The sequence below is a fragment of the Streptomyces africanus genome (assembly GCF_030816955.1).
Taxonomy (GTDB): domain Bacteria; phylum Actinomycetota; class Actinomycetes; order Streptomycetales; family Streptomycetaceae; genus Streptomyces; species Streptomyces africanus.
This window is the reverse complement of sequence record NZ_JAUSYP010000001.1, coordinates 3,975,723-4,084,355: the sequence shown is the minus strand read 5'-3', so window position 1 is coordinate 4,084,355 and position 108,633 is coordinate 3,975,723. Positions and strand designations below refer to the sequence as shown.

Annotated in this window: 120 protein-coding genes, 2 rRNA genes and 1 pseudogene (2 of these 123 running past the window's edge); 65 read left to right on the top strand and 58 right to left on the bottom strand. The window is 70.9% G+C overall.

Annotated elements, in window-relative coordinates; genetic code table 11:
• Together QF034_RS18935 and rrf are read left to right on the top strand one after the other, a co-directional pair.
• Window positions 1-2,517 (top strand): 23S ribosomal RNA (locus tag QF034_RS18935); it begins 609 nt to the left of the window's first position.
• 95 nt (window positions 2,518-2,612) lie between these two features.
• Window positions 2,613-2,729: ribosomal RNA gene (gene rrf / locus QF034_RS18930) — 5S ribosomal RNA — on the top strand.
• A gap of 59 nt (window positions 2,730-2,788) precedes the next feature.
• Here the strand turns inward: rrf and QF034_RS18925 are convergent.
• From QF034_RS18925 to QF034_RS18910, 4 genes are read right to left on the bottom strand one after another with little or no spacing between them, the layout of a single operon-like run.
• On the bottom strand, window positions 2,789-3,460 hold the full coding sequence (locus QF034_RS18925; RefSeq protein WP_307176096.1) for a response regulator: 672 nt from the start codon (window positions 3,458-3,460) through the stop codon (window positions 2,789-2,791).
• A complete protein-coding gene (locus QF034_RS18920; protein WP_307176095.1) occupies window positions 3,457-4,701 on the bottom strand; it encodes a sensor histidine kinase in 1,245 nt (414 codons plus the stop codon). Before QF034_RS18920 ends, QF034_RS18925 begins: the two co-directional genes overlap by 4 nt.
• Before the next feature lie 24 nt (window positions 4,702-4,725).
• Window positions 4,726-5,505, bottom strand: a complete 780-nt coding sequence (locus tag QF034_RS18915; RefSeq protein ID WP_307176094.1) for an ABC transporter permease — start codon at window positions 5,503-5,505, stop codon at window positions 4,726-4,728.
• Entirely contained in the window at window positions 5,502-6,422 is a 921-nt protein-coding gene (locus QF034_RS18910) for an ATP-binding cassette domain-containing protein (RefSeq protein ID WP_307176093.1), read from the bottom strand. The genes QF034_RS18915 and QF034_RS18910 overlap by 4 nt, the downstream gene beginning before the upstream one ends.
• A gap of 93 nt (window positions 6,423-6,515) precedes the next feature.
• Here QF034_RS18910 and QF034_RS18905 point away from each other — a divergent pair, with 93 nt between their 5' ends.
• Window positions 6,516-7,085: a GNAT family N-acetyltransferase gene (locus QF034_RS18905; protein ID WP_307176092.1), complete on the top strand. Its 570-nt coding sequence runs from the start codon at window positions 6,516-6,518 to the stop codon at window positions 7,083-7,085.
• On the opposite strand, the gene QF034_RS18900 is transcribed toward QF034_RS18905, so the two are convergent.
• From QF034_RS18900 to QF034_RS18875, 6 genes are all read right to left on the bottom strand, one after another.
• Entirely contained in the window at window positions 7,074-8,702 is a 1,629-nt protein-coding gene (locus tag QF034_RS18900; RefSeq protein WP_307176091.1) for a TraM recognition domain-containing protein, read from the bottom strand. The genes QF034_RS18905 and QF034_RS18900 overlap by 12 nt on opposite strands.
• 11 nt (window positions 8,703-8,713) lie before the next feature.
• Entirely contained in the window at window positions 8,714-10,123 is a 1,410-nt protein-coding gene (locus QF034_RS18895) for an ATP-binding protein (RefSeq protein ID WP_307176090.1), read from the bottom strand.
• Window positions 10,124-10,129: 6 nt separating this feature from the next.
• On the bottom strand, window positions 10,130-11,686 hold the full coding sequence (locus QF034_RS18890; RefSeq protein WP_307176089.1) for an SCO6880 family protein: 1,557 nt from the start codon (window positions 11,684-11,686) through the stop codon (window positions 10,130-10,132).
• A complete protein-coding gene (locus QF034_RS18885) occupies window positions 11,683-13,017 on the bottom strand; it encodes a hypothetical protein (protein WP_307176088.1) in 1,335 nt (444 codons plus the stop codon). The genes QF034_RS18890 and QF034_RS18885 overlap by 4 nt, the downstream gene beginning before the upstream one ends.
• Window positions 13,007-13,837: a DUF8175 domain-containg protein gene (locus QF034_RS18880; protein WP_307176087.1), complete on the bottom strand. Its 831-nt coding sequence runs from the start codon at window positions 13,835-13,837 to the stop codon at window positions 13,007-13,009. The genes QF034_RS18885 and QF034_RS18880 overlap by 11 nt, the downstream gene beginning before the upstream one ends.
• A gap of 186 nt (window positions 13,838-14,023) precedes the next feature.
• Window positions 14,024-14,332: a DUF8827 family protein gene (locus QF034_RS18875; RefSeq protein ID WP_003991275.1), complete on the bottom strand. Its 309-nt coding sequence runs from the start codon at window positions 14,330-14,332 to the stop codon at window positions 14,024-14,026.
• A 487-nt stretch (window positions 14,333-14,819) separates the two neighbouring features.
• Here QF034_RS18875 and QF034_RS18870 point away from each other — a divergent pair, with 487 nt between their 5' ends.
• The 3 genes from QF034_RS18870 (at window position 14,820) to QF034_RS18860 (ending at window position 17,677) form a co-directional block, all read left to right on the top strand.
• Window positions 14,820-15,560: a trypsin-like serine peptidase gene (locus QF034_RS18870; RefSeq protein WP_307176086.1), complete on the top strand. Its 741-nt coding sequence runs from the start codon at window positions 14,820-14,822 to the stop codon at window positions 15,558-15,560.
• Between the two features lie 150 nt (window positions 15,561-15,710).
• Window positions 15,711-16,718 (top strand): C40 family peptidase, encoded by a 1,008-nt coding sequence (locus QF034_RS18865; protein ID WP_307176085.1) that lies wholly within the window; start codon window positions 15,711-15,713, stop codon window positions 16,716-16,718.
• A 245-nt stretch (window positions 16,719-16,963) separates the two neighbouring features.
• Window positions 16,964-17,677, top strand: coding sequence for a phosphatase PAP2 family protein (locus QF034_RS18860; RefSeq protein ID WP_307176084.1), 714 nt, complete (start codon window positions 16,964-16,966; stop codon window positions 17,675-17,677).
• 159 nt (window positions 17,678-17,836) lie between these two features.
• On the opposite strand, the gene QF034_RS18855 is transcribed toward QF034_RS18860, so the two are convergent.
• Together QF034_RS18855 and QF034_RS18850 are read right to left on the bottom strand one after the other, a co-directional pair.
• Window positions 17,837-19,381 (bottom strand): FAD-binding oxidoreductase, encoded by a 1,545-nt coding sequence (locus QF034_RS18855; RefSeq protein ID WP_307176083.1) that lies wholly within the window; start codon window positions 19,379-19,381, stop codon window positions 17,837-17,839.
• Between the two features lie 88 nt (window positions 19,382-19,469).
• The gene (locus QF034_RS18850; protein ID WP_307180119.1) at window positions 19,470-19,640 is read right to left on the bottom strand and encodes a hypothetical protein; all 171 of its coding nucleotides are present in this window, start codon (window positions 19,638-19,640) and stop codon (window positions 19,470-19,472) included.
• A 138-nt stretch (window positions 19,641-19,778) separates the two neighbouring features.
• Between QF034_RS18850 and QF034_RS18845 the strand changes: the two genes are divergently transcribed.
• Both QF034_RS18845 and QF034_RS18840 read left to right on the top strand, forming a co-directional pair.
• The gene (locus QF034_RS18845) at window positions 19,779-20,627 is read left to right on the top strand and encodes an SCO4651 family lipoprotein (protein ID WP_307176082.1); all 849 of its coding nucleotides are present in this window, start codon (window positions 19,779-19,781) and stop codon (window positions 20,625-20,627) included.
• 91 nt (window positions 20,628-20,718) lie between these two features.
• A complete protein-coding gene (locus QF034_RS18840) occupies window positions 20,719-20,889 on the top strand; it encodes a hypothetical protein (RefSeq protein WP_307180118.1) in 171 nt (56 codons plus the stop codon).
• Between the two features lie 6 nt (window positions 20,890-20,895).
• Here the strand turns inward: QF034_RS18840 and QF034_RS18835 are convergent, their stop codons facing one another.
• Window positions 20,896-21,264 (bottom strand): metal-sensitive transcriptional regulator, encoded by a 369-nt coding sequence (locus tag QF034_RS18835; RefSeq protein ID WP_274817386.1) that lies wholly within the window; start codon window positions 21,262-21,264, stop codon window positions 20,896-20,898.
• Window positions 21,265-21,467: 203 nt separating this feature from the next.
• Between QF034_RS18835 and QF034_RS18830 the strand changes: the two genes are divergently transcribed.
• A complete protein-coding gene (locus tag QF034_RS18830) occupies window positions 21,468-22,088 on the top strand; it encodes a DUF47 domain-containing protein (protein WP_059418711.1) in 621 nt (206 codons plus the stop codon).
• Window positions 22,089-22,096: 8 nt separating this feature from the next.
• Window positions 22,097-23,095: an inorganic phosphate transporter gene (locus QF034_RS18825; protein ID WP_307176081.1), complete on the top strand. Its 999-nt coding sequence runs from the start codon at window positions 22,097-22,099 to the stop codon at window positions 23,093-23,095.
• A 116-nt stretch (window positions 23,096-23,211) separates the two neighbouring features.
• On the opposite strand, the gene pstB is transcribed toward QF034_RS18825, so the two are convergent.
• The 11 genes and pseudogenes from pstB to QF034_RS18770 form a co-directional block, all read right to left on the bottom strand.
• On the bottom strand, window positions 23,212-23,988 hold the full coding sequence (gene pstB / locus QF034_RS18820; RefSeq protein WP_086561775.1) for a phosphate ABC transporter ATP-binding protein PstB: 777 nt from the start codon (window positions 23,986-23,988) through the stop codon (window positions 23,212-23,214).
• Between the two features lie 71 nt (window positions 23,989-24,059).
• Window positions 24,060-25,118 carry a phosphate ABC transporter permease PstA gene (gene pstA / locus QF034_RS18815; protein WP_307176080.1) on the bottom strand — a complete coding sequence of 353 codons (1,059 nt, stop codon included), beginning with the start codon at window positions 25,116-25,118 and terminating at the stop codon, window positions 24,060-24,062.
• Window positions 25,115-26,116, bottom strand: coding sequence for a phosphate ABC transporter permease subunit PstC (pstC, locus tag QF034_RS18810; RefSeq protein WP_086561773.1), 1,002 nt, complete (start codon window positions 26,114-26,116; stop codon window positions 25,115-25,117). The genes pstA and pstC overlap by 4 nt, the downstream gene beginning before the upstream one ends.
• A gap of 105 nt (window positions 26,117-26,221) precedes the next feature.
• Window positions 26,222-27,343, bottom strand: coding sequence for a phosphate ABC transporter substrate-binding protein PstS (pstS, locus tag QF034_RS18805; RefSeq protein WP_307176079.1), 1,122 nt, complete (start codon window positions 27,341-27,343; stop codon window positions 26,222-26,224).
• Window positions 27,344-27,582: 239 nt separating this feature from the next.
• Window positions 27,583-28,035 (bottom strand): NUDIX hydrolase, encoded by a 453-nt coding sequence (locus QF034_RS18800; protein WP_307176078.1) that lies wholly within the window; start codon window positions 28,033-28,035, stop codon window positions 27,583-27,585.
• Window positions 28,032-29,166: pseudogene (locus QF034_RS18795) on the bottom strand (CHAD domain-containing protein). Before QF034_RS18795 ends, QF034_RS18800 begins: the two are co-directional and overlap by 4 nt.
• Window positions 29,147-31,513 (bottom strand): RNA degradosome polyphosphate kinase, encoded by a 2,367-nt coding sequence (locus tag QF034_RS18790; protein ID WP_307176077.1) that lies wholly within the window; start codon window positions 31,511-31,513, stop codon window positions 29,147-29,149. The pseudogene QF034_RS18795 and the gene QF034_RS18790 overlap by 20 nt, the downstream one beginning before the upstream one ends.
• 317 nt (window positions 31,514-31,830) lie before the next feature.
• A complete protein-coding gene (locus QF034_RS18785; protein ID WP_307176076.1) occupies window positions 31,831-32,757 on the bottom strand; it encodes an ABC-2 membrane transporter-related protein in 927 nt (308 codons plus the stop codon).
• Complete coding sequence (locus QF034_RS18780; RefSeq protein WP_307176075.1) at window positions 32,754-33,755, bottom strand: ABC-2 membrane transporter-related protein; 1,002 nt, start codon at window positions 33,753-33,755, stop codon at window positions 32,754-32,756. The genes QF034_RS18785 and QF034_RS18780 overlap by 4 nt, the downstream gene beginning before the upstream one ends.
• On the bottom strand, window positions 33,752-34,639 hold the full coding sequence (locus tag QF034_RS18775; RefSeq protein WP_307176074.1) for an ABC transporter ATP-binding protein: 888 nt from the start codon (window positions 34,637-34,639) through the stop codon (window positions 33,752-33,754). The genes QF034_RS18780 and QF034_RS18775 overlap by 4 nt, the downstream gene beginning before the upstream one ends.
• Entirely contained in the window at window positions 34,636-35,031 is a 396-nt protein-coding gene (locus tag QF034_RS18770; RefSeq protein WP_307179916.1) for a GntR family transcriptional regulator, read from the bottom strand. The genes QF034_RS18775 and QF034_RS18770 overlap by 4 nt, the downstream gene beginning before the upstream one ends.
• Before the next feature lie 111 nt (window positions 35,032-35,142).
• Here QF034_RS18770 and QF034_RS18765 point away from each other — a divergent pair, with 111 nt between their 5' ends.
• From QF034_RS18765 to QF034_RS18740, 6 genes are read left to right on the top strand one after another with little or no spacing between them, the layout of a single operon-like run.
• On the top strand, window positions 35,143-35,685 hold the full coding sequence (locus QF034_RS18765) for an RNA polymerase sigma factor (protein WP_307176073.1): 543 nt from the start codon (window positions 35,143-35,145) through the stop codon (window positions 35,683-35,685).
• Entirely contained in the window at window positions 35,682-36,518 is an 837-nt protein-coding gene (locus QF034_RS18760) for a cupin domain-containing protein (RefSeq protein ID WP_307176072.1), read from the top strand. The genes QF034_RS18765 and QF034_RS18760 overlap by 4 nt, the downstream gene beginning before the upstream one ends.
• Complete coding sequence (locus QF034_RS18755) at window positions 36,515-37,375, top strand: ABC transporter ATP-binding protein (RefSeq protein ID WP_307176071.1); 861 nt, start codon at window positions 36,515-36,517, stop codon at window positions 37,373-37,375. The genes QF034_RS18760 and QF034_RS18755 overlap by 4 nt, the downstream gene beginning before the upstream one ends.
• Window positions 37,372-38,889, top strand: a complete 1,518-nt coding sequence (locus tag QF034_RS18750) for an ABC transporter permease (protein ID WP_307176070.1) — start codon at window positions 37,372-37,374, stop codon at window positions 38,887-38,889. Before QF034_RS18755 ends, QF034_RS18750 begins: the two co-directional genes overlap by 4 nt.
• On the top strand, window positions 38,877-39,560 hold the full coding sequence (locus QF034_RS18745; RefSeq protein ID WP_307176069.1) for an ABC transporter: 684 nt from the start codon (window positions 38,877-38,879) through the stop codon (window positions 39,558-39,560). Before QF034_RS18750 ends, QF034_RS18745 begins: the two co-directional genes overlap by 13 nt.
• A 34-nt stretch (window positions 39,561-39,594) precedes the next feature.
• Entirely contained in the window at window positions 39,595-40,533 is a 939-nt protein-coding gene (locus tag QF034_RS18740; protein WP_307176068.1) for a LysR family transcriptional regulator, read from the top strand.
• Between the two features lie 3 nt (window positions 40,534-40,536).
• Here the strand turns inward: QF034_RS18740 and QF034_RS18735 are convergent, their stop codons facing one another.
• Complete coding sequence (locus QF034_RS18735; protein ID WP_307176067.1) at window positions 40,537-41,364, bottom strand: helix-turn-helix domain-containing protein; 828 nt, start codon at window positions 41,362-41,364, stop codon at window positions 40,537-40,539.
• A gap of 156 nt (window positions 41,365-41,520) precedes the next feature.
• Between QF034_RS18735 and QF034_RS18730 the strand changes: the two genes are divergently transcribed.
• Window positions 41,521-42,291 (top strand): SDR family NAD(P)-dependent oxidoreductase, encoded by a 771-nt coding sequence (locus QF034_RS18730; RefSeq protein WP_307176066.1) that lies wholly within the window; start codon window positions 41,521-41,523, stop codon window positions 42,289-42,291.
• 44 nt (window positions 42,292-42,335) lie between these two features.
• Entirely contained in the window at window positions 42,336-43,091 is a 756-nt protein-coding gene (locus QF034_RS18725) for an SDR family NAD(P)-dependent oxidoreductase (RefSeq protein WP_307176065.1), read from the top strand.
• Between the two features lie 89 nt (window positions 43,092-43,180).
• Here QF034_RS18725 and mshD read toward each other — a convergent pair whose 3' ends face one another.
• Window positions 43,181-44,107: a mycothiol synthase gene (gene mshD, locus QF034_RS18720; protein WP_307176064.1), complete on the bottom strand. Its 927-nt coding sequence runs from the start codon at window positions 44,105-44,107 to the stop codon at window positions 43,181-43,183.
• Between the two features lie 145 nt (window positions 44,108-44,252).
• On the opposite strand from mshD, the gene QF034_RS18715 reads away from it, so the two are divergent.
• The 6 genes from QF034_RS18715 (at window position 44,253) to QF034_RS18690 (ending at window position 51,895) form a co-directional block, all read left to right on the top strand.
• Window positions 44,253-46,076 (top strand): bifunctional metallophosphatase/5'-nucleotidase, encoded by a 1,824-nt coding sequence (locus QF034_RS18715; RefSeq protein ID WP_307176062.1) that lies wholly within the window; start codon window positions 44,253-44,255, stop codon window positions 46,074-46,076.
• A gap of 251 nt (window positions 46,077-46,327) precedes the next feature.
• Entirely contained in the window at window positions 46,328-47,620 is a 1,293-nt protein-coding gene (locus QF034_RS18710) for a KAP family P-loop NTPase fold protein (protein ID WP_307176061.1), read from the top strand.
• A complete protein-coding gene (locus QF034_RS18705) occupies window positions 47,610-48,737 on the top strand; it encodes an Hsp70 family protein (protein ID WP_307176060.1) in 1,128 nt (375 codons plus the stop codon). The genes QF034_RS18710 and QF034_RS18705 overlap by 11 nt, the downstream gene beginning before the upstream one ends.
• Window positions 48,718-49,425, top strand: coding sequence for a hypothetical protein (locus QF034_RS18700; protein WP_307176059.1), 708 nt, complete (start codon window positions 48,718-48,720; stop codon window positions 49,423-49,425). Before QF034_RS18705 ends, QF034_RS18700 begins: the two co-directional genes overlap by 20 nt.
• Before the next feature lie 49 nt (window positions 49,426-49,474).
• Window positions 49,475-50,710 (top strand): LmeA family phospholipid-binding protein, encoded by a 1,236-nt coding sequence (locus QF034_RS18695; protein WP_307176058.1) that lies wholly within the window; start codon window positions 49,475-49,477, stop codon window positions 50,708-50,710.
• A 162-nt stretch (window positions 50,711-50,872) separates the two neighbouring features.
• Complete coding sequence (locus QF034_RS18690) at window positions 50,873-51,895, top strand: glycoside hydrolase family 5 protein (RefSeq protein WP_307176057.1); 1,023 nt, start codon at window positions 50,873-50,875, stop codon at window positions 51,893-51,895.
• Window positions 51,896-51,952: 57 nt separating this feature from the next.
• Here the strand turns inward: QF034_RS18690 and QF034_RS18685 are convergent, their stop codons facing one another.
• From QF034_RS18685 to QF034_RS18675, 3 genes are all read right to left on the bottom strand, one after another.
• Window positions 51,953-54,013: a pectinesterase family protein gene (locus QF034_RS18685; RefSeq protein WP_307176056.1), complete on the bottom strand. Its 2,061-nt coding sequence runs from the start codon at window positions 54,011-54,013 to the stop codon at window positions 51,953-51,955.
• 80 nt (window positions 54,014-54,093) lie between these two features.
• Entirely contained in the window at window positions 54,094-54,375 is a 282-nt protein-coding gene (locus QF034_RS18680; RefSeq protein WP_307176054.1) for a hypothetical protein, read from the bottom strand.
• Complete coding sequence (locus QF034_RS18675) at window positions 54,372-54,581, bottom strand: hypothetical protein (protein WP_307176053.1); 210 nt, start codon at window positions 54,579-54,581, stop codon at window positions 54,372-54,374. The genes QF034_RS18680 and QF034_RS18675 overlap by 4 nt, the downstream gene beginning before the upstream one ends.
• 139 nt (window positions 54,582-54,720) lie before the next feature.
• On the opposite strand from QF034_RS18675, the gene QF034_RS18670 reads away from it, so the two are divergent.
• From QF034_RS18670 to QF034_RS18660, 3 genes are read left to right on the top strand one after another with little or no spacing between them, the layout of a single operon-like run.
• Entirely contained in the window at window positions 54,721-55,554 is an 834-nt protein-coding gene (locus tag QF034_RS18670) for a helix-turn-helix domain-containing protein (protein ID WP_307176052.1), read from the top strand.
• Window positions 55,551-55,772, top strand: coding sequence for a DUF397 domain-containing protein (locus QF034_RS18665; RefSeq protein WP_307176051.1), 222 nt, complete (start codon window positions 55,551-55,553; stop codon window positions 55,770-55,772). The genes QF034_RS18670 and QF034_RS18665 overlap by 4 nt, the downstream gene beginning before the upstream one ends.
• Before the next feature lie 20 nt (window positions 55,773-55,792).
• On the top strand, window positions 55,793-56,005 hold the full coding sequence (locus QF034_RS18660) for a DUF397 domain-containing protein (RefSeq protein WP_307179915.1): 213 nt from the start codon (window positions 55,793-55,795) through the stop codon (window positions 56,003-56,005).
• Between the two features lie 27 nt (window positions 56,006-56,032).
• On the opposite strand, the gene QF034_RS18655 is transcribed toward QF034_RS18660, so the two are convergent.
• From QF034_RS18655 to QF034_RS18620, 8 genes are all read right to left on the bottom strand, one after another.
• A complete protein-coding gene (locus QF034_RS18655) occupies window positions 56,033-56,713 on the bottom strand; it encodes an NAD(P)H-dependent oxidoreductase (RefSeq protein ID WP_307176050.1) in 681 nt (226 codons plus the stop codon).
• Between the two features lie 34 nt (window positions 56,714-56,747).
• A complete protein-coding gene (locus QF034_RS18650) occupies window positions 56,748-57,080 on the bottom strand; it encodes an ArsR/SmtB family transcription factor (protein WP_307176049.1) in 333 nt (110 codons plus the stop codon).
• A 59-nt stretch (window positions 57,081-57,139) separates the two neighbouring features.
• Window positions 57,140-58,594 carry a sensor histidine kinase gene (locus QF034_RS18645; protein WP_307176048.1) on the bottom strand — a complete coding sequence of 485 codons (1,455 nt, stop codon included), beginning with the start codon at window positions 58,592-58,594 and terminating at the stop codon, window positions 57,140-57,142.
• Window positions 58,591-59,328: a response regulator transcription factor gene (locus tag QF034_RS18640; protein WP_306965752.1), complete on the bottom strand. Its 738-nt coding sequence runs from the start codon at window positions 59,326-59,328 to the stop codon at window positions 58,591-58,593. The genes QF034_RS18645 and QF034_RS18640 overlap by 4 nt, the downstream gene beginning before the upstream one ends.
• A gap of 105 nt (window positions 59,329-59,433) precedes the next feature.
• Window positions 59,434-59,610, bottom strand: a complete 177-nt coding sequence (locus tag QF034_RS18635; RefSeq protein WP_307176047.1) for a hypothetical protein — start codon at window positions 59,608-59,610, stop codon at window positions 59,434-59,436.
• Window positions 59,611-59,636: 26 nt separating this feature from the next.
• Window positions 59,637-60,629 (bottom strand): S1C family serine protease, encoded by a 993-nt coding sequence (locus tag QF034_RS18630; protein WP_307176046.1) that lies wholly within the window; start codon window positions 60,627-60,629, stop codon window positions 59,637-59,639.
• Window positions 60,630-60,728: 99 nt separating this feature from the next.
• A complete protein-coding gene (locus QF034_RS18625; RefSeq protein WP_307176045.1) occupies window positions 60,729-61,751 on the bottom strand; it encodes a LacI family DNA-binding transcriptional regulator in 1,023 nt (340 codons plus the stop codon).
• 60 nt (window positions 61,752-61,811) lie between these two features.
• Entirely contained in the window at window positions 61,812-62,591 is a 780-nt protein-coding gene (locus QF034_RS18620; protein ID WP_307176044.1) for a response regulator transcription factor, read from the bottom strand.
• Window positions 62,592-62,763: 172 nt separating this feature from the next.
• Here QF034_RS18620 and QF034_RS18615 point away from each other — a divergent pair, with 172 nt between their 5' ends.
• From QF034_RS18615 to QF034_RS18580, 9 genes are all read left to right on the top strand, one after another.
• Window positions 62,764-63,615, top strand: coding sequence for an alpha/beta hydrolase (locus QF034_RS18615; protein WP_307176043.1), 852 nt, complete (start codon window positions 62,764-62,766; stop codon window positions 63,613-63,615).
• A 38-nt stretch (window positions 63,616-63,653) separates the two neighbouring features.
• Window positions 63,654-63,908, top strand: coding sequence for a MoaD/ThiS family protein (locus QF034_RS18610; protein ID WP_010036212.1), 255 nt, complete (start codon window positions 63,654-63,656; stop codon window positions 63,906-63,908).
• Between the two features lie 3 nt (window positions 63,909-63,911).
• Window positions 63,912-64,985, top strand: a complete 1,074-nt coding sequence (locus QF034_RS18605) for a hypothetical protein (RefSeq protein ID WP_307176042.1) — start codon at window positions 63,912-63,914, stop codon at window positions 64,983-64,985.
• A gap of 216 nt (window positions 64,986-65,201) precedes the next feature.
• The gene (locus QF034_RS18600) at window positions 65,202-65,942 is read left to right on the top strand and encodes an LmeA family phospholipid-binding protein (protein WP_307176041.1); all 741 of its coding nucleotides are present in this window, start codon (window positions 65,202-65,204) and stop codon (window positions 65,940-65,942) included.
• A 204-nt stretch (window positions 65,943-66,146) separates the two neighbouring features.
• The gene (locus QF034_RS41520; RefSeq protein ID WP_350310325.1) at window positions 66,147-66,227 is read left to right on the top strand and encodes a putative leader peptide; all 81 of its coding nucleotides are present in this window, start codon (window positions 66,147-66,149) and stop codon (window positions 66,225-66,227) included.
• A gap of 136 nt (window positions 66,228-66,363) precedes the next feature.
• The gene (locus tag QF034_RS18595; RefSeq protein ID WP_307176040.1) at window positions 66,364-67,209 is read left to right on the top strand and encodes a sulfurtransferase; all 846 of its coding nucleotides are present in this window, start codon (window positions 66,364-66,366) and stop codon (window positions 67,207-67,209) included.
• A gap of 41 nt (window positions 67,210-67,250) precedes the next feature.
• Entirely contained in the window at window positions 67,251-67,538 is a 288-nt protein-coding gene (locus tag QF034_RS18590; RefSeq protein WP_010036201.1) for a DUF1416 domain-containing protein, read from the top strand.
• Window positions 67,539-67,624: 86 nt separating this feature from the next.
• The gene (locus QF034_RS18585; protein WP_307176039.1) at window positions 67,625-67,885 is read left to right on the top strand and encodes a DUF3099 domain-containing protein; all 261 of its coding nucleotides are present in this window, start codon (window positions 67,625-67,627) and stop codon (window positions 67,883-67,885) included.
• Window positions 67,886-67,905: 20 nt separating this feature from the next.
• The gene (locus tag QF034_RS18580) at window positions 67,906-68,292 is read left to right on the top strand and encodes a VOC family protein (protein ID WP_307176038.1); all 387 of its coding nucleotides are present in this window, start codon (window positions 67,906-67,908) and stop codon (window positions 68,290-68,292) included.
• Here QF034_RS18580 and QF034_RS18575 read toward each other — a convergent pair.
• A complete protein-coding gene (locus QF034_RS18575; protein WP_086562976.1) occupies window positions 68,286-68,648 on the bottom strand; it encodes a DsrE family protein in 363 nt (120 codons plus the stop codon). The genes QF034_RS18580 and QF034_RS18575 overlap by 7 nt on opposite strands.
• 203 nt (window positions 68,649-68,851) lie before the next feature.
• Between QF034_RS18575 and QF034_RS18570 the strand changes: the two genes are divergently transcribed.
• Genes QF034_RS18570 through ygfZ form a run of 3 tightly spaced genes read left to right on the top strand, consistent with a single transcriptional unit; the run spans window position 68,852 to window position 70,857 of the window.
• On the top strand, window positions 68,852-69,427 hold the full coding sequence (locus QF034_RS18570) for a heme-binding beta-barrel domain-containing protein (protein WP_307176037.1): 576 nt from the start codon (window positions 68,852-68,854) through the stop codon (window positions 69,425-69,427).
• Window positions 69,428-69,443: 16 nt separating this feature from the next.
• Window positions 69,444-69,881, top strand: a complete 438-nt coding sequence (locus QF034_RS18565; RefSeq protein WP_307176036.1) for a Fur family transcriptional regulator — start codon at window positions 69,444-69,446, stop codon at window positions 69,879-69,881.
• Window positions 69,882-69,891: 10 nt separating this feature from the next.
• Window positions 69,892-70,857 carry a CAF17-like 4Fe-4S cluster assembly/insertion protein YgfZ gene (gene ygfZ, locus QF034_RS18560; protein ID WP_307176035.1) on the top strand — a complete coding sequence of 322 codons (966 nt, stop codon included), beginning with the start codon at window positions 69,892-69,894 and terminating at the stop codon, window positions 70,855-70,857.
• A gap of 19 nt (window positions 70,858-70,876) precedes the next feature.
• Here ygfZ and dtd read toward each other — a convergent pair whose 3' ends face one another.
• Complete coding sequence (gene dtd / locus QF034_RS18555) at window positions 70,877-71,302, bottom strand: D-aminoacyl-tRNA deacylase (RefSeq protein ID WP_010036184.1); 426 nt, start codon at window positions 71,300-71,302, stop codon at window positions 70,877-70,879.
• Window positions 71,303-71,513: 211 nt separating this feature from the next.
• Here dtd and QF034_RS18550 point away from each other — a divergent pair, with 211 nt between their 5' ends.
• The 3 genes from QF034_RS18550 (at window position 71,514) to QF034_RS18540 (ending at window position 74,619) form a co-directional block, all read left to right on the top strand.
• Entirely contained in the window at window positions 71,514-72,146 is a 633-nt protein-coding gene (locus QF034_RS18550; protein ID WP_307176034.1) for an RsiG family protein, read from the top strand.
• Between the two features lie 77 nt (window positions 72,147-72,223).
• Window positions 72,224-73,486 (top strand): GNAT family N-acetyltransferase, encoded by a 1,263-nt coding sequence (locus QF034_RS18545; protein ID WP_307176033.1) that lies wholly within the window; start codon window positions 72,224-72,226, stop codon window positions 73,484-73,486.
• 224 nt (window positions 73,487-73,710) lie between these two features.
• Window positions 73,711-74,619 (top strand): FadR/GntR family transcriptional regulator, encoded by a 909-nt coding sequence (locus QF034_RS18540; protein WP_307176032.1) that lies wholly within the window; start codon window positions 73,711-73,713, stop codon window positions 74,617-74,619.
• Window positions 74,620-74,621: 2 nt separating this feature from the next.
• Here QF034_RS18540 and QF034_RS18535 read toward each other — a convergent pair whose 3' ends face one another.
• Window positions 74,622-74,810 (bottom strand): hypothetical protein, encoded by a 189-nt coding sequence (locus tag QF034_RS18535; RefSeq protein ID WP_020273448.1) that lies wholly within the window; start codon window positions 74,808-74,810, stop codon window positions 74,622-74,624.
• Between the two features lie 139 nt (window positions 74,811-74,949).
• Between QF034_RS18535 and QF034_RS18530 the strand changes: the two genes are divergently transcribed.
• The 5 genes from QF034_RS18530 (at window position 74,950) to QF034_RS18510 (ending at window position 80,477) form a co-directional block, all read left to right on the top strand.
• Window positions 74,950-75,828, top strand: coding sequence for a winged helix-turn-helix domain-containing protein (locus QF034_RS18530; RefSeq protein ID WP_307176030.1), 879 nt, complete (start codon window positions 74,950-74,952; stop codon window positions 75,826-75,828).
• 92 nt (window positions 75,829-75,920) lie between these two features.
• Window positions 75,921-76,571, top strand: a complete 651-nt coding sequence (locus QF034_RS18525; protein WP_307176029.1) for an HAD family hydrolase — start codon at window positions 75,921-75,923, stop codon at window positions 76,569-76,571.
• A 172-nt stretch (window positions 76,572-76,743) separates the two neighbouring features.
• The gene (locus QF034_RS18520; RefSeq protein WP_307176028.1) at window positions 76,744-77,757 is read left to right on the top strand and encodes an aminoglycoside phosphotransferase family protein; all 1,014 of its coding nucleotides are present in this window, start codon (window positions 76,744-76,746) and stop codon (window positions 77,755-77,757) included.
• Window positions 77,758-77,796: 39 nt separating this feature from the next.
• Window positions 77,797-78,420: a TetR family transcriptional regulator gene (locus QF034_RS18515; RefSeq protein ID WP_307176027.1), complete on the top strand. Its 624-nt coding sequence runs from the start codon at window positions 77,797-77,799 to the stop codon at window positions 78,418-78,420.
• Between the two features lie 41 nt (window positions 78,421-78,461).
• The gene (locus QF034_RS18510; RefSeq protein ID WP_307176026.1) at window positions 78,462-80,477 is read left to right on the top strand and encodes a HelD family protein; all 2,016 of its coding nucleotides are present in this window, start codon (window positions 78,462-78,464) and stop codon (window positions 80,475-80,477) included.
• A gap of 49 nt (window positions 80,478-80,526) precedes the next feature.
• Here the strand turns inward: QF034_RS18510 and QF034_RS18505 are convergent, their stop codons facing one another.
• From QF034_RS18505 to QF034_RS18495, 3 genes are all read right to left on the bottom strand, one after another.
• Window positions 80,527-81,708, bottom strand: coding sequence for a GDSL-type esterase/lipase family protein (locus QF034_RS18505; protein WP_307176025.1), 1,182 nt, complete (start codon window positions 81,706-81,708; stop codon window positions 80,527-80,529).
• A gap of 5 nt (window positions 81,709-81,713) precedes the next feature.
• A complete protein-coding gene (locus QF034_RS18500) occupies window positions 81,714-82,301 on the bottom strand; it encodes a TetR/AcrR family transcriptional regulator (RefSeq protein WP_307176024.1) in 588 nt (195 codons plus the stop codon).
• A 68-nt stretch (window positions 82,302-82,369) separates the two neighbouring features.
• On the bottom strand, window positions 82,370-82,939 hold the full coding sequence (locus QF034_RS18495; RefSeq protein ID WP_307176023.1) for a DUF2269 family protein: 570 nt from the start codon (window positions 82,937-82,939) through the stop codon (window positions 82,370-82,372).
• A gap of 149 nt (window positions 82,940-83,088) precedes the next feature.
• On the opposite strand from QF034_RS18495, the gene QF034_RS18490 reads away from it, so the two are divergent.
• The gene (locus tag QF034_RS18490) at window positions 83,089-83,742 is read left to right on the top strand and encodes a class I SAM-dependent methyltransferase (protein WP_307176022.1); all 654 of its coding nucleotides are present in this window, start codon (window positions 83,089-83,091) and stop codon (window positions 83,740-83,742) included.
• Here QF034_RS18490 and QF034_RS18485 read toward each other — a convergent pair.
• The gene (locus QF034_RS18485) at window positions 83,663-84,490 is read right to left on the bottom strand and encodes a hypothetical protein (RefSeq protein WP_307176021.1); all 828 of its coding nucleotides are present in this window, start codon (window positions 84,488-84,490) and stop codon (window positions 83,663-83,665) included. The genes QF034_RS18490 and QF034_RS18485 overlap by 80 nt on opposite strands.
• Window positions 84,491-84,595: 105 nt before the next feature.
• Between QF034_RS18485 and QF034_RS18480 the strand changes: the two genes are divergently transcribed.
• Window positions 84,596-84,964: a VOC family protein gene (locus QF034_RS18480; protein WP_307176020.1), complete on the top strand. Its 369-nt coding sequence runs from the start codon at window positions 84,596-84,598 to the stop codon at window positions 84,962-84,964.
• 71 nt (window positions 84,965-85,035) lie between these two features.
• Here the strand turns inward: QF034_RS18480 and QF034_RS18475 are convergent, their stop codons facing one another.
• Entirely contained in the window at window positions 85,036-85,560 is a 525-nt protein-coding gene (locus QF034_RS18475; protein WP_307176019.1) for an AAA family ATPase, read from the bottom strand.
• 59 nt (window positions 85,561-85,619) lie between these two features.
• Between QF034_RS18475 and QF034_RS18470 the strand changes: the two genes are divergently transcribed.
• From QF034_RS18470 to QF034_RS18450, 5 genes are all read left to right on the top strand, one after another.
• Complete coding sequence (locus tag QF034_RS18470; protein WP_086562993.1) at window positions 85,620-86,576, top strand: GlxA family transcriptional regulator; 957 nt, start codon at window positions 85,620-85,622, stop codon at window positions 86,574-86,576.
• A gap of 105 nt (window positions 86,577-86,681) precedes the next feature.
• On the top strand, window positions 86,682-87,680 hold the full coding sequence (gap, locus tag QF034_RS18465; protein ID WP_307176018.1) for a type I glyceraldehyde-3-phosphate dehydrogenase: 999 nt from the start codon (window positions 86,682-86,684) through the stop codon (window positions 87,678-87,680).
• A gap of 267 nt (window positions 87,681-87,947) precedes the next feature.
• Entirely contained in the window at window positions 87,948-88,565 is a 618-nt protein-coding gene (locus QF034_RS18460; protein ID WP_307176017.1) for a helix-turn-helix domain-containing protein, read from the top strand.
• An 89-nt stretch (window positions 88,566-88,654) separates the two neighbouring features.
• Window positions 88,655-89,296 carry a hypothetical protein gene (locus tag QF034_RS18455; RefSeq protein WP_307176016.1) on the top strand — a complete coding sequence of 214 codons (642 nt, stop codon included), beginning with the start codon at window positions 88,655-88,657 and terminating at the stop codon, window positions 89,294-89,296.
• Between the two features lie 117 nt (window positions 89,297-89,413).
• Entirely contained in the window at window positions 89,414-89,746 is a 333-nt protein-coding gene (locus tag QF034_RS18450) for a DUF2516 family protein (RefSeq protein ID WP_307179914.1), read from the top strand.
• Window positions 89,747-89,779: 33 nt separating this feature from the next.
• Here QF034_RS18450 and QF034_RS18445 read toward each other — a convergent pair whose 3' ends face one another.
• The 4 genes from QF034_RS18445 to QF034_RS18430 all read right to left on the bottom strand — a co-directional run bounded on the left by QF034_RS18445 (window position 89,780) and on the right by QF034_RS18430 (window position 93,992).
• A complete protein-coding gene (locus QF034_RS18445) occupies window positions 89,780-91,129 on the bottom strand; it encodes a PP2C family protein-serine/threonine phosphatase (protein ID WP_307176015.1) in 1,350 nt (449 codons plus the stop codon).
• Between the two features lie 284 nt (window positions 91,130-91,413).
• Window positions 91,414-92,511: a C40 family peptidase gene (locus QF034_RS18440; RefSeq protein ID WP_307176014.1), complete on the bottom strand. Its 1,098-nt coding sequence runs from the start codon at window positions 92,509-92,511 to the stop codon at window positions 91,414-91,416.
• A 203-nt stretch (window positions 92,512-92,714) separates the two neighbouring features.
• Window positions 92,715-93,536 (bottom strand): class I SAM-dependent methyltransferase, encoded by an 822-nt coding sequence (locus QF034_RS18435; RefSeq protein WP_307176013.1) that lies wholly within the window; start codon window positions 93,534-93,536, stop codon window positions 92,715-92,717.
• 30 nt (window positions 93,537-93,566) lie between these two features.
• Window positions 93,567-93,992, bottom strand: a complete 426-nt coding sequence (locus QF034_RS18430; RefSeq protein ID WP_307176012.1) for a CPCC family cysteine-rich protein — start codon at window positions 93,990-93,992, stop codon at window positions 93,567-93,569.
• A gap of 339 nt (window positions 93,993-94,331) precedes the next feature.
• On the opposite strand from QF034_RS18430, the gene mshA reads away from it, so the two are divergent.
• Together mshA and QF034_RS18420 are read left to right on the top strand one after the other, a co-directional pair.
• Complete coding sequence (gene mshA, locus QF034_RS18425) at window positions 94,332-95,669, top strand: D-inositol-3-phosphate glycosyltransferase (RefSeq protein ID WP_307176011.1); 1,338 nt, start codon at window positions 94,332-94,334, stop codon at window positions 95,667-95,669.
• On the top strand, window positions 95,662-96,171 hold the full coding sequence (locus tag QF034_RS18420) for a type III secretion system chaperone family protein (protein ID WP_307176010.1): 510 nt from the start codon (window positions 95,662-95,664) through the stop codon (window positions 96,169-96,171). The genes mshA and QF034_RS18420 overlap by 8 nt, the downstream gene beginning before the upstream one ends.
• Here the strand turns inward: QF034_RS18420 and QF034_RS18415 are convergent.
• Complete coding sequence (locus QF034_RS18415; RefSeq protein WP_307176009.1) at window positions 96,149-96,967, bottom strand: helix-turn-helix domain-containing protein; 819 nt, start codon at window positions 96,965-96,967, stop codon at window positions 96,149-96,151. The two genes, QF034_RS18420 and QF034_RS18415, sit on opposite strands and share 23 nt — an antisense overlap.
• 49 nt (window positions 96,968-97,016) lie before the next feature.
• Between QF034_RS18415 and QF034_RS18410 the strand changes: the two genes are divergently transcribed.
• Window positions 97,017-97,460 (top strand): DUF2000 domain-containing protein, encoded by a 444-nt coding sequence (locus QF034_RS18410; protein ID WP_307176008.1) that lies wholly within the window; start codon window positions 97,017-97,019, stop codon window positions 97,458-97,460.
• Between the two features lie 109 nt (window positions 97,461-97,569).
• Window positions 97,570-98,301 (top strand): YqeB family protein, encoded by a 732-nt coding sequence (locus tag QF034_RS18405; RefSeq protein WP_307176007.1) that lies wholly within the window; start codon window positions 97,570-97,572, stop codon window positions 98,299-98,301.
• 2 nt (window positions 98,302-98,303) lie between these two features.
• Here QF034_RS18405 and QF034_RS18400 read toward each other — a convergent pair whose 3' ends face one another.
• Complete coding sequence (locus tag QF034_RS18400) at window positions 98,304-98,492, bottom strand: hypothetical protein (RefSeq protein WP_307176006.1); 189 nt, start codon at window positions 98,490-98,492, stop codon at window positions 98,304-98,306.
• Window positions 98,493-98,604: 112 nt separating this feature from the next.
• Here QF034_RS18400 and QF034_RS18395 point away from each other — a divergent pair, with 112 nt between their 5' ends.
• From QF034_RS18395 to QF034_RS18385, 3 genes are read left to right on the top strand one after another with little or no spacing between them, the layout of a single operon-like run.
• The gene (locus QF034_RS18395; RefSeq protein ID WP_307176005.1) at window positions 98,605-99,726 is read left to right on the top strand and encodes a sensor histidine kinase; all 1,122 of its coding nucleotides are present in this window, start codon (window positions 98,605-98,607) and stop codon (window positions 99,724-99,726) included.
• Window positions 99,723-100,400 (top strand): response regulator, encoded by a 678-nt coding sequence (locus tag QF034_RS18390; protein WP_307176004.1) that lies wholly within the window; start codon window positions 99,723-99,725, stop codon window positions 100,398-100,400. The genes QF034_RS18395 and QF034_RS18390 overlap by 4 nt, the downstream gene beginning before the upstream one ends.
• A 47-nt stretch (window positions 100,401-100,447) precedes the next feature.
• Window positions 100,448-100,765: an SCO4225 family membrane protein gene (locus QF034_RS18385; RefSeq protein WP_370880814.1), complete on the top strand. Its 318-nt coding sequence runs from the start codon at window positions 100,448-100,450 to the stop codon at window positions 100,763-100,765.
• Window positions 100,766-100,768: 3 nt separating this feature from the next.
• Here QF034_RS18385 and QF034_RS18380 read toward each other — a convergent pair whose 3' ends face one another.
• Window positions 100,769-101,188 (bottom strand): nuclear transport factor 2 family protein, encoded by a 420-nt coding sequence (locus tag QF034_RS18380; protein WP_307176003.1) that lies wholly within the window; start codon window positions 101,186-101,188, stop codon window positions 100,769-100,771.
• Window positions 101,189-101,333: 145 nt separating this feature from the next.
• Window positions 101,334-101,945, bottom strand: a complete 612-nt coding sequence (locus tag QF034_RS18375) for a DinB family protein (RefSeq protein WP_307176002.1) — start codon at window positions 101,943-101,945, stop codon at window positions 101,334-101,336.
• Between the two features lie 130 nt (window positions 101,946-102,075).
• On the opposite strand from QF034_RS18375, the gene QF034_RS18370 reads away from it, so the two are divergent.
• Complete coding sequence (locus QF034_RS18370) at window positions 102,076-102,426, top strand: hypothetical protein (RefSeq protein WP_307176001.1); 351 nt, start codon at window positions 102,076-102,078, stop codon at window positions 102,424-102,426.
• A gap of 72 nt (window positions 102,427-102,498) precedes the next feature.
• On the opposite strand, the gene QF034_RS18365 is transcribed toward QF034_RS18370, so the two are convergent.
• The gene (locus QF034_RS18365) at window positions 102,499-103,260 is read right to left on the bottom strand and encodes a phosphoglyceromutase (protein WP_020271854.1); all 762 of its coding nucleotides are present in this window, start codon (window positions 103,258-103,260) and stop codon (window positions 102,499-102,501) included.
• A 165-nt stretch (window positions 103,261-103,425) separates the two neighbouring features.
• On the opposite strand from QF034_RS18365, the gene QF034_RS18360 reads away from it, so the two are divergent.
• Window positions 103,426-104,733 (top strand): MDR family MFS transporter, encoded by a 1,308-nt coding sequence (locus QF034_RS18360; protein ID WP_370880952.1) that lies wholly within the window; start codon window positions 103,426-103,428, stop codon window positions 104,731-104,733.
• A gap of 23 nt (window positions 104,734-104,756) precedes the next feature.
• On the opposite strand, the gene QF034_RS18355 is transcribed toward QF034_RS18360, so the two are convergent.
• The 3 genes from QF034_RS18355 to phoU form a co-directional block, all read right to left on the bottom strand.
• Complete coding sequence (locus QF034_RS18355; protein ID WP_307175999.1) at window positions 104,757-105,008, bottom strand: SCO4226 family nickel-binding protein; 252 nt, start codon at window positions 105,006-105,008, stop codon at window positions 104,757-104,759.
• 168 nt (window positions 105,009-105,176) lie between these two features.
• Window positions 105,177-105,332, bottom strand: coding sequence for a hypothetical protein (locus QF034_RS18350; RefSeq protein ID WP_307175998.1), 156 nt, complete (start codon window positions 105,330-105,332; stop codon window positions 105,177-105,179).
• 133 nt (window positions 105,333-105,465) lie between these two features.
• The gene (gene phoU / locus QF034_RS18345) at window positions 105,466-106,167 is read right to left on the bottom strand and encodes a phosphate signaling complex protein PhoU (protein WP_307175997.1); all 702 of its coding nucleotides are present in this window, start codon (window positions 106,165-106,167) and stop codon (window positions 105,466-105,468) included.
• A 245-nt stretch (window positions 106,168-106,412) separates the two neighbouring features.
• On the opposite strand from phoU, the gene phoR reads away from it, so the two are divergent.
• Window positions 106,413-107,705, top strand: a complete 1,293-nt coding sequence (gene phoR, locus QF034_RS18340) for a two-component system sensor histidine kinase PhoR (protein ID WP_307175996.1) — start codon at window positions 106,413-106,415, stop codon at window positions 107,703-107,705.
• Window positions 107,702-108,382: a two-component system response regulator PhoP gene (phoP, locus tag QF034_RS18335; RefSeq protein ID WP_030243122.1), complete on the top strand. Its 681-nt coding sequence runs from the start codon at window positions 107,702-107,704 to the stop codon at window positions 108,380-108,382. The genes phoR and phoP overlap by 4 nt, the downstream gene beginning before the upstream one ends.
• A 79-nt stretch (window positions 108,383-108,461) precedes the next feature.
• Here phoP and QF034_RS18330 read toward each other — a convergent pair whose 3' ends face one another.
• On the bottom strand, window positions 108,462-108,633 hold the end of the coding sequence (locus QF034_RS18330; protein ID WP_307175995.1) for a copper chaperone PCu(A)C domain-containing protein. 503 nt of this gene lie beyond the right edge of the window; the window shows 172 of its 675 coding nt (coding positions 504-675); its start codon lies off the right edge, out of view; it ends in the stop codon at window positions 108,462-108,464.

The following is a 108,633-nucleotide window of genomic DNA, read 5'->3' as shown; positions in this document are numbered from 1 at the left end:
CTACAAGCCGTGGGAGCGTCGGACATCAAGCTTGCTTGGTGTCTCGTGACTGCGTGCCTTTTGAAGAATGAGCCTGCGAGTTTGCGGTGTGTTGCGAGGTTAACCCGGGTGGGGAAGCCGTAGCGAAAGCGAGTCCGAATAGGGCGATTTTAGTAGCACGCTCAAGACCCGAAGCGGAGTGATCTAGCCATGGGCAGGTTGAAGCGGAGGTAAGACTTCGTGGAGGACCGAACCCACCAGGGTTGAAAACCTGGGGGATGACCTGTGGTTAGGGGTGAAAGGCCAATCAAACTCCGTGATAGCTGGTTCTCCCCGAAATGCATTTAGGTGCAGCGTCGTGTGTTTCTTGCCGGAGGTAGAGCACTGGATAGGCGATGGGCCCTACCGGGTTACTGACCTTAGCCAAACTCCGAATGCCGGTAAGTGAGAGCGCGGCAGTGAGACTGTGGGGGATAAGCTCCATGGTCGAGAGGGAAACAGCCCAGAGCATCGACTAAGGCCCCTAAGCGTACGCTAAGTGGGAAAGGATGTGGAGTCGCACAGACAACCAGGAGGTTGGCTTAGAAGCAGCCACCCTTGAAAGAGTGCGTAATAGCTCACTGGTCTAGTGATTCCGCGCCGACAATGTAGCGGGGCTCAAGCGTACCGCCGAAGTCGTGTCATTGCAGCATATACGGCCAACGCCGGCTGTGATGGGTAGGGGAGCGTCGTCTGCCGGGTGAAGCAGCACCGGAAGGTAGTTGTGGACGGTTGACGAGTGAGAATGCAGGCATGAGTAGCGATTCACACGTGAGAAACGTGTGCGCCGATTGACTAAGGGTTCCTGGGTCAAGCTGATCTGCCCAGGGTAAGTCGGGACCTAAGGCGAGGCCGACAGGCGTAGTCGATGGATAACCGGTTGATATTCCGGTACCCGCTGTGAAGCGTCAAACATCGAGCATCGTGATGCTAAGGCCGTGAAGCCGCCCCTGATCTCTTCGGAGTGAGGGGGAGTGGTGGAGCCGCCGAACCAAGCGGTTAGTAGGTGAGTGATGGGGTGACGCAGGAAGGTAGTCCAGCCCGGGCGGTGGTTGTCCCGGGGTAAGGGTGTAGGCCGTGCGGTAGGTAAATCCGTCGCACACAAGGCTGAGACCTGATGCCGAGCCGATTGTGGTGAAGTGGATGATCCTATGCTGTCGAGAAAAGCCTCTAGCGAGTTTCATGGCGGCCCGTACCCTAAACCGACTCAGGTGGTCAGGTAGAGAATACCGAGGCGTTCGGGTGAACTATGGTTAAGGAACTCGGCAAAATGCCCCCGTAACTTCGGGAGAAGGGGGGCCACATCCGGTGATGAGCTTTGCGCTCTGAGCTGGGGGTGGCCGCAGAGACCAGCGAGAAGCGACTGTTTACTAAAAACACAGGTCCGTGCGAAGCCGTAAGGCGATGTATACGGACTGACGCCTGCCCGGTGCTGGAACGTTAAGGGGACCGGTTAGTCACTCTTCGGGGTGGCGAAGCTGAGAACTTAAGCGCCAGTAAACGGCGGTGGTAACTATAACCATCCTAAGGTAGCGAAATTCCTTGTCGGGTAAGTTCCGACCTGCACGAATGGCGTAACGACTTCTCGACTGTCTCAACCATAGGCCCGGTGAAATTGCACTACGAGTAAAGATGCTCGTTTCGCGCAGCAGGACGGAAAGACCCCGGGACCTTTACTACAGTTTGATATTGGTGTTCGGTTCGGCTTGTGTAGGATAGCTGGGAGACTGTGAAGCGCTAACGCCAGTTAGTGTGGAGTCGTCGTTGAAATACCAGTCTGGTCGTGCTGGATGTCTAACCTGGGTCCGTGATCCGGATCAGGGACAGTGTCTGATGGGTAGTTTAACTGGGGCGGTTGCCTCCTAAAGAGTAACGGAGGCGCCCAAAGGTTCCCTCAGCCTGGTTGGCAATCAGGTGTTGAGTGTAAGTGCACAAGGGAGCTTGACTGTGAGACCGACGGGTCGAGCAGGGACGAAAGTCGGGACTAGTGATCCGGCGGTGGCTTGTGGAAGCGCCGTCGCTCAACGGATAAAAGGTACCCCGGGGATAACAGGCTGATCTTCCCCAAGAGTCCATATCGACGGGATGGTTTGGCACCTCGATGTCGGCTCGTCGCATCCTGGGGCTGGAGTCGGTCCCAAGGGTTGGGCTGTTCGCCCATTAAAGCGGTACGCGAGCTGGGTTTAGAACGTCGTGAGACAGTTCGGTCCCTATCCGCTGTGCGCGTAGGAGTCTTGAGAAGGGCTGTCCCTAGTACGAGAGGACCGGGACGGACGAACCTCTGGTGTGCCAGTTGTTCTGCCAAGGGCATGGCTGGTTGGCTACGTTCGGGAGGGATAACCGCTGAAAGCATCTAAGCGGGAAGCCTGCTTCGAGATGAGGACTCCCACCTCCTAGAGAGGGTAAGGCTCCCAGTAGACGACTGGGTTGATAGGCCGGATATGGAAGCACGGTAACGTGTGGAGTTGACCGGTACTAATAGGCCGAGGGCTTGTCCTCAGTTGCTCGCGTCCACTGTGTTGGTTCTGAAACCACGAACGGCCCCATGCCATGGTCACGGCATGGTGCGGCATAGTTCGACAGTTTCATAGTGTTTCGGTGGTTATAGCGTAGGGGAAACGCCCGGTTACATTCCGAACCCGGAAGCTAAGCCTTACAGCGCCGATGGTACTGCAGGGGGGACCCTGTGGGAGAGTAGGACGCCGCCGAACAATTATTGAAAAGGCCCACACCTTACGGTGTGGGCCTTTTTGTGTTTCACCAGCGTGTGTCACGACGGCTGTACCAGCTTGGTGTCGTACGCCAGGATCACCGCCTGAATGCGGTCACGGGAGCCCGTCTTCGCGAGGATGCGGCCCACATGCGTTTTCACCGTCGACTCGGCCAGGTGGAGGCGCGTGGCTATCTCCGTGTTGGTCCAGCCCTGGCCGATGACCGTGAGGATTTCGCGTTCCCGGTCGGTGAGGGAAGCGAGGCGGGGGTCCTCCTGCGGCGGGGCGTCCGACGACGGGTCCGTCGGCAGGTGGTGGACGTAGGCGTCGAGGAGGCGGCGGGTCAGGCTGGGGGCGACGACCGCGTCGCCCGTGGCGACCGCGCGGATGCCGGCCAGGAGTTCCTCGGGCTGGGCGTCCTTGACGAGGAAGCCGGAGGCTCCTGCGCGGAGTCCGGCGTAGGCGTACTCGTCCAGGTCGAAGGTGGTGACGATCAGGATGCGGGTGCGGTCGCCCGCGGCGGTGATGCGGCGGGTCGCCTCGATGCCGTCCAGGCCGGGCATGCGGATGTCCATGAGGACGACGTCGGGGTGGAGCTCGGCCGCCAGGCGGACCGCTTCGCTGCCGTTCGCCGCCTCGCCCACGACCGTCATGTCGTCCTGGCTCTCCAGGAGCATGCGGGAGCCGAAGCGCTGCAGGGGCTGGTCGTCGGCGATCAGGACCGTCGTCACTGCGGGTTTTCCTCCGGAAGGTGTAGGCGGACACGCCAGCCCTGCTCGGGGTGCGGGCGGGGGCCGGCCTCAAGTGTGCCGCCGTACAGGGCGGTTCGCTCGCGCATTCCGGGCAGGCCGCGACCGCCTGGGACCGGGCCGTCGGTACGGCTGCCGGTGCCTGTGTCCGTGATCGTCACTGTCACGGCTCCCTTGTCCTCGTAGGACAGCTCTATCTGCGCGGTGGCGTCGGGGCCCGCGTGTTTCAGGGTGTTGGTGAGGGCTTCCTGGATGACGCGGTAGACGGTGAGCTGGCGGCCCGGGGGGAGCGTGGGGCTGCCGTGAGTGGTGGTGTGGACGGGGAGGCCTGCGGAGCGGACGCCGTCGAGGAGGTGGTCGAGGTCCGTTAGACCGGGTTGGGGAGTCAGGTCTGCCTGGTTGTGTTCGTCCTCCCGCATGACGTCCAGAAGACGGCGGAGTTCGGTGAGCGCTTGGCGGCTGGTGGTGGCGATGGCGTCGAGGGCCTGGGCGGCGCGTTCGGGAGACTTGGCGGCCGCGTATCTGCCGCCGTCGGCGAGGCCGGTGATGACGGAGAGGTTGTGGCCGATGATGTCGTGCATCTCGCGGGCGATGCGGGCGCGTTCGGCGGCGGTGGCGAGCTGGGCCTGCTGGTCGCGTTCGGTCTCCAGGCGGCGGGCGCGGTCCTCCAGTGCCTCCGTGTAGTTGCGGCGGGTGCGGACCGTGATGCCGATGAGGGCGGCCACGGTGACGGACATCAGCTGGGAGCCGACCTGTTGGTCCCAGGTGCCCTCCCCGTGGCGGGCTGCCGACACCAGGACCGGGGCGATCACCAGGACCGTCACCCACCACAGGTTGCGCAGGGCCCGGCGCAGGGCGATGTGGTAGACGACGGCGAGCTGGAGCAGGGCCGCCTGGAGGGCCGCGCCGGTCCACGCGTTGACGAGGGCGAAGGGGGCCATGGCGACGAGGACGGCCCTGGGGTGAGTGCGTCGCCAGAGGAGAGGGCTCGCGAGGGCGAGGCTCAGGGGGAGGAGCAGCCAGCCGGGGACGTCGAGGTTGTGGGCGTTGTGGCGCCAGCCGCCGCCGACGTAGTCGATCAGGGCCGCTGTCACCCAGAAACCGGTGATGTGCAGGTCCCACAGCAGCGGGTGGCGTTGGTCGAATGCGCGCACGCGGCGGGTGAGGCGGTGGGCGTACTCGGTGAGGGGCTCCGGCGCCCGGTCTTCCGTCACGGGGTCCATCGTGAGGGTTTCCGGCACCGCCTGTCAGACGTCTCGGCGTCGTAGGACGGCGGCCGCCATCGTGAGGGTCGCCGCCGTCCAGAGGCCCATGGCGAGGAGGGCGGCGCCGGGGGAGGCCGTGCCGGGCAGGGGCTGGGCGGTGGTGAGGGTCTCCAGGGCCTTGCCGGGGAAATAGCGGACGGCGTCGTCGACGATGTCGTACGGAAGCATGGCCAGGACCTCCGGGACGATCATGATCAGGCCGGTGAAGGCGCCGATGGCCATCGGGACCGAGCGGAGCAGGGCGCCGATGGCGAGGGCGAGGACGGCGAGGAGGGTGAGGCCGGCCGCGTTGCCGGCGAGGGCGCGCAGGACGCCGGGGTCGCCGAGGGAGGCAGCCTGGTCGGTGCCGGTGAGGAAGGACTGGGCGAGGGGGAAGGTGATCAGGTTCGTCAGCAGGGTGAGGGGGAAGGCGATCGCGGCCAGGACGGCTGCCTTGGCCCAGAGGACGGGCAGGCGGCGGGGGACGGCGGTCATGGTGGCGCGGATCTGGCCCGTCGAGTACTCGCCGGCCGTGGCGAGGATGCCGAGCACGCCGAGGTTGATCGTGGCGAACTGGGTGCCGAGGAGGATGAAGAGGACCGTGTCCATTCCGCCCTCGCCGCTGCCGTCGTAGGCGGCGGCCAGGCCCGCGCCCATGGCGACGGTCAGCAGGCTCGTGGCGATGAGGGTGATCCAGGTGGAGCGCAGGGTCCACAGCTTGTGCCACTCGGAGCGCAGGACGCGGGCCGGGGTCACGCGGTAGGGGAGGGTCGCCGTGGTCATGCTGCCGCTCCTTCGGGGGTCGCCGTGTACTCCACGGCGTCGCGGGTGAGGTCCATGAAGGCCTCTTCCAGGGAGGCGGTGCCGGGGGTCAGTTCGTGGAGGGGGATGCCGTGGGCGGCTGCCGTACGGCCGATGTGCTGGGCGTCCGTGCCGCGGACCCGGAGGGTGCCGGGGGTGTCGGTGGTGATGTCGACGCCGGGGGCGGTGAGGAGGCGTACGAGGTCGGAGGCCTGAGGGGTGACGACCTTGACGGTGCCGGCGCCGGAGTCGCGTACGAAGTCGGTGACCGTGGTGTCGGCGAGGAGACGGCCGCGGCCGATGATGACCAGGTGCTCGGCGGTGAGGGCCATCTCGCTCATCAGGTGGGAGGAGACGAGGACCGTGCGGCCTTCCGCGGCGAGGGATTTGAGGAGGTTGCGGATCCAGAGCACGCCCTCCGGGTCGAGGCCGTTGACCGGCTCGTCGAGGATGAGCGTGGCCGGGTCGCCGAGCAGGGCGGCGGCGATGCCGAGGCGTTGGCCCATGCCGAGGGAGAAGCCCTTGACGCGGCGGTGGGCCACGTCGGTCAGTCCGGTGAGGGCGAGGACCTGTTCGACCCGTGCCCGGGGGATGCCGTGGGTGTGGGCGAGGGCGCGCAGGTGGTGGTGGGCCGTGCGGCCGGGGTGGACCGAGCGGGCCTCCAGCAGGGCGCCGACCTCCGTGAGGGGCGCGGGGTGGGTGGCGTAGGAGCGTCCGCCCACGGTGGCGTGTCCGCGGGTGGGGGCGTCGAGGCCGAGGATCATGCGCATGGTCGTGGACTTGCCGGCGCCGTTCGGGCCGAGGAAGCCGGTGACCGTTCCGGGGCGGACCGTGAAGGAGAGGTCCGTGACGACCGTCCGGTCGCCGTAGCGTTTGGTCAGTTCGTGTGCCGTCAGCATGCTTCGATGCTCGTGCGTGCGGGGGCGGCGGGCGTCGGACGGCGGTGGTAATCGGGGTGAGCGGTGTCGTACCCGGGTACTACCGTTGCCCGCATGAGCTATGTGATCCGGTCCGTCCGTGCTGATGAGTGGCCTGCGGCGAAGGAGCTGCGGCTCGCGGCGCTGCGGGATCCGGTGGCGCACCTGGCCTTCCTGGAGACGTACGAGGAGGCCGAGGCCCGGCCGGACTCCTTCTGGCAGGAGCGGACGGCCGGGGGCGCCGAAGGGGCCGACAAGGCTCAGCAGATCATCGCGGAGGGGCCCGACGGGCGGTGGGTGGGCACGCTGACCGTGCTGGTGGAGGAGCCCGGGACGACGGACTGGGCCGGGTTTCCGGTGGAGCGGAAGCAAGGGCACGTCGTCGGCGTGTTCGTACGGCCCGAGGAGCGCGGGAGCGGGCTGACCGAGGTGCTGTTCGACGCGGCCCTGGAGTGGGCGTGGGGGCGGGGTCTTGAGCGGGTGCGGCTCATCGTGCACGAGGAGAACGGGCGGGCGCAGCGGTTCTACCGGCGGGTGGGGTTCGAGCCGAGCGGGCTGGTCGTGCCGCTCGGGGATTCCGAGGAGCGGGAGTTGGAGTTCGTGCTCGAGCGGAGCGCGGTGGGGGTGCCCTTCTCAGACCGGTAGTTCGTCGTGCGGCCAGCGGGCGCGGCCCTGTTCGCGGGAGCGGAGCAGAGCCAGGGTCGGCATGCCCCGGTCCGCTCCGGTGGCCAGCAGCTCCGGGAGCTGGGGAAGTGGGGCCACGGCGGCGACGTCGTCCAGGACGAGGGTGAATGGTGGGTCGAGGCGACCGGAGGATGACCGTTCGGCCATGTGCCGGCCGCGCTCGACCACGCTGGAGACGAGGGCCGTCAGGAGGGGCATCGCGCCCGGGTGTGTCCTGGGGTCCTCGATGGATTCACCCACCACATAAAGCGTGCCCCCTTCGTCGACGAAGGAATCCAGGGCGAGGGCATCATTTCGGTTGGGAGTGCAGGCCTCGCGGATGTTGACCGTGGAGAGGGCCGCGAGGGCACGGGTCGTCAGCTGCTGGGCCATGTCGCGGCGTTCGGGGTGGGCGGTGAGGGCGCCTTCGAGTTCGCCCGCGGAGCCGGGGGCGGCCTTGGGGTTGGTACGGAGGATGCGTACGGCGTCCTGGATCTGGGTGCCCTGGGACCAGCGGTGGACGTGGCGGATGGTGCGGCCGTCGATGGCGGCGGCGTGCAGATAGCTCCGCAGGAGTGTCTCGGCGGTGTCGCTGAGGGCCTGGTCGAGTTTGGCGGTGGGGCGGACGGGGGCGAGGAGGGCGGTTGCTCTTCCCGTGGCTGTGGCCTTGTCCTCGCAGCCGGCTGTGGGGGACCAGTGGAGGCGGGCCGGGGTGGTGCAGAGGTGGGTGGGGTCGTAGAGGTGTGTGGGGCCGAGTTTGGCCCTTGCGTCTTTGGTTTCCTGCCAGACGGTCGGGTTCGATGTGACGATGAGGGCCGGGCCCTCGGCGTCGCGTACCGCCTGGGTGGCGGTGGTTTGGCGGGTTTCCCTTGGGGCTACGAGGATCTTTTCCCACCCGCCCACCCGTTCCGGGCCCAGCAGAGAAGCAGGGCTGGGTTCGGGAACTGCACGGCGGGGCGTGGGGACGTCGTGCTGCGCCGACGTGGCGGTGGTGTGCTGCGTCGGTGTCTGTACGTCGTGCGGTGTGGGTGTTGGTGCCGCGTGCTGCGCCGGCGTGGGGGCGTCGTGGTGCGTGGGTGTCGGCGCCATGTGCTGCGTCGATGCGGGGGCTTCGTGGTGCGTCGGGGTCGGGGCCCTGTGCTGCTCTGGCGTCGGCATCTCGTGCTGCGTCGGCCCACCGGGCCCGTGGACAAGCCCCGCCGCATCCGCCGCCGCCATCCTCTCCGCCCGGCGCCTCGCCCGGACCGCCCGCCATCTGGCCAGCGTGCCCATCACGAACACCGTCAGGACGATCAGGATCATCAGCTGGCCGATGAACAGGCCCCAGAACAGGCCGTAGCCCGAGAGTTCGCCGGGGGGCGTGTCGGGCCAGGCGCCGGGGATGTCGTGGGGCTGGGCGATGAGGCCGCGCATGGCCAGGGGCGTGCGGGCGAAGGTGACGCCGGACGGCCAGGAGCCGTGGGCGAACAGGGCGGCGAGGCCGGTGGCCGTCCACACCAGCAGGGTCATGCCGAGGAGGAACGCGAGTATGCCGACCAGCAGGCCGTCGGGGATGCCTCCCTGGCTGTCGCGCTGGATGCGGCGGTCGTCCGGTCTCACGCGTCCTCCCCCTACGCCACCGTCGATTCGGAGTCGCCCAGGTGGTGCTCCACGAAGGCCGCCGCCCGTTCCTCCGCCTCGAGTTCGGCGGCGCGCAGGGCGTCGTCCTCGCGGTCGGCGGAGGACTCGGTCATCGCGCGGTCGGTGAAGACCAGGGGGCGTTCGGTCTCCGTGACCAGGTGTTTGACGACCTGGACGTTGCCGTTGACGTCCCAGACGGCGATGCCGGGGGTGAGGGTGGGGATGATCTCGACCGCCCAGCGGGGCAGGCCGAGGACTCTGCCCGTGGCCCTCGCCTCGTCGGCTTTCTGGGCGTAGATCGTCCTCGTCGAGGCCATTTTCAGGATGGCCGCGGCCTCCTTCGCCGCCGCGCCGTCGACGACGTCGGACAGGTGGTGGACGACCGCGACGAACGACAGGCCCAGTCGCCGGCCGAACTTCAGCAGACGCTGGAACAGCTGGGCGACGAAGGGGCTGTTGATGATGTGCCAGGCCTCCTCGACCAGGAAGATGCGCTTCTTCCGGTCGGGGCGGATCCAGGTGTGCTCCAGCCACACGCCGACGATCGCCATGAGGATGGGCATGGCGATGGAGTTGCGGTCGATGTGGGACAGGTCGAAGACGATGAGCGGGGCGTCGAGGTCGATGCCGACCGTGGTCGGGCCGTCGAACATGCCGCGCAGGTCACCGTCGACGAGACGGTCCAGGACCAGGGCGACGTCCAGGCCCCAGGCCCGTACGTCGTCTATGGCGACGTTCATCGCCTCGGCCGACTCGGGCTCGGGGTGGCGCAGCTGCTCGACGATGTCGGTGAGGACCGGCTGGCGGTCGACGATGGTCTCGTTGACGTAGGCGTGCGCGACCTTGAGGGCGAAGCCGGAGCGTTCGTCCAGGCCGTGGCCCATGGCGACCTCGATGATCGTGCGGAGCAGCGCGAGCTGTCCCGTGGTGGTGATCGCGGGGTCGAGCGGGTTGAGGCGGATGCCCATGTCCAGGGCGGCCATCGGGTCCAGGCGGATGGGAGTTATCCCCAGCTCCTGGGCGATGAGGTTCCATTCGCCGACGCCGTCCTCGCCCTGGGCGTCCAGGACGACGACCTGGCGGTCGCGGAAGCGGAGCTGGCGCAGGACGTACGTCTTCTCCAGCGCCGACTTGCCGTTGCCGGACTCGCCGAGGACCAGCCAGTGGGGGGCGGGGAGCTGCTGGCCGTAGAGCTGGAAGGGGTCGTAGATGTAGCCCTTACCGGAGTACACCTCGCGGCCGATGATGACGCCCGAGTCGCCGAGGCCGGGGGCGGCGGTCGGGAGGTAGACCGCCTGGGCCTGGCCCGTGGACGTGCGCACCGGGAGCCGGGTCGTCTCGACCTTCCCGAAGAGGAAGGACGTGAAGGCGTCGGTGAGGACGGACAGCGGGTCCCGCATCAGGTCCTACCTCCGAATGCCGGTGGCGAAGGGAAGGGTGTTCACGAAGGCGCGGTGGTGTTCGCGGTCGCACCATTCCAGCTTCAGGTACGACTTGCCTGCGGAGGCCCTTATCGTCCGCTTGTCGCGGGCGAGGGCCTCGGGGGAACGCGAGGAAACGGTGATGTAGCCGACGAGGTTCACTCCGGCGGCGCCGCTGGCGAGGTCCTCGCCGCGCTGGTCGAGCCGGGAGTGGGCGGCCACGTCGCGCGGGTCGACGGTGCGGTTCATCTTGGCGGCGCGGGACGCCTCGGCCTCGTCGTTGGTCTTCTCCGTGAGCATGCGTTCGATGGCGACCTCGGTGGGTTCGAGGTCCATGGTGACGGCGACCGTGCGGATGACGTCCGGGGTGTGGACGAGCAGCGGAGCGAGGAAGTTGACGCCGACGGGGGTCATCGGCCACTCCTTCACCCAGGCCGTGGCGTGGCACCAGGGGGCGCGGGTGGAGGACTCGCGGGTCTTGGCCTGGAGGTAGGTGGGCTCCATGGCGTCCAGCTCGGCCGGCCAGGCATTACGTTTCGTCATCGCCTGGATGTGGTCGATCGGGTGGTCCGGGTCGTACATGGAGTGGATCAGCGAGGACAGTCTGCTCTGGCCGAGCGGCTGCCGGACGCGGATGTCGGCCTCCTGGAGGCGCGAGCAGATGTCGGTCAGCTCGCGGGCCATGACGACGGCGAGTCCGGCGTCCCGGTCGACCTTGCCGCCGTGGGCGCGGGCGGCCCGCGCCATGGCGCCCGCCTCGGCGGCGAGGTCGCGGGTGTAGTGCATGCAGGCGACGAGGTAGGCGCGGTGCTGCTCGCTGCTGGTGGACACCATCGACTGCAGCTGGTCGTAGGACTGCTGGAGCCACGGCGGTGCCTTGTCGTCGCCGCGGACGGCGACGTCCTTGGCGTGGGCGTCCGGGTCGGCGGGGAGGGTGCGGGCGAGCATCTGCAGGCGGGTGACGAAGCCGTCGCCGTTGGCCACGTGCTTGAGCAGGGTGCCGAAGCGGTCGACGAGGGCCTCCTGGTCCTCGGAGTCGCGCAGGCCGACGCCGGGGCCCTCGATCTCGATGGCGGCGGTGACGGTCTTGCGGTCGGCGTGCAGCAGGACGGCGATCTCGTCGGGGCCGAAGGGGGCGGCCAGCCAGGTGATGCGGCCGATGCCCGGGGGCGGTCCGACCTCCACCTCGCGGCCGTCGAGCCGGGTGCCGGCCTCGATGACGGAGGAGCGGTAGGTGGCGCCCTGCTTCAGGGTGCGCTTGTAGCTGCGGTTGATCTCGAACCACTTGTAGAACGTGCGGTGCTTGTACGGCACGTACACGGCGGCCAGGGCCAGCATCGGGAATCCGGCGAGCAGCACGATGCGCAGGGACAGCACGGGGACGAGGAGCCCGCACATCATGCCGAGGAACGCGCCGACGACGATCAGGGCGATCTCGCCGGTCTCGCGGTTGCGGCCGATGATCGCGTTCGGCCGGGCGCGGCCGATCAGATACGTACGGCGGGGCGTGACCGGATGGGACACGTGGGACTCGGTCGTCAACGCCCTTCACCTCCCGTGCGGTTGGTACTGCTGTTGCGGGTGCTGCTGGCGTGGGGAGTGTTGACGGGGTTGCTCGAACGGGGGGCGGGTGCGGCGGAGGGGACGGATCCGCCGCCGCCGTTCGAGGGGCGCGAGCTGTGCGCGGCGACGCCGCCGGAGGCGGGGTTGCTGGGGCGCGGGGCGGAGGACTGGCTGCCTCCGCCGTTGTTGTCGGCGCGGGTGCTGTGGGTCTTGATGCCCTGCGCGACCAGGGAGGCCGGGGAACTGATGACCGCGGCGGCCTTGCCCTCGGCGCCCTGCATGATGCGGTTGTTGCGGGAGCCGGCGATCTCGTCGCCGAAGCCGGGGACGAAGCGGTAGATCATCGCGCTGGCGAAGATGGCGAGCAGGATGATGGCGAGGCCGGAGACGACGGCGGAGAAGGCGTCGGGGCCGTCGTCGGCGGAGAGCGCGCCGGCGAGGCCGAGGACGATGACGATCACCGGCTTGACCAGGATGACGGCGATCATGATGCCGGCCCAGCGGCGGACGTGGCCCCACAGGTTCTTGTCGACGAGGCCGGCGTAGACGACGGTGCCGAGGAGGGCGCCGACGTAGAGGAGCGCCGCCCGGATGACGAGCTCCAGCCAGAGCACGCCGGCGGCGAGGATGCTGACCAGGGAGACGACGATCAGCATGATCGGGCCGCCGCCGATGTCCTCGCCCTTGTCGAGGGCCTCGGAGAACGTGCCGAAGAAGGCGTCGGTCTGGTCGCCGGTGGCTTTGGCGAGGACCTCGGTGACGCCGTCGGTGGCCGATACGACCGTGTAGAGGATCAGGGGGGTGAAGGCGGAGGCGAGCACGGTCAGCCAGAGGAAGCCGATGGCCTCGGAGAGGGCGGTGGTGAGGGGGACGCCGCGGACGGCTCGCTTGGCGACGGCCAGGAGCCAGAGGAGGAGCGTGAGGATCGTCGACGCGGCGAAGACGACGGCGTACTGCTGGAGGAACTTGGGGTTCGTGAAGTCGACGTTCGCCGTCTCCTTCACGGCGTCGCTGAGCTTGTCGACGGTCCAGGCGGCGGCGTCGGCACAGCCCTTGGCGAGGGAGGAGAGGGGGTCGAGGGTGGAGGTGGGGTCGAGGCGGGAGGTGCCGCCGCCGGATCCGCCGCCGCTGCCGGTGTCACCTTCGCAGATCTCCCGGGCCCTGCCGGAGAGCAGGGAGCAGTTGTCGTTGCTGGGTGTGGGCGACGGTGTGGGGGCGGCGACAGCTCGTCCGGCGAGCAGGACGACGGCGGCCGGTACGGCTGTGAGGGTCGCGGCGAGCTTGGCTGCGCGGCGCGGGCTACCGGGCATACGTGAACCCTCCGAACTCCTCGACGGCCTTGGAGATGACGTCCGACGTCGACACCTTGTTGTCGCCGTTGACCGGTGCGGGGCCTTCCTTCTGGGAGAAGCTGTCGACCTTCCAGTCGCCGTCGGCCCAGCGCAACTGGAGGGTCATGGTGAACCAGTCGCTGGTGACCGGGTTCTGCGAACTCTCCCCCGTCATTCCGTAGACGCCCGTGCACCAGACCTCGACGGTGGCGGTGCTGCCCCCGTAGTCGGTGACCTTGGTGCCGACCGGCATGGTGCGGGAGACGTACGTGCTGCCCTTGGGCGCGTTGCCGTTCGCGTCCAGGCCGACCTTGTCCAGGAACGCCTTGTCGTACACCTGGTCGAGGTTTCTCTCCAGCTCGGAGACTCTGCCGGCGTCGAACACCTGACGGACGATCTCGGGGCGCCGCGCGGGCTTGAGGATGTCGGCCGAGACCAGCACCACCGCATAGTTCGCCGCCGCGCTCTCCGCCCCCTCCTGGTTCTGGGCGAAGCCTGAGGGGATGCCGGCCGCCGACTTGGACTGGACGGGGCGTTGGCCGGAGGGGGCCGTGGCTGTCGTCTCCGGCTTGGCCGGGTTGGTGCCCGTGGAGGAGGGGTCGTCGTCGCCGCGGTTCGCGAAGGCGATCGCGGCGATGAGGAGGACCACTACGCCGACCACCGTGACCAGGCTGCGGGACGACGAGCGGGGGCGGCGGGGGGTGCCGTAGGGGTCGGATCCGGTGTCGGGCAGGCGGGTGCGGGTCTGGCCCGTGCCGCCGTAGCCGCCGGAGGCCTCGTGCTCGTCACCGAGACTCATGCCGCGTACGCCCCCTCGACGTCGTACCGCTCGTACTCCTCGTACGACGGTAGCCGTGCTGGTTCCCGCGCGGGCGCGGTGTGGTGACTCGACATCAGGGAAACGCAACCTTCGCCGGTGGGCACGACGGGCGGGTGGGAGGGAGGGGGAGCCGGGCGTGCCCGGCCGGGGCGGGTGGGGCCCGGCCTACACGGCCATGCCGTACACGATGGTGAAGAGCGTGCCGAGTGAGCCGATGATGAAGACCCCGGTGAGGCCCGCGATGATGAGGCCCTTGCCCTGCTCCGCGCTGAAGGTGTCCCGCAGGGCGGTGGCACCGATGCGCTGCTTGGCGGCGCCCCAGATGGCGATGCCGAGGCAGAGCAGGATGGCCACCGCCATCACGACCTCGATCATCACCTTGGCCTCGTTGCCCAGGCTGCCGAAGGGACCCCAGTCCGGAGCGATCCCGCCGATGATCGTGTTGATGTCTCCCTTGTCGGCCGCAAAGAGCATGTAAGTCACCGCCCCTGTTGGGTAGTTCCGCATCCTCTGCGGTCGTGCAGAGGTCAGGCCTCATTCTCGCCGACAATGACGCTGCCGGATGTCGACTTGGCGTCATTGATTGGCGGGTTTCGTACGAATACCTTGCCACTGTTCCCCGTCGGCCCCTAAGGGGGGCGACGGACGGTACACGAAGGATCGTATGGTCACTCTGTGTATCACGGCGTGTCACGCCGGGCAATGAGGCCTGAGCGAAACCTGTCGTGAGGTTCCGTCGTTGTGCCCTTCTACGCCCTGTGTCACCTTTCCGGACCATTTCTGACGGTCGGTCGGGTGAGTGGTCGTCCCGGTGTTCTCCGGGTGAAGGCTACCTGGCGCGGCGAACGGGCCGCGGCTGGGTGGCCTGCCGCGGCCCGTTCGTCCGGCGTTCCTTCGGTAACGGTCCGTCACGAAGCCGCGGCACACGTTTCTCTCACCTTCGTCGGTCACAGTGGCCCCGATGAAGCGAGTCCTCTCCCTTGCCGTGGTCCTTGTCGCCCTCACCTCCGCGTCCACCGCGGCGGCCGACGACGGGGCCGGGCCCTTCGGGGTGACCGTCACCGCGGGGGCGGTCGCGGGGAGCGCGCGGGTCGGGGTGCTCGTCCCCGCCGGCCGGGCGGACCGGCCGGCCGGGGCGCACTTCTGCACCGCGTCCGTGGTGCGGGCGCCGAACCGCGATGTCCTCGTCACCGCGGCGCACTGCCTGGACGGGCGCGGGGCGTTCGTGTTCGTGCCCGGGTACCGCAACGGTCGTGCGCCCTACGGGGTGTGGAAGGTGAAGCGGCGGTTCCTGCCCCGTGGGTGGGTCGACGAGCGGCGGGAGGACAGTGACGTGGCGTTCGGCGTGGTCGCGCCGCGGGGCGGGGAGGGGGTCGAGGACGTCGTCGGCGGGTACCGGTTCACCACCGGTACGGCGACCGGGGCGACGGCCGTGACCCTCACCGGATACCCCGACTCCCGCGAGACGCCCGTCGACTGCACCAACAAGCCGACGGCGCACGGCCCCAGCCAGCAGCGCATCACCTGCCCGGCGTTCGCCGGCGGTACCAGCGGAAGCCCCTGGGTGAACGGGGACGGGCAGGTCGTGGGCGTCCTCGGCGGCCATGACGACGGCGGGACGACCCCCGACGTGTCCTACAGCGTGGTGCTCCGTGCGGAGGCGGAACGGTTGTACCGGGAGGCGGCGGGCGGTGAGGCGTGACGGGGCCGTGCGCCGGGTGCCCCCGCCGTGCCGACCCGTGCTTTCGGGTGTTCCCCTTTCCGCCCCGACTCCCCTCCCCGTGATCATTCCGGCGTACGGCGGCCGCCTCTACACTGACCAGGCGACGGACTCCTGGCCGGCGAGGGGCGGTTGACGGTGCGTAAGGCATGGATCGTGGCGAGCGTTGCGATCAGCTCCGCCCTGGCCTTCGTGATGCTGCTCGTCGTCGGGGTCTACATCGTCGCCGGGAATCTGGTCAACGGGGTCGGCGGTGGGGCGAAGGCGCTGGCCAAGGGGGCGGTGCCCGCCGCGTACGCGGACCTCGTGAGGAAGTGGGGCAACCTCTGCCCCGCCATCAGCCCGGCGCTGCTCGCCGCCCAGCTCTACCAGGAGAGCGGGTTCAACCCGAGGGCCCAGAGCCAGGCCGCCGCCCAGGGCATAGCGCAGTTCATCCCCGGCACCTGGGCCTCCCACGGCATCGACGGCGACGGGGACGGCGACCGGGACGTGTGGGACCCGAAGGACGCGATTCCCTCGGCCGCCTCGTACGACTGCGAACTCGCGTCGTACGTGAAGAAGGTCGGCGGGAATCTGACTGAAAACATGCTGGCCGCGTACAACGCGGGGGCGTACGCGGTGATCAAGTACGGGGGCGTGCCGCCGTACACCGAGACCCGGAACTACGTGAAGAGGATCACGACGCTCTCGGAGAGCTTCGCGGCGCCCGTCGGGCGGGTCGACCCCTCCGAGCAGGCCGCCGGCGCCATCGAGTACGCGCAGAAGAAACTCGGCACGCCCTACCTGTGGGGCGGCACCGGCACCGCTGAGCAGGGCGGACGCTTCGACTGCTCGGGACTGACCCAGGCCGCCTACGAGACCGTCGGCATCAAGCTGCCGCGCGTCGCCAACGACCAGTACAACGCCGGGCCGCATCCCGCGCGGGACGAACTGCTCCCCGGTGACCTCGTGTTCTTCTCGGACGACCTCACCAATTCGCGTGCCATCCGGCATGTCGGTATTTATGTCGGAGGTGGGTACATGATCGACGCGCCGCGAACGGGTGCGGTGATCCGGTTCGACCCGATCGACACCCCCGACTACTTCGGGGCCACCCGGGTCACCGAAGATGGCGCGAAAGCACTGCCCACGAGGGTGTGAGCCGAGCGTGAACCCGCCCCCTGAGCTGCGAAGACGTGTCTCTCTTCGATAACGTCTGGGTGATCATTCGGTGGAGTGTGGAACGTATCAGCGGGGACCGTGCGTTCCTGGTGACGTAGCCGAGCGGACGCGAGTCGGCACGTGTCAGGGACGCGTGCAGCGGAAGCGGATCTACAACCACGGGGGTGGCAGGAACGGCGCACACTCAGGTGCGCCGGGAGAGACGACGAAGGGGCCGCAGCACCATGGCTGGACTCGCCGAATCCGGGTCGAACCCCGACGTCGACCTGCTCTATGACATCAATGGCCTGGCCAAGGACGCGCCGCCGTGGTTCGACCGGGTCATGGAGTTCGTCGGCGAGTACGGGTTGTTGCTCGCCATCGTCCTGCTCGTGCTCTGGTGCTGGTGGTCCGTGCGGCGCCGGGGCGAGGAGGACGCGGCGTCCTCCGTCGCGGCGCTGGTCTGGGCGCCGCTCGCGGCGGGTGTCGCCGTGCTGGTCAACGTGCCGATACGGGGGTTCGTGGAGCGGCCCCGGCCGTTCCTCGACCATCAGGGGCTCGAGGTGCTCGTCACCGGCAAGAACGACTACTCGTTCGTGAGCGACCACGCGACGATCGTCATGGCGATGGCGGTCGGACTGTTCGTCGCGAACCGGAAGTTCGGGCTGGTCGCGTTGGTGCTGGCCGTGTTCGGCGGGTTCATTCGCGTCTACATGGGTGTGCACTACCCGACGGATGTCGTGGGTGGGTTCGCGCTGGGGACGGCTGTGGCGTTGCTGTTGTCGCCGGTGGCGATGGCGCTGTTGACGCCTGTTGCGCGGGCGGTTGAGCGGTCGCCTCGGATGGGGTGGCTTGTGCGGGCTCGTGGGCGCGGGGTCGGTGGGGATACATCGGATGCGGTGCTTCCCGGGGCGCGGAGTGAGCGGGCCGGGGCGTCCGAGCGGGACCTTGCTGCTTAGTTCTCGGCGTTGGGGCTGGGGCGGGGCGTTGCGCGGCCCGGCGGAGCGGGGTGCCGCTGCGCCCACCCGTGCCGCCCTGGGGGCGCCTCCCAGGCCCTCAAGGCACTGGGAGAGGCACGACTGCCCGCAGCTGAGCGGCACGAGCGCCCGCAGCTCGGCTTACAGCGCCTGCGGGTACGTGAAGAAGCGGTTCGGGTCGTATTCGTTCTTCAGTTTCGTCAGGCGGGGTGCCGCGTCGCCGTAGTACGCCTTGCGCCAGTTGGTGAGGGTCGGGTCCGTGTAGTTCTGGTAGGCCGCGCCTGAGGCGTGCGGGCGCATGGACTTGTGGGCGGAGGCCAGCCAGTCGCGGGCCGTGGTGCCCGTCGTGCCGGGACGCCAGGCGGCGATGTACTGGGCCAGCATGCGCGAGCGGCGGTGGACGAAGGCCGTGGACGTCGGCGAGACCCGGTTCACCGCTCCGCCGAGGGCCGTGAGGGCGATGCTGCCCGTGCCGCCGCGTACCGACCTGATCTGGGACAGCAGGGTGCGGATACCGGCCGCCGAGAGGGAGCGGTCGAAGAAGTCGGACGCCGCCGCGTACGTCTCGCGGCCCAGCGCGCCCTTCGGGGAACGGCCCGGGGTCGAGCCGGGCAGATGGCACTGGGCGTCCGTAGGGAACGAGGAGCAGCCGGCGTAGACCTCCATCGACTCCTCGTACGAGCGGCGCTTCAGGGAGACGCTGCTCGCCGGGGCGCCGACGCGGTCGGCGAGGCGGTCGACCGCGTTCTGGAGCTCGCCGTAGGTGCCGAGGGAGAAGGCCGCGACGGAGACGGTCGGGTTGCCGCCGGCGGCGTTCGCCAGGTGGAGGGAGGACCAGATCTCGTCGGGCTGCGAGGGGCCCCACTCCTGCCAGGCCTTCACCACCGCCGCCGCCTTCGACCCCGGCCAGGACAGGTACGCCGAGACGCCCTGCGGGGCCGGGTGGGTCGTGAAGTGCAGTTCCGTCACCACGCCGAAGTTGCCGTTGCCGGCGCCGCGCAGGGCCCAGAAGAGGTCCTTGTGCTCGCGGGCGTCGGCGGTGAGCTGCTTGCCGTCAGCGGTGATCAGGGTGGCCCGGGTGAGGCTGTCGCAGGTCAGGCCGTAGGCGCGGGAGACCACGCCGTGTCCGCCACCGAGGGTGAGACCGGAGACGCCGACGGTGGGGCAGGAGCCGGCGGGGATCGTGACGCCCTTCGCGGCCAGCGCGCGGTAGACGTCGATGAGTTTGGCGCCGGCGCCGACCACCGCCGTGTTGCCGGAGGCCCGGACGCGGTTGAGCTTCGAGACGTCGATGATCAGTCGGCCGTCGCCGGAGGACCAGCCGGCGTAGGAGTGGCCGCCGTTGCGGATCGCCACGCGCAGGGCGTGGCCGCGGGCGTAGGCCAGGGCGGTGCGGATGTCGTCCGGGTGGGACACGTACGCGACCGCGGCGGGCTTGAGCGTGTCGAAGCGGGTGTTGTAGAGCTGCCGGGCCGTCTTCCAGTCGGTGTCGCCCGGGCGGACGAGGGGGCCGTCGAGGTCGCGCGCGAGGGCGGACCAGTCGGCGGCGGCGGTTTTCGTGGTGGTGGTTCTGGCGGTGGCCGTGGTCCTGGAGCGGGTGTCCGATGTCGTGCAGGCGGCGGTGAGTGGGGTTGCGGCCGCGGCGATGCCCGCCGTGCCGACTGCGAGGAATGTACGCCGTTCCATGGGGCCTCCCGGTGGTTCCGTCGTGGGAGACGGGGCGGTGGGGGTGAGGGTTCCATACGGACCCCGCCGCCCCGGTGGCGCGACCGCGTCAGCCGGCCCGGTGGTTCTCCGCGTCCGTGCGGGCCTGGCTTCTCGCTCGTCTGGCCGGGCCGGACCAGCCGCAGGTGCAGCGGGCCATGCAGAAGGGGCCCTTGTCCTGTGTCGTCGTGCGGTGTTCCGGGAGGTTGGGGGGAGGTTCCAGCCCGTCCTGCTGCGCCACGGCGACCACGTTACCCAGCCCGGGTAAAGGCTTCGTATGCCGACTCCCGCGGGCTCGCGTGACGGGGGCACATACCGGTCGTTAAGCGGAACAACAAGGGGGCCCGTGACGGACGTACCGGCTGGGGGTAGGCAGGCGATGACTGGGCGGCAGCGGGAACGGCGGCACAGGCGGACGGGTGCGGCGGTCGTCGCGGCCGGCGTCGTGGCCGGGGTGGGGCTGGGGGCCGGAGGGTGCGCGGGCGGTGACGCGCTGGCCGGTGATGCCCGGGGCGGGGACGCGGTCGTCGTGCTGCACCGGGCCGCGGACCGGCTGGTGGAGGCGGGGAGTTCGAAGGCCCGTACGTCGATGGAGATGGCCGCCGGCGGGACCCGGGTGACCATCCGGGGCGCGGGGGCATACGACTACCGGAAGCGGATGGGGCAGCTGAAGGTGCTGCTGCCGCAGGATCCCGCGGGGGCCACCGAGCGCCGGCCCATCACCGAACTGCTCGCGCCGGGAGCGCTCTTCATGAAGAACCGGGGCGCCGGTGTGCCCCCGGACAAGTGGGTGCGGGTGGAGACGCGGACCCTGTCGGACGGGAACCTCGTCACCGGCGGGGCCACGGATCCGTTCGCCGCGGCCGAGGTGCTGCGCGGGGCGCGGTCGGCGACGTTCGTGGGCCGGACCGAGGTCGCGGGCACCGGGGTGCGGCACTACCGGGGCACCGCGGATCTCGGCGCCGCCGCGAAGAAGGCCTCCGACGGCAACAAAGCGTCCCTCAGCGCGGCGGCGAAAGGGTTCGCCACGGCCGAAGTGCCGTTCGACGTCTACCTCGACGACGAGGGGCGGATCCGCAAGGTCCGGCACCGCTTCAGTTTCGTGGGCGGGCAGAAGAGCCCCGTGGCCGTCGCCTCGACCACGTTGCTCTACGATTTCGGGGCCTCGGTGCGCGTCCGGCTGCCGGACACCGACGACATCTTCGCGGGCAAGATCGCCGAGGACTGACCGGCGCGAACTAGCCCGTCCGTGCCATGCGCGGTGTGTAGGCCGCTCCCTACTCTAGGAAGTCGGTAACGGCAGAGACGAGGTGATGCACGTGGCTCCGGTCGGCGGTACGGCAGTTCAGGACCACGTGGCCCTCGCCGAGATCGAGCTGTGCGGAGAGCTGATCATCGCGGCTTCGACCGCCGACGAGGAGCGGCTCAGCCTGGAGAGCATCGACGAGGTGCTGAAAGTGGCCGAGGAGCGGGACACCTCCGCGGACTGAGTGGACTCACGTCCGCAGCATGCGGGCGATCGCCTGGGTCGCTTCCTTCACCTTCGCGTCGATCTCGTCACCGCCCTTGCCGGCGGCGTCGGCGACGCAGTGCCGCAGGTGCTCCTCCAGCAGTTGCAGGGCGAAGGACTGCAGGGCCTTGGTGGAGGCGGAGACCTGGGTGAGTATGTCGATGCAGTAGACGTCCTCGTCGACCATCCGCTGCAGGCCGCGGATCTGCCCCTCGATGCGGCGCAGGCGCTTGAGGTGCTCGTCCTTCTGTTTGTGGTACCCGTGCACGCCCCGGTCGTGGTCGGTCACGACGTCCGCCCCGGCGGTGACATCCGTGACATCTCCGGCATCCGTAACGTCGGTCACGTCCGTCATCGCGTCCTCCTGGTGGGCTGTGCGCCGACATATACCCCTAGTGGGTATATGGTACCGAACTTTGCGGGGTATACGGGCCTTGGACCGCCCCCGTGCTCATCACTGTGCCCGATGGGCGACACTGGTGGGCGGCCCGATAGCCGTGGCCGAATGATGCGCCTAGCATCAGCCTGACCGAAACCGAAGCAAGCCGAGGACCCCACGTGCGCTTTCGTCTGACCCCCAGGGAGACGAGCTTCTACGACATGTTCGCCGCATCCGCGGACAACATCGTCACGGGCTCGAAACTCCTGATGGAACTGCTCGGGGCGGACGCTTCCGCCCGAGCCGAGATCGCAGAGCGTATGCGGGCAGCGGAACACGCAGGTGACGACGCCACGCACGCGATCTTCCACCAGCTGAACTCCTCCTTCATCACGCCGTTCGACCGCGAGGACATCTACTCCCTCGCCTCGTCCCTCGACGACATCATGGACTTCATGGAGGAGGCCGTCGACCTGGTCGTCCTCTACAACGTCGAGGAACTGCCCAAGGGCGTCGACCAGCAGATCGAGGTGCTGGCGCGCGCGGCCGAACTGACGGCCGAAGCGATGCCGCACCTGCGCACGATGGAGAACCTCACCGAGTACTGGATCGAGGTCAACCGGCTGGAGAACCAGGCCGACCAGATCCACCGCAAGCTGCTGGCGCACCTCTTCAACGGCAAGTACGACGCCATGGAGGTCCTCAAGCTCAAGCAGATCGTGGACGTGCTGGAAGAGGCGGCGGACGCGTTCGAGCACGTGGCTAACACGGTGGAGACCATCGCCGTAAAGGAGTCCTGAGCCCGTCCATGGACACCTTTGCTCTGGTCGTGACCATCGCGGTCGCGCTGTTCTTCACGTACACCAACGGTTTCCACGACTCGGCGAACGCGATCGCCACGTCCGTGTCGACGCGGGCCCTGACGCCGAGGGCCGCGCTGGCCATGGCCGCGGTGATGAACCTCGCCGGTGCGTTCATGGGCTCCGGGGTCGCCAAGACGGTCAGTGAGGGCCTGATCCAGACACCCACCGGGTCGAAGGGGATGGGCATCCTCTTCGCCGCGCTGGTGGGAGCGATCGTCTGGAACCTCATCACGTGGTACTTCGGGTTGCCCTCGTCCTCCTCGCACGCGCTGTTCGGCGGGATGGTCGGTGCCGCGCTGGCCGGCGGGACGACGGTCTACTGGAGCGGGGTGCTGGACAAGGTCGTCATCCCCATGTTCATCTCCCCGGTGGTCGGTCTGGTGGCCGGCTACCTGGTGATGACCGCGATCATGTGGATATTCCGGAAGGCCAACCCGCACAAGGCCAAGCGCGGGTTCCGCATCGCGCAGACCGTCTCGGCGGCCGGGATGGCGCTGGGGCACGGCCTTCAGGACGCGCAGAAGACGATGGGCATCGTGGTGATGGCGCTCGTCATCGCGGATGTCGAGGACTACGGCGACCCGATTCCGGTCTGGGTGAAGATCGCCTGTGCGGTGATGCTGTCGCTGGGCACGTATGCCGGTGGATGGCGGATCATGCGGACGCTGGGGCGGAAGATCATCGAGCTGGATCCGCCGCAGGGGTTCGCGGCGGAGACGACGGGGGCGTCGATCATGTTCGCCACCGCGTTCCTGTTCAAGGCGCCGATTTCGACGACGCATGTCATCACCTCGGCGATCATGGGGGTCGGGGCGACGAAGCGGGTGAACGCTGTGCGGTGGGGTGTCGCCAAGAACATCATCCTGGGGTGGTTCATCACGATGCCGGCCGCGGCGATCGTGGCCGCGGCTTCGTACGGGGTCGTGAGTCTGGCGTTCCTGTAGCCGAACCGGAACCAGCACGTACGCGAACGGGCCCGCCCCTGGGAGAGGGGCGGGCCCTTTTCGGCCTCGCGGTGGCACCGCCATGCAGCACCGCGAGGGGTCTTGGCGAGGGCGGCTCAGCCGAAGCGGCCGGAGATGTAGTCCTCCGTGGCCTGGACCGACGGGTTGGAGAAGATGCGCTCCGTGTCGTCGATCTCGATGAGCTTGCCGGGCTGGCCGACCGCCGCGAGGTTGAAGAACGCCGTGCGGTCGGAGACGCGCGCCGCCTGCTGCATGTTGTGCGTGACGATGACGATCGTGAACCGTTCCTTCAGTTCGCCGATCAGGTCCTCGATGGCGAGGGTGGAGATCGGGTCCAGGGCCGAGCAGGGCTCGTCCATGAGCAGGACGTTCGGCTCGACCGCGATCGCCCGCGCGATACACAGACGCTGCTGCTGACCGCCGGAGAGGCCCGAGCCGGGCTTGTTCAGGCGGTCCTTGACCTCGTTCCAGAGGTTCGCGCCCTTGAGGGAGCGCTCGACGATGTCGGCGAGCTCGCTCTTCTTGTAGCTGCCGTTCAGCCGCAGGCCCGCCGCCACGTTGTCGAAGATCGACATGGTGGGGAACGGGTTCGGCCGCTGGAACACCATGCCGACCTCGCGGCGGACCGACACCGGGTCGATGCCCGTGCCGTAGAGGTCCTCGTCGTCGAGGAGCACCTTGCCCTCGACGCGGCCGCCGGACGTCACCTCGTGCATACGGTTCAGCGTGCGCAGGAACGTCGACTTGCCGCATCCGGACGGGCCGATGAACGCCGTCACCGAGCGGGGCTCGACGGTCATCGAGATGTCCTCGATCGCCTTGTGGGAGCCGTAGTAGGCGGTCAGTCCGCTTACGTCGATTCGCTTGGCCATGATTACTTCACTTCCAGACAGTCAGATCGGTCGCTGTGGTCGCCACGCGGCGGTAGCCGCACATCGATGCTTCAGCGACCGGTCTTCGGGGCCTTCCAGCGGGCGATGCCGCGGGCCACCAGGTTCAGGATCATCACGAAGGCGATCAGGGTGAGCGACGCCGCCCAGGCGCGGTCGTACGCTGTGACCTCGCCCGATCCGTACTGCTGGTAGATGTACAGCGGGAGCGACGCCTGCGCGCCCTCGAAGGGGTTGGCGTTGATGAACTTGCTGCCGAACACCAGCAGCAGCACGGGCGCGGTCTCACCGGCGATGCGGGCGATGGACAGCATGATGCCCGTGGTGATGCCGCCGAGCGAGGTCGGCAGGACCACCTTCAGGATGGTGCGCCACTTGGGCACGCCGAGCGCGAGAGAGGCTTCGCGCAGCTCGTTCGGGACGAGCTTGAGCATCTCCTCCGTGGAGCGGACGACGACCGGCATCATCAGGATGGCGAGGGCGAGCGACCCGGCGAAGCCGAAGGGCTCCATGTCGAACATCAGCATGAGGCTGAGGATGAACAGGCCGGCGACGATCGACGGGATGCCGGTCATGACGTCGACGAAGAAGGTGACGGCCCGGGCGAGGTTGCCGCGCCCGTACTCCACCAGGTAGATCGCGGTGAGCACGCCGACCGGCGCGGCGATCAGCGTGGCGAGGCCGACCTGCTCCAGCGTGCCGAGAATGGCGTGGTAGATGCCGCCGCCCGTCTCCGAGTCGGCGATCACGCCCATCGAGTGGGTCAGGAAGTAGACGTCGAGGACCTTCACGCCGCGTTGGACGGTCGACCACACCAGCGAGGCCAGCGGCACCACGGCGAGCAGGAACGCGACCCACACCAGCGAGGTGACCACGCGGTCCTTGGCCTGGCGGCGGTTCTCGACCCGGGCCGCGATGACGTACGTACCGAGGACGTACAGGATCGCGGCGATCAGCGCCCACTGGACGCTGCTGTGCAGGCCGGCGGCGGCGCTGACGCCGAGTCCGAGGGCGACGGATCCGGCGGCGATGGCCCACGGAGCCCACTTGGGCAGATGGCCGCCGCGCAGGGTACTGGGGCGCTTGGCGGTGAGGGAGGGTGTGGTGCTCATGCGTTGGCCCCCGAGTACTCCTTGCGGCGGGCGATGATCGCGCGGGCCGCGCCGTTGACCAGCAGGGTGATGACGAACAGGACCAGACCGGAGGCGATCAGCGCGTCACGGCCGAACTCGGTGGCCTCGCTGAACTTGCTGGCGATGTTCTGGGCGAAGGTGCCGCCGCCCGGGTCGAGCAGGCTGGTGTGGATCAGGAAGTCGGGCGAGAGCACGGTGGCGACGGCCATCGTCTCGCCGAGGGCGCGGCCGAGGCCGAGCATCGAGGCCGAGATGACACCGGAGCGGCCGAAGGGGATGACCGCCATGCGGATCACTTCCCAGCGGGTGGCGCCGAGCGCCAGGGCGGCCTCCTCGTGCATCTGCGGGACCTGGCGGAAGACCTCGCGGCTCACGTTGGTGATGATCGGCAGGATCATGATCGCGAGGAGGATGCCCACGGTGAGCATGGAGCGCGCGGCGCCGCCCTGCCAGGAGAAGACGCCGGTCCAGCCGAGGTAGTCGTTCAGCCAGCCGAAGAGGCCGTTCATGTGCGGGACGAGGACCAGGGCGCCCCACAGGCCGTAGACGATGGACGGCACGGCGGCCAGCAGGTCGATCACATAGGCGATGGGGCCGCGCAGCCGGCGCGGGGCGTAGTGGGTGAGGAACAGCGCGATGGCGACCGAGACCGGGACCGCGATGACCATGGCGATGATCGAGGAGACGATCGTGCCGTAGGCCAGGACCGCGATGCCGAAGACCGGCGGGTTGACACCGGTGTTCCACTGGAAGGTGGTCAGGAAGTTGCCGTCGTCCTTGCTGATGGCGAGGACGGCGCGGTAGGTGAGGAAGCCCGCGATCGCGGCCATGATCACCAGCAGCAGAATGCCCGAGCCGCGGGACAGACCGAGGAAGATCCGGTCTCCGGGTCGGGTGGCGCCACGGGCCGCGCGCTTCTGCTCGGCCGTGGACGGCTGCGTGGGGGGAGGTGCGTCAGCTATCTGTGTTGTGTCCATCGGGTTCTCCGGTCTGCGGAACCGCACGTGCTGTGCGGCCCTTGGCGGCGGTGCACCGGACGGTGCGGTCCGGCCCCCGCCGGGGGGGACCGGACCGCACTCAGGTCAGCTCAGGCTCTCGACGGTCGTGCGAACCTTGGTGATGATCTCGTCGGGCATGGGCGCGTAGTCGTTCTCGGCGAGGATCTTCTGGCCGTCCTCCGAGGCCGCGTAGCGCAGGAACGCCTTGACCGCGGGCAGGGTCTCGGCCTTGTTGCCCTTGTCGCAGACGATCTCGTACGTCACCAGGACCATCGGGTAGGCGTTGTCGGCCTTGGTCCCGTAGTTCAGCTGCAGCGCCATGTCCTTGCCGGTGCCGACGACCTTGGCCTCCGAGATCGCCTTGGTGGCGTTGTCGACGGTGGCCTCGACCGGCTCGGCGGCGCCGGTGTCGATGGCGACGGTCTTGATTCCGTCCTTGGCGTACGACAGCTCGAAGTAGCCGATCGCGCCGGCGGTCTGCTTGACCTGCGCGGCGACGCCGGAGGACTGCGGAGCGGACTGGCCGCCCTTGGCCTGCCAGGCCTTGCCGCCCTCGTAGGGGAAGTCCTTCTTGGCGGTGGCGATCAGGTACTTGGTGAAGTTGTCCGTCGTGCCGGACTCGTCCGAGCGGTGGAACGCCTGGATCTTGAGGTTGGGCAGCTTCGCGTCGGGGTTCAGCTTCGCGATCGCCGGGTCGTTCCACTTGGTGATCTTGCTGTCGAAGATCTTGGCGATCGTCGTCGAGTCCAGGACGAGCTTGTCGACGCCCGGGACGTTGTAGCCGACGGCGATCGGGCCGCCGACCATCGGCAGGTCGATGCCCTGGCCGCCGGAGCAGATCTTCTTGGAGGCCGCGACCTCGTCGGGCTTCAGCGCCGAGTCCGAACCGGCCCAGGGGACCTGGCCCTGCGTGAACGCGGTGACACCGGCACCGGAACCGCCGGCCTTGTAGTTGATCTCCACCTTGCAGGCCGCCGAGAACTGCTTGACCCACGCGTCGACCGCGTTCTTCTGCGCGGAGGAGCCGTCGGAGAGCACCTGGCCCGAGGCGTCGTCACACTTGATGTTGCTCGGCGCGGCGGCGTTGGAGGAGCCTCCGCCCGGGGTGCCGGTTTCGTCGGAGCCGCACGCCGTGAGGGCCAGGGCGCCGGAGACGGCGAGAGCACCGAGAGCGAGGGCCCGCCGGTTCATGCGCTGAAGCTTCACTTGAGTTCCTTCCAGGAGCCGCCGTCCTGATCGGCGGCGTGCGAAGTCTGGGTGTCGCGGGACGAGGCCGCGCACGGCAGGCGCGGCTCGCATCTGGTACGGCCGAAATTAGGCAGATGAGATGAAGGCGCCGATGGCCCGACATGAACGAGGGGTGAACCCCTGCCGACGGTGTGGTTAGGTCACGGAATGCTTACGGGGAGAGCACGTGAGGGTTCCGCTTTCCGGACCTGAGGGCTTCAGTCCGCTTTTCCGGCCTGTTCCGGCGGGTTCAGCACGGTGAGCAGCGCGTCGACCAGGGGACGGTCGTGGGGCTGGGTGAGGCGGGCGCGGGCGGCGACAGGTGTCAGCCACAGCACGCGGTCCACCTCGTCCGTCGGGGCGAACGCGCAGGAGACCGCCTCGGCCGCCCAGTAGCGGACCTGCTTGGGGCGGCCGTCCGCCCGGTAGCGCTGGGTGGGCAGCTCGGCGCCCGGCTCGGCCCGGCAGCCCGTCTCCTCCGCCACCTCGCGCAGGGCGCCGGCGAGCGGCTCCTCGCCCCGCTTCAGCTTGCCCTTCGGCCAGGACCAGTCGTCGTACTTCGGCCGGTGCACCAGGCAGAGCTCCAGCCCACCGGTGCCGGGGGAGCGGCGCCACAGGACGCAGCCGGCCGCCTGCACGGTGGTGTCCTCGGGGCCGGAACTCGAACTCACCGGGTGCTCACCGCTTCCTTTTCCTTCTGCCAGGCCTGCTGGAAGGCGAAGCGTGCCGCCTCCACCTCGTGCCGCTGGTCGGCGTGGAGCACGCCGAGGGCGTAGGCCGTGGCCGGTGCGATCCGGGGGGTACGGGCCGCCTGGGCCGCCGCTGCCGACGCCTCCGAGGCGTCGCGGTGGCGGTTCAGGGCCTGGCCGGCGGAGAGCAGGCGCAGGTCGACGACGGCGTTGCCCTTGGGGCCGCTGACGGCTTCGCGGGCGTAGCGGTGCAGGCGCAGGAGCAGGCGGACCTGGTGCCAGGGGGCGTCCTGGGGGTGCGGGACCGTGTCCGGGGAGAGGCCGTGGATGAGCGCGGCGGCGTTGTACGGGTGGCCCGCGGTGACGAGGGGGAGGGCGGTCACGGCGTCGGTGAGGCGGTCCTGCGCGGCGGCGGCGAGGGGGCGGAGGTCCGCGGTGGCCGCGGCCGGGGTGAGGGGGACCTCGCTGGCGAGGACGGCGACCTTGTCCGCGATGGCGTGGAAGCGGCTGGAGCCCAGGGCTTGCAGGGCGGTGGAGTGGGCTCGGGTGCGGGCCAATGTCAGTTGGCGGTCCAGCAAAGCGCCGGCTTTTGCTGCTCCTACTGTCAGGTTGCCGCGTTCTTGTGCTGGGGTCGGGGGGTTGCGCAGCTCGGCGTGACGGGGTGCCGCTCTCTTTGGGACGGGCGCCGCCCCAGCGGCACGACTGCCCGCAGCTGAGGCGGGGTCACTACCCACCTGGGCAGGCAACGCCGTGGAGCCCGACAAGCGGTGCAAGGCGTTCAGCAGGCGTTCCAGGGCGGGACGTGTACGCGTGTTCCATGGCCAGCGTGCCCGAGACCCAGGCCAGTTCGGGGCGCATGCCCTCGCACCAGTCCGTGTCGAGGAGGGGCTGGAACGTGTGCAGGCCGGCGCTGATGCGGCGGGCCGAGCGGCGCAGCGCGCGGGCCGCCTCGACGGACGCCTCCGAGCCGTTCGCCCCGGAACCGGTCTCCCGGTGCAGGCGCAGCGCGCGGAGGAACTCCGTGGCCTGGGCCCTCAGGTAGCCCGCGAGGGTGTCCCCGGTGGGGGCGGGCCCGGCCAGGGGGTCCGTCGGGTCAAGGTGTTGCTTTGCCACGCCGGCGCCTCCGGGCGTCTATGAGCATCTCCTGGACGTTGCGCAGGGGCTGGCCGTCCGCGTCGGTCGCATGCCGGGTCCAGTCGCCGTCCGGGCCGAGGTGCCAGGAGGCGGTGGCGTCGGACATGCCGGTCTCCAGCAGCCGGTTCAGGGCCGCCCGGTGGGCCGGGTCGGTGACCCGGACCAGGGCCTCTATCCGGCGGTCGAGGTTGCGGTGCATCATGTCGGCGCTGCCGAACCAGATCTCGGGGTCGCCGCCGTTGCCGAAGGCGAAGACACGGGAGTGTTCGAGGAAGCGGCCGAGGATGGAGCGGACGCGGATGTTCTCCGACAGGCCCGCCACGCCCGGGCGCAGCGCGCAGATGCCGCGCACCCACACGTCCACCGGCACGCCCGCCTGGGCCGCGCGGTAGCAGGCGTCGATGACGGCCTCGTCGACCATCGAGTTGACCTTGATACGGACGTACGCGGGCCGTCCGGCGCGGTGGTGCTGGATCTCCTTGGTGATGCGCGAGACCAGACCGTCGCGCAGCGACTTGGGGGCGACGAGCAGCCGGCGGTAGGTCTCGCGGCGGGAGTAGCCCGAGAGGCGGTTGAAGAGGTCCGAGAGGTCCGCGCCGACCTGCGGATCGGCCGTGAGCAGGCCGAGGTCCTCGTAGAGGCGGGCGGTCTTCGGGTGGTAGTTGCCGGTGCCGACGTGGCTGTAGCGGCGGAGCGTCTCGCCCTCCTGGCGGACCACGAGGGACAGCTTGCAGTGGGTCTTCAGGCCGACCAGGCCGTAGACCACGTGGCAGCCGGCCTCCTCCAGCTTGCGCGCCCACTTGATGTTGGCGTGCTCGTCGAAGCGGGCCTTGATCTCGACCAGGACGAGGACCTGCTTGCCGGTCTCGGCGGCCTCGATGAGGGCGTCGACTATGGGCGAGTCGCCCGAGGTCCGGTACAGGGTCTGCTTGATCGCGAGGACGTCCGGGTCGCCGGCCGCCTGCTCCAGGAAGGCCTGGACGGAGGTGGAGAACGAGTCGTACGGGTGGTGCAGCAGGACGTCGCGCTCGCGCAGGGCGGCGAAGATGTCCGGCGCGGACGCCGACTCGACCTCGGCGAGGTCGCGGTGGGTGCCGGCGACGAACTTGCGGTACTTCAGCTCCGGCCGGTCGAGTGAGGCGATCCGGAACAGGCCCGTGAGGTCCAGCGGGCCCGGCAGCGGGTACACCTCGGCCTCGCTGATCTTCAGCTCGCGCACCAGCAGGTCCAGGACCTCGCGGTCGATGGACTCCTCGACCTCCAGGCGCACCGGCGGGCCGAAGCGGCGCCGCATGAGCTCCTTCTCCAGGGCCTGGAGCAGGTTCTCCGCGTCGTCCTCCTCGACCTCCAGGTCCTCGTTCCTGGTGAGGCGGAAGGCGTGGTGCTCCAGTACCTCCATGCCCGGGAACAGCTCTTCCAGGTGGGCGGCGATGACGTCCTCGATGGGGACGTAGCGGCCCGGGGAGCTCTCCAGGAAGCGGGACAGCAGCGGCGGCACCTTCACGCGGGCGAAGTGCTTGTGGCCCGTGACCGGGTTCCGTACGACCACGGCCAGGTTCAGGGACAGGCCGGAGATGTACGGGAAGGGGTGGGCCGGGTCGACCGCCAGCGGGGTCAGGACGGGGAAGATCTGGTGCCGGAACAGGGTGAACAGGCGGGCCTGCTCCTTCTCCTGGAGCTCGCTCCAGCGGACCAGGTGGATGCCCTCCTCCGCGAGTGCGGGGGCGACGTCCTCGTGGTAGCAGGCGGCGTGCCGGGCCATGAGCTCGCGGGAGCGGGCCCAGATCATCTCCAGCACCTCGCGCGGCTGGAGGCCGGAGGCGGAGCGGGTGGCCACGCCGGTGGCGATACGGCGCTTCAGACCGGCCACCCGGACCATGAAGAACTCGTCCAGGTTGCTGGCGAAGATCGCGAGGAAGTTGGCCCGCTCCAGCAGGGGCGTGTTCGGGTCCTCGGCGAGTTCGAGGACCCGCTCGTTGAACGCGAGCCAGCTGCGCTCCCGGTCGAGGAAGCGTCCCTGGGGCAGTTGGACACCGTCGACCACTGACTCCTCGTACGCGTCGAGGTCGGCGTCGATGTCGGGTTCGAGGTCGGAGACGGCCGCCGCGATGGTGTGCGGGCGGTGGGCTGCTATGGAGCCCACGGAGGGCTGCGCGTGCTGGACCTGTGCCTGGGTGTTCGGCTGGCTCATGGCCCCATTCTTCCGCGCCGCGAGCATCACGGGCGCGTCGGACAGCGCGGGCGGGAGCGGGGGCGTCACATGAGTGGTCCCGTTCCTCCCAGGCCCCTCTGGGGGCGGTGAAGGCTCTGGCACGGCGGGAGTCATTGGCCGAGCCTCGCAAGCCCGTCTGAATCGATGGTTACGGCGACATGACGTGTGGGATAGCGCGGGGCGGCTCGCGGGGGTCCGGGAGAGGGCGGCCGGGCAGGGCGCACGGCCGTCCACAGGTTGTGGACGGTTCCTGCGAGCGTCCCCCGGGCGGTTGCCGTGAGTGTCCCCCGTGCGGTTCCCGTGAGCGTCCCTCGGGCGGTTGCCGTGACCGTTCCCCGGGCGGTTCCCGTGAGCGTCCCCCGGCGGTTCCCGTGACCGCCCCGGGTCGGCCCGCGCGACCATCCCCCCGTGGATGGACGCGCGGGCCCGGTTCAGGGGAGGCGGCGGGTCAGGAGGGCGAAGGCGGTTCCCGTCGCCGTGGCGGCCACCGCCAGGAGGATGCCGGACTCCACGTACTGGAGGGGCCAGAAGTGGGACCCGGGGTGGAACTCGGCGTAGGTGAGCGGGACGCCGTCCGGCATGGGGGTCGTCCAGGAGACCTGGAAGGCCGAGCGGGGCAGTTCGATACTGCCGGGCGCGATGCGGGTGACGGTCGGCCAGAGGTCCGCGCGGAAGCGTTCCAGGAGGGTGAAGAGGACCAGGGAGGCGGCGAACGCCGTTGCGGCGGCGGGCAGGGCCCGGCGCCACAGGAGGCCGGCGAGGGCACCCAGGGCCAGACCGGCCAGGGCGTAGGCCACGGCTGCCGGGCCGGTGGACACGAAGGAGTCCGGGGCGTACCAGTCGCCGACCAGGTCGGGATCGCCGTCCCCGCGGGCCCGGACGTTCAGCAGGACCAGCCCGCCCGTGCCGGCGGTGAGCAGCAGGGCCGGGACCGCGAGCTTGGCGGCCAGCCAGCGGACCGGGGTGACCGACTGGGTCCAGGCCAGCTGGGCGGTGCCGCTCTCCAGTTCGCGCCCGACGAGCGCCCCGCCCGCCCAGGCGGCCACGGGGAACAGGACGTAGGACAGCGCGGTCGCGATGAGCGCGATGCCGTTCGCGTACGTCTCGTCGGCGGTGATGGCGTCGACCGCCGCGCAGGAGGGGAGACGGTCGGTCGGGGGTATGGCGCAGGGGCTCATGCCCGCGCGGGCGTCGTCCCCGAGGGAGTGCAGCCAGAGCAGGGCGAGCGTGGCGGCGGCCAGGGCCAGGCCGGACAGGGCGAGGGCGGTGCGGTGCGTCCGCAGGACCGCCCGGAACAGGCCGCCCGGGCCGGGAAGGGGGCGGACGGCGGGTGCGGTCACCGCGTGGAGGGCGGTCATCCGGCGGCTCCCGTGCGGCGGCGCAGCAGGACGAAGGCGGCCGCGACCGCCAGGGCGGCGACAGCGAGGAGGATGCCTGTCTCCGCGAGCTGGAGGGGCCAGAAGTGGGAGGCCGGGTGGTAGTCGGCGTAGTAGCGGGTGATGCCGGTCCCGTTCGCGCACGCGGGCTCGCCCATGCATGCGGGGAACGGGATGCGGGCGCCTGCGGCGGTCAGGGCGCCGTCCTCGACGACCATGCCGTCGGAGCCGAGGAGCGTGCCCGGGGCCGCCGTGACGGTCTTCACCGGCCACAGGTGCGGGCGCAGGTCGTCGAGGATGTAGACCAGGGACGCGGCGGCCAGGACCGCGACGCCGAGGGCGGCCAGCGTCCGGCGCAGCAGCAGGCCCGCCAGGACGCCGACGGCCAGGGCGGCGAGGGCCTGGGCGGTGGCGACGGTGCCGTTGGCCTCGAAGACGCCGTCGTCGTGCCACTCGCGCCAGTCCATGGCGCCGATCAGCGTGCTGTTCGACGACCACAGCACGCGGTGCAGCAGCGTCAGCGTGAGCGTGCCCACCGTGAGCAGCAGGGCCGGGACTGCGAGCTTGGCGGTCAGCCAGCGGGCCGGGGTGACCGACTGGGTCCAGGCCAGCTCGGCGGTGCCGTTCTCCAGTTCGCGTCCGATGAGCGCCCCGCCCGCCCAGGCCCCGGTGAGCAGGGGGAGGATCCCGAGGACGCCGGTGCCGAGCGCCACGACCGTCTGGTACCGGATGTTCGCGGGCCCCGGGTCGTCGCACCCCAGGTTCGGGCGGGGCCGGTCGCAGCCGATGCCCGTGTACTCGGCCCAGGCGGCGTCCGCGCCCGGGACCGTCGCCCACAGCAGCGCGCCGGCGGCCACCGCCACCAGCATCAGCCAGAACCACAGGGCCGAGCGGTGCAGCCGGAGCATGGCCAGGACCAGGCCGCGCGGGCGCGGGAACCGCTCGGCGGCGGTGGGGGTCGGGACGGTCACGGCGCTCATGCGGCGGCTCCCTGGGCGGAGTCGAGCAGCAGCTCCGGGGCGTCGGGGGAGCGCAGATGGGCGAGGACGAGTTCCTCCAGGGACGGCCGGTCGGTCTGCCGTCCCGCGCCGAGCGGTCCCGCGGGCCGCACCAGGGCGGTCAGCTGGCGGCCGGTGGTGCGGGACTCGACCACGGTGTGCGGGTCGAGGCTGTCGCCGGCCCGGCCCGTGACCAGGGTGTGCGCGGCGAGCAGGTCGTCCAGCGGTCCGGAGAGCCGGACCCGGCCGGCGCCGAGCAGCAGCAGGTGGTCGCAGGAGCCCTCCAGTTCCGCGACGACGTGCGAGGACATGACGACCGTGGTGCCCTGGTCGGCCGCGTCGGCCATGAGCGTGGCCATCAGCTGGTGCCGGGCGAGCGGGTCGAGGTCGGCCATGGGCTCGTCCAGGAGCAGCAGCTCGGGGCGCTTGCCGAGGGCGAGGGCGAGGGCGACGCGGGTGCGCTGGCCGCCGGAGAGCGAGCGGACCTTGGCGTCCGGGTCGAGGTCGCCCTCCGCGACGATCCGCTCGGCGGCCCCGGCGTCCCAGCGGCGGGGGTTGAGGTCACGGCCCAGGCGGAGTGTGCCGGCGATGGTGAGCTGGGGGTGGAGGGGCTTGTTCTGGGCGACGTAGGCGAGGTGCTCGCGGGCCGCCGCCGGGGTCCGGCCGAGCACGGTGATCGTGCCCTCGCTGGGCCTGAGCAGCCCGGCCGCCAGGGCGAGCAGGGTGGACTTGCCGGCGCCGTTCGGTCCGACGACGGCGCACACGCGGCCCGCGGGGAGCCGGAAGGCGCAGCCGTTCAGGGCCGGCCTGCGGCGTCTGCCGAACCTCCTGCCCAGCGCCGCCGCCTCGATGGCGGTGTCGATCATGCCTGGTCCCCCTTGATGTGTGCGAAGTGTGCGTCGAGTACGGAAGTGAAGAGGGCGTCCACGTCGTCGCGTTCCAGCCCGGCCTCGCGGGCCCGGACCGCCCATGCCTCCAGCTCCGCGCGCAGCGGCGAGTCGGCGGGTGCGGTCCCCAGTGACCTGCGGACGAACGTGCCGAGTCCGCGGCGGGCCTCGACGAGGCCCTCGCGCTCCAGCTCCCGGTAGGCCTTGAGCACGGTGTTCGGGTTGATGGCGGTGGCCTCGACGACCTCGCGGGCCGTGGGCAGCCTGTCGCCCGGTTCGAGGAGGCCCAGGCGCAGGGCCTGTTTGGTCTGCTGGACGATCTGGACGTAGGTGGCCACACCGCTGCGCCGGTCGATGCGGTACTCGACCACTGCTTCCACCACCCTTTAACTAATTGAGTAGTGAAAGGGTGGTGGAAGGAGGGCCGGAAAGTCAAGCGTGTTTTCGTGAACCGTTCGAGCCGGGCGGTCCGATGAGGAGACGTGAGCGAAACGAGAAGCGACGGGGAGCTGCTGCGGGCCGTTGCCGCGGACGCCGACCGGCGTGCCTTCGAGGAGCTGTACCGGCGGTACGCGCCGTGGCTCCGTGCCCGGCTGCGGGGCCGGTGCGCCGACGTGGGGGTCGTCGACGACGTCGTACAGGAGACGTTCCTCGCGGTGTGGCGGGGCAAGGCCCGCTACCGGGAGGAGGGCGATGTGGCCGGGTGGCTGTGGCGTATCGGGTCGCGGCGGCTGGTGGACGCGCTGCGCGGTGACGGGGCGCGCGGGCGGCTGCGGCAGGCGCTGGCGCGCTTGCGGCACCGGGACGAGGCGTCGGCGGAGGAGCGCGTGCTCGCGGGGGTGGAGCACGGGGACCTCGCGGGCGCGCTGGTCCGGCTGTCGCCGGAGCTGCGGGCGGTGTTGCAGGCGACCGTCATCGACGGGCTGTCGACCCGGGAGGCCGCCGTGCTGCTGGGGATTCCGCCGGGAACGGTCAAGACGCGGGCCATGCGGGCCCGCAAGCAGTTGCGGGAGGCGTTGGCATGAGCTGGCACGTGCCGGAAGAGGATCTGCGCGCCTACGCGCGCGGCGAGCTGGCGGCACCGGCCCTGTGGTCCGCCGACGCGCACCTGGGCGCCTGCGCCGCGTGCCGGGGCGTGCTCGCCGAGGTGAGTGACCCGGTCGCGCTCGACGCGGGGTGGGAGCGGCTCGACGCCGAACTCGACGCGCCCCGGGTGGGGGTGCTGGAGTCGCTGCTGGTCCGGGCCGGGGTGGCCGGGCACACCGCGCGGCTGCTGGCGGCGGCGCCGGTGCTGCGCAGGTCGTGGCTGGGGGCCGTCGTCGTCGTGCTGCTGCTGAGCGTCGCGGCGGGGCACGCCGTGCGGGGCGGGGAGTTCCCCACGCTGTTCCTCGCGCTCGCGCCGCTGCTGCCGCTGGCGGGGGTGGCGCTGTCGTACGGGCCCGCGCTGGACCCGACGTACGAGATGGCCGTCGTCGCGCCGATGCACGGGTTCCGGCTGCTGATGATCCGCACGGTGGCCGTACTGGGCGTGGTGCTGGGGCTGAACGGCCTGGCGACGCTCGCGCTGCCCGTGTACGGGCTGCGGGCGCTGGCCTGGCTGCTGCCCTCGCTCGCGCTCACCGCGACCGGGCTGGCGCTGACGCCCCGGCTGGGGCCGGTGCTCGCGCCGTCGCTGGCCGGCGGGGCGTGGATCGGGCTGCTGGTGCTGGCCCAAGCCCTGCGGGCCGGCCCCGAGGTGCCGCTCGCGCCGTTCACCGTCGCCGGGCAGGGCGTGGCCGCGCTGGTCGCCGCGCTCGCCGCCGGGCTGCTCTTTCTCTTCCGTGACCGCTTCGACCTCTTCCAGGGACGTGCCGTATGACTCCGACCGTGTCCGCCTCCGGGCTCAGCCTCCGCTACGGCGGCACCCGGGCCCTCGACGACGTGTCGCTGCGGCTGACCGGCGGCGTCACCGGGCTGCTCGGCCCCAACGGTGCCGGCAAGACCACGCTGCTGCGGGTCCTCGCCACGGCCCTGCCCGCCGACCGGGGCGCCTTCACCGTGCTCGGGCACGACCCCGGCACCGCGCGGGGCAGGCAGGAGGTACGGCGCCGGCTGGGCTATCTGCCGCAGACGCCGGGGTTCCACCCGGACTTCACCGCCTTCGAGTTCGTCGACTACGTGGCGATCCTCAAGGAGATGACCGACCGGGCCGCCCGGCACCGCGAGGTGCGGCGCGTGCTCGACGAGGTGGGGCTCGCCGACGTACGGGGCAAACGCATCCGCAAGCTGTCCGGCGGCATGCGGCAGCGGGTCGCCCTGGGCGCCGCCCTGGTCGGTGATCCCGGCTTCCTGGTGCTGGACGAACCCACCGTCGGGCTGGATCCCGAACAGCGCATGCGGTTCCGGGAGCTGATCGCGGGGGCCGGGGAGGGGCGCACGGTGCTGCTGTCCACCCACCAGACGGAGGACGTGGCGATGCTCTGTCACCGGGTGCTGGTCATGGCCGGGGGCCGGGTGCGGTTCGAGGGCACTCCGGCCGAGCTGACGGCCCGGGCCGCCGGGCGGGTGTGGAGCAGCACGGAGCGCGATCCGGGCGCCAAGGCCGGGTGGCGGACGGGGACCGGGTCCTTCCGCAACGTGGGGGATCCGCCGGACGGCGCCGAACTGCTCGAACCCACCCTGGAGGACGGCTACCTGCTCACCCTCGACGGTGACGCCGTGGAGGTGGCGGCATGACCGCGGTCGTGGAGAAGCCGGTCCCGGCGGTTGTGCGGGCCGAACCGGGCGGGGCGCGGGCCGCCGTGTTCGCGCTGGCCCTGTTCGAGACCCGGCGGCTGCTGACGAGGCTGCCGGTGATCATCGCCTTCCTCGTGTACATCGGCTGGACCGTGTGGCGAGGCGGCAAGGCCTGGGACGGCTACCCGGCCCTCCAGGACGCCGACCGCGCCACCCAGGCCGCCCCGATGCTGGTCGGCCTCGCGGTCCTGCTGTCCGTCAACCACGCCGCGCTGCGCTCGCGACGGCACGGGACGGAGCATCACCTCTCGGTGCTGGTCCTCCCGCCGTGGCGGCGTACGGTCGCCCATGCGCTGTCGGTCGTGGCCGCGGCCCTGCTCACCGCCGTGTGCGTGGCCGCGCAGTTCGGCCGGGAGGCGCTCAGGCCCGGGGCGATCGGCCACGGTTCGGTGGCCGAACTGCTGGTGGGGCCGCTGACCGTGCTGCTGGCCGGGTTGGCCGGGCTGCTCATGACCCAGCTGGTGAGGTCGGCCCTCGCCGCCCCGCTGACGGTGGTGTTCTTCCTCCTGCTGTTCCTCTTCGGTACGGGCATGAGCGACGGCGCGACAAGGTGGTTCATGCCGGTGGTCGACGAGCCGACCACCAACACGCTGCCGTCCGACCTCATAGGCCGGCCCGCCGCCTGGCACGCGCTGTACCTGGCCGGACTGGCGCTGTGCGCGGGACTGTCGGCGGTGCTGGCCGCCGGTGGCCGCAAGCCGGTGGTGCTGGCCGGGGTCGCCGGGGCGGTGGCCATGACGCTGGTGGGCGGCGTCGCCCAGACCGGCGGCGACTCCGCCGGGCTGGTCAAGGCCCGCGAGCGGGCCACGGTGAACCCGGGCCAGGTGCAGTCCTGTGTCCCGCGGGTCGGTTCGACGTACTGCGCGTTCCCCGAGTGGGGGCCGCGGGTCGCGGACTGGGCCGGGGTCGTGGACCGGGTGCGGTCCCTGGCCGGGGGCAGCGCGCACGACCAGGACGTCGTCGTACGGCAGCGGATCGAGGCCCGTTACGGTCTCTCCGGCGACAGCGCGCTGAGGCCTCTGGAGCGGCCGCACGAGGTGACCGTACGCACCCAGTGGGGCGGGAACCGTGTCCCCGAGTTCTCGGCGGCCGTGGCCGGCGTGCTGGTCGCGGGGAGCGAGAAGGCATCCACCTCGATGTGCGACGGCCGCATGGTCACCGTCATGTGGCTGGCCCTGGGCCGGGAGCCCGACCCGGTGGCGGCCCTGCGCCGCGTCCGCCTCGACGACAGCGTGACCGGCTCGGCCCTCGTGCTCCAGCCGACGGACGGGATCTACATGACGGCCGCCCAGACGGAGGTCCTGCGCGAGCTGCTCGACCGGCCCCGCGGCGAGGTCACCGCCCGCGTGAAGTCCCACTGGGCCGAGCTGACCGAGCCGAAGGTGACGGCGGCCAGGGCGGCACGGCTGCTGGGCGTGAAGGCACCCGAGGGGGACGACAAGTGCCTCGACTGACGGGGGAGTTGATCCTCCCGGTCTGCCGGACCCTCCCCCTGGGCGTGCTCGGCACGGCCGGTGCGGCGGGACTGCTGCTCGCCGCGCTCCCCCGGCTCACCGGCGAGACGGGCGAACGCCTCTCCCTGCACCTGTTGCGGGCCGCGGTCCTGGCCTTCGCGCTGGGCCTGATGTTCCTCCTGGACGACCCCGCCCGGCACACCACGGCCACCGTGCCGACCCCGCGCCCGGCCCGCATCGCGCTGCGGGTGGCCCTCGTCGTCCCCGCCACGGCGGCCTGGTGGACGGCAGCACTGCTGCTCGTGCCGCCGGACCTACGGCCGCCGGTCGCCGACCTCACGCTGGAGGCCGGGGCCGCCTTCGCTCTGGCGGTGGCCGGCGCGGCGGCCGCGGTGCGCTGCAGCGAGACCACGCGGCCCGGCCCGCGGATCGCGGCCGCTCTGCTGACCTCGGCGGTACTGGCCGCGCTGTTCTGGCCCGGACGCTGGGCGCTGTTCGTACCGGTGGAGGACGACCGGTGGGCGGCGGCGCACGACCGGTGGGCGGTGGTGCTGGGCGGGGCCGTGCTGGTGGGTGCGCTGGGGGCGGTGGAGCCGCTGCGGCGGTGGTCCTGGCGTGTGGTGCCGGGCCGTCGCGCTGCGGGTCGCCGGGGTCTGCGCCGGGCGGGCTGATCCGCTCGCGGCTCCGGAACCCTAGGGTGACGCCGTGGACCTCAAAGCCGTACGCGCCTTCGTCGCGATCGCCGATGCCGGGCAGTTCCAGAAAGCCGCCATCGATCTGTCGCTCACCCAGCAGGCGGTCTCCAAGCGGATCGCCGCGCTGGAGAAGGACCTGGGAGTGCGGCTGCTGGTGCGGACACCGCGGGGAGCGGAGCTCACCATCGACGGGCAGGTGCTCCTGCCGCACGCCCGGGCCCTGCTCCAAGCGGAGGAGCGGGCGGTGGCGGCCGTGCGCCCCGGGGAGCGCGCGCTGCGGGTGGACGTCGTGGGGCGCCGGGTCGCCACGGCCGGGCTGGTACGGGACTTCCACCGGGCGCATCCGGAGATCGCCCTGGACGTCGTCACGCTGTTCGACGCCGACACGGCGGTGGCCGCCGTGCGGGACGGGGCGGTCGACGCCACGTTCCGTGCGGTCACCATGCCCGGGCGCCGGCTCCCCGACGGCATCGAGGCCGTCCCCGTCCTGGACGAGCCGCTGCGTCTCTGTGTCGGCCCCGACCACGCGTTCGCCCGAGCCGCCTCGGTGACACCCGCGCAACTGGCCGGGCAGAGGATCTGGATGCCGGGCAACGCGCCCGGCACTGAGTGGTCGGCCTACTACGACGAACTCGCCGAGACCTTCGGCCCGGCCATCGACACGATCGGCCCCAACTTCGGCATCGAGGCCCTCCTCGACACCATCGCCGCCTCCTCGACCGTGGCGACCTTCCTCAGCGAACGGACCCCGCTCGTCTGGCCGGCCGGCCACGACCTGCGCCTCGTCCCCCTGCGCGACCCGACCCCGGTCTACCCGCACTCCCTCCTCTGGCGCACGGACAATCCGCATCCCGGCCTGGCTGCCCTGCGCGACCACGTCCTCGCGACGCGCCCGGGGCTGATCGAGGGGGAGGTCTGGAAACCGTCGTGGGCGAAGCCTGTGCCATGAGCCCTAGGAACGCCGGGTGGCGTGCAGGGAGCCCAGGAGGCACAGGGCCTCGGCGCTGGGGCTGCCCGGCTCGGCGTGGTAGATGACGAGTTGCTGGCCGGGCGCGTCCCGTACGTCGAACGCCTGGTAGGTGAGGGTGAGGGCGCCGACGTCCGGGTGGAGGAGATGCTTGGCGTCCTGGGTCTTGCCGCGCACGGTGTGCGCGTTCCACAGGCGGGTGAACTCCGGGCTGTGCTCGGTGAGGGTGCGGACCAGTGCCCGCAGTCGGGGGGTGTCCGGGTCGAAGCCCGCCGCGTGGCGCAGGTTGGCGACGCAGGCCTCGGCCGCCCGGTCCCAGTCCGTGTAGAAGTGTCGGCCCGCGGGGTCGAGAAACGTCATACGCGCCAGGTTGTCCGCCGGGTCGAAGGGCGCGTAGAGGGCATCGGCCAGGGCGTTGGTGGCCAGGAGGTCCAGGGTCCGGTCGAGGACGAAGGCGGGGGTGTTCGGGTAGCCGTCCATCAGCTGCCGCAGCGCGGGGCTGACCAGGCCGGCGGTGGGTGCGGCGACCTGGTCGCCCGCAGTGGCCCCGGCCAGCCGGTACAGGTGCGCGCGGGCATCCGCGTCGAGCCGCAGCGCGCGGCTGAGGGCGTCGAGCACCTGGGATGAGGGGTTGCGTTCGCGTCCCTGCTCCAGGCGCGTGTAGTAGTCGGCGTTCACTCCGGCCAGCACGGCGACCTCCTCACGGCGCAGCCCGGCGACCCTGCGGGTCCCGTAACTCGCCATGCCGACGTCCTCCGGCCGCAGATCGGCGCGGCGTGCGCGGAGGAAGTCGCCCAGGTGGTTGTCAGCCATGTGTTCAGGCTAGGCGCGAGGTCCCGGCGCTGCCTGGGTGTGCCGCACCCAGGCAGGGCGCGGCCTGGGCGATCGCCCTCGGCCCGCCCACTCTCGGTGGAGAGCGACAGCCGCCACAAGGGCGCTGATCGAAGGAACCGAGGAGAGGAGCCCGCCATGACCGGGACGACCGGCAGCGGTCGCCAGACCACCGAATTCGCCGGGAAGGTCGCTCTCGTCACAGGGGCGGCGCGGGGCGTGGGCAGGGAGACGGTGGCGCTGCTGAGCGAGCGTGGAGCCCACGTCGTCGCCGTCGACCGGCGCCCCGAGACCGAGAGCCTGCCGGAGGCGTTCCCCGGCGTACTGGCGATGACCGGTGACGTGACGCGTGAGGAGACCGCCGCCCGGGCCGTGCAGGCCGCCGTCGACGCCTTCGGCGGGCTGGACGTCCTGGTGAACAACGCCGGGCTCACCCTGAACAAGCTCGTCACCGACACCACCGCCGAGGACTGGGACGCGGTGATGGGGGTCAACGCCCGCGGTTCCTTCTTCTTCGCCCGCGAGGCCTTCCGTGCCATGAAGGTCCGTGGCGGCGGAGCCATCGTCAGCACCGGCTCCTACACGTGCACCGTGGCCCTGCCCGAAGGCGCCGCCTACAGCGCGTCCAAGGGTGCTCTGGCCCAGCTGACCAAGGTGCTCGCCGTCGAGGGCGGGTCCCTGGGCATCCGCGCCAACCTCGTCGCCGCGGGCGTCGTCGAGACCGACTTTCTCGACACGTTCCGCTCCGACAGCCGCGCGTACCTGGCTTCCTTCGCCGATGCGCAGCCCCTGGGACGGGTGGCCCGACCCGCGGAGATCGCCGAGGTCCTGTGCTTCCTCGCGTCGCCGCGTTCGAGCTTCGTCACCGGAGCCGTGGTGGCCGCGGACGGCGGCTTCACCGCGCTCTGAGCACAGACCGACCCGCACGACAGGAAAGAAAGTTGAGGACCGCCATGACGGGACGCCTGGCAGGAAAGACCGCGCTGATCACCGGCGCGACAGGTGGCATCGGCCGGGCCACCGCGGAGCTGTTCGCCCGCGAAGGAGCACGTCTCCTGGTCACCGACGCCGACGCCGACGCCGCGGCCGGCCTCGCGGCACGTCTGCGCGGCGACGGCGCCGAAGCAGTGGGCATCGGGCTGGACGTGACCTCGGCACAGCACTGGAGCGAGGCCGTCGCCCGGGTCGAGCAGCACTTCGGGCGGCTGGACGTGCTGGTGAACATCGCGGGCATCGTGGACTGGCCCGGCGTCGAGGACACCGGTCAGCAGGCGTGGGACAGGGTGATCGCGGTCAACCAGACGGGCACCTGGCTGGGCATGAAGACGGCCATGCCGTTGCTGCGCGCGAGCGGCAACGGCTCGGTGATCAACACCTCGTCCGTCCTGGGACTGATCGGCAGCGGAGCCGCCGCCGCGTACCAGGCCTCCAAGGGAGCGGTACGCCTGCTCACCAAGACCGCCGCGGTGGAGTACGCGACCCGCGGTGTCCGCGTGAACTCCGTGCACCCGGGAGTGATCGCCACCCCCATGATCCAGGAGATCCTCGACGAGGAGGGGGACCGGCAGCCCGACATCGTGCGGACCCCGATGCGGCGGGCCGGCCGCCCCGAGGAGATCGCCCCCGTCATGCTGTTCCTGGCGGGCGACGAATCCTCGTTCGTCACCGGCGCGGAGTTCGTCGTCGACGGCGGACTCACGGCGCACTGATCAGCCGGCTCACCGCGGCACTGATCAGCCGGCTCATGCGTCCTGATCCGCCGCCCCACTGCCCCGGGCTTGGTCCACCCCCAGCGCCGTCACGTCTCCGTCCGGTACATCAGATCCACCTCGTGCGTGACGAACCCGAGCCGCTCGTACACCGACACCGCCGCCGTGTTGTCGGCGTCGACGTACAGCATCGCGGTCGGCAGTCCCCGGTCCGCCAGGTGCCGCAGGCCGATCGTCGTGAGGGACTTGCCGAGGCCGCCGCCCTGGGCGCCGGGGGCGACACCGAGGACGTACACCTCGCCCAGGCCCTCGCCGGCGTGGACCTTGGTCCAGTGGAAGCCGACGAGTTCGTCGCCGCGGAAGGCGAGGAAGAACCCCGCGGGATCGAACCACGGCTCGGCCTTGCGGTCGTCGAGGTCCCGCTGCGTGAGGGAGCCCTGCTCGGGGTGGTGGGCGAAGGCGGCGGCATTGACGGCCAGCCAGGCCGCGTCGTCCCGGCCGGGGACGAAGGTGCGGACGGTGACGCCCTCGGGCAGGACCGGATCGGGCGCGTCGAAGCCGGTCAACGGGAGCCGCATCTGGCGCAGTTCGCGGAACAGGGTCAGGCCGAGGACCTGGGCGAGGTGCCGGGCGGCGGAGTGGCCGCCGTGGGCCCACACCCGCAGCCGCTTGCCGGACGCGGCCAGCAGCGCGGAGCCCAGCGCCCGCCCGTGCCCCTGGCCCCGGTGCCCGGGGTGCACGACCAGCTCGGCGGCCGGCGGCTCCACCGGGTCGGTGTCCTCCAGCTGGGCGTACCCGACGAGTTCGCCGTCGACGGTGAGCAGCAGATGGGCGATGCCCGCGCGTTCGCCTCCGCGCAACTGCAACCGGCCCTGTTCGGACACGGCCTGCTGCCCGTCGGTGCGGGCGGCCTCGGCGAGCAGTCCGAGGACGGCCTCGGTCTGCTCCGCCGAGAGGGCGGCGTACGTGTCGATCGAGCGGGTGCGTCCGGGCCGTGCGGTGTCGTCGCTGGTCATGCGTACGAGGGTACGGGGGAGCACCGGGAAATCGGCGGCAAGAAGCAATCAGGCTGTAACCACGAAAACTCTGTCGCGCTACGCGCGTTGACTCTAGGCTGCGCCGGACGACATCACTGTCCCAGCAGACCCAACAGGGGGGCGTATGCCAGCCACTTCACCGGCACCGGCGCATCAGGAGCGCCGCAGACGTCGTACGAACCGTCTCGTCGCTCTCGCCGCCGGTGTCGTCACCGTCGGCGCGCTGGCCGCGGCGACGGTGCCAGGGTCGGCGTCGGCCGGAGAGAACCACGGCGGTGGCGGCCACTGGCCCGGCCGCTACCAGGACGTCCAGTTGCTGTCCTTCAACGACCTGCACGGCAACCTGGAGCCGCCCGCCGGCTCCTCGGGCCGTGTCACCGAACACCAGGCCGACGGCACGACGAAGACCATCGACGCGGGCGGTGTCGAGTACCTCGCCACCCATCTGCGTCAGGCCCGCAAGGGCGAGAAGTACTCCATCACCGCGGCCGGCGGCGACATGGTCGGCGCCTCCCCGCTCATCTCCGGCCTCTTCCACGACGAGCCGACCATCGAGGCGCTGAACAAGCTCGACCTCGACGTCACGTCCGTCGGCAACCACGAGTTCGACGAGGGCGCCAAGGAGCTGGCCCGCCTGCAGAACGGCGGCTGCCACCCGAAGGACGGCTGCTACAACGACCAGAGGTTCCAGGGCGCCGACTTCCCCTACCTGGCCGCCAACGTCCTCGACGAGAAGACGAAGAAGCCGATCCTCAAGCCCTACTGGGTGTGGAAGAAGAACGGCGTCAAGGTCGGCTTCATCGGCGTGACCCTGGAGGGCACCCCGGACATCGTCTCCGCCGAGGGCGTCAAGGGCCTCTCCTTCAAGGACGAGGTCGAGACGATCAACAAGTACGCCAAGGTGCTGCAGAAGCAGGGCGTGAAGTCGATCGTGGCCCTCATCCACGAGGGCGGCTTCCCGGCGTCGGCGTCGTACAACTACGACTGCGACGCCCCGGGCGCGGGCGACGGCATCTCCGGCCCGATCGTCGACATCGCCAAGAACGTCACGCCGCAGGTGGACGCACTGGTCACCGGCCACACCCACAACGCGTACGTGTGCACGATCGACGACCCGGCGGGCAAGCCCCGCATGGTCACCTCGGCCGCGTCCTTCGGCCGCCTCTACACCGACACGACGCTGACGTACGACCGGAAGACCGGCGACATCGCCCGTACGGCCGTGAAGTCCGCGAACCACGTGGTCACCCGGGACGTCCCCAAGGCGCCCGACATGACCGAGCTGATCGGCAAGTGGAACACGCTGGCCGCGCCCATCGGCAACAAGCCGATCGGCTACATCTCCGGCGACATCGGCAACACCGGCACCGAGTCCCCGCTCGGCGACCTCATCGCCGACGCCCAGCTCGCCCACGGCAAGCAGCTCGACCCGGAGACCGACCTGGCGCTGATGAACCCCGGCGGCATCCGGGCACCGCTGACCTACACGGCCAAGGCCGGTGAGGGCGACGGTGTCGTGACGTACGCCGAGGGCTTCACGGTCCAGCCGTTCGCCAACACCGTGAACCTCCAGGACTTCACCGGCGCCCAGCTGATCCAGGTGCTCAAGGAGCAGGTGACCGGCCCGAACGCGGCCGCGCCCAAGGTCCTCCAGGTGTCGTCCGGCCTCACCTACACGCTGGACCTCACCAAGTCCGGCGCCGACCGGGTCGTCACCGACTCGATTCTGCTGGACGGCAAGGCCATCGACCCGGCGGCCACCTACCGCGTCGCGACGAACAGCTTCCTCGCGGGCGGCGGCGACGGCTTCCCCACGCTCGGCCAGGGCACGAACGACGTCGTCGGCGCCGACGACCTGACCGCGCTGGAGCAGTACCTCACGGCCAACTCCTCGGCCGCGAACCCGCTGGCCCCGCCGAAGGCGGACCGCATCACGGTCGTCCGGTAGACCGCGAACCCCCACGGGGGGCTTGGCACGGGGCCGGTGCACGCCACCGGCCCCGTCGCCGGTTCCGGGCGCGTTACGGCGATCGCCGGGCCCCTCCCCCCTCCGGCGTGCGCACGCGACCCCGTACCGGAAACGTCCTGGTATTTCGGTCGAATCCCCGCCCAGGTCAGACCCGTTGCGGCACGATGAGTGACCCGCCGTCAGCAACCGGTCACCGTGGCCGAGACGCACGGCGTCGGTGAGGGGTGACCATGCTGCTGCCCGACAACCCGATCTCGGGGCCGGACGGAGACCGGTTCGGGTTCGGCACCCATGCCAAGGTGCTCTGCGACTCGATCACGACCGCCGAGGGGCTGCCGCTGACCATCGGCGTCTTCGGCCCCTGGGGCATGGGCAAGTCGAGCTTCATGAAGGTCTGCGAGGGCCTGCTGAAGGAACGCGGCGTGCGGACCGTCTGGTTCAACCCCTGGAAGTACGACCAGAAGGACGAGATCTGGCACGCCCTCATCCAGACCGTCCTCACCGAGATAGCCGTCGACCTCGACAGACGGCGGGAGGCCGGTGAGGAGACACGGCAGGAGCGGCTCTCCGCGGCGCTGGACACGGTCAAGCGGCTGAGCCGGGCGGCGGCCTGGCTGCTCGCCCGCAGGGCGGCCGGTCCGCTGACGGCGGGGTTCCTGGCCGCCGAGGACGTCGACGCCGTCCAGAGCGCCCTCACCGCACCGGGGGCGGAGACGTATCTGCACGTCAACCGCTTCGAGCAGGACTTCCGCGAGGTCGTCGACATCTACTCCGACGGCGGCCGGCTCGTCCTGTTCGTCGACGACCTGGACCGCTGCCACGAGGAAGCGGCGATCACCGTGCTCGACTCCCTGAAGCTCTTCCTGGGGGAGGGCTCCTGTGTCTTCGTGCTCGCCATGGACTACCAGGTCGTCGCGGAGGCCGCCGCCAAGCGGTTCGACCGGGAGGGCACGGACGGCGCGCGCGGGCGGCAGTACCTGGAGAAGCTGATCCACTTCCCGTTCCATCTGCCGGGCATCCCCTTCGAGTTGCTGTACCAGCAGCTCAGCAGCGAGGTCACGGATCCCGCGGTGGGTGCCTCGCGGGAGCTCTGGGAGCTCATCGAGGTCGCGTTCGCGGCCAACCCGCGGCGGGTGCGCCGCTTCATCAACGGCCTGAACCACACGGTCCGCACGCTCCAGCAGCACGACGGCCGGCCCGGCAGCGACCGCCTGCTGCACGCGGGCGTCCTGCTCGCCTTCCAGATCAAGTTCCCGGACTTCTTCTCGGCCCTGCAGAACGATCCCGGGGTCTGGACCCGGTTCGACGACGCCGAGTTCACGAAGTCGGACCTCGGCGGCCGGGACGGGGAGCTCGCCGCGCGGAACCCGGGGGTGCGGCGGCTGATCGCCGCCGTGTCGTCCCGGCGTACGGGATTCTCCTTCCCGCCTCCTCCGACGGCCAGCGTGCTCAGACTGCTGACCGAGGTGCTGACCGTCACCGGCGGAGGGCTCACCGGCGAGGGCGACGCGCATGCAGGGTGACGGCGAATCCGAGGTGCGGTACGCCGTCGGCCTGGACCTCGGCGACGGGGAGAGCTCCCTGTGCCGGCTGCCCACGCACGGGCGCGGCAAGGCGGAGATCTACGCCCGGGGAACCGAGGGCACCGCCATCGTGACGGCCCTGGGGCGCGAACCCCTCAAGCAGGACGGGCATCGGTACGTCATCGGCGAGGCCGCGGTGCTGGCGAAGAACGCGCTGCACTTCAGCGTCAACTTCAAGACGCGGCCCGATCCCGAGGGGCTGGTCGTCCCGGAGGCCGTGCAGTTCGCCCAGGTCCTCCTCACCGAGTTCTTCGCCGCGCACCCGGAGGTCAGGGAGGACTGCGCGGTGTACGTCGGCCACCCCACCGGCTGGGACGCCGCCTCGGTCGCGGCGTACCGCGAGCACTTCGCGTCGATGCGGCTGCCCGTCCACCTCGTCGCGGAGTCCCAGTCCGCACTCGTCCACGTCAGGGACCGCAGGGCCGGACGGCGTGACCCGCGCGGGCTCGACCGGGTCCTGGTCGTCGACATCGGCTCCTCCACGACCGACTTCACGTTCGTGGCCGACCTCGTCCCGCGGAACCTGCCGGTGGGCTCCGACCTCGGCTGCGCCCTGATCGACAACGAACTCGTCGAGCGGGTGCGGGCGGCGTTCCAGGCGAACGAGCAGTTCACCGCGGCGCTCGACAAGGACGGCGCGCCGGAGATGCTGCGGCTCGTGTGCCGCCCGGGCCAAGGAGGCGCAGTTCGGCGGGGACGACGTACGCCTCCAGGATCTCCGGGCAGGCTGCGACCGCCGGTTCACGCCGTTCCTGGTCCCCGCCATCGGCTGGCTCAGACAGCAGAACATCCCCGAGCACGTGGTGCGCGACCGGGGCGGCTGGGCGGAGCGGTTCGCGGGTGTCCTGGCGGAGGTGCGCGAGCTGCTCGGCGCGGACGGGCCCGAGCTGGTGGTACTCACCGGGGGCGGTTCCCGCATGCCCGTGGTGCGCCGGCTGTGTCTCGACGCGTTCCCCGGAGCCACCGTCGAGAACGACACCGACCCCTCGCTGTCGGTGACCCGGGGGCTCGCCAGCGTCGGACGCCACCGGGTCAACGTGGCCCGGTTCCGGCGTGACATCCAGACGCTGAAGAACCGCCCCGAGTTCGGGGAGAAGATCCGCGCCGGCCTGCTCTCCGCTTTCGACGAGGCCAGGAACACCCTGCTGACCCGCCTGCTGGAGAGGGCCGACGACGAGCACGCCGACCCGCAGGACGAGCAGGACATCGACGCGCTCATCCGCCGCCTCACCGGCATGGACGAGGTCCTCGCCCGCCTGCGCGTACGGCTCAACACCGAGCTCACCCCGATGGCACTCGACATCTGCCGCTCGTACGACATCCGGGACGACCGCTTCACCCTGGATCTCGAGCTGCCCGGGATCATCGGGACCGCCATCGGCGCCCGGATCCGTCCGATGTGGCGCACGCTCCGAGCGGCGCAGTCCGTGTTGAGGACGTTCGAGGAGAATGGACACGTACTCTCCACCGTGGTGCGGATCTTGGCGCCCGGAACGAAGATGCTCATGAAACTCGGCGCCGCGGGAGCCATCACCGCCGTGGCACTGGGTCTCCCGAAGGCGACCGAGGCAGGCGCCCGCAAGCTCATCCGTACGACCCTGCGGAACGCGGAACTGGATCCCGCCGAAGTGACCAGCATGGTCGCGCAGGTGGCGGAGCGGATCACCGCGCAGATGGACGACCGCGCCCAGGAGGTGGAGCGCTTCGTCTCCGAGGCGCCGGCATCCGTGACATCGGTCGCATAGCGGGGGTTCAGGTTGCGGTCAGGGGCGGTGCGCATGGTCGGATGAGACGATGCGCACCCCCCACCGCATGGACACGCAATACCCCCACGACCGCTCCGACCAGCCTCGCAACCCCTACGAGGAACTCGGCGCGCTCGACGACGGCCCGCTGGAGGAAACCCCTCTGGAGGACTTCCTCGGCGAGGAGGCCGAGCAGCGGGACGAGGCGGAACCGCAGTGGACGCCGCCCGACCACCGGCGTGGCGGCCGGCGTCGGCGGAATCGTTTCGCCGGGCTGCCACTCGCGATGAAGGCGGTGGTCGGCCTGGTCGTGCTCGCCGCCTTCACCGCCCTCGGCGACCGCTGGGCCGTGCTGTACGCCGAGCACCGGGCCGCCGACACGCTCAAGGACCGGCTCGACCTCGCGGCGGCGCCCGAGGTGGAGATCGGCGGGTTCCCCTTCCTCACCCAACTCGCCGACAAGCGGCTGGACTCGGTGAAGGTGACCGTCCCCGACGTCGCCGCCGACCGGGTCTCCCTGGCGAAGGTGTCGGCCACGGCGCACGACATCCGGCTGGACGCCGACGGCCTCACGTCCGTGCGCGGCGCCCACGTCCCCCGGTTCGACGGGGACGTCCTGCTGTCCTTCGAGGACCTCAACCGCGAACTCGGCGCCTCCCAGGTGACGTTCACCGGCGAAGGCCGCGACCGCGTCCGCGCCCGCGGCACCCTGCCCGTCGCCGGACACGATCTGCGGCTGCGCGCCGAGGCCCGGATCCAGCGGCAGGGCGAGCGGGGCATCGCCACGGAGATCGGCGGCATGCGGCTCGACATCGGGGACCTGGCCACCTACCGCCCCGGCACCCGCGCCTCCGAGGGCCTGCACCTGACGCCCAAGGGGACCGCCGACCTCGCCCGGGAGACCCGCAAGGCCAAGGCGCTGCTGTCGGTGCCGGCCATCGTGCAGCGGATGGGTGTCCCCCAGGCGACCGTGCGCGAGGCCCTGGCCGACGACGGCAAGCTCACCGAGCTGACCGGCTCCCCGAAGTTCGCCCGCCAGGCCGAGCGCCTCAACCTCATCGACCTGGCCCTGGACAACCCCGAGGTGCTCCGCCGCATCGGCCTCGACCCCAACCTCCTCGACGAGCTGTCCGGTCTGACCCGCCCGGTCCTGGCCGACCGGCTGGCGCTGGCGTTCGAACTGCCGAAGCCGGAGCAGGGGGACGTACGGCTGGACGACGTACGGGTGGAGGAGGACGGCATCCGGGTACGGGTGTCGGGCTCGGGGCTGAACGTGGGGTCGTAGCCCGGCGGGCCCGCTGGGTTCCGGGCGGTCTGCGTTCTTGATGAAATTTGGTGAGCAGATGTGTTGACCTCTGTTCGAGTCCTCTTCTAGTTTGCGGGAGCCAACGAGCCGCCGCTCTGTGCGCGAGGTCTCGCGGAACACAACTGCTCAGAAGGGGACGTCGTGTCACGAAAGACTCACCGGGGGACAGCCGGCCTGGGGGCCCTGCTCGCCTGCGTCACGGCATTCGGCGGAGCTCTCGCCTCCCCCGCGGCCGCCTCCACCACCGCCCCGCCGCCCGTCAGCGACTTCAAGGGCGTCAACTGGGCCGACCCGCGCGACAACTACGCCCACGACGCGGTCGTGCCCTCGGGCCTGTCCACGTCCGACAGCTACGCCACCACCTACGCCAAGTCCAAGGCGATCATCGGCGGATTCTCCAAGCTGGGCGCCAACACCGTCCGCCTCCCGGTCAACCCGACCTCCGTGAACGGCCCGTTCTGGAAGTCGTACCAGGGCGCGATCGACGCCGCCACAGCCAAGGGCTTCAAGGTCATCCTGGGCTACTGGGAGGCCGACAACGCCAAGGACGGCAAGATCGACAACAAGGCCTCCTGGGACCAGATGTGGGCGCGGATCACCTCCGCCTACGCCCGCAACTCCAAGGTGTACTTCGAGCCGATGAACGAGCCGTTCGGCTACACCGCCCAGGAGTGGACCGACATCGCCGCGAAGTGGGTGGCCTCCCACGGCAACGTGCCCCGCGACCGGATGGTGATCGGCGGGTACAAGTACAGCGAGGACGTCAAGCCGGTCTGCGCCGACCCGCGCCTGAAGGGCACGCGGCTGGCCCTGCACAACTACGGCTTCTGGCACACCGACTGGACCAGCGTCGACCAGTGGAAGCAGGACTTCAAGGCGCGTATCGGCGACTGCGCCTCGCGCACGATCCTCGACGAGTTCGGCGCGTCCATGACGACCGGCCTGGACTACAACGGCCCGGTCAACGGCTCCAACGAGGTCGCGTACATCCAGGCCGCGACCGACACCATCCGCGAACTGGGCCTGGGCTCGGTGTACTGGCCCGGCCTGCGCAACGGTGACACCTACTCCCTCACCACGCTCCAGGGCACGGGCACGAACCTCAGCCTGACGGTGAACAACCAGAGCGGCCTGGACCGGCTGCACTACGCCTGGAACCAGTAGGGATGGTGGCCCTTCCGGGTCCGGCGCCGCTCGTCAGCCGGACCCGGAAGGGAGCCGTCAGGACGCCGAGGGCGTCCAGCCCGCGAGCCAGTCCGCGACCTCCTGGTCCGCGGCCTGCGCGTCGGTCAGGTGCGGCCGGTTGGAGCTCGCCGAACCCGCCCCCGCACCGGTGTTCTTGTACTCGGCGAACCGGTCGTCCTTCCACGAGAAGCCGCTCATGTCGGTCCACGGCGTGGACTTGATCGCGGCACTCAGGCTGGTGTTGCGGACCGTGGTCTGCGGGTCGAGCGAGGCGTCACCGCCCGCGTGCCAGGGCCGGCCGAGGTAGAAGCTGCCGCCCGACACATCGCCGTTCACCGTGGAGTTGGCGATCAGGATGCCCTTGCGGTTCGCGGCGGTGCTCGGTGCGGTGACGTAGCCGGCCGAGGTGCCGTCCCAGCGCTTCTTCAGCGTGATGACGGACTTGTCGACGACGGCCGTGGCCCGCCCGAAGATGAAGTCGACGTTGCCGATGACGTAGGAGTTGGCGACGTAGACCCGGCCCAGCCGGTCCTTGGCGGCGGTGTCGAGGAGCAGCGTGTCCTGGTCGCCGCTGACGATGATCCCGTCCAGGAACACCTTGTCGGCGGCGGTCCGCAGCGCGACGGCCTGGTGCCCGCTCAGGTTCTGGTTGGCCTTCTCGTCGAAGTCGTTGGAGATGGTCAGGTTGCGGGCCTGGAAGTCGTCGGCCTCGACGGCGACGGTGGCGCTGCCGCCCGTGCCGTACGTGCCGCCGCCGGGCTTGGGCGTACCGGACGCGTTGTTGTAGACGATCGTCGTGTCCTTGCGGCTGCCGCCGGTGCCCTGGATGGTGACGTGCGGCTTGTTGGACGGCACCTTGACGAGTTCCCGGTACGTCCCCGGCTTGACGGCGATCACGACCCGCGACGGGTTGTTCGCCGGTACGGCGTTCACCGCGGCCTGCACGGTCGTGTACTGCCCGCTGCCGTCCTTGGCCACGGTGAGGGTGGTGGCGTTGGCGGCCTTGGTGGAGGCGGCGGCGGTCGTGCCGATGGAAGCGCGGGGCCCGGCACCGGCCTTGAGGACCGACGGCAGGTCGGCGGCCTTGTCGAGGGAGTACGGGTAGAAGGCCTTCGGATCGAAGGCGGTCCCGCCGCTCTCGTTGCGCCCGCTGGTGCCGGAGAAGGAGTTCCCGCGCTGGACGATGGCGGCGCCGCTGTCCTTGATGACCGGGTTCTTCATGCCCTGGAAGAGGGAGTTCTCCAGGACCATCTTCGTCGCGCCGCGCGAGTAGTTGCCGTACGAGGAGTTGATGTCCGTGCCCGGGGCGTCCTCCAGGAAGTTGTTGTAGAGGTGCGCGTGGGCGGCGTTGTCGGTGGACGGGTTGCGCTGCTCGGTCTCGCGGAACCAGTTGTGGTGGATCGTGATGTCCGTCTTGACGTTCTCGGTCCAGCCGATGCCGAAGGTCTTGTTGTTGTCGCTCAGCTTGTTCCAGGAGACGGTGACGTTCGTGCTGTCCTTGCGGACGTCGATGAGCCCGTCGGCCATGTGCCGCAGATCGTTGTGATCGATCCACACGTGGTGGGCGCCGTCCATCTGAACGGCGTCGAAATCGTGATCCTTGTCGTTCCAGATGCCCTGGTACGAGTCCCGGATGGTCAGATTCCGGATGATCACGTTGTGCACGCCCTGGCCGAGGAAGAACCCGCCTCCGACGATGTGCCCGGAGGTCCCGGACCCGACGATGGTCTTGTCGGACTGCACCTTGATCTCTTTGCCGACCGGGTTCATGTTGATCGTGCCGGCGACGACGATGACGTACGGCTCGGTGGCCGTGGCGTACTTCTCCAGGTCGGCCTGGGTCTTCACGGTGACGGTCTTGCCGTCCCGGCCGCCGTACGTCCCGTTCTGCCCGAGGGAGTTGACGGAGGCGAACCCGTCGGCGGTGTCGGCGGCCCAGGACGGGGCGGCGGCGGAGGCCTGCTGGGCGGTGGAGCCGAGAACGCCGAGGTCGGTGCCGTAGGCGAGGGTGCCGGCGGCGGTCAGGGCCAGCGGGACACCGACCGCCAGGGCCGTGCGGCTTCTGCGGTGCCGGGGCTTGCTGCGCAGCTCACTCATGCGGCGAATCCGTTCCGTGCGGGGGGATGATCCGGGGGTGGGTTGCCGCGGGGGGAGGAAAGGTTGCCGCGCTATGAGCCTTACCGAGTACGGGACTTGGGATCGACGCGCTCCCCGCGACTGACGGCCACGCGCAGCACGTCTCCCAGCGACTCCAGCGCCCTGACCAAGGCGAAACGCACGGCGCGTTCACCGGCCTTGGTGTCGCGCAGTACGGCCTCGGCGCCGGCCAGGACCTGTTCGGCGGAGGCGAGCTGAGCGGCCTCGATGTCGTCGGCGAGCCGCGAGAGGAGGCTGTCCGGGTCGTCGGTGCTGAGGTAACAGGGTTTGCCGTCGGCGCCGGTCCAGGGGAGCAGCCTCATGCGAACACCTCCACGTTGTTGAGGTACGGCCGTACGAGGGGGGTGTCCATCACCAGGGGCTCCTCCGCTACGAGGGGGAGCGGGAGGGCACTGGGTGTCGGCGGTGGCGGGGCCGACGTGGCTCGGTGACGCCCTCGGGCGGGCAGCAGACTCCGCACGAGGAGCAGCAGGACCGCTTCGCAGAGTTCAGCGATACGCAGGCGCACGGAAGTGTCCCTTCTCAGGGCAGGAGGCAGGGGTTTGACGAGCGGTGATTACCGTTCGTGGCTTCATCGTCACTGGTCGCGCGTACGCTCTGGAAGAGGGCTGGCGTTGTCTGAGCGCCAGGCAACGGCGAGGGGTGACATGGGCGAATTCGTTGACGGGGAGCGGGAGTCGAGGCGTGCCGAGCTCGGGCGGACGCTGCGGTTCCTGCGGGAAAAGGCAGGCAAGACGCTCGCGCAGTTGTCGGCGGAGACGGCGTACGACAAGAGCTACCTCTACCGCTTGGAGAAGGGGGAGCGCCTGTCCAAGCGGACGGTCATGGAGGACCTGGACAGCTACTACGAGTCCGGTGACCTGCTGGTTCGCCTGTGGCGGGACGCCCGCAAGGAGGTCATCAAGGACAAGTACAAGGCGTTCATGGAGCTTGAGGCGACGGCTCGCGTCATGTGGATGTTCCAGCTGGCGGTGCCGGGGCTGTTGCAGACCGAGGACTATGCCCGCACGGTGTTGTCAGGGTTGTCCAGAGGCCAGACAACGGCAGGCAACAGCGAGGAGATCGAGGAACAGGTGGCCTTGCGCATGGGACGGCAGGAACTGCTGTACCGCGAACCGGCACCCAGCATTCGCGTGATCCTGGACGAGGGGGCACTTCGACGGCCTGTGCCCGATGCCAAGGTGTGGGCCGACCAACTGTCGCGCCTGCTGGACGCGGCCGAGTTGCCGTCGGTCGCACTTCAGGTACTGCCCTACGCGGCAGGCGTGCACGATCTCATGAACAGCCACCTCACGCTGTTGTGGCAACGAGTCGGTGACCCCGTTGCCTACGTGGAAGGCAACAGCCTCGGCGAGTTGATCGACGACCCAGACAAGGTCTTGTCCTTCCGTTGGTCCTACGATCTCGTCAGGGACGCGGCGCTGACTCCGGAGGAGTCGACAGCGTTCATCAAGCGTCTCTTGGAGGAGTGCAGATCATGAACCGAACCCTCGACCTCATCACCGCAGTGTGGCGCAAGTCGTCCTACAGCGACGGGGGTCAGACCAACTGCCTGGAGGTCACCGACGGCCACCCCGACACCGTCCCCGTCCGCGACAGCAAGCAGCCGGACGGCCCGATACTCGTGTTCGGCGCGAGCCCCTGGGCGTCTTTCTTGGCCGGCGTCAAGGGCGACAGCACCGTGCACATCTCCGGGTGACTCGCGTGCCGAACGACTGGATCGCTGCCGAGAAGGCCCGATCGGCCAGGCACGCCGGCGCGTCGTTGTGGCGCAAGTCGTCGTACAGCGACGGGGGTGGCACAAACTGCCTCGAAGTCGCCGACAACTGCCCCGGCATAGTCCCCGTCCGCGACAGCAAGCAGCCAGACGGCCCCGTGCTCGTGTTCGGCGCAAGCCCCTGGGCGTCTTTCTTGGCCGGCGTCAAGGGGTGACGGCCCTCGTCCCAGCCGGCGTCGGCGTCAGCCCACGGTGGTGCCGGCGTCGGCCGCGACGCGCGCGACGGACTCCCTGACCGCCTCCAGCGCCGCGGCTCGTTCCTGGTCGGTCATCCGGGCGGGGCCGTACGTGATCACGGGTTCCAGGACCTGGAAGCCGACGAACTCCAGCATGCCCCGGTGGATGTGGAACAGGAAGTCGTCCATCGGGCCGAAGGCGCCGCCGGGGCGGAACGACTCGCCGGGCCCGCCGGTCGTGAACAGCAGCATCGCGCGCTTCCCGGCGAGCGCCGCGTCCCCGAAGAGCCCGTGGTCCCCGCCGAAGACTCCGCCCATCACGAAGACCCGGTCCACCCATCCCTTGAGGACGGCCGGCAGCGAGAACCACCACATCGGGAACGACAGCACGAGCAGATCAGCGGCGAGCAGCCGGTCGAGATGCGCTCTGACGGCCGCGTCGAGCGTCCCCTCCCGGACCGCCCGCAGCTGCTCGGCCTGCGGCTTGAACGGGCCCTGAACCGGTGCGAACTCCTCGCGGGCGAGCACCGGCGCCCAGCCGTCGGCGTAGAGGTCCAGGACGTCGACCCGGTACCCGGCATCGCCCAGGCACTGGGCGGCGGCGGTCATCTGGGCGGTGCTGAACGACTGGGGCTCGGGGTGGGCGTGAACGATCAGGGCTGTGGGCGCAGCAGTGAAGGTCGACATGAGGAGATCATATCGACGTATCGCGATTCGTCAATTAGAGGGTGGTGCCGATCGCCCGTGCCAGCCGTGCCAGCCGCTCTTCGTCGCGCCGGTAGTGGGTCCACTTGCCGACCCGGGTGGGACGCACGAGTCCCGCCCGTTCGAGCGTGCTCATGTAGCTGGAGACCGTCGACTGGGCGAGTCCCGTCTTCGCCTGGATGTGCGTGACGCACACGCCGACCGTCCGGCGGTCCGCGATCGGTTCGTACTCGCCGAAGTGCGCCTCGGGATCCTTCAGCCACTGCATGATCTGCAGACGGGCAGGGTTGCCGAGGGCCTTGAACGCCTCGATCAGGTCGCCCGCATCCAGTTCCGCCGTCGCGGCCATGTGCCACCCTCCTCGCGCGTCAGTGCGACACACCACGATATATCGATATCGGGTGCGCGCTATCCGTCGGTGAGGGTGAGGCTGTCCGGCGGAGGCATCGCCGCCCCCGGCAGTCGTACCGTCGCCACCGCGCCGCCCCCCTCCGCCGGGGACAGTGACACCTCACCGCCCGCCTGCTGCACCGTGCGTGCCACGATCGACAGGCCGAGGCCCGAGCCGGGCAGCGCTCGCGCGCTCGGGGAGCGCCAGAAGCGGTCGAAGACGTGGGGGAGTTCGTCGGCGGGGATGCCCGGGCCGTGGTCGCGGACCGTCAGGGTGCCCTCGGACAGGCGCACCTCGATCGTGCCGCCCTCCGGGCTGAACTTCACCGCGTTGTCGAGGACGTTGACCACCGCCCGCTCCAGAGCGGAGGGCTCCGCCCGGACGAACCACGGCTGGACGTCCGCCGTGATCGTCAGCTCCGGGCCGCGCAGCCGCGCCCGCCGCAGTGCCGAGTCGACGATGTCGTGCCAGGCGATGATCTGCGTACGGCCCGAGTGCAGGCCCGTGTCCGGCCGGGACAGCTCCTGCAGGTCGCCGATGAGCGCGGCCAGCTCCGTCATCTGCGCCTTCACCGACGCGAGGAGCGCCTTGCGGTCGGCCTCGGGGATGGGGCGGCCCGTCTCCTCGCTGCGGGTGAGGAGCTCGATGTTGGTGCGCAACGAGGTGAGCGGCGTGCGGAGTTCGTGGCCGGCGTCGGCGATGAGCTGTTGCTGGAGGTCGCGGGAGCTGGCCAGGGCGGAGGTCATGGAGTTGAACGAGTGGGAGAGCCGGGCCACCTCGTCCTCGCTGTCCTGGTCCACCGGGATGCGGATGCCCAGGTCCTCCGTGCGGGCCACGTGCTCGACGGCCTCGGTGAGTTTGTCGATGGGGCGCAGTCCGGCCCGGGCGACCGCCAGTCCGGCGGCTCCGGCGCCCAGGACCCCCACGCCCGAGACCAGCAGCAGGATCAGTGCGAGGTCGTTGAGGGTGGACTGGGTGTTCTTCAGGGGCAGGGCGAGGATCAGCGCGGCGTTGGGCGCGTCGGGCTGCTCGGACGCCAGCCGTACGGTCATCACGCGCAGGGCGTTGCCGTGCTCGTCCGTGCCGTTGCGGACGATGCCGCGCCCCACGGGCGAGTTCCTGATCACGTCCCGGTCGGCCTCGGTGACCTTGACCAGGCCCACGGAGCTGGAGTGGACGCAGATGTCCCCGTCCGCCTTGACGACCTCGAAGTAGGAACTGTTCCGGAAGCTGTTGCCGCCCGGCGGGGTCTGCGTGCAACTGTCCACCGCCTGCTGGATGGCGATGTTCTGGCCCGGCTTCTGCAGCGACTTCTCCAGGTCGCTGTCCACCTGGTCGTACAACTTCCCCTGCACGATGAACCAGCACGTCACCGACACCGCCGCCACAGCGAACGCCACCGCCGCCGCCACCAGCAGCGCGAGCCGGGACCGGATCGGCAGCGAGCGGAACCGGCGTACCACCTTGTTCACTCCGCGCCGCCCTGCCGCAACACGTAGCCCACACCCCGCACCGTGTGCACCAGGCGCGGCTCGCCGCCCGCCTCGGTCTTGCGGCGCAGGTACATCACGTACACGTCGAGGGAGTTCGACGACGGCTCGAAGTCGAAGCCCCAGACCGCCTTCAGGATTTGCTCCCGCGTGAGGACCTGGCGCGGGTGCGCCATGAACATCTCCAGCAGCGTGAACTCCGTACGGGTCAGCTCCACCTGGCGGCCGCCCCGCGTGACCTCACGTGTCGCGAGGTCCATGCGCAGGTCGGCGAAGGCGAGGACGTCCTCGTCGTCCGGAGAGCCCGCGCCCACGGCCGCCGCGTAGGAGCTGCGGCGCAGCAGTGCGCGGATACGGGCGAAGAGTTCGTCCAGTTCGAAGGGCTTGACCAGGTAGTCGTCGGCGCCCGCGTCGAGGCCCGTGACCCGGTCGCCGACCGTGTCGCGGGCCGTGAGCATGAGGATCGGGGTCGTGTCGCCGGTGCCGCGGATGCGGCGCGCCGCCGTCAGGCCGTCCATGCGGGGCATCTGGATGTCCAGGACGACCAGGTCGGGCCGGTACGCCGCCGCCTTCTCCAGCGCGTCCGCGCCGTCGACCGCGACCTCGGTCCCGTACCCCTCGAAGGCGAGGCTGCGCTGGAGTGCTTCGCGTACCGCCGGCTCGTCGTCGACGATCAGGATGCGCTGGGGGTCACGGTCGCCGTCTGCGGGGCTCATGGGTCGGGGTCCTCGGGTGTGGTGTGGTGGGGCGGGACGGGGTGTCGCTGACGCTCTCAGCCTCGCACGCCGGCGGGGCGGGCCGGGAGAAGGACCAGCCCCGGATCAGCCCCGTACCGTGCGGCGCCGTGCGGCGGCGGCCCGGCGGGCGGCCCGCGTCTTGACCGTCGCCACCTCGGGCGCCCGTGCCGCCGGTGCGTGCAGTGCGTACGCCACCGCCAGCGCCAGCGCGAACCCCGCCGGGTCGGCCCCCGGCACCGTGTGCGGAACCTGCTGGATCATCGCCGTACTCCTCGCTCCGGTGGAACTCAGTCGGTGGCGCCGGCCCGCAGCTTGGCGAGGTCGGCCTTGACGGTGTTGATCGGGATGGCGAAGCCCAGGCCGACGCTGCCCGCGTCGGAGGACGAGGAGGCGGCGCCCGCCGGCGAGTACATCGCGGAGTTGATCCCGATGATGTTGCCGTTCATGTCGATCAGCGCGCCGCCGGAGTTGCCCGGGTTGAGGGACGCGTCGGTCTGGAGCGCCTTGTACGTCGTGGTGTCCGAGCCGGTGTCGCCGTTGAACTGCCGCCCGCCGAACTCGAACGGCCACCCGTCGCCCTGCTGGGGCTGCCGGCCCTGGTCCTCGTCGGTCGGGACCGTGACGTCACGGTCGAGGGCGGAGATGATGCCGCTGGTGACCGTGCCGGACAGGCCCTCGGGGGAGCCGATCGCCACGACCTGGTCGCCGACCTGCAAGCCCGAGGAGTCGCCGAGCGTCGCCGCCTTCAGGCCGGAGGCGTTCTCCAGCTTGATCAGCGCCAGGTCCTTCTTGCTGTCGGTGCCGACGACCTTGGCGGAGTACGTCTTGCCGTCGCTGGTCGTCACCTTGATCTGCGAGGCACCGGCGACGACGTGGTTGTTGGTGACGACCTCGCCGCCGCTCGTGATGATCACGCCGGAGCCGGTGGCGGAACCGGCGTTGGAGGCGGCGCTGATCTCGACGATGCTGGGGCTGACCGCCTTGGCGACCCCGGCGACCGTGCCCTTCTGGGCGGACGGCACCACGTTGGTGCTGGTGGAGCTGGAGGCGACGGTGTCGTTGCCCGTCAGCTCCTGTATGCCGTAGGCGGTGCCGCCGCCGATCGCCGCGGCGACGATCGCCACGGCGGCGAGCAGGGCGACCGGGCCACGGTTGCGCTTCTTCGGAGCGGGTGCCGGGGCGTACGCCGGCGGAGGCGGCCACTCGGGGTTCACCGGGGCCTGCTGCTGACCCTCGTAAGGGTTCTCGTACTCGCCACTGCGGTGGAAGCTCTCGGTCATGTCTCCGAGCTTGGAGCCCGACCATGAGAGCTTCCTGAGTGCACCCTGAGAAGCCCGACAGAACCTCGTATGCCCGATATAAAGACGCCCCGGAAAGGGCTAGGCGCAGCCGCAGGAGTGCCGTACCACCAGCCGCGACGGGAACACCTTCAGCCGCTCGCGCCGGGCTCCCGCCACGCGCAGCCCGTCGTCGAGGACGAGGTCCACCGCCGCGCGGGCCATGGCCGGCCGGTCCGAGGCGACCGTGGTGAGGGGCGGGTCGGCCAGGGCCGCCTCCTTGATGTCGTCGAAGCCCGCCACCGCGAGCTCGCCCGGCACGTCGATGCGCAGCTCGCGCGCGGCGCGCAGCAGGCCGATCGCCTGGTCGTCGGTGGAGCAGAAGATCGCGGGCGGCCGGTCCGGCCCGGAGAGGATCTTGAGGGCCGCCTGGTAGGCGTCGTAGCGGCTGTACAGCGCCTCGAAGAGCCGGCCCTCCGTGGAGATCCCGGCCTCGGCCATCGCGCGCCGCCAGCCCTCGACGTGGTCGGAGACCGGGTCGCCGACCACGGGCGTCTCCGCTATGCCGCCCATACAGGCGACGTACTCGTACCCGTGCTCCAGCAGATGGCGCACGGCGAGCTGGGCGCCGCCCAGGTCGTCCGTGACGACGGCGACGTCGTCGATGGCCTCGGGCCGTTCGTGCAGCAGGACCACGCGGGCGTCCCAGGCGTCGATCTCGGCGGCCGCGAGGTCGTTCATGGCGTGGCTGACCAGGATCAGTCCGGAGACGCGCATCCCCAGGAAGGCGCGCAGGTAGTGGACCTCGCGCTCGGCGATGTAGTCGGAGTTGCCGACGAGCACCATCTTGCCGCGCTCGGACGCGGCCTGTTCGACCGCGTGCGCCATCTCCCCGAAGAAGGGCTGGCGGGCGTCCGGCACGATCAGGCCTATGAGGTCCGTACGCCGGGACGCCATCGCCTGCGCGACCCGGTCGGGCCGGTACCCCAGCTCCTTGATCGCGGCGAGGACGCGCTCGCGCGTGGCCGGGGCGACCGGCCGGGGTCCGTTGTTGATGACATAACTGACCACGGCAGTGGAAGTCCCTGCCAGCCGCGCCACATCATCCCGAGTCACCTTGGCCACGCGCGGAGTCTACGCGGATATACCCGCTCTGGGCAGGGCGTAAAGGAGCTTCCGTACGATTTACGCCTTGCTGCGCGACTCGACGGCTTCCAGATCGGCCGGCTCGTCCGCGTTGTCCGGGTTCTCCTTGGCCGCCTTGGCCTTCGCCTCCTCGGCGGCGCGCTCCACCTTCTCCGGCGTGACGAATCGATAACCGACGTTCCGGACGGTGCCGATCAGCGACTCGTGCTCGGGGCCGAGCTTGGCGCGCAGCCGCCGTACGTGCACGTCGACCGTGCGCGTACCGCCGAAGTAGTCGTAGCCCCAGACCTCCTGGAGCAGCTGGGCGCGGGTGAAGACGCGGCCGGGGTGCTGCGCGAGGTACTTCAGGAGCTCGAACTCCTTGAAGGTGAGGTCGAGGACGCGGCCCTTGAGCTTGGCGGAGTACGTCGCCTCGTCGACCGACAGGTCGCCGTTGCGGATCTCCATCGGGGAGTCGTCGCTGACGATCTGCTGGCGGCCCATGGCCAGACGCAGGCGCGCCTCGACCTCCGCCGGTCCGGCGGTGTCCAGCAGGACGTCGTCGATGCCCCAGTCGGCGGTGACGGCCGCGAGACCGCCCTCCGTGACGACGAGGACGAGCGGGCAGCCGGGCCCGGTCGAGCGGAGCAGCTGGCACAGGCTGCGGACCTGCGGCAGATCGCGGCGGCCGTCGACGAGGATGACGTCGGCGCCGGGGGTGTCGACGAGGGCGGGGCCCTCCGCGGGGGCCACTCGCACGTTGTGCAGGAGCAGGCCGAGAGCGGGGAGCACCTCCGTCGACGGCTGGAGGGCGTTGGTCAGGAGCAGCAGAGAACTCATACGTCTGGTTCCTCCTCGGTCCCTGCGAGGACGTTTGTTGGCACAGCACAGCTCTGCGATCCCGAAGGCCCCGTACACCTGCGGTTTCCCGCGTCGTATACAACGCTTCCGAAAGCACAAAAGGACCCGGGGGCTACGCTGCCCGAGTCCTCTGCCCAGCAGAATAGCCCACATGAGCACTGGACCGGCAGGTCATGTGGCGCGTTCCACCGATCGTCCGCACTCCGAGACGACCCGGGGAACGCCTGTGCGGACGCAATTGCGGACCTTTCTGCGCACGTCGGACGGCGTGGCCATCGACGCCGTATACGACCCGGGTGCGGTTGTATACGACACGTCCCGGACGCCTGCCGATCACCCCGTGTTCGTCGTCGCCCACGGCTTCACCGGTGCCGTGGACCGGCCGCACGTACGGCGGGTGGCGCGGGCCTTCGCCCGGTACGGGGCCGTCGTCACGTTCTCCTTCCGGGGCCACGGGGCGTCCGGCGGGCGGTCGACGGTCGGGGACCGGGAGGTGCTGGACCTCGCGGCGGCGGTGGAGTGGGCCCGGGAGCTCGGCCACGCGCGCGTGGGGACGGTGGGGTTCTCCATGGGCGGCTCGGTGGTGCTGCGGCACGCGGCGCTGCACCCACGGCAGACGGACGCGGTGGTGTCGGTGAGCGCACCGGCCCGCTGGTACTACCGGGGCACCGCCCCCATGCGCCGGCTGCACTGGCTGGTGACGCGGCCGGAGGGGCGGGTGGTGAGCCGCTACGGCCTCCGAACGCGCATCCACCACCGCGACTGGGACCCGGTCCCGCTCTCGCCGGTGGAGGCGGTACCGAGGATCGCGCCCACGCCCCTGCTGATCGTGCACGGCGACGCCGACGGCTACTTCCCCGTCGACCATCCCCGCATGCTGGCCGCGGCCGCCGCCGACCAGGGCGAACTGTGGCTGGAGCCGGGCATGGGGCACGCCGAGAACGCGGCGGGTGACGAACTGCTGGGGCGGATCGGGGAGTGGGTGGTGGGCCGGGCGGGCTAGCCTGACGGGGTTCACCGACAAGCAGATCGAGGAAGCAGATGCCAAAGGTCACGGTGCGCTACTGGGCCGCCGCCAAGGCCGCGGCCGGGGTGGCCGAGGAGCCGTACGAGGCGGCCACGCTCGCCGAGGCGCTCGACGGGGTGCGGGAGCGACACCCCGGCGAACTGGAGCGCGTGCTGCGGCGATGCTCGTTCCTCGTGGACGGTGACCCCGTGGGCACCCGCGGACATGAGACGGTACGGCTGGCCGACGGCGGCACGGTCGAGGTGCTCCCGCCGTTCGCAGGAGGGTGAGCGATGACCGACCAGCCGACCAACCAGCCGTACGACGGCTACGACGGCTATGACCCCTACGGGCAGCAGGGGTACCAGCAAGGGCAGCAGGGGTACCCGCAAGCGCACCAGGGTTACGACGATCCGTACGCCGCTCAGCAGTACACGCAGCAGTGGCAGGGGCAGACCTGGGAGACGCAGACGCAGTCGCCGGTGTCCGCGCAGGTGACGGCGGCGGAGGAGACGGCGTATCTGCCGCCGCAGGGGTACGGGGCTCCTCCTGAGGCGGCCCCTGTCTCTTCTCCCGCTGCCGATTACGGCCCGGCCACCGTCGCCGGGAACCCGCGGGTCACGGACGCGCAGCGGGCGCGGGCGGAGGGGCGGTCGCCGGTCATCGAGCCCGGGATGCAGCCGGCCGCGCTGACGGCGCTGCTGGGGCTGTTGCTGGCGGGCGCGGCGGCGGTCGGCACGTACGCGCTCCTGGTGCCGCTCGTCGTCCTCCAGGCCGTCACCGCGGCGGGCTGGTTCCGGCTGAACGGGATGTGGCCGGCGCGGCAGGGCATCGCACTGGGCTTCGCGGGCGCGCTGGCCGCGGACGCGGCGCTGCTGGCGTCGGACCGCTCGCCCTCGGCGATCCTGGGCACGCTCGGGGTGTGGGTGCTGCTGGCGCTGGTGCTCCAGCTGCGGTCGCACGCCGACCCGGACGAGCGGATGTACGGCCTGATGGCGACGGTCGCGGCGTCGGCGCTGGCGATCGTGGCGGGCGGGTACCTGGCGGCCGAGGCGGACGCGGTGACCGTGGGTGCGATCGCGGTGGCGGTCGCGGTCCTGGCCCGCGCCCTGCCGCTGCCGACCCCGGTGTCGGTGGTGGTGGCGCTGCTCGCGGGGGCGGGCGGCGGTGTCGCGGCCGGCTCCCTGACGGGCCTGGGCACGTCCGGCGCCCTCCTGGGCGCTGGCGCGGCAGCCTGCGCCCTGATCGGCCACCGGGTCGCGAGCTACGACTACCCGTCCCGCTTCGTCCACTTCACTGCGGGAGTCTCCCTGCCCCTCTCCGCCGCGGCCCCGGTGGTCTACGTACTCGGGCGGGCCCTGGTCTAGCGCACCCAGCTGCGGGCAGTCGTGCCGCTGCGGCACCCCGTTCCGCCGGGGGCGCGACGCCCCGGCCCCGGCACCGACGCCGAGTGCCTGAGCTGTCACAGATGATCGACAAACCCGGAGCCCCCGCCTCCCACGGAGTTACCCTCACGCATGGACGGCCGCTCGGTCGTCGAACACCGGACCGCCGTCCAACCGCCTAGGTGGGGGAAACACCGCATGCGCGCACTGCGAATACTGCTGATCATCGTCGTGATCCTGGGCGGGCTCTTCGTGATCGCCGACCGCGTCGCCGTGAACTTCGCCGAGGGTGAGGCCGCCGACCGCCTGAAGACCACCGAGAACCTCTCCGCCACCCCGGACGTGTCCATCAAGGGCTTCCCGTTCCTCACCCAGGTCGTCGGCGGCTCCCTGGACGACATCGAGGTCGGGATCAAGAACTACGAGGCCGCCGCGGGCAACGGCGCCCAGAAGATCCGTATCGACGATCTCCAGGCCGACATGCAGGGCGTCGAGTTCTCCGGCGACTACAGCTCCGCCACGGCCACCAGCGCCACCGGCACCGCGACCATCGCCTACGACGAGCTGCTGAAGACGGCGAAGTCCGAGCCCACCCAGGTCGCCCCGGGCGTCACCGCCAACGTCGTCGGCCTCTCCGACGGCGGCAACGGCAAGATCAAGGTCACCGTCGAGGCCACCGTCCTCGGCACCAAGCTGCCCGAACCGGTCTCCGTGCTCAGCTCGGTGACGGTGATCGACGGCGACACCGTGCGGGTGAAGGCCGACGGCCTGCCCAAGTTCGGCGGTGTCGAGATCGCCGAGTCCCGCGTCCGGGCCATCACCGACTTCCAGCAGAAGATCGACGGCCTGCCGGGCGGCATCCAGCTGGACAAGGTCCAGGCCGCGCCGAACGGCGTCGAGATCACGGTGAAGGGTTCCAACGTCCGCCTGGCCGGGTAGGGAAGCCGCCAGACGGACCGGGCCTGGCATGTCCGGTGGGCGAGACGGTGATGTCCGTAGCGCAGATGTGACGGCGGATACATTCGGGCACAAGCCTTGTCCCGCACCTCCGTGAACGCCCCCGATCCCACATCGTGGATTTTCGCGTCTCAGCATGCGACACCCCGGTGACACGCGTGCCCGACCGTCCCTACGATCGACGGCATGAAGCGACAGGCGGATCTCACGAAGCGGCGGGCAGTAGACCTGTGCCGCGTCGCCGCCATGCTCTGTCGCACCTTCTGAGCGACCGCGTCGGCCCATGCGCTGACGCGCGCATCCCCGCCGCCCCGCACCAAGGGCACCCGTGCGCCGCCCTCGTCATGGGCGCGCCCCGCATACCTCGCACGCCCCGCCGTAACTGCCCCGGAGGAGAAAGAGCATGAGCCGCAGCGACGTCCTGGTCGACGCCGACTGGCTCCAGGAGCACCTGGACGACCCGACCATCGCCATCGTCGAGGTGGACGAGGACACGTCCGCCTACGAGAAGAACCACATCCGCAACGCCATCCGGATCGACTGGACCAAGGACCTTCAGGACCCGGTCCGCCGTGACTTCGTCGACCAGGAGGGCTTCGAGAAGCTCCTGTCGGAGAAGGGCATCGCCAACGACCACACCGTGGTCCTGTACGGCGGCAACAACAACTGGTTCGCCTCGTACGCGTACTGGTACTTCAAGCTGTACGGCCACGAGAACGTCAAGCTCCTCGACGGCGGCCGCAAGAAGTGGGAGCTCGACGCCCGCGAGCTGGTCGCCGGCGACGAGGTGCCGGAGCGCCCGAAGACGGACTACAAGGCCAAGGCCCAGGACACGTCCATCCGTGCCTTCCGCGACGACGTGGTGGCGGCCATCGGCTCGCAGAACCTCGTCGACGTGCGCTCGCCCGACGAGTTCTCCGGCAAGCTGCTCGCCCCGGCCCACCTGCCGCAGGAGCAGTCCCAGCGCCCCGGCCACGTGCCGAGCGCCCGCAACATCCCGTGGTCCAAGAACGCCAACGACGACGGCACCTTCAAGTCGGACGAGGAGCTCAAGGAGCTCTACGCCGCGGAGAGCGTCGACCTGGCCAAGGACACCATCGCCTACTGCCGCATCGGTGAGCGCTCCGCGCTGACCTGGTTCGTGCTGCACGAGCTGCTCGGTGTGGAGAACGTCAAGAACTACGACGGCTCCTGGACCGAGTACGGCTCCCTGGTGGGCGTGCCGATCGAGCTCGGCGCCAACAAGTAAGCAAACCGACCGACCTCAAGACCTCTCTTCAGGAGTACGACATGTGTGGAGCGAAGGCCGGCGGCCCGGACGCCTCGACGATCAAGCCCGGTGAGACCACCATCCAGGGTCAGGTGACCAAGGACGGCGAGCCCGTGACGGGCTACGTGCGTCTGCTGGACTCGACCGGCGAGTTCACGGCCGAGGTGCCGACCTCGGCGACCGGACAGTTCCGCTTCTACGCGGCCGAGGGCACCTGGACCGTCCGTGCCCTGGTGCCCGGCGCCACCGCCGACCGCACGGTCGTCGCCCAGAAGGGCGGCCTGGCGGAGGTCGCGATCGCCGTCTGACGGCGACAGTGCCAGGAGGGGCCGCATCCCACGGGTTGGACGCCTGGGGTGCGGCCCTTCGGCCTGCCCGGACCTACGCTGGACGTATGTACGCACGACGGCGGCATACGTACTTCGCGATGATGGGCCTCTGCATCGGCCTCTTCGTCCTGGCCTGGGGTGTCGTGCGGTTGTGGTCCATCCCCGTGGCCGTGGGGATGTGCGTCGTCGCCATGGTCATCCCGCCCGTCGCCGCGATGGTCGCGAACCGCCGGGGGCCGGAGGACCGCTGGTGGGACGACCCGTCCGGCGACCCCGAGTCCGACGAGTGGTGGGACGAACTGGACGGCAAGAAGCGCCGTTACTGAATGCACGAGGGGGAGGAACCGTGCGCCTGACGGCGGCGACTCTGGACGCCCCGGACGCCCGCGAGCTGGCCGCCTTCTACCTGCGGCTACTGCCCGGATGGCGGGTGCGGCGCGGGGAGGACGGGCAGGACTGGGTGCACATCCGGCCGCCGGACGGCGGTACCGGACTGTCCTTCCAGACCGAGACCGCCTACCGGCCGCCCGTCTGGCCGAGCACGCCGGACCGGCAGCAGATGATGATCCACCTCGACATCGAGGTCGAGGACCTGGAACGCGAGACCGCGCGGGCCGTCGCCGCCGGGGCCCGTCTCGCCGCCTTCCAGCCGCAGGACGACGTCCGGGTGCTCCTGGACCCGGCGGGCCATCCGTTCTGCCTCTACACGGAGGCCACGGGGGCGTCTCAGTAGACGAGCGCCTGCGTCTCGTCCGCCATGGCCTCCTGGACGAAGACCTGGGCGCCCGCGATGCGGATGCCCTTCAGGACGTCCTGCTCCGTGATCTCGCGGCGTGCCGCGCACTGCGTGCACAGGGTGACGCGGCCGGCGGCCAGGACGGAGTCGAGGAGGTCGGGGAGCGGGGCCGCGTGCGGCAGCTCGAACTCGGCGGCGCGGCCGGGCAGGGCGAACCAGGCGGACTCGCCGGTCAGCCACAGGGAGACGTCGACGCCGCTGGCGACGGCCACCGCCGCCACCGTGAACGCCTGGGAGCACCGCTCGGGGGCGTCCGCCCCCGCCGTCACCTTGATCACCAGCTTCTTCGCCATAGCCCCGATCGTAGTGCCGGAGGGGCCCGCGTAAGCTGGGCGCGGCCCTGTGCACACAACCGCACCCCGCTCAAGGAGCACCCCGTGGAGCTTTTCTTCGAAATCCTGTTGGTCCTGGTCGCCGTCGGCGTCCTCGCCTTCGCCGGACTGACCGTGAAGAAGCTGTACCAGGGCCAGCGCTGACCCACGTCTAGGAAGTTCCCATGATCGAGATCCCGTCCGACCTCCACAAGGACCTCGTCCCGCTCGCCTTCCTGCTCGGCAACTGGGCCGGGGCCGGTGTGCACGACTTCCCCGGCTCCGAGAAGTGCAATTTCGGGCAGGAGGTCGCCTTCACCCACGACGGCCGGGACTTCCTCGAGTACCGCTCCCACAGCTGGGTGCTGGACAAGGACGGCAACAAGGTCCGGCCGCTGGAGTCCGAGCACGGCTTCTGGCGGATCGACGCCGAGCGCAAGGTCGAGGTGACGATGACCCGCGACGACGGCGTCATCGAGATCTGGTACGGCGAGCTGGCCGACAAGAAGCCGCAGATCGACCTCGTGACGGACGCGGTGGCCCGCACCGCCGCCTCCCAGCCGTACACCGGCGGCAAGCGGCTCTACGGCTACGTCAAGAGCGACCTGATGTGGGTGGGCGAGAAGCAGACCCCCGACGTGGAGCTGCGCCCCTACATGTCGGCCCACCTGAAGAAGGTCGTCACCCCGGAGGAGGTCGAGCGCTGGGCGAAGGCCCTGCCCGACGACATGCCGGACGACGGGATCGCTTTCTTCAAGTAGTCCTAGACTGGCCGGTGTGGTGAGCACCGACTGGAAGAGCGATCTGCGGCAGCGCGGCTACCGGCTGACCCCGCAGCGGCAACTCGTGCTCGAAGCCGTGGACACCCTTGAGCACGCGACCCCCGACGACATCCTCGTGGAAGTGAGGAAGACGGCGTCGGGGGTCAACATTTCCACGGTGTACCGGACGCTGGAGCTGCTGGAGGAGCTCGGCCTGGTCAGCCACGCCCATCTGGGGCACGGGGCGCCGACGTACCACCTCGCGGACCGGCACCACCACCTCCACCTGGTCTGCCGTGACTGCCAGGACGTCATCGAGGCGGACGTCTCCGTGGCCGCCGAGTTCACCGCGAAGCTGCGGCAGACGTTCGGGTTCGACACCGACATGAAGCACTTCGCGATCTTCGGCCGGTGCGAGGACTGCACGCTCAAGGCTTCAACTACCGAGTCGTAGGCTTACGGATATGAAGAGCCCCCTGCTGACCCTGCCCGGTGCCGTCCCCGCCGAGGGCGTGGACGAAGGCGTCGCCGCCCACTACGGCGATCTGTTCCGCGAGCAGCGTGCCCTCGCCGACGGCGCCGGTTTCGTGGACCTCTCGCACCGGGGGGTCGTCGCCGTCACCGGCGAGGACCGGCTCGCCTGGCTGCACCTGCTGCTCACCCAGCACGTCAGCGACCTCCCGGCCGGCCAGGCCACCGAGGCGCTGATCCTCTCCGCGAACGGCCACATCGAGCACGCGCTGTACCTCGTCGACGACGGCGAGACCGTCTGGACCCATGTGGAGCCGGGCACCCAGGACGCGCTGATCGCGTACCTGGAGTCCATGAAGTTCTTCTACAAGGTCGAGGTCGCCGACCGGACGGCCGACATCGCGGTGGTGCACCTGCCGGCCGGCTCCATCGCCGAGGTGCCCGAGGGCGTCGTCGTACGGGAGACGCCGTACGGCCGGGACCTGTTCCTGCCCCGCGCCGACCTGGAGGCGTACGCCGCGCAGGCCGGGCCGCCCGCCGGGATCCTCGCCTACGAGGCGCTGCGCGTGGAGCAGCACCGGCCCCGGCTCGGTTTCGAGACCGACCACCGCACCATCCCGCACGAGCTGGGCTGGATCGGCTCGGCGGTGCACCTCCAGAAGGGCTGCTACCGGGGCCAGGAGACGGTCGCCCGGGTGCAGAACCTGGGCAAGCCGCCGCGCCGGCTGGTCTTCCTGCACCTGGACGGCAGCGAGGTCCACCTGCCGGTGGCCGGCACCGAGGTCCGGCTCGCGGACGACAGCTCCGACGGCCGGAAGATCGGCTTCATCACGACCTCCGCACGCCACCACGAGCTGGGGCCGGTCGCCCTCGCCCTGGTGAAGCGGAACGTGGCCGTGGACGCCCCGCTGGTGGCCGGCGACACGGCCGCGGCCCAGGAAGTCGTCGTCGAGCCGTAGAGCTTGTCGTTCTTTCGGGTCAGATCTCGATCAGCACGGTGAACGGGCCGTCGTTCGTCAGTGATACGCGCATCGCCGCTCCGAAACGGCCCGTGGCCACCGTCGCGCCCAGCGAGCGCAGCTGGGCGACCACCTCGTCGACCAGCGGCTCGGCGACATCGCCGGGGGCGGCGGCGTTCCAGGTGGGGCGGCGGCCCTTGCGGGCGTCGCCGTACAGGGTGAACTGGCTGATCACCAGCAGTGGGGCGTCGATGTCGCTGCACGACTTCTCGTCGTGCAGCATGCGGACCGACCAGAGCTTGCGGGCCAGCTGGGCCGCTTTCTCCTTGGTGTCCTCGTGCGTGACGCCGACGAGGACGCACAGCCCCTCGCCCTCGATCGCCCCTACGGTCTCGCCGTCCACGACGACGCTCGCGCCGTCCACCCTCTGCACCACTGCTCGCATACGTCCATCATGCAGGGCGGTGACTTTCGCGCCTCGCGCGGTTCGCGCATGGCCCGAAAGGGTGGTTTGCCCGGGGGCCAACAGGCCGCGCACGGCCGTATTTTGCTGCTTAAGCGCCCATCTGGGGTCGATCGGGGGCACTCGTTCCCATAGCGGCCACTTGGGGTGGCACGATGCTTTCACACACCGGTCGAGGGGACGGTTGAGGCACATGAGCACATCCAGTACCGGACATCCGCTGGGGGCTGTCTGGTCCAGCCACACGGGGACCGGGGCGGCGGAGTACCACCGGCCGCCCACACAGCGCACCGACAGCCCGCCGCTGCCCTCGGACGCTCCCGAGCACGGTCTGACCGCGCTGAGCCTGCCCGAGCTGCGCACGCTGCGCCGTGACGCCCAGCGCGACGAAGCCGACCTCAGCTACGTACGGCGGCTGCTCCAGGGGCGGATCGACATCCTGCGGGCGGAGCTGACCCGGCGCACCCCGGTGGGCGCGGCCTCCGTCGCCGTACCCGCGGAGGCGTCCGTCGTCGAGCGGCTCGCGGAGATCCTGCGGGACGCCCCGGCCCGGCACCGCTCCTCCGCCCGTCATCTGACCCTGGGGACACCGCAGGGCGAGGAGTACCGGCGGCTGGCCGCCGAGATGCTCGCCGAGGTCGAGCTGTCCGACCTGGACGCCCGCACGGACCTGGAGCTGAACACCGCGATGGGACGGCTCGTGCGCTACGAGCAGCAGGTCTCCCGGCGGCGGCAGCGGCTCCAGCGCACGGCCGACGAGTGCAGCGCGGAGATCGCGCGCCGGTACCGCGAGGGTGAGGCCCAGGTCGACGACCTGCTGGTGTGAGGCGCCAGGGGGTGTCCGGGGGAGGGCCGGTCGGATATTTACGCGACACCGACCCGCCCTCGGCCTAGCGTGATGCCATGACCACCGCTCCCCGCGCCGACGGCATCGACGTACGCCCCGTCACCGAAGCCGAGTTCGCCGACTGGCTGCGTGCCGTGAGCACCGGCTTCCTGCGGGCGTCGGCCCTGTCCGAGGAGGAGATCGAGGGGCGTCGCCGGCGGTTCGTCCCCGGCCGCTACCTCGGAGTCTTCGACGGCGGCCGGTGTGTGGCGACCTTCCGGTCCTTCGACCAGGAGCTCACGGTGGTGGGCGGGGCGAGTGTCCCGGCCGACGCCGTCTCGGGCGTCACCGTCACCGCCACGCACCGCCGCCGCGGGCTGCTCAGCCGGATGATGGCGCAGGACCTGGCGGCCGCGAAGGAGCGCGGGGACGTCGTCGCGACGCTGATCGCCGCCGAGTACCCGATATACGGCCGGTACGGCTTCGGGCCGGCGACCTGGATGTCCGAGTGGACGGTCGACGTGCCGCGCGCCGGTCTCGACGCCCGCTGGGCGGGCCCGGCGGACGGCGGGCGGATCGACCTGGTGGACGGCGAGGACGTCCGCAAGCTCGGCCCGGAGCTGCACGAGCGGCTGCGCCGCACCCGGCCCGGTGTCATCACCCGCGACGAGATGTGGTGGCAGGTCAACACCGGCCTCCTGCGGTTCGACCCGTCGTGGAAGCTGCCCTTCTTCGCCGTGTACCGCTCGGCGTCCGGCGAGGTCGAGGGCATGGCCGCCTACGAGGTCGACGACAACTGGGGTGACGCCAAGCAGCCGTTGAACACGGCCACCGTGAAGTGGCTGCTCGGCGCGACACCGGCCGCGGAGCGCGCCCTGTGGCAGTACCTGTGCTCCATCGACTGGGTCGTGACGGTCAAGAGCGGCTGGCGGGCGCCCGACGACCTGCTCCCGCTCCTCCTGCCGGATCCGCGGGCGGCCAGGATCACCTCGCTGACGGACTGGCTGTGGGTGCGGATCCTCGACGTCGTACGGGCGCTTCAGGCGCGGACGTACGAGGGGGAGGGGGCGCTGGTGCTGGAGGTCGCCGGCGTGGACGGACTGACCGGCGGGCGCTACCGGCTGGAGGCCTCGGCGGCCGGGGCGTCCTGTACGCCGACCACGCAGAGCGCGGACATCGCGCTCGGGCTGGGCGAGTTGGCGGCGCTGTGGCTCGGCGACGAGTCGGCGGTGCGGCTGGCGGCGCTGGGTCGGGTGCAGGAAGAACGAGCGGGCGCCGCCCGGAAGGCCGACGCCCTGCTGCGTACGTCCAGGCGGCCTTGGTGCCCGGACATGTTCTGAGCCGCCCTCCTTCCGCCCGCGACAGGGATCCCGCATCCGTAGCGAGCTGTTCGGGGCTCCCGGCTCCCCTCCGGAAGGGAGCCCCATGATGGATGGCCAACCTCTCGAAGGCCTAACCATGTCACCCAAGTTGGTGACCAACTTCACTGTACTTATCTCCGATTGGAAGCGGCTCATAACCACCTAGTGCTGAACTGCCGGAAGATGGCGGGAAGTTGTACTGTTTGGTTGTGGACCCGGAACACGCCCCCGTCACTGGACGGAAGAGGTCGCAACGGCCACAGAGAACACATCACGAGGTGGCCGACGAACTGCGCGCCCGGATCAGGTCAGGAGCGCTGCGGCCGGGTGAACGCATGCCCACCCAGGCTCAGCTGGCACACGAGTTCGGCGTCGAGCGCGGTGCCGTCCGCCAGGCCCTGCGCATCCTCCAGTCCGAGCGGCTGCTCACCAACGTGTCCAAGGGCAGCCCGGCGACCGTCGCCCCAGACCCCGCCAGGGCGCTGACCGGCCCACAAGCCCCGCCCCTGCCCACCACGGTGGCCCTCGCCCCCCGGATAGCGACGGCCTTCGCGGCGGAGCACGTCGAGATCGACGCCGTGTGCCTGACCGCCATCTCCCTCACCCTCGCCATCGGTGAGCCGCTGCGGCAGATCCACGCCGGACGGCTGAAACCGGCCAAGGTCGACGTCCGGGTCCTGCTGCCGAGCCGGGACATCGACCTCGCCTTCCCGGTGCCGGTCGGGGGGCACGGCGACGACTCGGTGCACGAGCGGTGGCTGGCGATGCGCAACGCCCAGGGCCAGGTCCTCCAGCACAACCTGCTCGCCCTGCGCTCCACGCACGGCATCGACGTCCACGTCACGTTCCGCGCGCTGCCCTTCACCCCGCCGGTGAAGCTGTACCTGCTCAACAACACCGAGGCGCTGTTCGCGTACTACACGCTGATGCGCCGGGAGGCCGAGATCGACCACGAGCACCTGGAGATGTACGACGCCCAGGGCACCCAGTCGATGCTGTTCTCCTTCCAGCAGGGCCCCGGCCTGCGCGACACGACGTTCGTCGAGCAGTCGCACCTGTGGTTCAACGCACTGTGGGAGACGATCAGTTCGGAGCTGGTGCTGACGAGCTGACGTCAACGGACGGGGCCCGTCATCAGCAGCGCGAGCACGACCGCTCCCGCGGAGCTGACGGCCGGGCTCTTGGCCTTGATGCCCACGGTGAGAAGGATCAGCCCGACGATTCCGGCCGGGCCGTACTTCCACTGGACGAGCTGCTCGAAGGCGACGACGAAGGCGGCGGAGAGGAGAGCGAGGGCGGGCATCTGGTTTCCCCCTTCGGAAGCAAAACTTCCGCCAACTCAAGCAAGTTGGCAACCAACTCTGATTAAGTTGTCCCCACTTGGTCACTAGTAATAAACAACTTTCAAGCAACTCCCGCCAGATGGATCAAAGTTGTAGCGTTTGGTCGTGACTCAGGAGAGCGTGGCAGTGAACGGCAGCAGCAGGCAGTCGCCCCAGAAGATCGCCGACATCCTGCGGGAACGTATCCGCGCCGGTGAGCTCAAGCCGGGCGACCGCCTGCCCACCCAGGCCGAACTGGCGGAGGAGTTCGGCGTGGAACGCGGCGCCGTGCGTCAGGCCCTGCGGGCGCTCCAGGAGGACGGCCTGCTCACCAACGTCAGCAAGGGCAGCCCGCCGCGGATCGCCGCGCCCGCTCCGGCCCGCGGCGAGCCCCAGCCGACGATGGTGGGCCTGGCACCGCGGCTCACCGAGGCGTTCTCGGCCCGCCGGGTCCGTGTCGACGTCGTCTGCCACACCGCGGAGACCCTGATGGTCGCCATCGGCGAGCCGCTCCGCCTGATCCACGAGGGCCGTATCCACCCCGAGTCGATCGACGTCCGCATCCTGGTGCCCTCCCGGGACATCGAGCTGGCCTTCCCGGTGCCGGTGGAGGCGCACGGCGACGACAATCCGGTCCACAAGCGCTGGCTGGCCATGCGCAACGCCCAGGGCCAGGTCCTCCAGCACAACCTGCTCGCCCTGCGCTCCACGCACGGCATCGACGTCCACGTCACGTTCCGCGCGCTGCCCTTCACCCCGCCGGTGAAGCTGTACCTGCTCAACCAGGAGGAGGCGCTGATCGGCTACTACATGCTGACCAGGCGCGCGGAGGAGTGGCGCAGCCAGACGCTGGACATGTACGACGTCCTCGGCTCCCAGTCGCTCCTCTTCTCCTTCGTGAAACGGGCGGGCCTGCGGGACGCGGCGTTCGTCCAGGAATCCCAGAAGTGGTTCGACGCCCTCTGGGAAACCATCACCACGGACCTGACACTCTCCTAGTGACTCCTGATACGACACAGACTGGTTCGACGACAGTCGAGAACGAGAACGATCAGTACCACCTTCCGGCTCTGATCAAAGGCGCCCGTGTCGTGCTGTGGGACTTCGACGGTCCCATCTGCCGGCTGTTCGCCGGGCACTCGGCGGCCGGGGTGGCGGGCGACCTGGTGTCCTGGCTGGAGGGCCGGGGCCTGCACGGCCTGCTGACGGAGAAGGAACGCGAGTCGCTCGACCCGCAGGTCGTCCTGCGCGCCGTGGACCGCCGGCACCCCGGCAGCGACCTCGTCGCGGAGCTGGAGGAACGTCTCACCCAGGAGGAGCTGCGGGCCGCGTCCTCGGCGATGCCGACCCCGTACGCGGATCCGCTCATACGCACCTGGTCCGCGGTGGGCTCCGGCCTGGCGATCACCACCAACAACTCCCCGCGGGTGGTGCGCACGTACCTCGAAGGCCGGGGCATCGCCGGCTGCTTCGCCCCGCACATCTACGGCCGCACCCAGGAACTCCACCACCTGAAGCCGGACCCCCACTGCCTCAACCGGGCGCTGAACGCCATGGGCGCCGCCCCGGCCGACGCCCTGATGATCGGCGACACCCCTCCGGACCACGAGGCCGCCGCCCGGGCCGGGGTGCCGTTCCTCGGGTACGCGAGCAACCCCCGGAAGGCCAAGATCCTCAAGGAGGCGGGCGCCGAGACCGTGATCGAATCCCTGGAGCCCGTGCTGAGGTCGCTGCGCGGCTAGGGGGTGTTCACCTGCGAGGGGGGAGTTCGGATCGATAGCCCGGTTCTCCCCTGATCACGGCGTCCGGTGGAGTAACGTGCCTTCCCCCTTACACCCTCCGCACCACCGGGGCAGGCTGAACCACCCAATGACACCCCCATCGGTCTCCGGTGCTCGACAGCGAGCAGTCGAGATGAGCGGCGACCCGAGCCTGGTCAAGGGGCCGCTCAAGGGGTACCACCACGAGACCTACGTCCTCGCGCTCCCCGGCGGGACACGGACCGTCAAGGTCCGCGAGCCGCGCTCCGAGATCCTGTGGTTCGACCGGAGGTGCTTCAAGTCGGAGGAGGCGCTGCTGCGCGCCCTCCAGGAGCACATCAGCCGCGTGCCCGCCATCGTCGATGTCGCCGGTATGGGATTCCAGGGCTTCATCGAGGGGCGGACGCTCGGTGAGCAGCGGCGGCCGGGGCGGCGCGTTCCCGACCCGGTGTTCGCGCAGATCGTCGACCTCTTCCGGGAGATGGTGCGGGTCACGCCGGACATGCTGCGCGTGGAGCGGCGCTGCGAGGACCGCGACCGCGCCGAGAACGGGGACAGCGACGGCTTTCTGGAGCGTCTGATCGTCTTCGTCGAGGAGCAGGTCTACCGGAAGAACCACACGGAGTTCGCCGGCCTGTTCCACGCGCTCGGTATCTCGGACGAATCGTTCACCCTTCTCCGCAAGCACGTCCTGGGGCTCCAGGAGCGCCCGTTCTGTCTCCTGCACGCGGATCTGCACCGGGAGAACTTCGTCCTCGACCCGGAGGGCCGGCTCTGGGTCATCGACTGGGAGCTGGCCATGCTGGGCGATCCGCTCTACGACCTGGCCACCCACCTGTATCTGATGCGCTACCCGGGCGATCAGGAGAACCGGATGGTCCGTGAGTGGTGCGACCTGGTCGAGGGGATCCGGCCGGGCAGCTCGGCCGGGTGGGAGCGGGACCTGCCGCTGATCCTCGACTTCAAGCGGGCGCAGTCGGTCTTCACCGATGTCATCCGGGTCTCGCTGTCCCTGCGCGAGGACGCGGCCTTCAACTGGGTGGCCCTGCCCGTGGCGGCCGGCAAGCTCCAGAAGATCCTCACCGCCGCCGCACGGCCGCTCGGCCTGGCGCAGGTGCCGAGCCGCTCGCAGATCATGGCCGCGCTGATCCGCTGGCACACGTCCTGAGGCGGACTCCCGCAGCGCGGTACTGCGTAGGCTCGCCGCATGAGTGAGATCGGGCTGCGGGAGCGCAAGAAGCAGCGGATGTACCAGGTCGTGTCGGACATCGCGATCGGGCTCTTCCTGGAGAAGGGGTTCGACGCGGTGTCCGTCGCCGAGGTGGCGGCGGCGGCCGAGATCTCCAAGCCGACGCTGTTCCGGTACTTCCCGGCGAAGGAGGATCTGGTCCTGCACCGGATCGCCGACCACGAGGGCGAGGCCGCGCGGGTGGTGGCCGAGGCGGAGGGCGGGCCCGTGGAGGCGTTGCGGCGGCACTTCCTGGAGGGGCTGGAGCGGTGCGATCCCGTGACCGGGCTCAACGACGATCCCCGGGTGCTCGCCTTCCACCGGCTGCTCTACGGGACGCCCTCCCTGGTCGCCCGGGCGCACACGCACCAGGAGCGGTCCGAGGCCGCGCTCGCCGAGGCGCTCGGGGGTGATCTGGACGCGCGGCTCGCGGCCGGGCAGATCATGGCCGTGCGGCGGATCCTCGCGATGGAGAACTGGCGGCGGATCGCGGCGGGAGAGCCGGTGGAGGACGTGCGGGCGGACGCGGTGGCGGCGGCACAGCGGGCGTTCGGGTGGCTGGCGGCCGGGCTGCCGCCCAGCATCCAGGGTGATACCGAGTAATAAATTTAACTTGGTTGCGTTTTCCCGGTACGCTCTGTGGAATGACGTCGACCGAGCCTGCCCTTCAGCATGTCCTCGACCGTGAACGCGCCCACCACGACCGCTGCCGGGCCGCCCTCGCCGCGATGGTCGAGGGGGCCGACGAGCAGGTCGTCATCGGGGAGGACGTCTCCGCGTCCGGTGCCGATGCCGAGGTGCTCGGGTATCGGCTGCGCAGCCAGGCCAAGGCGCTGCGCGAGCTGCCCGAGGGGCCCTTGTTCTTCGGGGCCCTGCAGGGTGAGGACGGGCAGTTGCACATCGGGCGGCTGCGGATCTCCGAGCATCCGGCACAGCCGCCCCTCGTCGTCGACTGGCGTGCGCCCGTCTCGCGCGCCTTCTACCAGGCCTCGGCCCGCGACCCGCAGGGCGTCGCCGTGCGCCGCCGGTTCGGGTGGGCGCCCGGCAGCCGGGGCGACTCCGCCGACCTCACCGGCCTGGAGGACGAGCACCTGGGGGAGGGCGAGACGCGGACCAGCGAGATCGTCGCCCGGGAGATCGAACGGCCACGTGTCGGGCCCATGCGGGACATCGCCGCGACCATCCAGCCCGAGCAGGACGACCTCGTACGCGAGGACCTGGCGGTGTCGGTGTGCGTGCAGGGGGCGCCCGGCACCGGCAAGACGGCCGTCGGGCTGCACCGGGCCGCGTATCTGCTCTACACGCACCCGCAGCGCATCCGGCGCGGCGGTCTGCTGATCCTCGGGCCCAACCGCACCTTCCTGTCGTACATCGCGGAGGTGCTGCCGTCCCTCGGCGAGAGCGGTGTGCGGCAGTCGACGCCGGCCGAGGAGCTCGCGCGGCATCCGGTCAGGGGCCGTGACGAGCCGGCGGCCGCCGTCGTCAAGCACGATGCCCGGATGGCCGAGGTGCTGCGGCGGGCGCTGTACGCGCGCGTGCGCGCCGAGGGCGCCGGGTCCCTCGCCGTGCCGGACGGGTCGTACAACTGGCGGGTGCCGGCGCGGACCTTGGAGCGGATCGTGGCGGACGTACGGGAGGAGGAACCGCCGTACGGGGTGGGGCGGGAGCGGGTGCGGGCGCGGATCGTGAGGTGCCTGCGCGAGCAGGCCGAACGGCGGGCCGGGCCGCCCCCCAATGCCTGGGTGCGCCGGATCGAGCGGGCGCGGCCCGTGTCCGCGTACGTCGACGCCGTCTGGCCCCGGGTGAGGCCCGAAGAGGTCGTGGCCGGACTGCTCGGCGACGCCGGGGCGCTGGCGGAGGCCGCCGACGGGCTGCTGGACCCCGGCGAGCAGCGGGCGCTGCTGTGGTGCAAACCGCCCCGGTCGTGGAAGTCGGCGCGCTGGTCGGCCGCCGATCTGGTGCTCCTCGACGAGGTCGCCGGGCTGATCGAGCACCCGGAGGGATACGGGCATGTCGTCGTCGACGAGGCGCAGGACCTGTCCCCGATGGAGTGCCGGGCCATCGCCCGCCGGGCGCGCTTCGGCTCGCTGACGGTCCTGGGCGACCTGGCGCAGGGGACGACGCCGTGGGCGGCCCGGTCGTGGCCGGCCGTCCTGGCGCACCTGGGGAAACCGGACGCGGTCGTGGTCGAGCTGACCACGGGCTTCCGCGTGCCGCGCGCGGTCGTCGCCCTCGCCAACCGGCTGCCGGAGCGGCTGGACGTGGACGTACCGGCCGCCCGTTCGCTGCGCGGGGACGGGGAGCTGCGGATGCGCGAGACGGACCCGGACGGCGTGCCCGGCGCGGTCGTGGACGCGGTACGGGAGGCACTGGGGCGGGAGGGGTCGGTCGGGGTCGTCGCGGCGGACGCGGACGTGCCCCGGATCCGGGCGGCCCTGGACGCGGCCGGTATCGACGCGGCGGGCCCCGAGGAACTCGGCGCGCGGGTGTCCCTGGTACCGGCGAGCGTCGTCAAGGGCCTCGAGTACGACCATGTCGTGGCCGTCGAGCCGGCGGCGATCGCCGAGGCGGAGGAACGGGGGCTGCACCGGCTCTACGTGGTGCTGACGCGGGCGGTGACACGGCTGGAGGTGGTGCGGGGGCGGCCGTTGCCGTTCTGACCTGCCGGCCGCGACGGCGTCCCCAGGGTGTGGACGCCGTCGCGGGAGGTCAGGAGGGCGGGGCGAAGGGGCCGTCCTCGGTGAAGGCCAGTGCGTGGAAGCGTTCGCCGATGTGGCGGTGGGTGGCGGCGTCCGGGTGGATCTCGTCGGGGAGGGGGAGCCGGGCCGCGTCGGACGCGCCGTAGAGGTCGAGGCCGTCGAGGTAGTGGATGTTCGGGTCGTCGGCGGCGCGCTGCCGGACGATGCGGGACAGTTCCTCCCGGATGACGCCGAGCGTCAGCTTCCCGGCGGGCACCTCCGCCGGGTCGCCCATCGCGGCGAACCGCAGCCGGCCCTCACCGAGCGCGCTGACGTCCGGGGCCGTCGGCCCGGGCGTGGTCTCGTGGAGGGCGCAGTGGATGGAGGAGACGACCAGCAGCGGGGCGTCGGGGTGTCCGTCGCGGATCGTGTCGAGGAAACCGTGCACGGCCGGACCGAACGCGCGCAGCCGCATCGCGTCCGCGTTGACGACGTTGATGCCGATCTTCACGCTGATCAGGTCGGCCGGGGTGTCCCGCATGGCTCGCGCGGTGAACGGGTCGAGCAGCGCGCTGCCGCCCAGACCGAGGTTGACCAGTTCCACACCGCCGAGCGACGCGGCGATCGCAGGCCAGATGGCGGTCGGGCTCGCGGCGTCGGAGCCGTGGCTGATCGAACTGCCGTGGTGCAGCCACACCCGGCGGCCCCGGTCCGGCACGGGCGCCACGGGCGCGTCGGTGCGCAGGGCGACGAGCTCGGTGGTCTCGTTGTGCGGCAGCCAGATCTCGACGTCCTTCTCCCGCGCGGGCAGACCGGTGAAGCGGACGGTGCCGACCGGGCCCGGCGTGACCTCGCCGTCCCAGGTGGCCATGTCGATCACGAGGACGTTGCCGCCCGTTCCCGCGGCCTGGCCGGCCGGGCGGCCGTCGACGAGCAGGTCGTACAGGCCGTCCGGGCGGGGCGGGAAACCGGCGTAGTCGCGCTTGGTGCGCAGCGTGTCCAGCTCGACGGCGGTCGCCGCGGTACGGAACGCCAGCCGTACGCCGGACGGCTGGGCCTCGGCCATGGCCAGCTGGGCGTTGCTGTTCTGCGCGCGGGCCCGGGCGGGCAGCCGGTGCGGCAGCAGCCCGTGCTCGGTGCGCTCCAGGTCGAGGGCGCCGCGCAGCAGGTCCGCCGTGAGGGGGGTGGTGATCCAGTCGTGCTCGGTGTGCATGGGTGTCAGCCTCGGGGGTCGGTGGGGGGTGCGGGCCAGTTGCGCAGCAGCGTGTCGAGGGCGTCGAGGATCCGGGCCCAGGTGTCGTCGGTGTCGGGAGCGCTGTGGCTGAACCCGCCGCCCATCTCCAGGCTGACGTACCCGTGGAAGACGCTGCCCAGCAGCCGGACCGCGTGGGTCTGGTCCGGTTCCGTCAGGTCGTAGCCCCGCAGCAGCGCCCGGGTCATCTGCGCGTGCCGGACGCCTGCGCTCGCCGCCGCCGTCTGCGGGTCGAGCCGCAGCTGGGCGGCGGCGTAACGGCCGGGGTGCTCCCGGGCGTAGTCGCGGTAGACGTTCGCGAGGGCGGCCAGGGCTTCCTTGCCGGCCCGCCCGGCCAGGGCGTCGGCGGCCCGGTCGGCGAGTTCCGTGAGCGCCAGCAGGGCGATCCGGGTCCTGAGGTCCTGGGAGTTCTTCACGTGCGAGTACAGACTCGCGACCTTGACGTCGAACCGGCGGGCGAGCGCCGAGACGGTCACCTGCTCGAAGCCGACCTCGTCGGCCAGCTCGGCACCTGCCTGTGTCAGGCGTTCCGGTGTCAGTCCTACGCGTGCCATACGGCCACTCCCTTCTGCCGGAAGGTAGTGTGCAGTTGCCTAAGGGTATTAGGCAAATCATAAAGCTGTTAGGGAAGCCTTATGCCGCCTTGGGCGTCCTGGAGGGCGCGCCGGGCGGGTGCCCGCAGCCTCCTGCCCCGTTTGGTCGGGCCCCAGGGCTTCAGGACGGAGATCACCGTCATGAAGACGTAGGCGGACAGCGAGACGACCGGCCCGAACAGCACGTCACCGGCATCGGGCAGGGGCCCGCCCGCGGCGACGGCGGTGACCGCCGAGTTCACCGCGGGGCGCAGGGCGAACACCGTGGCGGTGGCCGTGGCGAGGGTCAGCCAGAACTTCGTGCAGACCCAGCGGTGCCGGGCGAGTCCCCACGGCGTGCCCAGGGACAGCACCAGTCCGCTGAGCAGCGTGAGGAACGCGACGGGGAGCAGGAGCCAGTCGGCGAAGAGCTTCATGGCCCGGACGGACGACTCCACGGTCACGGCGGACCCGGTGGAGGCCGCGGTGCTCCCGAGGGCCAGCAGCCCGAGCGTGAGCCCGAGCCAGCCCGCGGAGGCGATGACGTGGACGACGAGAACGGCCCGGCGCGCCGGGCGGCCGAGTGTCGGAATCGAGTGTGACTTCTGCTTCGGCTTCACGCTGCCACCGTGCCGGGCGGGGGGTGGCGGTGGCGTCTGACGGCGGGAGTAAAGCGGCGTACTGGCGTCGGAGTACGGGCGGGGGACCGGCAGGTGCTCGCTCGGCGTGACAGCCCGGCCCTGTCAGCCCCGTCGTCTACCTTCACGGCATGACCGAGCCCTCCCACCTCACCGCCGTCCGAGAGTCCTACGACACCGTCGCCGCCGACTACGCCCGGCTCGTCAAGGAGCCGGCCGAGCTGGACCCGGTGTCGCGCGCGATGCTGGCCGCCTTCGCCGAGCTCGTCCGGCCGCCGCACCCCGGGCCGGTGGCCGATCTGGGCTGCGGCCCGGGCAAGGTGACGGCCCATCTGGCCGCCCTCGGCGTGCCGGTGTTCGGCGTGGACGTCTCGCCGGAGATGGTCGGACTGGCCCGGAAGGCGTACCCGGATCTCCGCTTCACCGTCGGCTCGATGACCGCGCTGGAGACCGGCAGCGGCGAACTCGGCGGCATCCTGGCGTACTACTCCACCCACCACACCCCGCCGCAGTGGCTGCCGACCGTGTTCGCCGAGTTCCACCGCACCCTCGCGCCCGGCGGCCGGCTGATGCTGGCCGGCCCGGTGGGCGGCGGCGAGCACCTGCGCCCCTCGCACGCCTACGGCGACCACCCGGTGTCCTACGAGTCGTACCTGCTGCCGCCGGACCGGATCGCCGAACTGCTCCACCGGGCCGGGCTGGTCGTCACGACGCGTGTGGTGCAGGAGCCGGAGGAGGGGACCAAGCGGCAGACCGGCACGTTCCTGGCGTACAAGCCGCGGTAGCCTCCAGGCGGGGCCCGCCGCTACGTGCGTGCAGCCACACCCGCAACGGGCCGACCGGCTCGAAGCCGTGCCGGACGGCGGTCTTGAGGTCGTCGCCGCTCTCGTACCCGACCACGGGCAGGGCGGGGAAGAGCCGGCCGAGCGCGTGCAGCACGCCCGGCCAGGCCGCGTCGGGCCCGCCGTCCCGCCCGAAGACGTTGGAGACGCCGACCACGTGCGCGCTACGGGTGGCCACCGCCCCGGCGACGACGCGCCCGTCACCCGACCGTCCCGCGATCACGAAGGTCTCCGGGCCGGCGAGCAGCCCGTCCCCGAAGAGGTCCGCGTGCCCGGCGCCGTCGTCCCAGGCCAGTGCCCAGGCACGCAGGGTGTCGGGGTCGCGCACCACGTCCCACGCCAGATCCGTCGGCCCGGGGGCGCGGGCGGGCCCTGCCGCACCCGCCGGACGGTGGATCCACCGCGCCTCGAACAGCACCCGGAAACCGGCCCCCGTCAGATCGAGATCGGCGAAGCTGTCCTTGACCGAGGCACCGGGCGAGCCCGTGTCGACCCGTGCCACGAGCGCGTCCGGGTCGGCGCCCGGCTCCAGCGTCACCGCGTCGGGGTAGTAGACCGGCGCCCGTCGCGCGGCGGCCCACGCCTCTTCCCCGAACTCACTCGCCACGCCGTGCGCCCGGCACATCGCCGCACACCACTCGGCGTTGTTCCGGGCGGCGGCCCGGACCAGGAACTGCGGTGAAGTCGTCATGCGTGCGGATCATGGCTGCGAACGGCCTGTCAGTCGAACGATTTTGGGGCGGGGCGCTTCTAGGGTGATCGCGAGGGTCCACCCGACGATCGGCCAGGAGGCGGCATGTCCGTGCAGATGAAGTTGAGCGCCATAACCCTGGACTGCCCTGATCCGCTCGCGCTGGCGGCGTTCTACCAGGCGGCCACCGGCCTCGAACCGCACCCGAGGTCGAACGCCGACTTCGCCTCTCTGGGCGGCGGGGACGGACTCTCCCTCGGCTTTCAGCGGGTCGACGACTACCGGGCTCCCGACTGGCCCGGCCAGCACGTGCCCCAGCAACTGCACTGCTGCTTCAGGGTCGTGGACCTGGAGGAGGCCGAGGCCCGGCTGCTGGAGCTGGGAGCGGGCCGGCCGGAGCAGCAGCCGAACGAGAGCAGATGGCGCGTGCTCACGGATCCGGCGGGGCATCCCTTCTGCATCGTCGGAGGCTGAGGCTGACGTGTCCTGACTCAGACTTCGCCGGCCGGTGATCGGGGCGAGGACGGTGGGTGCGGCGGGGGACCTCAGTTCTTGACGGCCTCCGCGATCCGCTGGGCGGCCTCGGCGGGCGTGAGGTGCGTGGTGTCGACGACCTCCGCCTCGGCGTGCAGCCAGGTGCGGGCCGCCTCGGCGTAGGGCTCGAGGTACTGGAGACGGAACGAGGAGTTGGGGCCGACAACGGTGTCGCCGGCGATGCGCCCGCGGAGGGTGTCCTGGTCGGCGTGGAGGACGAAGTGCCGGACCGGAATGGCGTGCTGGGCAAGGCCCGCGCTGATCTCGCGCCAGTACTGCTCGACCAGGACCGTCATGGGTATCACCAGGGTGCCGCCGGTGTAGTCGAGGACGCGGCGGGCGGTCTCGACCACGAGCGGCCGCCACGGCGGCCAGTGCTGGAAGTTGTCCGTCTCGGGCAGCCCCGGCTTGATGTCCATGAGCGTCTCGCCGACCTTCTCGGCGTCGAACACCCGCGAATCCGGGAGCAGCCGCTGCACGAGCGCGCTGGTCGTCGTCTTGCCCGCGCCGTGGGTGCCGTTGAGCCATACGATCATGCGGCCCCACGCTAGCGGCTGACGGGCGTGTCCACGGCACATCCACGTAACCTCTTCCTGTGCCCGCACCCCGCCTGCATCGCGTCGCCGTCCTCGTGCTGGAGGGTGCGAAGCCGCTCGATGTCGGCATTCCCGCGCAGGTGTTCACGACCCGCGCGAGCATGCCGTACGAGGTGCGGGTGTGCGGGGCGACACCCGGTCTCGTGACCGGCGGCGACGGCCTCGCGTACTCCGTAGCGCACGGTCTCGACGCGCTCGCGTGGGCCGACATCGTCTTCGTCCCCGGCTACCGGTTCCCGGACCGCGACGACCCGCCGCAGGCCGTCGTCGAGGCGCTGATCGCCGCCCACGACCGGGGCGCGCGGCTCGCCGCCATCTCGACGGGCGCCTTCGCGCTCGCCGCCACCGGCCTGCTCGACGGCAGGCGCGCCACGACGCACTGGCACTACACGCGGGCGCTCATGGCCAGGCACCCGCTCGTCAAGGTCGACGAGAACGTGCTGTTCGTCGACGAGGGCAGCGTGCTCACCTCGGCCGGCGCCGCCTCCGGCATCGACCTGTGCCTGCACATCCTGCGCGGCGACCTCGGCGTGGCCGCGTCCAACCACGCGGCCCGGCGTCTGGTCGCGGCCCCCTACCGCAGCGGCGGCCAGGCCCAGTACGTGCCGCGCAGCGTCCCCGAACCGCTCGGCGAACGGTTCGCCGCCACCCGCGAGTGGGCGCTGCACCGGCTCGGCGAGCCCCTCACCCTCGACATCCTGGCGCGGCAGGCCGGCGTCTCGCCGCGCACGTTCTCCCGGCGCTTCGTCGAGGAGACCGGCTACACGCCGATGCAGTGGGTGATGCGCGCCCGCATCGACCTGGCCCGCGAACTGCTGGAGCGCTCGCAGCGCAGCGTGGAGCAGATCGCCGCCGACATCGGGCTCGGCACCGGCGCGAACCTGCGCCTGCACTTCCAGCGCATCCTCGGCACCACACCGAGCGAGTACCGGCGCACCTTCACCCGGGGCGAGTAGCCCCCGGACAGCGCGTGGCGGGATCCTTTTGAACCGTGGCGTTCCCGCCACTGTCAGGGGCGCCGGCCGCGGGCGAGCCTGGTGGGGAGGGAAGGGACATCACTCATGACTCGCATCGCCATCAACGGATTCGGCCGCATCGGACGCAATGTGCTGCGTGCCCTGCTGGAGCGCGACAGCGCCCTGGAGATCGTCGCCGTCAACGACCTGACGGAGACCGCCACGCTCGCCCGGCTGCTCGCCTTCGACAGCACGGCCGGCCGGCTCGGGCGCCCGGTGACCGCAGACGGGGACGCCCTCGTCGTCGACGGCCGCCGGATCACCGTGTCGGCCGAGCGCGAACCGGCACAGCTGCCGTGGGCCGAACTCGGCGTCGACATCGTCCTGGAGGCCACCGGCCGCTTCACCTCGGCCAAGGCCGCCCGGGCCCACCTCGACGCGGGCGCGAAGAAGGTACTCGTCAGCGCGCCGTCGGACGGCGCCGACGTCACGCTCGCGTTCGGCGTCAACACCGACGCCTACGACCCGGCCGTGCACACGGTCGTCTCGAACGCCTCCTGCACCACCAACGCGCTCGCGCCGCTGGCCAAGGTGCTCGACGACCTCGCCGGTATCGAGCACGGGTTCATGACGACGGTGCACGCCTACACGCAGGAGCAGAACCTGCAGGACGGTCCGCACCGCGACGCCCGTCGCGCCCGGGCCGCCGGCGTCAACATCGTGCCGACCACGACCGGCGCCGCCAAGGCGATCGGCCTGGTGCTGCCGAACCTCGACGGCAAGCTGTCGGGCGACTCGATCCGCGTCCCGGTGCCGGTGGGCTCGATCGTCGAACTCAACACGACCGTCGCCCGCGATGTGACACGCGACGACGTGCTGGCGGCGTACCGCGCCGCGGCGCAGGGGCCGCTCGCCGGCGTCCTCGAGTACTCGGAGGACCCGCTCGTGTCGTCCGACATCACGGGCAATCCCGCCTCGTCGATCTTCGACTCGGCCCTCACCCGCGTGGACGGCCGCCACGTCAAGGTGGTCGCGTGGTACGACAACGAGTGGGGCTTCTCGAACCGCGTGATCGACACGCTCGAGCTGCTCGCCAGGGGCTGACCGGGCGCCGGGGGTGGTGTCCCGCCCCCGGCTGTCCTGCGAAGACCCGGGCGAGCGGGGTGAGGGAGTCCCCAGCGGCGGTGTCCAGCCCCTGCTGAGCCAACCTGCTTGGTCGGACTGCCACATGGTGCTTGCCGACTCTCCGCAGGACTAGATCGGAGCGGGAAGATCCCGGGCTGGTGACACCAGGCGAACCTCTCGGGTGGTGTGGCGCACTTTTGCAAGCGGGTGCTTGCAATAGTTAGCGGGGTGCGGCACTGTGGAGTCATGGCATCGCTCAACGTCGGCAATCTCGGTGACTACCTGCGCGAACAGCGGCGCAACGCGCAGCTGTCGCTGCGGCAGCTCGCCGACGCCGCCGGGGTGTCCAATCCGTATCTGAGCCAGATCGAGCGCGGGCTGCGCAAGCCGAGCGCGGAGGTGTTGCAGCAGGTCGCCAAGGCCCTGCGGATCTCCGCGGAGACGCTGTACGTCCGGGCCGGCATCCTCGACGCCGAGCGGGACCGGGACGAGGTCGAGACGCGTGCCGTCATCCTCGCGGACCCGACGCTGAACGAGCGGCAGAAGCAGGTGCTGTTGCAGATCTACGAGTCCTTCCGCAAGGAGAACGGGTTCGGGACCGGCGACGGCTCCGCGGTCGTCGACCTCGTGGCCGCCGAGGACGCGGCGGACAGAGACGGAGACGGGGGCGCCCCGCACGCCGGCACCGAGATACGACGGACCCGCACGGCCGACGGCGGCGACGGCGCCGCGTCCGCGTCACCGGGTACGTCACCGTCGCCCGCCCGTCGCGCCCGCAAGACCACCGGCGGTACGTCCGCCGCCCGCCGGACCCGCAAGACCACCGGCGGCAGCGACACCGACCCGCAGCAGACGGCCGGCTGAGCCGGACCAGGGCACCGGCCGTACCGCTGCGGATCACACCACCCTCAGCCGAACCCTCAAGCGAAAAAGAATCCGGGAGGACCATCACCATGGCCATCACCGACGACCTGCGCAAGACCCTCAGCGACCCGACGCCGCTCTACTTCGCCGCAGGCACCGCCGACCTCGCCCTTCAGCAGGCCAAGAAGGTGCCGGCCCTGGTGGAGCAGCTGCGCTCCGAGGCCCCCGCGCGGATCGACGCCGTACGCAACACCGACCCCAAGGCCGTCCAGGAGAAGGCCTCCGCCCGCGTCAAGGAGACGCAGGAGACCCTGCAGACCAAGGTCACGGAGTTCATCGGCTCGATCGACGTCGACATCAAGAAGCTCGGCAGCACGATCGACGCGGACCTGAAGAAGATCGGCGAGACCGCCCAGGACTTCGCGCTGCGCGGGGTCGGCGTGGCCGCCGAGTACGCCGTCAAGGCCCGCGAGACCTACGAGAAGGTCGCCGAGCACGGCGAGCAGGCCGTGCGCACCTGGCGCGGCGAGGCCGCCGAGGGTATCGAGGATGTCGCCGAGGGCGTCGAGGAGCTGGCCGTGGCCGTCGAGCCGAAGGCCCAGCCGGTGGAGGTCAAGGAGGAGCCGGCGAAGCCCGCCGCCGCCACGGCCGCTCCGGTGAAGAAGGCCCCCGCCAAGAAGGCCCCGGCGCGCAAGCCCACCGCCAAGAAGACCACCCCGCCGGCCAAGTAGGACGGCGCAGGGCGCACAGCGATCACACGGGCCGGGCACCCTGGGGGTGCCCGGCCCGTTGTACGGGTACGGTGACCGCGTAGGGACGAGCCGAGTCAGGTGGTGGACGTAGTGCTGATGCAGGGCTTCGCAGGGTTCATGTGGCTTCTGAGCATTGCCCTGATCATTTTCAGCGGCTTCGCGTTGTTCGACGCCGCCGTGCGGCGTGAGGACGCCTACCGCGCGGCCGACAAGAAGACCAAGCCGTTCTGGATGATCATCCTCGGGCTGGCCTTCGTGGTGAACCTGCTCTTCCCGATCCTGTCGTTCCTGCCGATCATCGGTCTCATCGCGACGATCGTGTACATGGTCGACGTCCGCCCCGCCATCCGCGCGCTCCCCGGCGGCGGCCGCAGCCGCCGCGGCTCCAGCAGCGACGGCCCGTACGGCCCCTGGAACGGCGGCCGGTAAGACCCCCGGCAGCAGCACGGGAGCCGGCCGGGGCTACGGCACCCGGTCCAGCAGGAGTACCGCCACGTCGTCCGTCAGCTCGCCACCGTTGAGTTTGCGCACCTCGTTCACCGCCGCCCGCAGCAGCTCCTCGCCCCGCAGTCCCTCGGCGATCTGGCGGCGCACCATCTCCGTCATGCCCTCCTGGCCGAGCCGTTCCCGGCCCTCGCCGACATGGCCCTCGATCAGGCCGTCGGTGTAGAGCATCAGGCTCCACTCGGCGCCCAGCTCCACCTGCATGCGCGGCCAGCGGGCACCCGGCAGCAGTCCGAGGGCCGGGCCGTTGTTGTCGTACGGCAGCAGGCGGGCCGGCTTGCCCGGGCGGGCCAGCAGCGGCGACGGGTGGCCCGCCAGGCACAGGCCGGCGCGGCGGCCGTCCGGTGCGATGTCCACCGTGCACAGGGTCGCGAAGATCTCGTCATCGGCCCGCTCGTGCTCCAGCACCTGCTGGAGCGTGCCCAGCAGCTGGTCGCCGCACAGGCCCGCCAGCGTCAGCGCGCGCCACGCGATCCGCAGCTCCACGCCCAGGGCGGCCTCGTCCGGGCCGTGACCGCAGACGTCACCGATCATGGCGTGGACGGTGCCGTCCGGTGTGCGCACGACGTCGTAGAAGTCGCCGCCGAGCAGGGCGCGCGAGCGGCCCGGGCGGTAGCGGGCGGCGAACCGGAGCGGGGAGCCGTCCAGCAGCGGGGTCGGCAGCAGACCGCGCTCCAGGCGGCGGTTCTCCTGGGCGCGCAGCCGGCCCTCGGCGAGCCGGCGCTCGGCCGACTCGGAGCGTTTGCGCTCCACCGCGTAGCGGATCGCCCGGCTCAGCAGCCGGCCGTCCAGCTCGTCGCGGAAGAGATAGTCCTGGGCGCCCACGCGCACCGCCTCAGCGCCGCGCTCGGCGTCACCCGAGGCGGTCAGCGCCAGGACGGCGTGCCGGGGCGCGAGCTCCAGCACGTGCTTGAGCACGGCGAGCTCGTCGTCGGAGTCGCTGCGGCCCGGAGCCGGCAGGGCGAGGTCCAGCAGGATGCAGTGGACGTCGTCGGTCAGCAGCCGCCCGGCCTCGGTGAGGTTGCGGGCCGTGCGGACGCGGATCGGCTTGCCTGCCTGATCGAGCATGTCGGGCACGATCGGCGAACCGGCCGGATCGTCCTCGATCAGCAGCAGGGTCAGATTCGTGTGGGCGGTGTTGTTCTCCACCTTGTCCGTGATGTTCCCGGCGGTGTCCGGCGTGCGCGGGGTGGCTGCCGAGGCGTCCTTGGCGGACTGCTCGGCGGTGCCGTCGCAGCGGGACTCGGCCTGCGCCTGACCACTCTCCACGGCCGGGATCGCTCTCTGCCGCGGTATGGGTACGGGCATCGTCTTGGGTTCCTTCCCTCCCCCCGAGGGCATGGCGGGGGCGAGGGACCTCGACCCACCGACCGGGACCATAGCGGGTGTCGGCGCCCCATTGGAATGGTGTGAGCCACGCCGCTGAGCCATCGGCCAGTGTCATATGCCGCGATATGCGCCCCAGTTGGACACCGCCGGGATGCTGCGGGGATGACGAACGTCACGTCAGCGCGCGGTTTGGTGGCGGATCGGGGTGGGCTGGGTCACGTGGTCAGGGCCGCGTGACCCCATGGGGCGGTGCCTTCCCCCGCTCAGTCGGCGTCGGCGGCGTCCGGTCGTACCACCCCGAGGATGGGCATCGACCCGGCCCCCGCGAGGGTCACCGTCCGCCCGGGCCGCGGGGCGTGCACGATCGCCCCGTCGCCGACGTACATCGCGACATGGCTGGCGTCGTCGAAGTAGATGATGAGGTCGCCGGGCCGCATGTCCTGGATGTCGATGTGCCGCAACTGCTTCCACTGCTCCTGCGAGGTGCGCGGAATGCCGCGGCCGGCGGAAATCCAGGCCTGGGAGGTCAGCCCGGAGCAGTCGTAGGTCTTCGGGCCCTCGGCGCCCCACTGGTACGGCTTGCCGATCTGGGCCGTGGCGTACGCGACGGCCTTCTTGCCCTGCTCGGAGGCCTTTCCGCTGATCTCGTCGAGGATGCCGGAGTCGAGCCAGGCGGTCTGCGCCTTGCCGGCGGCCTCCTTCTCCAGCTCGGCGAGGCGCTCCTGCTCCTCCTTCTGGAGCTCGGACTCGAGCTTCTCCGCCTCCGCGATCTGCTTCTCGACCTTCTTCCGCGCGGCGGCCTTGGCCTTGCGGCCCGCCTCCAGTTTCTTCCACTGCGCGGAGGCGTCCTGCGCGTACCGCTCCAAGTCCTCCTGGGTGCGGGTCAGTTCGCCGATCAGGCCCTTGGCCGCGTGCTGGCCCTGGCGCACCCGGCCCGCCCCGTCGAGGAACTCCTGCGGATCGTCGCTCAGCATCAGATGGGCCTCGGGCGGCAGTCCGCCGCCGCGGTACTGGGCGGCGGCCGAGGCGCCCGCGCGGTCCTTCAGCTTCGCCAGCTTCTCCTGGCCCTTGACGATCTTCTTGGCCAGCTTGACGAGCTCGGCGGACTGCCTGTCGGCCTTCTCCTCGGCGGCGTTGTACTCGTCGGTGGCCCGGGCCGCGGCGCGGTAGAGCTTGTCGAGCCTCTCGCGTACGGCTTCCAGGTCCTTGCCGGGCGCGCGCGTGGCGCCCGCGCTCGGGGTGGGTGCCGGTGTGGGTGCGGGCCCGGGGCTCGCGAACGCCGTGCCCGGTGCCGCCAGCACCGTGAGCGCGCAGACCACGGTCACGGCCGTCGCGATCAGGCCACGCTTGCCCGGTCCCATACCTCAGCCCCCAAAGCTGATTAACCGTCAGTAACATTCGGTACGCCTGGGGATGCTGCCACGTCGGCGCGCGAAGCGACAGGGGTAATACTTCCCGCAGTCCCCTCCCCGATATGCCCCCGGCATGGCGATCTCCCGCCTGTGTGACGAACGACTCAAAGAGATCGTTCCCGGCGGGCCGGGCCGGGCCGGTCCGGGCGGATTCAGCCCCGCGGTGCCAACGCCTCCCACCGCACCGTCACTTCGCCCTGCCGCCACCGCACCGGCCCGTCCGCCACGGGCCAGTCGGCGGTCAGGTCCCGTACCGCCCGGATCCAGCGCTGGCGGGCGCCATAGGACGCGTAGGGCGCGGCGGCGGCCCAGGCGCGGTCGAAGTCGCGCAGGAAGGCGTGCACCGGCTCGCCCGGGACGTTGCGGTGGATGAGCGCCTTCGGCAGGCGTTCCGCCAGGTCCGAGGGGCGTTCCAGGGAGCCGAGTCGGGTCGCGAAGGTGACCGTGCGCGGTCCCTCCGGACCGAGCGCGACCCAGACGTGCCGGCGTCCGATCTCGTCGCAGGTGCCCTCGACCAGCAGCCCGCCGCGCACGCCGGTCGCCGGATCGGCCGGCGCGAGCCGCCCGCACAGCCGCTGCCAGACGGCCTCGACCTCGCCCTCCGCGTACTGCCGCAGCACGTTCGCCGCGCGGACCAGCAGGGGCCGTTGCGGGATCGGGATCTCGAAACCGCCGTGCCGGAAGACGAGCCCCGGCCGCTCGTACGGCAGCGCCGCCGCGACCCGGGCCGGCTCGATCTCGACGCCCACCACGCGCGCGCGTGGGGCGACCGTACGCAGGCGGTGCAGCAGTTCGACGGCCGTCCAGGGGGCGGCGCCGTACCCGAGGTCGACGGCCACGGGGTCGGCGGCACGGCGCAGCTCGGAGCCGTGCGTGGCCGCGATCCAGCGGTCCATGCGGCGCAGACGGTTCGGGTTGGTCGTCCCGCGCGTCACCGTGCCCACGGGGCGGCGGGCGGCGGCGCGGGATGTCATGCGTACGAGATTAAGGGGCCTCTGCCCCTGTCAGGGGGCGAGGTGCCGCCGCCAGTAGGTGGGACGCCAGTAGTAGAGGACGGTCAGGTCGCCGGGCATCGGATCGTGGGCCAGCCCCTGCTCGAACGGGTCCCGGTCCGGGTCGGCGGGCCGGAAGCCCGGGTCCAGCGGCTCGTCGTCGCGCGGTGGCCGTACGTGGCGCCGCATCTCCTCAGTCACGGCACCGATCCGCCGGTAGTTGGCCTGCGCCTCGATCAGGCTCAGTCCGTGGTTGGGGCCCCAGCCGGCCGTGGGATGGCGGAGCTGGAAGGGGTCCTCCTCCCAGTAGCAGACCGGGCAGATCTCGTAGGCCCACAGCTCGCCGAGGGTCCGGTGGCCGCAGCACGGGCAGGGGAGGAGCTCCTCGGGCGGAGGCGGCGGTGCGGGGCGATGCCGTGTGCCTGTCGTGCCAGTCATGCCTGCGAGGGTAGGGATCCCGCGACCCGGCCGCCCCGCCTTTTCCGCCGCCCCGCCTTTTCCGCCTCCCCGACGGCCGGTGCCCCGCCTGAGGCGGGCGCGCCGTGGATCTGGTGCTCCCGGCCGGGCTGCCGCCTCAGACCCGCGGGCCGGGCGGGGGCACGTTCCGTTGGCCGATGCACCCGGACACCCTCACTTTCGAACGGTTGAGCGACCAGCGGTAATGATTCGGTAAAACTCCCGAATCGGGAAATGGAGTATGTCCCTCCGGTGTTGGACACCGTCGGAGGGCGCCGTGCGCTCTGCGAAAGGCATGCCCCGAGCGAGGAGGAACGCCACGTGAGCCAGTACATCGGCAGGCTCGGTCGGCGCTCCGCGTCACCGCCCGCGCGCCTCCGGCTGCACCGAAGGCCCCGCCGGGTGGCCATGCTCTCCGTACACACCTCCCCGCTCCACCAGCCGGGCACCGGCGACGCCGGCGGCATGAACGTCTACATCGTGGAGCTCGCGCAGCGCCTCGCCGCGATCAACATCGAGGTCGAGATCTTCACGCGCGCGACCTCGGCCGCCCTCCCGCCGACCGTCGAGCTCGCCCCCGGCGTCCTCGTCCGGCACGTCGACGCCGGCCCCTACGAGGGCCTCAACAAGGAGGACCTCCCCGCCCAGCTTTGCGCCTTCACGCACGGCGTGATGCAGGCCTGGGCCGGCCATCGCCCCGGCTACTACGACCTGGTCCACTCCCACTACTGGCTCTCCGGCCACGTCGGCTGGCTGGCCGCCCAGCGCTGGGGCGTCCCCCTGGTGCACGCCATGCACACCATGGCCAAGGTCAAGAACGCCAACCTGGCCGACGGCGACACCCCCGAACCGGCCGCCCGCGTCATCGGCGAGACCCAGATCGTCGCCGCCGCCGACCGCCTCATCGCCAACACCACCGAAGAGGCCGACGAACTGGTTCGGCACTACGCGGCCGACACCGACAAGGTCGCCGTGGTCCACCCGGGCGTCAACCTCAGCCGCTTCTCGCCCGCCGACGGCCGCGCCGCCGCCCGGGCCCGTCTCGGCCTGCCCCAGGACGCACTGATCCCGCTCTTCGCGGGCCGTATCCAGCCCCTGAAGGCCCCCGACGTGCTGCTGCGCGCCGTCGCCGTCCTCCTCGACGAGCGCCCCGAGCTGCGCTCGCGCATCCTCGTCCCCGTCGTCGGCGGCCCCAGCGGCAGCGGCCTCGCCAAGCCCGAGGGCCTGCAGAAGCTGGCGGCACGCCTCGGCATCGCGGACGTCGTACGGTTCCACCCGCCGGTCGGCCAGGAGCAGCTGGCGGACTGGTTCCGCGCCGCCTCCGTCCTGGTCATGCCCTCCTACAGCGAGTCGTTCGGCCTGGTCGCCATAGAGGCGCAGGCGGCGGGCACTCCCGTGCTGGCGGCCTCGGTCGGAGGTCTGCCGGTCGCCGTACGCGACGGCCACACCGGCTTCCTGGTGCGCGGCCACCATCCCGCCGACTACGCGCGCGTGCTGCGCGAGTTCGCCGACGACCCGGAGCTGTCGCCCCGGCTGGGCGGCCAGGCCGCCCGTCACGCCCAGTCCTTCGGCTGGGACACCTCGGCCGCCACCACGGCGGACGTGTACACGGCCGCGATGCAGGCGCACCGCCGTCGCGTACGCTCGCAGCATGGGTGAAACCGATCTGGAACAGCGTGCGGCACAGGTCGTCGAGGGAGTGCTGAAGGACGCCGACCTGGAGTGGGAGAGCCCCCAGCCCGGCACCTACGTGGCGCAGCTCCCCGGCACCCGCAAGCTCAAGACGACGGTCTCCCTGATCGTCGGCCGCCACTCCCTGTCGCTCAACGCCTTCGTCATCCGCCACCCCGACGAGAACGAGCAGGGCGTCCACCGCTGGCTCCTGGAACGCAACCTCAAGCTCTACGGCGTGAGTTACGCCGTCGACCAGCACGGCGACGTCTACGTCACCGGCCGGCTCTCCCTGTCCGCCGTCACCGCCGACGAGATCGACCGCCTGCTCGGCCAGGTCCTCGAGGCCTCCGACGGCAGCTTCAACACCCTCCTGGAGCTGGGCTTCGCCTCCGCGATCCGCAAGGAGTACGACTGGCGGGTGTCCCGCGGGGAGTCGACGCGCAACCTGGACGCGTTCACCCACCTCACCCAACGTCCCGACCGGTAGGCCGCCCCTCCCGGTAACGCCCGGGCGGCACGCCCACCAGCTTGCGGAAGTGCCGGGTGAGGTGCGACTGGTCGTAGAACCCGGTCTCGGCCGCCACCTCTCCCGGTGAGCGCCCTTCGAGCAGCAGCCGCCGGGCGCGGCCCACGCGCAGGGACGTCAGGTACTGGTGCGGGGCGATGCCGTAGGCGCCGCTGAACGCCCGTACGAGATGGGCGGGATGGGCCCCGACGAGCCCGGCCGCCTCCTGCAGCCCGACCCCCTCCACGACCCGCTCGTCCAGCAACTCCCGCAGCCGCCGCGCGAGAACGGGATCCGCCGGACGGGGCTTGTCGCTCTCGTCCCGCAGATGCCCGCGCAGCCGCTCCCCGACGAACAGCAGCCTGCTCTCGGCCTCCAGTTCCTCCCCGGGTCGCAGCAGCGCGCCGTGCACCTGCCCCACTCGCTTCCGCAGCAGCGGATCGCGCAGGTCCGGCCGGTCGACGGCGGCCCCGATCAACTCGTCCCCGAGATACGTCCCGTCGAGATACAGCACCCGCTTGCGGAAGCCCTCCGGGGTGACGGGGGAGCCGTTGTGCGGCACGTGCGGCGGCAGCAGCGACACGGTGTCGTGCGGGGTGCCGTGCTCGTGCCGGTCGAGGTCGTACCGCACGGCGCCCGTGTCGACGATCAGCAGCGTCCAGGCGTCGTGGACGTGCATCGGGTAGGCGTACTCGGTGAAGCGGGCGTGGAAGACCTCGACGACACCGGGCACGGCGGGCCGCCAGGCGGACACGATCCGGGCGGGCTGGGAAGCCATGCAAAAAACGTACAAGACCCCGGCGAGTGCCGCCGGGCACGCTCGCATCATGAACACGCACACCGAACCGGCCCCGGAGCCGATCCGCTTCGACACGAAGATCGCCGTACTGCTGCGCGCCGACCTGGAACCCTGGCAGCGCCTCAACGTCACGTCGTTTCTGGTCAGCGGCTTGGGTACGCAGGTCCCCGAGGTGATCGGCGAGCCGTACGAGGACGCGGACGGCGTGCCCTACCTGCCGATGTTCCGCCAGCCGGTCCTGGTCTTCGAGACCACGAAGGAGACGCTGACCACGGCCCACACCCGCGCCCTGTCCCGCTCCCTGCCCCGCGCGATCTTCACCTCGGACCTGTTCTCCACGGGCAACGACCGCGACAACCGCGCGGCCGTACGGTCGGTGCCCACGGCGGACCTGGATCTGGTCGGCCTCGCGGTCTACGGCCCGAAGAACGCGGTGGACAAGGTGGTGAAGGGGGCGCGGATGCACCCGTGAGGCGGGCGTGGCCGTGAGGCGGGGCGTGGACGCGCCCGGCGACCAAAGTCGCGGACGTGTAGACCAACGGCTGACGACAGCGCATGGCCCGCCCGCCGAGACTCGCCTCATGGAGGACGCGAGGCACGTTCAGATGGGGAAGAAGTCCGTCCCGCCGACGGGCACGGGCACGGGCGAGGTCACGCAACTGGCCGAGTCGGCCTGGGCGATCACACTCTTCTGCGTGGCCTGCGGCGTCGGCATCGGTGCCGTGCTCCCGCTCCTCGCCCGCCTGCTGCTGAAGCTGCCGTGGGCACCGCTGGAGGGCCCGGCCGAACTGCTGACCTCGATCCCGGAACCCGCCCTCACCCTCGGCACGGTCGCGGTGGGCGCACTCGGCGGCCTGCTGCTGGGCCTCGCCGCCGCGCACGAGTCGCTGTCGGTCCGCGTCTGCGACACACACCTGGCCCTGACGATCAGGGACAGCACGCGGGAGTTCACCCGCGAGGAGATCGCGGTGCTGTGCAGGGACGGCAAGCAACTCGTGGTGCTGGCCCCCGACGGCATGGAACTGGCCCGGGAGGACTGCGGCCTGCCCTGGCCCCGCCTGGCCGACACCCTCGCCGGGCACGGCTACCGCTGGGCGGAGGAGGACCCGTACCGCGCCGAGTTCCGCCGCTGGGTCCCCGGCACCCCCGGTCTCCCCGAGGGCGCGGACGCCCTTCTGCGGGCCCGCGCCCAGGCCCGCAAGAGCGACGACGACGCCGAGGACGCCCGTGAGCTGCGCCGCGAACTGCTGCGGCTGGGCGTGGTCGTACGGGACGAGGAGAAGCGGCAGTACTGGCGGCTCGTCGGCGGGTGACGTCAGCGGGTGACCTCGAACGCGGCGGCCTGGGGCACGAACGTCGTGTCGCCGTCCTCGCCCGTCGCCAGCGCCGAGACGTACCAGGTGCCGGTGGTCAGCTCGGCCGCCTCCTCCTTGGTGGCCCGCACCCTCGGCTCGGGCCGGGGCCAGGGTTTCCTGCGGTCCCGGGCGAGGGAGGCGGGGGGCACGCTGACGAGCGGCCCGACAGCGGAAGGGGGCTGGGAGGTCAGGGCGGTCCTGCCCGGCCGGAACACCGGGTCGGCCGAGCGAACCGTTCCCCGGACCTACCGCCTGGCACAGTTGACCGCCGCTGCCGGTCTGGCCGGGCAGCCACTGCTCCCGGTGCTGGTGATCCGGTCCTCCGAAACCACGCCTGGGTCCCAGGTGTCCGCCGGAGTCCTCTTCGCACTGCTGGCCGCCGCCCAGGCGGTGGCACTGCTGTGGCTGGCGCGGGCGCCCAGGGCTGCCTACGGGGTCCTGCTCGGGCTGGTGTTGCTGTGGCCGCCGGCGATGCAGGCGGGCGGGTACACCGGGCCGGTGCTCCTTCCGCCGCTGCTGAGCCTGATCGCGACCTGTACGGCGCTCGTGGTGAGGGCGGCACGAGGGGGTGCCGACCCGACGTCCGGTCGCTTCCCGAGCGTTCTGCTGGCAGTGCCGGTGCACGCGGCAGCCGCGACGGCCGCCGTCCTGGACTGCGGTACGACGCTCCCCGCCTGGGCGGTCGGAGCGAGCGCGACGGCCGGAGCGGCTCTGGCGGCCGGCACGGCCCACTGGTACGGAACGCTGCGCGGCCGGCACGACGCGGCCGGTCGCAGCGCACAAGACGAACGCCTGGCCACCTGGACCGAAGAGGCCGTCCGGGAAGCATGGGCCGAACGCCGCCGGATCGCCACCGGCCTGGAGACCACCGTCCTGGCACGCACCGCCGACATGATCGCGGAGGCGGAGGCGGGGCACCTCGACGCGACAGCTGACCGCGCACGCGAGGCCCTGGCAGCGATGCGAGCCCTGCTGGACACGGTGAGGGAGGGCGATCCGGCCCCCGACCTACGACCGCAGCCCACCCTCCAGGCCCTCGACCTGCTGGCCCACCAGTGCCGGGCGACGGGCAGGGACGTGGAGATACGCCTGACGGACCGCGTGCCCGAGCGTCTGCCAACGGCGGTGGACCTGGCCGCCTACCACGCGGCCGAGACGCTGCTGGCGGCCGGCGGTACACGGCCGGCCCTGCTCGAACTCGACGCGGACGGCGATACGTTGACCCTCACGGCCACAGGGGTGACCGCCGCAGCCGAGCCCGCCGTCCGCCGGCGCCTGGAAACCCGGGTCAAGGCACTCGACGGCACTCTCACCACCGGCCCGGGAGGCAGCACGCTCCGCCTCTGCCTGCCCCTGTCCGCAGAAGAGGAGACCGAGCGATGAGCCTCAAGGTGCTGGCCGTCGACGACCAGGGCATCGTACGGGCCGGTTTCGCGGCGGTGATCGACGCCGAGGACGACATGACGGTCGTGGGCGAAGCCGCCGACGGTGTGGCAGCGGTGCGCCTCGCCGAAGACCTCTCGCCCGACGTCGTCCTCATGGACGTCCGCATGCCCGAACTGGACGGCATCGCCGCCACCCGCATCATCACCGCCCGGGAGAACGCCCCCCGGGTCCTGGTCCTGACCACCTTCGACCTCGACGCCTACGTCTTCGACGCCCTGCGCGCCGGTGCCTCGGGCTTCCTCCTCAAGGACGTCCACGCCTTCGAACTCCTGCAGGGCATCAGGGTGGTGGCCACGGGCGAGTCGGTCCTGGCCCCGTCGGCGACCCGTCGCCTGATCTCCCACTACGCGTCCGGCCCGGGCCCTCGCACCGCCGGCGGCCCCCACGAACTGAACACCCTGACCACGAGCCAGCGGAACATCCTGGGCCTGGTCGCCGCGGGCCTCAACAACGGGGAGATCGCGGACACCTTGGGCATCACCGTCGGCACGGTGAAGTCCCACGTGAACGCGCTCCTGCGCAAACTCGGCCTACGGGACCGGGTCCAGGCCACGATCCTCGCGTACGACCTGGGCCTGGCCCGCCCGAACCAGCCCGGCACGCACCTTTGACGACCCGATGACCACCTGGATGACCATCCCGACCGAGGAGTCCCACCGTGACAGCTGCACCTCCCGGCCGCTCGCTCTCCCGCATGGCGGCCCACGCACTGCGCCATCCCGCCGCTCTCGTCTACCTCGCCGTCTGCGCGATCCTGCTGGCCTGGGCGCTGGCGGTGACGCTGGCCGACGGTTCGGACGAGTCGATGGCGGGGGTGATCCCGCTCCTGGCGACGGCCCCCGTGAGCCTGGTCCTCCTGGCACTTCCGGACCACGGCTCGATGCTCGTCGCCGCCGTCGTGCTCGGGGCGCTGGCGAACGCCCTGATCATCGGCATGTGCGCCCGGGCGCTGAGCAGGGGCAACAGCGCGAACTAGATCTCAGGGCGTGCACGCCGCGGCGATCGACGCGCTGTTCTCGTAAAGATGGTGCCGGGTGATCCGCCCGCCCTCGACGGTGAGCCGCAGCGCGAAGGGCCCCGAGAAGGACTTGCCGGTCGCACGGACGGTCCCGGAGAGGTGCCCCGTCAGAACGGCGTCGGTACCGTCGACGAGGATCGTGTCGATGGACGCGCGGGCGTCTTCCGGTACGGTGTACTCGGCCAACTCATCGGCCTGAGCGGCACATTCGGCGGCCGTGGACCGAGGCCGGATCCAGGGAACGCCGGGGTTCTCGGCCAGCATCCAGTCGACCTCGTCCGCGAAGAGCCCGGTGAGCCCTTCGGTGTCGCCGGCGAGCCGGAGTTCGAGGAACTTCTGGACGGTGGCGCGGGTGGCGTCCGCGGTGCTGGTGGGTGTCATGGGAGCCAGCCTGCCGGGACGCCGAAGGCCCGTCGATTACGTCGGAGGTAAGGACGGGGACGTGCAGGCGGTCGGGTCTTCCCGCCTTGAACCTGCGAGGTCGGGTGCGGGCATGCCGCGAGAAGGAGCGAACGGCCTCGGACGATCACTGCCCGACCCGGCCGTCGATCAGCTCGCGCAGCAGGTCGGCGTGGCCGCAGTGGCGCGCGTACTCCCCGATCTGCGCCACCAGGACGTCACGCAACTGAAGCTGCCCACCGGGCTCGGGCCCCAGGTCGGAGTACCCGGCATTCGGGGTGGCGAGGTCGCTGACACCGGCCAGATACCGCTCGTTGAGCTCCACCTCGGTCCGCCACTGCCGCCACGCCTCCTCCACGACCACCGGGTCCGCGACCGCCCCGTTGAAGTCACCGTCCCGGTCCTCCTCGGTGCGGTACAGCTTCGGCGCGTCATCCCCGGCCATCACCCGCCGGAAGTGCCGCTCCTCCTCGGCCAGATGCCGCACCAGCCCGAGCAGCGACATGGTGGACGGCGGCGCGGACCGCCGAGCCATCTGCTCCGCCTCCAGCCCCGCGCACTTCATCTCCAGGGTGAGGCGATAGTGCCGCAGGTTCTCCAGCAACGCCCCACGCTCATCGACGATCTCCACCTCGGTCTCACGCGGGTCGTCGTCCGGATCCACCCACATGTCGGGATAGACGCTCGCCCGCGTCCACCGAGTCACCGCCGGTTCACTGACGTGCTCGTTCGAGACCATGCGGGGATGGTGGACGGGATGGGAGGGGTTCCGCCACCGAATATCGAGCGCCCGAGATCGCTCTACGCTTCCTCTGCCTGCGTCGGCCGGCCAGGCACCGTGCGCGACCTGCCGTCAAGGAGTCAGCCTGGTGTGGGACGGGGCGTTCTACCGCGTTCGACGTGACAGCTACGAGATCTGCTTCGTGCCCGACGACGGGGTACCCCTCGACGAGATCGACGACGTCGACATGTGGGTGATCTTCGACAACGGAGAACGCTGGTCGGGGACGATCTACACGTTGGAGAACGTCCACCGCACCATGGACCGCTGGCGAGACACCGGCGAATGTCTCGGCGGCAGCTACTTCTACGTCTGGGACGGCTTGATCGTCCGCGAGCGGGGCATTCCCACGATGGTCGAGATCGTCGACGAACTCGTACGGAGCGGCGACTACAGAAGCGTCTTCCGCGATGTCGGACCAGAGGAAACGGTCGACTGACCCTTTACCCGGGCAAGTCCCCCACCGTCGAAGAACTCGTTGGCAGGGGACTGCTCGGGGTATGGATGGGGGTTACTTCTTCTTCCCCTGGTTCTTGACCGCCTCAATGGCCGCCGCAGCCGCGTCAGGGTCCAGGTACGTCCCGCCCGGGTTCACCGGCTTGAAGTCGGCGTCGAGTTCGTAGGACAGCGGGATGCCCGTCGGGATGTTGAGGCCCGCGATGTCCGCGTCGGAGATGCCGTCCAGGTGCTTGACCAGGGCGCGCAGGCTGTTGCCGTGGGCGGCGACCAGGACCGTGCGGCCGGTCAGCAGGTCGGGGACGATCGCGTCGAACCAGTACGGGAGCATGCGGACGACGACGTCCTTGAGGCACTCCGTCTGCGGCCGCAACTCCGGCGGGAGGGTCGCGTAGCGAGGGTCGGAGAACTGGGAGTACTCGGCGTCACGGTCCAGCGCCGGCGGCGGGGTGTCGTAGGAGCGGCGCCACAGCATGAACTGCTCTTCGCCGAACTCGGCGAGCGTCTGGGCCTTGTCCTTGCCCTGGAGGGCGCCGTAGTGGCGCTCGTTCAGGCGCCAGCTGCGGTGGACCGGGATCCAGAGGCGGTCGGCGGACTCCAGGGCGAGCTGCGCGGTGCGGATGGCACGCTTCTGGAGGGACGTGTGGACGACGTCGGGGAGCAGGCCGGCGTCCTTGAGCAGCTCGCCGCCGCGCGTCGCCTCCTTCTCGCCCTTCGCGGTCAGGTTGACGTCCACCCAGCCGGTGAACAGGTTCTTCTCGTTCCACTCGCTCTCGCCGTGGCGGAGGAGGATCAGCTTGTACGGTGCGTCGGCCATGCCCCAGAGCGTAATCCACGCATTCGCCCGTTCGCGTGGCTGCCCGGCAGGCGGACGTTTGACGGGTTCTGTTAATTGAGTGGCCTCCGTCAAGCGCGGCTTTGTAATTTCTCACTGCTACATGCGCCGCTTACATCTTGCGCCTCGGGGGAGCCCATGTCGTCCATGCCGTACGCCCTGCGTGCCAGACGTGCCGTCCGGGAGAGCGTCTCCGGACTGCCCCGCGAGTTCTGGTGGCTGTGGACCAGCACCCTTGTCAACCGGCTCGGCGCCTTCGTCGCGACCTTCATGGCGCTGTACCTGACGCTCGACCGCGGCTACTCCGCCACGTACGCCGGTCTGGTCGCCGCCCTGCACGGTCTCGGCGGGGTGGTCTCCTCGCTGGGCGGTGGCGTGATGACCGACCGGCTGGGGCGGCGGCCGACCCTGCTGATCGCGCAGGCCTCGACCGCCGTCTCCGTCGCGCTCCTGGGGTTCGTGCACCACCCGGTCGCGATCGCCGGCGTCGCGTTCCTCGTCGGCATGGCCAGCAACGCGTCCCGGCCCGCCGTGCAGGCGATGATGGCCGACATCGTCCGGCCCGAGGACCGTATCCGCGCCTTCTCCCTCAACTACTGGGCCATCAACCTCGGCTTCGCCGTCTCCTCCATGGCCGCCGGATTCATCGCCGAGGTCAGCTATCTCGCCGGGTTCCTGATCGAGGCGGGGATGACGATGGTCTGCGCGGTGCTCGTCTTCCTGAAGCTGCCCGAGTCCAAGCCCGCCGAGACGGTGAAGACGGCCGCCGCCTCCGATGGACCCAACAGAAGCGCCAGCTCCGTCAGCCTCGGGACCGTACTGCGCGACGGGCGCTTCATGGGCGTCGTCGGGCTGTCCTTCCTGGTCGCGCTGATCTTCCAGCAGGCGTCGGTCGGGCTGCCGGTGGCGATGGGCCAGGCCGGGTTCACGTCCGCCGAGTACGGCATGGCGATCGCCGTCAACGGCGTCCTGATCGTCGTGCTCCAGATTCCGGTCACGCGGTTCATCGAGCACCGGGACCCGCGCCGGCTGCTCGTGCTCTCCTCCGTCCTCGCGGGCTACGGCTTCGGGCTCACCGCCTTCGCCGGGTCGGTCGGCGTCATCGCCCTCACGGTGTGCGTGTGGACGCTGGCGGAGATCGTCAACGCCCCTACGCAGACGGGTCTCGTCGTCCGGCTGTCCCCGCTCCACGGACGCGGGCGGTACCAGGGGATGTACAGCATGTCCTGGTCCGTCGCCGCGCTCGTCGCCCCGCTGATGTCCGGGTTCGTCATCGACCGGTTCGGGGCGGAGTGGCTGTGGGGGCTGTGCGCCGTGGTGGGGACGGTGGCCGGGCTGGGGTACGGGGTGTTGATGCGGCGGGTGCCGGAGGACGAGCAGCCGGTCGTCGAGGCGGTTGAGCCCGAGCCTGCCGAGTCGGCTGAGCCGGCTGCCGGCGCCCTGCGAGCTCCCTGAGACCGGCCGACCGCACCTTCACTTCACTGGACCATCAACGGCACCGGGTGGATCTCGTCCGCCTTGTGCCCCGCCCGTTCGTGGACACGCTGGACCGCTTCCGCGGAGGGTGCTTCGGAGAGGCAGTAGACGAGGCCGGACTCCGGGTCCGCCCAGGCCCTCTCGAAGTGCACGCTCTCGTCCCCTTCTATGGCGAGGTCCGCGTTGTGGGCCTCGAGCAGCTGCTCTTCCGTGATGCCCTTCATGCTGTGGTGGACATCCATGAACTTGGCCATGACGTCACGCTCCCTTCCCAGTATCCGGCGCACGCCGATACGGCGGGCATACCCCCATGGTCCGCCCGTACCGGTACGAAGGCACCACGACGGCCGAAACCTTCACAACGCCGCAGGGCCCCGGCGGCGAACCACCGGGGCCCTGCGGGTCGTACGAGAACGCCGGCGTCAGCCGCACTGGCAAGGGCTGCCCGACTGGCATCCGCAGCCGCAGCCCGAGCCGCAGCCGCATGCGGCGACCAGGGGCAGGTTCCTGATCTCGGCGGGCTGCTCGGTCTCGCGCTGCTGCGTGGGGTCGGGCGCGGTACTGGGGGATTCGGCCATGGGTCCCTCCTCGAGGCTGGTGCCTGTGCCCATTGGATGCCCGTCCCGCTGGGCGCATCAACGGCGCACAGAGGCGCCCGCGCGCCTCGGCAGATCCCGGCCTGCGCCTACCACTGGCCGGCCCACCCCACGCTCAGGCGCTCTCCGCCCCCGTCACCGCCTGGATCTCCGGCTGCACATCCGTCTGGAGCTCGTCCGCGTGCTCACCCGTCACCAGGTACACCACCCGCTTGGCGACCGAGACCGCGTGGTCGGCGAACCGCTCGTAGTAGCGGCCGAGCAGCGTCACGTCCACGGCCGTCTCGATGCCGTGCTTCCAGCGGTCGTCCATCAGGTGCTGGAAGAGCGTGCGGTGCAGCAGGTCCATCTCGTCGTCGTCCTGCTCCAGCTGCAGCGCCAGGTCGACGTCCTTGGTGATGATCACCTCGGCGGCCTTGGCCATCAGGCGCTGGGCGAGCTGGCCCATCTCCAGGATCGTGGCGTGCAGGTCGCTCGGGACAGCGCGGTTCGGGTAGCGCAGGCGCGCGAGCTTCGCCACGTGCTGGGCGAGGTCGCCCGAGCGCTCCAGGTCGGCCGACATGCGCAACGACGTGACGACGATGCGCAGGTCCGTCGCCACCGGCTGCTGCCGCGCCAGCAGGGCTATGGCCCGGGCCTCCAGGTCGTGCTGGAGCTCGTCGACCTTCTGGTCGGCCTCGATGACGTTCTCGGCCAGCTTCAGATCGGAGTCGAGCATGGCGGTGGTGGCGCGCCCGATCGCCGAGCCGACCAGCCGGGCCATCTCCACCAGACCGTCGCCGATCGAGTCCAGTTCCTCGTGGTACGCGTCCCGCATCAGGCATCCCTCTCGTGCGTCTGTGTCGGGGGTTCAAGGGCCGGGGCCCACCGAACAACCGGCGGTACGACCGTCGTACTACCAACGGTCCGAACCCCACGCTCCCACGTTCCGTCCCGTACGCGTCCGTTTCCGTCATCCCAAATGAACCAATACTGGCTCCAAGGTGAACTCTGGGCGACGAGTGTTCGAGGTCGCAGTCCGACGGCTGTGGCCCGTGCCCGACCCATGCCTAACCTGGGTGCATGGACGTGAACGCGGCGGTCGCCGCAGTGGCAGCGATCGCCGGGGTGCTCACCGGCGTCATCGCCATGCTGGCGTTCCGCTGGAGTGAGCGTGAACAGAAGCGCCCCACCCGCAGCTCCCTCCACACGGACGCGGTGCTCCCGCCGGGCGTGGACACCGTCCTGTCGGTCCTCAGGTCCTCCGCCGTCGTGCTGGACGAGGCGGACGCGGTGGTCAAGGCCAGCTCGGCGGCGTACGCCCTCGGCCTGGTCCGCGGCGGCAAGCTCGCCGTCGAGCCGATGCTCCAGATGGCCCGCGACACCCGGCGCGACGGCGAGATACGCCAGGTCGAGCTGGACCTGCCACGGCGCGGCACCGGACGCGGGGAGGCCCTGGCCGTCTCCGCGCGGGTCGCGCCGCTCGGCTCCCGGCTGGTGCTGCTGCTCGTGGAGGACCTCACCGAGGCCCGCAGGATCGAGGCGGTGCGGCGCGACTTCGTCGCCAATGTGAGCCACGAGCTGAAGACGCCCGTCGGCGCCCTGTCCCTGCTGTCCGAGGCCGTCATGGACGCCTCCGACGATCCCGAGGCCGTCGAGCGGTTCGCCGGGCGCATGCAGATCGAGGCCACCCGGCTCACCAGCCTGGTCCAGGAACTCATCGACCTCTCCCGGGTGCAGAACGACGACCCGCTGGAGGACGCCGAGCCGGTCCGCGTCGACGAGCTCGTCGCCGAGGCCATCGACCGCTGCCGGCACCAGGCGGGCGCGAAACAGATCACCATGGCCGCGGGCGGCACCGCCGACCTGCATGTGTGGGGCAACCGCGGCCAGCTCGCCGCCGCCCTCGGCAACCTCGTCGAGAACGCGGTCAACTACTCGCCCGCCCGCACCCGCGTCGGCATAGCGGCCCGCAGGGTGAACGCGCCCGGCGGGGAACACATCGAGATCGCCGTCACCGACCAGGGCATCGGCATCTCCGACAAGGACAAGGAGCGCATCTTCGAGCGCTTCTACCGCGTCGACCCGGCCCGCTCCCGTGCCACCGGCGGTACGGGACTGGGGCTGGCGATCGTGAAGCACGTGGCCGCCTCGCACGGCGGGGAGGTCACCGTGTGGAGCGCCGAAGGCCAGGGCTCCACCTTCACCCTGCGGCTGCCGGAGGCCGGTGCGGCCCGCGACCGCGCACATCAGCAGCCCGCCCGATCAGAACGCGCAGGAGGCGCGGGCCTCGACGACGAGGCCGGGCGGTCCACCCCCACATCCCCCGAATCAACCGCGTACGAAACGCTTCCTGCCCCGGAGGTCCTTCCGTGACCCGAGTGCTCGTCGTCGAGGACGAGGAGTCCTTCTCCGACGCCCTGTCGTACATGCTCCGCAAGGAGGGCTTCGAGGTCGCCGTCGCGACCACCGGGCCCGACGGACTCGACGAGTTCGAGCGCAACGGCGCCGACCTCGTCCTCCTCGACCTGATGCTGCCCGGCCTGCCGGGCACCGAGGTGTGCCGCCAGCTGCGCGGCCGCTCCAACGTCCCCGTCATCATGGTGACCGCCAAGGACAGCGAGATCGACAAGGTCGTCGGCCTGGAGATAGGAGCCGACGACTACGTCACGAAGCCCTTCTCCTCGCGCGAACTGGTCGCCCGCATCCGCGCCGTGCTGCGCCGCAGAGGCGAGCCGGAGGAGGTCACCCCGGCCGCGCTGGAGGCCGGCCCGGTCCGGATGGACGTCGACCGGCACGTGGTCACCGTCGGCGGCACCAAGATCGACCTCCCGCTGAAGGAGTTCGACCTGCTGGAGATGCTGCTGCGCAACGCCGGCCGCGTGCTCACGCGCATGCAGCTCATCGACCGCGTCTGGGGCGCCGACTACGTCGGTGACACCAAGACCCTCGACGTCCACGTCAAGCGGCTGCGCGCCAAGATCGAGCCGGACCCGGGAGCACCGCGCTACCTGGTGACGGTCCGCGGCCTGGGCTACAAGTTCGAGCCGTAAGCCGACCGCCTGCGACACACACAGCAGGGGCGGGACCTCCCGGAGGTCCCGCCCCTGCTGTTCGTGTCGCTACGGCTGCTCAGTGCCCGGCGCTCGCCGAGGCCGCGTCGGTCGGCGTGGCCGGCGACTCGTGGCCGCCCGGGGTCTCGCCGGCGGCGGGGCTCTCGGTGCCGGCCGGCGAACCGGAGGGGCTCCCCGACGGCGAACCGGACGGGGACGCGGAGGCCCCCGGAGCGGCCGGGACCTCGGCC

What these genes read in the sequence shown, in the direction of transcription:
- QF034_RS18920 (WP_307176095.1), bottom strand. Translation starts at nt 4,701, where the DNA reads ATGGACCCCGTGACGGAAGACCGGGCGCCGGAGCCCCTCACCGAGTAC.
- QF034_RS18915 (WP_307176094.1), bottom strand. Translation starts at nt 5,505, where the DNA reads ATGACCACGGCGACCCTCCCCTACCGCGTGACCCCGGCCCGCGTCCTG.
- QF034_RS18910 (WP_307176093.1), bottom strand. Translation starts at nt 6,422, where the DNA reads ATGCTGACGGCACACGAACTGACCAAACGCTACGGCGACCGGACGGTC.
- QF034_RS18905 (WP_307176092.1), top strand. Translation starts at nt 6,516, where the DNA reads ATGAGCTATGTGATCCGGTCCGTCCGTGCTGATGAGTGGCCTGCGGCG.
- QF034_RS18895 (WP_307176090.1), bottom strand. Translation starts at nt 10,123, where the DNA reads ATGCGGGACCCGCTGTCCGTCCTCACCGACGCCTTCACGTCCTTCCTC.
- QF034_RS18885 (WP_307176088.1), bottom strand. Translation starts at nt 13,017, where the DNA reads ATGCCCGGTAGCCCGCGCCGCGCAGCCAAGCTCGCCGCGACCCTCACA.
- QF034_RS18880 (WP_307176087.1), bottom strand. Translation starts at nt 13,837, where the DNA reads ATGAGTCTCGGTGACGAGCACGAGGCCTCCGGCGGCTACGGCGGCACG.
- QF034_RS18875 (WP_003991275.1), bottom strand. Translation starts at nt 14,332, where the DNA reads ATGCTCTTTGCGGCCGACAAGGGAGACATCAACACGATCATCGGCGGG.
- QF034_RS18870 (WP_307176086.1), top strand. Translation starts at nt 14,820, where the DNA reads ATGAAGCGAGTCCTCTCCCTTGCCGTGGTCCTTGTCGCCCTCACCTCC.
- QF034_RS18860 (WP_307176084.1), top strand. Translation starts at nt 16,964, where the DNA reads ATGGCTGGACTCGCCGAATCCGGGTCGAACCCCGACGTCGACCTGCTC.
- QF034_RS18855 (WP_307176083.1), bottom strand. Translation starts at nt 19,381, where the DNA reads ATGGAACGGCGTACATTCCTCGCAGTCGGCACGGCGGGCATCGCCGCG.
- QF034_RS18845 (WP_307176082.1), top strand. Translation starts at nt 19,779, where the DNA reads ATGACTGGGCGGCAGCGGGAACGGCGGCACAGGCGGACGGGTGCGGCG.
- QF034_RS18835 (WP_274817386.1), bottom strand. Translation starts at nt 21,264, where the DNA reads ATGACGGACGTGACCGACGTTACGGATGCCGGAGATGTCACGGATGTC.
- QF034_RS18825 (WP_307176081.1), top strand. Translation starts at nt 22,097, where the DNA reads ATGGACACCTTTGCTCTGGTCGTGACCATCGCGGTCGCGCTGTTCTTC.
- pstB (WP_086561775.1), bottom strand. Translation starts at nt 23,988, where the DNA reads ATGGCCAAGCGAATCGACGTAAGCGGACTGACCGCCTACTACGGCTCC.
- pstA (WP_307176080.1), bottom strand. Translation starts at nt 25,118, where the DNA reads ATGAGCACCACACCCTCCCTCACCGCCAAGCGCCCCAGTACCCTGCGC.
- pstC (WP_086561773.1), bottom strand. Translation starts at nt 26,116, where the DNA reads ATGGACACAACACAGATAGCTGACGCACCTCCCCCCACGCAGCCGTCC.
- QF034_RS18790 (WP_307176077.1), bottom strand. Translation starts at nt 31,513, where the DNA reads ATGACTCCCGCCGTGCCAGAGCCTTCACCGCCCCCAGAGGGGCCTGGG.
- QF034_RS18785 (WP_307176076.1), bottom strand. Translation starts at nt 32,757, where the DNA reads ATGACCGCCCTCCACGCGGTGACCGCACCCGCCGTCCGCCCCCTTCCC.
- QF034_RS18780 (WP_307176075.1), bottom strand. Translation starts at nt 33,755, where the DNA reads ATGAGCGCCGTGACCGTCCCGACCCCCACCGCCGCCGAGCGGTTCCCG.
- QF034_RS18775 (WP_307176074.1), bottom strand. Translation starts at nt 34,639, where the DNA reads ATGATCGACACCGCCATCGAGGCGGCGGCGCTGGGCAGGAGGTTCGGC.
- QF034_RS18760 (WP_307176072.1), top strand. Translation starts at nt 35,682, where the DNA reads ATGAGCTGGCACGTGCCGGAAGAGGATCTGCGCGCCTACGCGCGCGGC.
- QF034_RS18755 (WP_307176071.1), top strand. Translation starts at nt 36,515, where the DNA reads ATGACTCCGACCGTGTCCGCCTCCGGGCTCAGCCTCCGCTACGGCGGC.
- QF034_RS18750 (WP_307176070.1), top strand. Translation starts at nt 37,372, where the DNA reads ATGACCGCGGTCGTGGAGAAGCCGGTCCCGGCGGTTGTGCGGGCCGAA.
- QF034_RS18735 (WP_307176067.1), bottom strand. Translation starts at nt 41,364, where the DNA reads ATGGCTGACAACCACCTGGGCGACTTCCTCCGCGCACGCCGCGCCGAT.
- QF034_RS18730 (WP_307176066.1), top strand. Translation starts at nt 41,521, where the DNA reads ATGACCGGGACGACCGGCAGCGGTCGCCAGACCACCGAATTCGCCGGG.
- QF034_RS18725 (WP_307176065.1), top strand. Translation starts at nt 42,336, where the DNA reads ATGACGGGACGCCTGGCAGGAAAGACCGCGCTGATCACCGGCGCGACA.
- mshD (WP_307176064.1), bottom strand. Translation starts at nt 44,107, where the DNA reads ATGACCAGCGACGACACCGCACGGCCCGGACGCACCCGCTCGATCGAC.
- QF034_RS18715 (WP_307176062.1), top strand. Translation starts at nt 44,253, where the DNA reads ATGCCAGCCACTTCACCGGCACCGGCGCATCAGGAGCGCCGCAGACGT.
- QF034_RS18710 (WP_307176061.1), top strand. Translation starts at nt 46,328, where the DNA reads ATGCTGCTGCCCGACAACCCGATCTCGGGGCCGGACGGAGACCGGTTC.
- QF034_RS18705 (WP_307176060.1), top strand. Translation starts at nt 47,610, where the DNA reads ATGCAGGGTGACGGCGAATCCGAGGTGCGGTACGCCGTCGGCCTGGAC.
- QF034_RS18695 (WP_307176058.1), top strand. Translation starts at nt 49,475, where the DNA reads ATGCGCACCCCCCACCGCATGGACACGCAATACCCCCACGACCGCTCC.
- QF034_RS18685 (WP_307176056.1), bottom strand. Translation starts at nt 54,013, where the DNA reads ATGAGTGAGCTGCGCAGCAAGCCCCGGCACCGCAGAAGCCGCACGGCC.
- QF034_RS18680 (WP_307176054.1), bottom strand. Translation starts at nt 54,375, where the DNA reads ATGAGGCTGCTCCCCTGGACCGGCGCCGACGGCAAACCCTGTTACCTC.
- QF034_RS18670 (WP_307176052.1), top strand. Translation starts at nt 54,721, where the DNA reads ATGGGCGAATTCGTTGACGGGGAGCGGGAGTCGAGGCGTGCCGAGCTC.
- QF034_RS18665 (WP_307176051.1), top strand. Translation starts at nt 55,551, where the DNA reads ATGAACCGAACCCTCGACCTCATCACCGCAGTGTGGCGCAAGTCGTCC.
- QF034_RS18655 (WP_307176050.1), bottom strand. Translation starts at nt 56,713, where the DNA reads ATGTCGACCTTCACTGCTGCGCCCACAGCCCTGATCGTTCACGCCCAC.
- QF034_RS18650 (WP_307176049.1), bottom strand. Translation starts at nt 57,080, where the DNA reads ATGGCCGCGACGGCGGAACTGGATGCGGGCGACCTGATCGAGGCGTTC.
- QF034_RS18640 (WP_306965752.1), bottom strand. Translation starts at nt 59,328, where the DNA reads ATGAGCCCCGCAGACGGCGACCGTGACCCCCAGCGCATCCTGATCGTC.
- QF034_RS18635 (WP_307176047.1), bottom strand. Translation starts at nt 59,610, where the DNA reads ATGATCCAGCAGGTTCCGCACACGGTGCCGGGGGCCGACCCGGCGGGG.
- QF034_RS18630 (WP_307176046.1), bottom strand. Translation starts at nt 60,629, where the DNA reads ATGACCGAGAGCTTCCACCGCAGTGGCGAGTACGAGAACCCTTACGAG.
- QF034_RS18620 (WP_307176044.1), bottom strand. Translation starts at nt 62,591, where the DNA reads ATGAGTTCTCTGCTGCTCCTGACCAACGCCCTCCAGCCGTCGACGGAG.
- QF034_RS18615 (WP_307176043.1), top strand. Translation starts at nt 62,764, where the DNA reads ATGAGCACTGGACCGGCAGGTCATGTGGCGCGTTCCACCGATCGTCCG.
- QF034_RS18610 (WP_010036212.1), top strand. Translation starts at nt 63,654, where the DNA reads ATGCCAAAGGTCACGGTGCGCTACTGGGCCGCCGCCAAGGCCGCGGCC.
- QF034_RS18605 (WP_307176042.1), top strand. Translation starts at nt 63,912, where the DNA reads ATGACCGACCAGCCGACCAACCAGCCGTACGACGGCTACGACGGCTAT.
- QF034_RS18600 (WP_307176041.1), top strand. Translation starts at nt 65,202, where the DNA reads ATGCGCGCACTGCGAATACTGCTGATCATCGTCGTGATCCTGGGCGGG.
- QF034_RS41520 (WP_350310325.1), top strand. Translation starts at nt 66,147, where the DNA reads ATGAAGCGACAGGCGGATCTCACGAAGCGGCGGGCAGTAGACCTGTGC.
- QF034_RS18595 (WP_307176040.1), top strand. Translation starts at nt 66,364, where the DNA reads ATGAGCCGCAGCGACGTCCTGGTCGACGCCGACTGGCTCCAGGAGCAC.
- QF034_RS18590 (WP_010036201.1), top strand. Translation starts at nt 67,251, where the DNA reads ATGTGTGGAGCGAAGGCCGGCGGCCCGGACGCCTCGACGATCAAGCCC.
- QF034_RS18585 (WP_307176039.1), top strand. Translation starts at nt 67,625, where the DNA reads ATGTACGCACGACGGCGGCATACGTACTTCGCGATGATGGGCCTCTGC.
- QF034_RS18575 (WP_086562976.1), bottom strand. Translation starts at nt 68,648, where the DNA reads ATGGCGAAGAAGCTGGTGATCAAGGTGACGGCGGGGGCGGACGCCCCC.
- QF034_RS18570 (WP_307176037.1), top strand. Translation starts at nt 68,852, where the DNA reads ATGATCGAGATCCCGTCCGACCTCCACAAGGACCTCGTCCCGCTCGCC.
- ygfZ (WP_307176035.1), top strand. Translation starts at nt 69,892, where the DNA reads ATGAAGAGCCCCCTGCTGACCCTGCCCGGTGCCGTCCCCGCCGAGGGC.
- dtd (WP_010036184.1), bottom strand. Translation starts at nt 71,302, where the DNA reads ATGCGAGCAGTGGTGCAGAGGGTGGACGGCGCGAGCGTCGTCGTGGAC.
- QF034_RS18550 (WP_307176034.1), top strand. Translation starts at nt 71,514, where the DNA reads ATGAGCACATCCAGTACCGGACATCCGCTGGGGGCTGTCTGGTCCAGC.
- QF034_RS18545 (WP_307176033.1), top strand. Translation starts at nt 72,224, where the DNA reads ATGACCACCGCTCCCCGCGCCGACGGCATCGACGTACGCCCCGTCACC.
- QF034_RS18535 (WP_020273448.1), bottom strand. Translation starts at nt 74,810, where the DNA reads ATGCCCGCCCTCGCTCTCCTCTCCGCCGCCTTCGTCGTCGCCTTCGAG.
- QF034_RS18520 (WP_307176028.1), top strand. Translation starts at nt 76,744, where the DNA reads ATGAGCGGCGACCCGAGCCTGGTCAAGGGGCCGCTCAAGGGGTACCAC.
- QF034_RS18515 (WP_307176027.1), top strand. Translation starts at nt 77,797, where the DNA reads ATGAGTGAGATCGGGCTGCGGGAGCGCAAGAAGCAGCGGATGTACCAG.
- QF034_RS18510 (WP_307176026.1), top strand. Translation starts at nt 78,462, where the DNA reads ATGACGTCGACCGAGCCTGCCCTTCAGCATGTCCTCGACCGTGAACGC.
- QF034_RS18505 (WP_307176025.1), bottom strand. Translation starts at nt 81,708, where the DNA reads ATGCACACCGAGCACGACTGGATCACCACCCCCCTCACGGCGGACCTG.
- QF034_RS18500 (WP_307176024.1), bottom strand. Translation starts at nt 82,301, where the DNA reads ATGGCACGCGTAGGACTGACACCGGAACGCCTGACACAGGCAGGTGCC.
- QF034_RS18490 (WP_307176022.1), top strand. Translation starts at nt 83,089, where the DNA reads ATGACCGAGCCCTCCCACCTCACCGCCGTCCGAGAGTCCTACGACACC.
- QF034_RS18485 (WP_307176021.1), bottom strand. Translation starts at nt 84,490, where the DNA reads ATGACGACTTCACCGCAGTTCCTGGTCCGGGCCGCCGCCCGGAACAAC.
- QF034_RS18480 (WP_307176020.1), top strand. Translation starts at nt 84,596, where the DNA reads ATGTCCGTGCAGATGAAGTTGAGCGCCATAACCCTGGACTGCCCTGAT.
- QF034_RS18475 (WP_307176019.1), bottom strand. Translation starts at nt 85,560, where the DNA reads ATGATCGTATGGCTCAACGGCACCCACGGCGCGGGCAAGACGACGACC.
- gap (WP_307176018.1), top strand. Translation starts at nt 86,682, where the DNA reads ATGACTCGCATCGCCATCAACGGATTCGGCCGCATCGGACGCAATGTG.
- QF034_RS18460 (WP_307176017.1), top strand. Translation starts at nt 87,948, where the DNA reads ATGGCATCGCTCAACGTCGGCAATCTCGGTGACTACCTGCGCGAACAG.
- QF034_RS18455 (WP_307176016.1), top strand. Translation starts at nt 88,655, where the DNA reads ATGGCCATCACCGACGACCTGCGCAAGACCCTCAGCGACCCGACGCCG.
- QF034_RS18450 (WP_307179914.1), top strand. Translation starts at nt 89,414, where the DNA reads ATGCAGGGCTTCGCAGGGTTCATGTGGCTTCTGAGCATTGCCCTGATC.
- QF034_RS18445 (WP_307176015.1), bottom strand. Translation starts at nt 91,129, where the DNA reads ATGCCCGTACCCATACCGCGGCAGAGAGCGATCCCGGCCGTGGAGAGT.
- QF034_RS18440 (WP_307176014.1), bottom strand. Translation starts at nt 92,511, where the DNA reads ATGGGACCGGGCAAGCGTGGCCTGATCGCGACGGCCGTGACCGTGGTC.
- QF034_RS18435 (WP_307176013.1), bottom strand. Translation starts at nt 93,536, where the DNA reads ATGACATCCCGCGCCGCCGCCCGCCGCCCCGTGGGCACGGTGACGCGC.
- QF034_RS18430 (WP_307176012.1), bottom strand. Translation starts at nt 93,992, where the DNA reads ATGACTGGCACGACAGGCACACGGCATCGCCCCGCACCGCCGCCTCCG.
- QF034_RS18420 (WP_307176010.1), top strand. Translation starts at nt 95,662, where the DNA reads ATGGGTGAAACCGATCTGGAACAGCGTGCGGCACAGGTCGTCGAGGGA.
- QF034_RS18415 (WP_307176009.1), bottom strand. Translation starts at nt 96,967, where the DNA reads ATGGCTTCCCAGCCCGCCCGGATCGTGTCCGCCTGGCGGCCCGCCGTG.
- QF034_RS18410 (WP_307176008.1), top strand. Translation starts at nt 97,017, where the DNA reads ATGAACACGCACACCGAACCGGCCCCGGAGCCGATCCGCTTCGACACG.
- QF034_RS18405 (WP_307176007.1), top strand. Translation starts at nt 97,570, where the DNA reads ATGGAGGACGCGAGGCACGTTCAGATGGGGAAGAAGTCCGTCCCGCCG.
- QF034_RS18390 (WP_307176004.1), top strand. Translation starts at nt 99,723, where the DNA reads ATGAGCCTCAAGGTGCTGGCCGTCGACGACCAGGGCATCGTACGGGCC.
- QF034_RS18380 (WP_307176003.1), bottom strand. Translation starts at nt 101,188, where the DNA reads ATGACACCCACCAGCACCGCGGACGCCACCCGCGCCACCGTCCAGAAG.
- QF034_RS18375 (WP_307176002.1), bottom strand. Translation starts at nt 101,945, where the DNA reads ATGGTCTCGAACGAGCACGTCAGTGAACCGGCGGTGACTCGGTGGACG.
- QF034_RS18365 (WP_020271854.1), bottom strand. Translation starts at nt 103,260, where the DNA reads ATGGCCGACGCACCGTACAAGCTGATCCTCCTCCGCCACGGCGAGAGC.
- QF034_RS18360 (WP_370880952.1), top strand. Translation starts at nt 103,426, where the DNA reads ATGCCGTACGCCCTGCGTGCCAGACGTGCCGTCCGGGAGAGCGTCTCC.
- QF034_RS18355 (WP_307175999.1), bottom strand. Translation starts at nt 105,008, where the DNA reads ATGGCCAAGTTCATGGATGTCCACCACAGCATGAAGGGCATCACGGAA.
- QF034_RS18350 (WP_307175998.1), bottom strand. Translation starts at nt 105,332, where the DNA reads ATGGCCGAATCCCCCAGTACCGCGCCCGACCCCACGCAGCAGCGCGAG.
- phoU (WP_307175997.1), bottom strand. Translation starts at nt 106,167, where the DNA reads ATGCGGGACGCGTACCACGAGGAACTGGACTCGATCGGCGACGGTCTG.
- phoR (WP_307175996.1), top strand. Translation starts at nt 106,413, where the DNA reads ATGGACGTGAACGCGGCGGTCGCCGCAGTGGCAGCGATCGCCGGGGTG.